This is a genomic window from Nocardiopsis sp. CNS-639, from assembly GCF_000381685.1.
Lineage (GTDB): Bacteria > Actinomycetota > Actinomycetes > Streptosporangiales > Streptosporangiaceae > Nocardiopsis > Nocardiopsis dassonvillei.
In genome coordinates, this window is sequence record NZ_KB906863.1 from 57,280 (window position 1) to 170,766 (window position 113,487).

At 72.1% G+C, this 113,487-nt stretch carries 103 protein-coding genes, 3 tRNA genes, 1 other RNA gene and 1 pseudogene (2 of these 108 cut by a window edge); 64 read left to right on the forward strand and 44 right to left on the reverse strand.

Features of this window, described 5'->3' with window-relative positions; genetic code table 11:
• From G011_RS0116455 to G011_RS0116465, 3 genes are all read left to right on the forward strand, one after another.
• On the forward strand, positions 1 to 32 hold the 3' portion of the coding sequence (locus G011_RS0116455) for a glycoside hydrolase family 64 protein (RefSeq protein ID WP_019609444.1). 1,150 nt of this gene lie to the left of the window's left edge; only the last 32 of its 1,182 coding nucleotides appear in the window; its start codon lies beyond the left edge, outside the window; it ends in the stop codon at positions 30 to 32.
• Positions 33 to 119: 87 nt separating this feature from the next.
• Entirely contained in the window at positions 120 to 1,055 is a 936-nt protein-coding gene (locus tag G011_RS0116460; RefSeq protein WP_231391509.1) for a glycoside hydrolase family 16 protein, read from the forward strand.
• Between the two features lie 211 nt (positions 1,056 to 1,266).
• Positions 1,267 to 1,342, forward strand: a tRNA-Arg gene (locus tag G011_RS0116465).
• Between the two features lie 147 nt (positions 1,343 to 1,489).
• Here the strand turns inward: G011_RS0116465 and G011_RS0116470 are convergent.
• Positions 1,490 to 2,062: a DUF4232 domain-containing protein gene (locus G011_RS0116470; RefSeq protein WP_155979790.1), complete on the reverse strand. Its 573-nt coding sequence runs from the start codon at positions 2,060 to 2,062 to the stop codon at positions 1,490 to 1,492.
• Between the two features lie 425 nt (positions 2,063 to 2,487).
• Between G011_RS0116470 and G011_RS0116475 the strand changes: the two genes are divergently transcribed.
• Entirely contained in the window at positions 2,488 to 3,744 is a 1,257-nt protein-coding gene (locus G011_RS0116475) for an FAD-binding protein (protein WP_019609447.1), read from the forward strand.
• 66 nt (positions 3,745 to 3,810) lie between these two features.
• On the opposite strand, the gene G011_RS0116480 is transcribed toward G011_RS0116475, so the two are convergent.
• The 3 genes from G011_RS0116480 to G011_RS0116490 all read right to left on the reverse strand — a co-directional run bounded on the left by G011_RS0116480 (position 3,811) and on the right by G011_RS0116490 (position 7,591).
• Positions 3,811 to 5,514 carry a choice-of-anchor I family protein gene (locus tag G011_RS0116480; RefSeq protein WP_019609448.1) on the reverse strand — a complete coding sequence of 568 codons (1,704 nt, stop codon included), beginning with the start codon at positions 5,512 to 5,514 and terminating at the stop codon, positions 3,811 to 3,813.
• Positions 5,515 to 5,991: 477 nt separating this feature from the next.
• Positions 5,992 to 6,405 carry a hypothetical protein gene (locus G011_RS0116485; protein ID WP_013155757.1) on the reverse strand — a complete coding sequence of 138 codons (414 nt, stop codon included), beginning with the start codon at positions 6,403 to 6,405 and terminating at the stop codon, positions 5,992 to 5,994.
• A 427-nt stretch (positions 6,406 to 6,832) separates the two neighbouring features.
• Positions 6,833 to 7,591, reverse strand: coding sequence for a protein phosphatase 2C domain-containing protein (locus G011_RS0116490; RefSeq protein ID WP_019609449.1), 759 nt, complete (start codon positions 7,589 to 7,591; stop codon positions 6,833 to 6,835).
• A 445-nt stretch (positions 7,592 to 8,036) separates the two neighbouring features.
• Between G011_RS0116490 and G011_RS0116495 the strand changes: the two genes are divergently transcribed.
• Positions 8,037 to 9,581, forward strand: a complete 1,545-nt coding sequence (locus tag G011_RS0116495) for a stealth family protein (protein ID WP_026338366.1) — start codon at positions 8,037 to 8,039, stop codon at positions 9,579 to 9,581.
• Positions 9,582 to 9,635: 54 nt separating this feature from the next.
• Here G011_RS0116495 and G011_RS0116500 read toward each other — a convergent pair whose 3' ends face one another.
• Together G011_RS0116500 and G011_RS0116505 are read right to left on the reverse strand one after the other, a co-directional pair.
• Positions 9,636 to 10,373, reverse strand: a complete 738-nt coding sequence (locus G011_RS0116500) for a L,D-transpeptidase family protein (protein ID WP_026338367.1) — start codon at positions 10,371 to 10,373, stop codon at positions 9,636 to 9,638.
• Positions 10,374 to 10,637: 264 nt separating this feature from the next.
• Entirely contained in the window at positions 10,638 to 11,687 is a 1,050-nt protein-coding gene (locus G011_RS0116505) for an ACT domain-containing protein (protein WP_019609451.1), read from the reverse strand.
• Between the two features lie 368 nt (positions 11,688 to 12,055).
• Here G011_RS0116505 and G011_RS0116510 point away from each other — a divergent pair, with 368 nt between their 5' ends.
• Complete coding sequence (locus G011_RS0116510; protein ID WP_019609452.1) at positions 12,056 to 12,472, forward strand: hypothetical protein; 417 nt, start codon at positions 12,056 to 12,058, stop codon at positions 12,470 to 12,472.
• A gap of 18 nt (positions 12,473 to 12,490) precedes the next feature.
• Here the strand turns inward: G011_RS0116510 and G011_RS0116515 are convergent, their stop codons facing one another.
• Positions 12,491 to 13,048, reverse strand: a complete 558-nt coding sequence (locus G011_RS0116515; protein ID WP_019609453.1) for a hypothetical protein — start codon at positions 13,046 to 13,048, stop codon at positions 12,491 to 12,493.
• Positions 13,039 to 13,587, reverse strand: coding sequence for an RNA polymerase sigma factor (locus G011_RS0116520; RefSeq protein WP_026338368.1), 549 nt, complete (start codon positions 13,585 to 13,587; stop codon positions 13,039 to 13,041). Before G011_RS0116520 ends, G011_RS0116515 begins: the two co-directional genes overlap by 10 nt.
• A gap of 209 nt (positions 13,588 to 13,796) precedes the next feature.
• On the opposite strand from G011_RS0116520, the gene G011_RS0116525 reads away from it, so the two are divergent.
• The 20 genes from G011_RS0116525 to G011_RS0116625 all read left to right on the forward strand — a co-directional run bounded on the left by G011_RS0116525 (position 13,797) and on the right by G011_RS0116625 (position 32,145).
• Positions 13,797 to 13,988 (forward strand): hypothetical protein, encoded by a 192-nt coding sequence (locus G011_RS0116525; RefSeq protein ID WP_019609455.1) that lies wholly within the window; start codon positions 13,797 to 13,799, stop codon positions 13,986 to 13,988.
• A 173-nt stretch (positions 13,989 to 14,161) separates the two neighbouring features.
• Complete coding sequence (locus G011_RS0116530; protein WP_013155765.1) at positions 14,162 to 14,665, forward strand: Asp23/Gls24 family envelope stress response protein; 504 nt, start codon at positions 14,162 to 14,164, stop codon at positions 14,663 to 14,665.
• A gap of 54 nt (positions 14,666 to 14,719) precedes the next feature.
• The gene (locus G011_RS0116535; RefSeq protein ID WP_019609456.1) at positions 14,720 to 14,905 is read left to right on the forward strand and encodes a hypothetical protein; all 186 of its coding nucleotides are present in this window, start codon (positions 14,720 to 14,722) and stop codon (positions 14,903 to 14,905) included.
• Entirely contained in the window at positions 14,902 to 15,348 is a 447-nt protein-coding gene (locus G011_RS0116540; protein WP_019609457.1) for an Asp23/Gls24 family envelope stress response protein, read from the forward strand. Before G011_RS0116535 ends, G011_RS0116540 begins: the two co-directional genes overlap by 4 nt.
• Before the next feature lie 19 nt (positions 15,349 to 15,367).
• Positions 15,368 to 16,006 (forward strand): DUF6286 domain-containing protein, encoded by a 639-nt coding sequence (locus G011_RS0116545; RefSeq protein ID WP_019609458.1) that lies wholly within the window; start codon positions 15,368 to 15,370, stop codon positions 16,004 to 16,006.
• A 2-nt stretch (positions 16,007 to 16,008) separates the two neighbouring features.
• Positions 16,009 to 16,809, forward strand: coding sequence for a hypothetical protein (locus G011_RS0116550; RefSeq protein ID WP_155979791.1), 801 nt, complete (start codon positions 16,009 to 16,011; stop codon positions 16,807 to 16,809).
• A gap of 482 nt (positions 16,810 to 17,291) precedes the next feature.
• Positions 17,292 to 18,092 (forward strand): ABC-2 family transporter protein, encoded by an 801-nt coding sequence (locus G011_RS0116555; RefSeq protein WP_019609460.1) that lies wholly within the window; start codon positions 17,292 to 17,294, stop codon positions 18,090 to 18,092.
• Positions 18,085 to 18,921: an ABC transporter permease gene (locus tag G011_RS0116560; RefSeq protein ID WP_019609461.1), complete on the forward strand. Its 837-nt coding sequence runs from the start codon at positions 18,085 to 18,087 to the stop codon at positions 18,919 to 18,921. Before G011_RS0116555 ends, G011_RS0116560 begins: the two co-directional genes overlap by 8 nt.
• 2 nt (positions 18,922 to 18,923) lie before the next feature.
• Positions 18,924 to 19,916: an ATP-binding cassette domain-containing protein gene (locus G011_RS0116565; protein ID WP_019609462.1), complete on the forward strand. Its 993-nt coding sequence runs from the start codon at positions 18,924 to 18,926 to the stop codon at positions 19,914 to 19,916.
• Between the two features lie 133 nt (positions 19,917 to 20,049).
• The gene (locus G011_RS0116570) at positions 20,050 to 20,958 is read left to right on the forward strand and encodes a DMT family transporter (protein WP_026338370.1); all 909 of its coding nucleotides are present in this window, start codon (positions 20,050 to 20,052) and stop codon (positions 20,956 to 20,958) included.
• 614 nt (positions 20,959 to 21,572) lie between these two features.
• Positions 21,573 to 22,157, forward strand: coding sequence for a hypothetical protein (locus G011_RS0116575; protein ID WP_019609464.1), 585 nt, complete (start codon positions 21,573 to 21,575; stop codon positions 22,155 to 22,157).
• Between the two features lie 108 nt (positions 22,158 to 22,265).
• On the forward strand, positions 22,266 to 23,735 hold the full coding sequence (locus G011_RS0116580; RefSeq protein ID WP_019609465.1) for a PepSY domain-containing protein: 1,470 nt from the start codon (positions 22,266 to 22,268) through the stop codon (positions 23,733 to 23,735).
• 144 nt (positions 23,736 to 23,879) lie between these two features.
• Positions 23,880 to 24,269, forward strand: coding sequence for a hypothetical protein (locus G011_RS0116585; RefSeq protein ID WP_026338371.1), 390 nt, complete (start codon positions 23,880 to 23,882; stop codon positions 24,267 to 24,269).
• The gene (locus G011_RS0116590) at positions 24,259 to 25,863 is read left to right on the forward strand and encodes an ATP-binding protein (protein WP_019609466.1); all 1,605 of its coding nucleotides are present in this window, start codon (positions 24,259 to 24,261) and stop codon (positions 25,861 to 25,863) included. The genes G011_RS0116585 and G011_RS0116590 overlap by 11 nt, the downstream gene beginning before the upstream one ends.
• Positions 25,860 to 26,519, forward strand: a complete 660-nt coding sequence (locus G011_RS0116595) for a response regulator transcription factor (protein ID WP_013155784.1) — start codon at positions 25,860 to 25,862, stop codon at positions 26,517 to 26,519. The genes G011_RS0116590 and G011_RS0116595 overlap by 4 nt, the downstream gene beginning before the upstream one ends.
• 410 nt (positions 26,520 to 26,929) lie before the next feature.
• Complete coding sequence (locus G011_RS0116600; protein WP_019609467.1) at positions 26,930 to 27,547, forward strand: DUF4956 domain-containing protein; 618 nt, start codon at positions 26,930 to 26,932, stop codon at positions 27,545 to 27,547.
• Positions 27,544 to 28,458 carry a polyphosphate polymerase domain-containing protein gene (locus G011_RS0116605; RefSeq protein ID WP_019609468.1) on the forward strand — a complete coding sequence of 305 codons (915 nt, stop codon included), beginning with the start codon at positions 27,544 to 27,546 and terminating at the stop codon, positions 28,456 to 28,458. Before G011_RS0116600 ends, G011_RS0116605 begins: the two co-directional genes overlap by 4 nt.
• A 161-nt stretch (positions 28,459 to 28,619) precedes the next feature.
• A complete protein-coding gene (locus G011_RS0116610) occupies positions 28,620 to 29,159 on the forward strand; it encodes an AAA family ATPase (RefSeq protein ID WP_019609469.1) in 540 nt (179 codons plus the stop codon).
• Positions 29,160 to 29,568: 409 nt separating this feature from the next.
• Entirely contained in the window at positions 29,569 to 30,888 is a 1,320-nt protein-coding gene (locus G011_RS0116615) for a serine hydrolase (protein WP_026338372.1), read from the forward strand.
• Positions 30,889 to 31,878: 990 nt separating this feature from the next.
• A complete protein-coding gene (locus G011_RS0116625) occupies positions 31,879 to 32,145 on the forward strand; it encodes a hypothetical protein (protein ID WP_231391511.1) in 267 nt (88 codons plus the stop codon).
• A 184-nt stretch (positions 32,146 to 32,329) separates the two neighbouring features.
• On the opposite strand, the gene G011_RS0116630 is transcribed toward G011_RS0116625, so the two are convergent.
• Positions 32,330 to 34,276 carry a heavy metal translocating P-type ATPase gene (locus tag G011_RS0116630; RefSeq protein WP_019609473.1) on the reverse strand — a complete coding sequence of 649 codons (1,947 nt, stop codon included), beginning with the start codon at positions 34,274 to 34,276 and terminating at the stop codon, positions 32,330 to 32,332.
• A 709-nt stretch (positions 34,277 to 34,985) separates the two neighbouring features.
• On the opposite strand from G011_RS0116630, the gene G011_RS0116640 reads away from it, so the two are divergent.
• Complete coding sequence (locus G011_RS0116640; protein WP_019609475.1) at positions 34,986 to 35,498, forward strand: SRPBCC family protein; 513 nt, start codon at positions 34,986 to 34,988, stop codon at positions 35,496 to 35,498.
• 190 nt (positions 35,499 to 35,688) lie between these two features.
• On the opposite strand, the gene G011_RS0116645 is transcribed toward G011_RS0116640, so the two are convergent.
• Positions 35,689 to 36,453, reverse strand: a complete 765-nt coding sequence (locus tag G011_RS0116645) for a phosphatase PAP2 family protein (protein ID WP_019609476.1) — start codon at positions 36,451 to 36,453, stop codon at positions 35,689 to 35,691.
• Between the two features lie 773 nt (positions 36,454 to 37,226).
• On the opposite strand from G011_RS0116645, the gene G011_RS0116650 reads away from it, so the two are divergent.
• The 4 genes from G011_RS0116650 to G011_RS0116665 all read left to right on the forward strand — a co-directional run bounded on the left by G011_RS0116650 (position 37,227) and on the right by G011_RS0116665 (position 41,863).
• The gene (locus G011_RS0116650; RefSeq protein ID WP_019609477.1) at positions 37,227 to 37,904 is read left to right on the forward strand and encodes a GntR family transcriptional regulator; all 678 of its coding nucleotides are present in this window, start codon (positions 37,227 to 37,229) and stop codon (positions 37,902 to 37,904) included.
• 497 nt (positions 37,905 to 38,401) lie between these two features.
• Complete coding sequence (gene pdhA / locus G011_RS0116655; protein ID WP_019609478.1) at positions 38,402 to 39,511, forward strand: pyruvate dehydrogenase (acetyl-transferring) E1 component subunit alpha; 1,110 nt, start codon at positions 38,402 to 38,404, stop codon at positions 39,509 to 39,511.
• 13 nt (positions 39,512 to 39,524) lie between these two features.
• Complete coding sequence (locus tag G011_RS0116660) at positions 39,525 to 40,538, forward strand: alpha-ketoacid dehydrogenase subunit beta (protein ID WP_013155796.1); 1,014 nt, start codon at positions 39,525 to 39,527, stop codon at positions 40,536 to 40,538.
• 14 nt (positions 40,539 to 40,552) lie between these two features.
• Positions 40,553 to 41,863: a dihydrolipoamide acetyltransferase family protein gene (locus tag G011_RS0116665; RefSeq protein WP_019609479.1), complete on the forward strand. Its 1,311-nt coding sequence runs from the start codon at positions 40,553 to 40,555 to the stop codon at positions 41,861 to 41,863.
• Between the two features lie 306 nt (positions 41,864 to 42,169).
• Here the strand turns inward: G011_RS0116665 and G011_RS29930 are convergent, their stop codons facing one another.
• The 3 genes from G011_RS29930 to G011_RS0116680 all read right to left on the reverse strand — a co-directional run bounded on the left by G011_RS29930 (position 42,170) and on the right by G011_RS0116680 (position 43,975).
• Entirely contained in the window at positions 42,170 to 42,577 is a 408-nt protein-coding gene (locus G011_RS29930; protein WP_019609480.1) for a hypothetical protein, read from the reverse strand.
• On the reverse strand, positions 42,574 to 43,056 hold the full coding sequence (locus G011_RS0116675) for an ATP-binding protein (protein WP_036552770.1): 483 nt from the start codon (positions 43,054 to 43,056) through the stop codon (positions 42,574 to 42,576). Before G011_RS0116675 ends, G011_RS29930 begins: the two co-directional genes overlap by 4 nt.
• Positions 43,057 to 43,147: 91 nt before the next feature.
• The gene (locus tag G011_RS0116680) at positions 43,148 to 43,975 is read right to left on the reverse strand and encodes a helix-turn-helix transcriptional regulator (protein WP_019609482.1); all 828 of its coding nucleotides are present in this window, start codon (positions 43,973 to 43,975) and stop codon (positions 43,148 to 43,150) included.
• A gap of 229 nt (positions 43,976 to 44,204) precedes the next feature.
• On the opposite strand from G011_RS0116680, the gene G011_RS0116685 reads away from it, so the two are divergent.
• From G011_RS0116685 to G011_RS0116695, 4 genes are all read left to right on the forward strand, one after another.
• On the forward strand, positions 44,205 to 45,092 hold the full coding sequence (locus G011_RS0116685) for a helix-turn-helix transcriptional regulator (protein WP_155979792.1): 888 nt from the start codon (positions 44,205 to 44,207) through the stop codon (positions 45,090 to 45,092).
• 1 nt (position 45,093) lies between these two features.
• Positions 45,094 to 45,276 (forward strand): DUF397 domain-containing protein, encoded by a 183-nt coding sequence (locus tag G011_RS33000; protein ID WP_081642977.1) that lies wholly within the window; start codon positions 45,094 to 45,096, stop codon positions 45,274 to 45,276.
• On the forward strand, positions 45,273 to 45,548 hold the full coding sequence (locus G011_RS29935; RefSeq protein WP_036552771.1) for a DUF397 domain-containing protein: 276 nt from the start codon (positions 45,273 to 45,275) through the stop codon (positions 45,546 to 45,548). The genes G011_RS33000 and G011_RS29935 overlap by 4 nt, the downstream gene beginning before the upstream one ends.
• 151 nt (positions 45,549 to 45,699) lie before the next feature.
• Complete coding sequence (locus G011_RS0116695) at positions 45,700 to 46,479, forward strand: cupin domain-containing protein (protein ID WP_019609485.1); 780 nt, start codon at positions 45,700 to 45,702, stop codon at positions 46,477 to 46,479.
• A gap of 2 nt (positions 46,480 to 46,481) precedes the next feature.
• Here the strand turns inward: G011_RS0116695 and G011_RS0116700 are convergent, their stop codons facing one another.
• Both G011_RS0116700 and G011_RS0116705 read right to left on the reverse strand, forming a co-directional pair.
• The gene (locus G011_RS0116700) at positions 46,482 to 47,129 is read right to left on the reverse strand and encodes a hypothetical protein (RefSeq protein ID WP_019609486.1); all 648 of its coding nucleotides are present in this window, start codon (positions 47,127 to 47,129) and stop codon (positions 46,482 to 46,484) included.
• A gap of 194 nt (positions 47,130 to 47,323) precedes the next feature.
• Entirely contained in the window at positions 47,324 to 47,671 is a 348-nt protein-coding gene (locus G011_RS0116705; protein WP_026338374.1) for a PLD nuclease N-terminal domain-containing protein, read from the reverse strand.
• Positions 47,672 to 48,035: 364 nt separating this feature from the next.
• On the opposite strand from G011_RS0116705, the gene G011_RS0116710 reads away from it, so the two are divergent.
• A complete protein-coding gene (locus tag G011_RS0116710; protein ID WP_013155802.1) occupies positions 48,036 to 48,779 on the forward strand; it encodes a GntR family transcriptional regulator in 744 nt (247 codons plus the stop codon).
• Positions 48,780 to 48,992: 213 nt separating this feature from the next.
• On the opposite strand, the gene G011_RS0116715 is transcribed toward G011_RS0116710, so the two are convergent.
• The 4 genes from G011_RS0116715 to G011_RS0116730 all read right to left on the reverse strand — a co-directional run bounded on the left by G011_RS0116715 (position 48,993) and on the right by G011_RS0116730 (position 52,692).
• The gene (locus G011_RS0116715; RefSeq protein ID WP_019609489.1) at positions 48,993 to 50,054 is read right to left on the reverse strand and encodes an aspartate-semialdehyde dehydrogenase; all 1,062 of its coding nucleotides are present in this window, start codon (positions 50,052 to 50,054) and stop codon (positions 48,993 to 48,995) included.
• Entirely contained in the window at positions 50,051 to 51,322 is a 1,272-nt protein-coding gene (locus G011_RS0116720; protein WP_013155804.1) for an aspartate kinase, read from the reverse strand. The genes G011_RS0116715 and G011_RS0116720 overlap by 4 nt, the downstream gene beginning before the upstream one ends.
• Positions 51,323 to 51,524: 202 nt before the next feature.
• The gene (gene recR, locus G011_RS0116725) at positions 51,525 to 52,124 is read right to left on the reverse strand and encodes a recombination mediator RecR (RefSeq protein WP_013155805.1); all 600 of its coding nucleotides are present in this window, start codon (positions 52,122 to 52,124) and stop codon (positions 51,525 to 51,527) included.
• 220 nt (positions 52,125 to 52,344) lie between these two features.
• Complete coding sequence (locus tag G011_RS0116730) at positions 52,345 to 52,692, reverse strand: YbaB/EbfC family nucleoid-associated protein (protein ID WP_017562872.1); 348 nt, start codon at positions 52,690 to 52,692, stop codon at positions 52,345 to 52,347.
• 440 nt (positions 52,693 to 53,132) lie between these two features.
• Between G011_RS0116730 and G011_RS0116735 the strand changes: the two genes are divergently transcribed.
• The gene (locus tag G011_RS0116735; protein ID WP_019609491.1) at positions 53,133 to 54,398 is read left to right on the forward strand and encodes a methyltransferase domain-containing protein; all 1,266 of its coding nucleotides are present in this window, start codon (positions 53,133 to 53,135) and stop codon (positions 54,396 to 54,398) included.
• Positions 54,399 to 54,613: 215 nt separating this feature from the next.
• Here G011_RS0116735 and G011_RS0116740 read toward each other — a convergent pair whose 3' ends face one another.
• Positions 54,614 to 54,829 (reverse strand): DUF6243 family protein, encoded by a 216-nt coding sequence (locus G011_RS0116740; protein ID WP_026338375.1) that lies wholly within the window; start codon positions 54,827 to 54,829, stop codon positions 54,614 to 54,616.
• Positions 54,830 to 54,947: 118 nt separating this feature from the next.
• Between G011_RS0116740 and G011_RS0116745 the strand changes: the two genes are divergently transcribed.
• Complete coding sequence (locus G011_RS0116745; protein WP_019609493.1) at positions 54,948 to 55,574, forward strand: TetR/AcrR family transcriptional regulator; 627 nt, start codon at positions 54,948 to 54,950, stop codon at positions 55,572 to 55,574.
• A 191-nt stretch (positions 55,575 to 55,765) separates the two neighbouring features.
• Here G011_RS0116745 and G011_RS0116750 read toward each other — a convergent pair whose 3' ends face one another.
• Both G011_RS0116750 and ffs read right to left on the reverse strand, forming a co-directional pair.
• Positions 55,766 to 57,958, reverse strand: a complete 2,193-nt coding sequence (locus tag G011_RS0116750; protein ID WP_019609494.1) for a DNA polymerase III subunit gamma and tau — start codon at positions 57,956 to 57,958, stop codon at positions 55,766 to 55,768.
• Positions 57,959 to 58,066: 108 nt separating this feature from the next.
• An RNA gene (gene ffs / locus G011_RS30760) (signal recognition particle sRNA small type) lies at positions 58,067 to 58,162 on the reverse strand.
• Positions 58,163 to 58,393: 231 nt separating this feature from the next.
• Between ffs and G011_RS0116755 the strand changes: the two genes are divergently transcribed.
• Positions 58,394 to 59,752 carry a DUF2252 domain-containing protein gene (locus G011_RS0116755; protein ID WP_019609495.1) on the forward strand — a complete coding sequence of 453 codons (1,359 nt, stop codon included), beginning with the start codon at positions 58,394 to 58,396 and terminating at the stop codon, positions 59,750 to 59,752.
• A gap of 102 nt (positions 59,753 to 59,854) precedes the next feature.
• Positions 59,855 to 59,939 (forward strand) — tRNA-Ser (locus G011_RS0116760).
• Positions 59,940 to 60,007: 68 nt separating this feature from the next.
• Here the strand turns inward: G011_RS0116760 and G011_RS31810 are convergent.
• Positions 60,008 to 60,181: a hypothetical protein gene (locus tag G011_RS31810; protein ID WP_019609496.1), complete on the reverse strand. Its 174-nt coding sequence runs from the start codon at positions 60,179 to 60,181 to the stop codon at positions 60,008 to 60,010.
• Positions 60,182 to 60,292: 111 nt separating this feature from the next.
• Between G011_RS31810 and G011_RS0116770 the strand changes: the two genes are divergently transcribed.
• The 3 genes from G011_RS0116770 (at position 60,293) to G011_RS0116780 (ending at position 63,873) form a co-directional block, all read left to right on the forward strand.
• On the forward strand, positions 60,293 to 62,302 hold the full coding sequence (locus tag G011_RS0116770; RefSeq protein ID WP_019609497.1) for an NADPH-dependent 2,4-dienoyl-CoA reductase: 2,010 nt from the start codon (positions 60,293 to 60,295) through the stop codon (positions 62,300 to 62,302).
• A gap of 120 nt (positions 62,303 to 62,422) precedes the next feature.
• The gene (locus tag G011_RS0116775) at positions 62,423 to 63,280 is read left to right on the forward strand and encodes a Rieske 2Fe-2S domain-containing protein (protein ID WP_019609498.1); all 858 of its coding nucleotides are present in this window, start codon (positions 62,423 to 62,425) and stop codon (positions 63,278 to 63,280) included.
• A 38-nt stretch (positions 63,281 to 63,318) separates the two neighbouring features.
• The gene (locus tag G011_RS0116780) at positions 63,319 to 63,873 is read left to right on the forward strand and encodes a PadR family transcriptional regulator (RefSeq protein WP_019609499.1); all 555 of its coding nucleotides are present in this window, start codon (positions 63,319 to 63,321) and stop codon (positions 63,871 to 63,873) included.
• Between the two features lie 21 nt (positions 63,874 to 63,894).
• On the opposite strand, the gene G011_RS0116785 is transcribed toward G011_RS0116780, so the two are convergent.
• Positions 63,895 to 65,160 (reverse strand): ROK family transcriptional regulator, encoded by a 1,266-nt coding sequence (locus G011_RS0116785; RefSeq protein ID WP_231391512.1) that lies wholly within the window; start codon positions 65,158 to 65,160, stop codon positions 63,895 to 63,897.
• Positions 65,161 to 65,344: 184 nt separating this feature from the next.
• Complete coding sequence (locus G011_RS0116790; RefSeq protein WP_019609501.1) at positions 65,345 to 67,528, reverse strand: alpha-galactosidase; 2,184 nt, start codon at positions 67,526 to 67,528, stop codon at positions 65,345 to 65,347.
• 172 nt (positions 67,529 to 67,700) lie between these two features.
• On the opposite strand from G011_RS0116790, the gene G011_RS0116795 reads away from it, so the two are divergent.
• A complete protein-coding gene (locus G011_RS0116795; RefSeq protein WP_019609502.1) occupies positions 67,701 to 70,175 on the forward strand; it encodes a glycoside hydrolase family 2 protein in 2,475 nt (824 codons plus the stop codon).
• Positions 70,175 to 71,035, forward strand: a complete 861-nt coding sequence (locus G011_RS0116800; RefSeq protein WP_019609503.1) for a LacI family DNA-binding transcriptional regulator — start codon at positions 70,175 to 70,177, stop codon at positions 71,033 to 71,035. The genes G011_RS0116795 and G011_RS0116800 overlap by 1 nt, the downstream gene beginning before the upstream one ends.
• Before the next feature lie 243 nt (positions 71,036 to 71,278).
• Here G011_RS0116800 and G011_RS0116805 read toward each other — a convergent pair.
• From G011_RS0116805 to G011_RS0116820, 4 genes are all read right to left on the reverse strand, one after another.
• Positions 71,279 to 71,363 (reverse strand) — tRNA-Ser (locus G011_RS0116805).
• A 10-nt stretch (positions 71,364 to 71,373) separates the two neighbouring features.
• Positions 71,374 to 71,856 (reverse strand): nucleoside deaminase, encoded by a 483-nt coding sequence (locus G011_RS0116810; protein ID WP_013155819.1) that lies wholly within the window; start codon positions 71,854 to 71,856, stop codon positions 71,374 to 71,376.
• Positions 71,853 to 72,341, reverse strand: coding sequence for a tRNA adenosine deaminase-associated protein (locus tag G011_RS0116815; protein ID WP_013155820.1), 489 nt, complete (start codon positions 72,339 to 72,341; stop codon positions 71,853 to 71,855). The genes G011_RS0116810 and G011_RS0116815 overlap by 4 nt, the downstream gene beginning before the upstream one ends.
• Positions 72,342 to 72,385: 44 nt before the next feature.
• Positions 72,386 to 72,886: a tRNA adenosine deaminase-associated protein gene (locus tag G011_RS0116820; protein WP_013155821.1), complete on the reverse strand. Its 501-nt coding sequence runs from the start codon at positions 72,884 to 72,886 to the stop codon at positions 72,386 to 72,388.
• A 309-nt stretch (positions 72,887 to 73,195) separates the two neighbouring features.
• On the opposite strand from G011_RS0116820, the gene upp reads away from it, so the two are divergent.
• The 6 genes from upp to G011_RS0116850 all read left to right on the forward strand — a co-directional run bounded on the left by upp (position 73,196) and on the right by G011_RS0116850 (position 78,437).
• Positions 73,196 to 73,849 carry a uracil phosphoribosyltransferase gene (gene upp, locus G011_RS0116825; RefSeq protein ID WP_019609505.1) on the forward strand — a complete coding sequence of 218 codons (654 nt, stop codon included), beginning with the start codon at positions 73,196 to 73,198 and terminating at the stop codon, positions 73,847 to 73,849.
• A gap of 412 nt (positions 73,850 to 74,261) precedes the next feature.
• Positions 74,262 to 74,495 (forward strand): hypothetical protein, encoded by a 234-nt coding sequence (locus tag G011_RS0116830; RefSeq protein WP_019609506.1) that lies wholly within the window; start codon positions 74,262 to 74,264, stop codon positions 74,493 to 74,495.
• A gap of 308 nt (positions 74,496 to 74,803) precedes the next feature.
• The gene (locus tag G011_RS32125; RefSeq protein ID WP_013155824.1) at positions 74,804 to 74,965 is read left to right on the forward strand and encodes a hypothetical protein; all 162 of its coding nucleotides are present in this window, start codon (positions 74,804 to 74,806) and stop codon (positions 74,963 to 74,965) included.
• Positions 74,966 to 74,983: 18 nt separating this feature from the next.
• The gene (locus G011_RS0116840; protein ID WP_013155825.1) at positions 74,984 to 75,493 is read left to right on the forward strand and encodes a PH domain-containing protein; all 510 of its coding nucleotides are present in this window, start codon (positions 74,984 to 74,986) and stop codon (positions 75,491 to 75,493) included.
• 434 nt (positions 75,494 to 75,927) lie between these two features.
• The gene (locus G011_RS0116845) at positions 75,928 to 76,158 is read left to right on the forward strand and encodes a hypothetical protein (RefSeq protein WP_019609507.1); all 231 of its coding nucleotides are present in this window, start codon (positions 75,928 to 75,930) and stop codon (positions 76,156 to 76,158) included.
• Positions 76,159 to 76,781: 623 nt separating this feature from the next.
• On the forward strand, positions 76,782 to 78,437 hold the full coding sequence (locus tag G011_RS0116850; RefSeq protein ID WP_019609508.1) for a TlrC/CarA/OleB/SrmB family ABC-F type ribosomal protection protein: 1,656 nt from the start codon (positions 76,782 to 76,784) through the stop codon (positions 78,435 to 78,437).
• 102 nt (positions 78,438 to 78,539) lie between these two features.
• Here G011_RS0116850 and dnaB read toward each other — a convergent pair whose 3' ends face one another.
• A complete protein-coding gene (dnaB, locus tag G011_RS0116855; protein WP_026338377.1) occupies positions 78,540 to 80,978 on the reverse strand; it encodes a replicative DNA helicase in 2,439 nt (812 codons plus the stop codon).
• 347 nt (positions 80,979 to 81,325) lie between these two features.
• Here dnaB and G011_RS0116860 point away from each other — a divergent pair, with 347 nt between their 5' ends.
• A complete protein-coding gene (locus G011_RS0116860) occupies positions 81,326 to 82,675 on the forward strand; it encodes an MATE family efflux transporter (RefSeq protein WP_026338378.1) in 1,350 nt (449 codons plus the stop codon).
• A 68-nt stretch (positions 82,676 to 82,743) separates the two neighbouring features.
• Here the strand turns inward: G011_RS0116860 and G011_RS0116865 are convergent, their stop codons facing one another.
• From G011_RS0116865 to G011_RS0116890, 6 genes are all read right to left on the reverse strand, one after another.
• On the reverse strand, positions 82,744 to 83,577 hold the full coding sequence (locus tag G011_RS0116865; RefSeq protein WP_026338379.1) for a peptidoglycan recognition family protein: 834 nt from the start codon (positions 83,575 to 83,577) through the stop codon (positions 82,744 to 82,746).
• A 258-nt stretch (positions 83,578 to 83,835) separates the two neighbouring features.
• Positions 83,836 to 84,282: a 50S ribosomal protein L9 gene (gene rplI / locus G011_RS0116870; RefSeq protein ID WP_026338380.1), complete on the reverse strand. Its 447-nt coding sequence runs from the start codon at positions 84,280 to 84,282 to the stop codon at positions 83,836 to 83,838.
• Positions 84,283 to 84,309: 27 nt separating this feature from the next.
• Positions 84,310 to 84,546, reverse strand: a complete 237-nt coding sequence (gene rpsR / locus G011_RS0116875; RefSeq protein WP_013155832.1) for a 30S ribosomal protein S18 — start codon at positions 84,544 to 84,546, stop codon at positions 84,310 to 84,312.
• A 99-nt stretch (positions 84,547 to 84,645) separates the two neighbouring features.
• Positions 84,646 to 85,233: a single-stranded DNA-binding protein gene (locus G011_RS0116880; protein WP_013155833.1), complete on the reverse strand. Its 588-nt coding sequence runs from the start codon at positions 85,231 to 85,233 to the stop codon at positions 84,646 to 84,648.
• A gap of 128 nt (positions 85,234 to 85,361) precedes the next feature.
• Positions 85,362 to 85,652 carry a 30S ribosomal protein S6 gene (rpsF, locus tag G011_RS0116885; protein WP_013155834.1) on the reverse strand — a complete coding sequence of 97 codons (291 nt, stop codon included), beginning with the start codon at positions 85,650 to 85,652 and terminating at the stop codon, positions 85,362 to 85,364.
• Positions 85,653 to 85,891: 239 nt separating this feature from the next.
• Entirely contained in the window at positions 85,892 to 88,849 is a 2,958-nt protein-coding gene (locus G011_RS0116890; protein ID WP_019609513.1) for a transglycosylase domain-containing protein, read from the reverse strand.
• Between the two features lie 957 nt (positions 88,850 to 89,806).
• Here G011_RS0116890 and G011_RS0116895 point away from each other — a divergent pair.
• The 3 genes from G011_RS0116895 to G011_RS0116905 all read left to right on the forward strand — a co-directional run bounded on the left by G011_RS0116895 (position 89,807) and on the right by G011_RS0116905 (position 93,102).
• The gene (locus G011_RS0116895; protein ID WP_026338381.1) at positions 89,807 to 90,898 is read left to right on the forward strand and encodes an inositol-3-phosphate synthase; all 1,092 of its coding nucleotides are present in this window, start codon (positions 89,807 to 89,809) and stop codon (positions 90,896 to 90,898) included.
• Between the two features lie 87 nt (positions 90,899 to 90,985).
• On the forward strand, positions 90,986 to 92,281 hold the full coding sequence (locus G011_RS0116900) for an MFS transporter (protein ID WP_019609515.1): 1,296 nt from the start codon (positions 90,986 to 90,988) through the stop codon (positions 92,279 to 92,281).
• A gap of 95 nt (positions 92,282 to 92,376) precedes the next feature.
• Positions 92,377 to 93,102, forward strand: a complete 726-nt coding sequence (locus G011_RS0116905; RefSeq protein ID WP_019609516.1) for a bifunctional 2-polyprenyl-6-hydroxyphenol methylase/3-demethylubiquinol 3-O-methyltransferase UbiG — start codon at positions 92,377 to 92,379, stop codon at positions 93,100 to 93,102.
• 3 nt (positions 93,103 to 93,105) lie between these two features.
• Here the strand turns inward: G011_RS0116905 and G011_RS0116910 are convergent, their stop codons facing one another.
• Entirely contained in the window at positions 93,106 to 94,605 is a 1,500-nt protein-coding gene (locus tag G011_RS0116910) for a CCA tRNA nucleotidyltransferase (RefSeq protein ID WP_019609517.1), read from the reverse strand.
• A 358-nt stretch (positions 94,606 to 94,963) separates the two neighbouring features.
• Between G011_RS0116910 and G011_RS0116915 the strand changes: the two genes are divergently transcribed.
• The 6 genes from G011_RS0116915 (at position 94,964) to G011_RS0116940 (ending at position 105,007) form a co-directional block, all read left to right on the forward strand.
• Entirely contained in the window at positions 94,964 to 97,576 is a 2,613-nt protein-coding gene (locus G011_RS0116915; protein WP_019609518.1) for a DUF6049 family protein, read from the forward strand.
• A 177-nt stretch (positions 97,577 to 97,753) separates the two neighbouring features.
• A complete protein-coding gene (murJ, locus tag G011_RS0116920) occupies positions 97,754 to 99,580 on the forward strand; it encodes a murein biosynthesis integral membrane protein MurJ (protein WP_019609519.1) in 1,827 nt (608 codons plus the stop codon).
• A 159-nt stretch (positions 99,581 to 99,739) separates the two neighbouring features.
• Positions 99,740 to 101,524, forward strand: a complete 1,785-nt coding sequence (gene murJ, locus G011_RS0116925) for a murein biosynthesis integral membrane protein MurJ (protein WP_036552777.1) — start codon at positions 99,740 to 99,742, stop codon at positions 101,522 to 101,524.
• 279 nt (positions 101,525 to 101,803) lie between these two features.
• Positions 101,804 to 103,444, forward strand: coding sequence for a protein kinase family protein (locus G011_RS0116930; RefSeq protein ID WP_019609521.1), 1,641 nt, complete (start codon positions 101,804 to 101,806; stop codon positions 103,442 to 103,444).
• Positions 103,445 to 103,466: 22 nt separating this feature from the next.
• Positions 103,467 to 104,093, forward strand: a complete 627-nt coding sequence (sigM, locus tag G011_RS0116935; RefSeq protein ID WP_019609522.1) for an RNA polymerase sigma factor SigM — start codon at positions 103,467 to 103,469, stop codon at positions 104,091 to 104,093.
• Positions 104,090 to 105,007 carry a hypothetical protein gene (locus G011_RS0116940; protein ID WP_155979793.1) on the forward strand — a complete coding sequence of 306 codons (918 nt, stop codon included), beginning with the start codon at positions 104,090 to 104,092 and terminating at the stop codon, positions 105,005 to 105,007. The genes sigM and G011_RS0116940 overlap by 4 nt, the downstream gene beginning before the upstream one ends.
• A 104-nt stretch (positions 105,008 to 105,111) precedes the next feature.
• On the opposite strand, the pseudogene G011_RS29940 reads toward G011_RS0116940, so the two are convergent.
• Together G011_RS29940 and G011_RS0116950 are read right to left on the reverse strand one after the other, a co-directional pair.
• Positions 105,112 to 105,815, reverse strand: a pseudogene (locus G011_RS29940) (response regulator).
• A complete protein-coding gene (locus G011_RS0116950) occupies positions 105,812 to 106,960 on the reverse strand; it encodes a sensor histidine kinase (protein WP_019609525.1) in 1,149 nt (382 codons plus the stop codon). The pseudogene G011_RS29940 and the gene G011_RS0116950 overlap by 4 nt, the downstream one beginning before the upstream one ends.
• A gap of 203 nt (positions 106,961 to 107,163) precedes the next feature.
• On the opposite strand from G011_RS0116950, the gene G011_RS0116955 reads away from it, so the two are divergent.
• From G011_RS0116955 to trxA, 3 genes are all read left to right on the forward strand, one after another.
• Entirely contained in the window at positions 107,164 to 107,616 is a 453-nt protein-coding gene (locus tag G011_RS0116955; RefSeq protein WP_019609526.1) for a hypothetical protein, read from the forward strand.
• A gap of 297 nt (positions 107,617 to 107,913) precedes the next feature.
• Entirely contained in the window at positions 107,914 to 108,846 is a 933-nt protein-coding gene (gene trxB / locus G011_RS0116960) for a thioredoxin-disulfide reductase (RefSeq protein WP_013155849.1), read from the forward strand.
• Positions 108,847 to 108,937: 91 nt separating this feature from the next.
• Positions 108,938 to 109,261 carry a thioredoxin gene (gene trxA, locus G011_RS0116965; RefSeq protein ID WP_019609527.1) on the forward strand — a complete coding sequence of 108 codons (324 nt, stop codon included), beginning with the start codon at positions 108,938 to 108,940 and terminating at the stop codon, positions 109,259 to 109,261.
• A gap of 212 nt (positions 109,262 to 109,473) precedes the next feature.
• On the opposite strand, the gene G011_RS0116970 is transcribed toward trxA, so the two are convergent.
• From G011_RS0116970 to yidC, 5 genes are all read right to left on the reverse strand, one after another.
• Positions 109,474 to 110,412: a ParB/RepB/Spo0J family partition protein gene (locus G011_RS0116970; protein WP_026338382.1), complete on the reverse strand. Its 939-nt coding sequence runs from the start codon at positions 110,410 to 110,412 to the stop codon at positions 109,474 to 109,476.
• Between the two features lie 28 nt (positions 110,413 to 110,440).
• The gene (locus G011_RS0116975; RefSeq protein ID WP_026338383.1) at positions 110,441 to 111,256 is read right to left on the reverse strand and encodes a ParA family protein; all 816 of its coding nucleotides are present in this window, start codon (positions 111,254 to 111,256) and stop codon (positions 110,441 to 110,443) included.
• Between the two features lie 134 nt (positions 111,257 to 111,390).
• Entirely contained in the window at positions 111,391 to 112,101 is a 711-nt protein-coding gene (gene rsmG, locus G011_RS0116980) for a 16S rRNA (guanine(527)-N(7))-methyltransferase RsmG (protein ID WP_019609530.1), read from the reverse strand.
• Between the two features lie 343 nt (positions 112,102 to 112,444).
• Positions 112,445 to 112,933: a R3H domain-containing nucleic acid-binding protein gene (locus G011_RS0116985; RefSeq protein ID WP_019609531.1), complete on the reverse strand. Its 489-nt coding sequence runs from the start codon at positions 112,931 to 112,933 to the stop codon at positions 112,445 to 112,447.
• A 137-nt stretch (positions 112,934 to 113,070) separates the two neighbouring features.
• Positions 113,071 to 113,487 carry the end of a membrane protein insertase YidC gene (gene yidC, locus G011_RS0116990; protein WP_019609532.1) on the reverse strand. 528 nt of this gene lie beyond the right edge of the window, so the window shows 417 of its 945 coding nt (coding positions 529-945); its start codon lies off the right edge, out of view; it ends in the stop codon at positions 113,071 to 113,073.

Genomic DNA, 113,487 nt, shown 5'->3' on the forward strand with positions numbered 1-113,487 from the left:
TGTCCCTCGACGTGACGCTGACCGCGTTCTAGCGCCTCCCGGGCCGGGCCCTCCAGGACCGGAGGCCCCGGTCCGGCCCCTGCTCCCGGCTGTTCCTCCCCGAAACCGAGGTGTTCCCCGTGCCCACCCGCATCCGTCCCGGCCGCATCGCCCTGGCCTGCGCCGTCGCACTCCCCCTGACGGCCTGCGCGACGGGCTCCCCCGTCGAGGTCGAGACCGTCGCCGACCAGACCTCCGCGTCGTGCGGCCTGTTCTTCGACGACTTCGACTACACCGGCCCCGACGACCCGGCCCTGCGCGACCAGGGCTGGAACGTCCGCAGCTGGCCCGGCGGCCCCGGCGTGCCCGGCGCGTCCTGGGACGCCGACAACATCTCCTTCGCCGAGGAGGGCGGCGACTCCCTGCTGCGCCTGACCTCGACCACTGACGGCACCCCGGCGGGCACCAGCCAAGCCGAGCTGACCTTCGGCGAGGAGAAGTTCCACGAGGGCACCTACGCCGCCAAGGTCAAGTTCGCCGACGTCCCGGTCTCCGGCCAGGACGGCGACACCGTGCTCCAGACCTTCTACACGATCACGCCGCTGGCCTACGACAACGATCCCGCCTACAGCGAGCTCGACTTCGAGTACCTGCCCAACTCGGGCTGGGGCGCCCCGGCGGAGGCCATGTACCTGACCTCGTACCACACCTACCAGCGCGACCCCTGGGTCGCGGACAACACCAGCGACGTGGTGAACCGCTCCTTCGACGGATGGCGCGACCTGGTGGTCCAGGTGACGGACGGCGTGGTCCGCTACTACGTGGACACGCACCTGGTGGCCGAGCACAGCGGGAAGTACTACCCCTCGTCGCCGATGTCGATCAACTTCAACCAGTGGTTCGTCGACATGAGCGGCCACACCGGCGGCCCCAGCACCTACGTGCAGGACGTGGACTGGGTGTACCACCAGCAGGGCGAGTCCGTGGCGCCCGAGGAGGTCAACCGGCGTGTGGGCGCGCAGCGCGACGCCGGTGTCTCCCGCGTGGACGGGGTCGCCCTCGGCGGAACCTGCTGACGCCCCGGCCCGCCGCCTGACCCGCTCCCGGACGGCGGCTCCGACACCCTCGCGCGTTGTCGGGGCCGCCGTCCTGCCGCCCCGGGCCGCCCTGCGGACGGGGACCGGCATGACCGGTCGCACACTCACAAAACGGTTCGAGGCCCTCTGACACCGTGATAGAGTCAAAGACGTCGCCAGGGAGACCGGGCGACACACAACTGAACAACCTGCACTCGTAGCTCAATGGATAGAGCATCTGACTACGGATCAGAAGGTTGGGGGTTCGAGTCCTCCCGAGTGCGCCACCTTGAGACAGTGGAGAAACAGCCGGACCCGCACACCACACGGGCCCGGCTGTTTCTTTTGTGCTGCCCGGGGTCGAGGGGCGGGATCCTCGTCGGAGGCCTTCGTTCCAGGTGTCCTACCCGGAGCGGCCCGGCGGCCGGGCTGGATCAGGCCGGGGTGATCTCGGAAACCGTCGACGCGCCCATGTCCGGGTTGGCGCAGACGCGGTCGTTTCCACCCGTGGGCACGTAGGCGGCGCCCTCGTCGTTCTGGAGGAACAGGTGGGCCCCGGCCACCTCGGTGGGGCTGCACTCCTCGGGGTCGTAGACCTCCGGGTTGGGGCGGGACACGGTCACCGTGGCCGCGTCACCCGGGTACAGCGCGAAGACGCTGCCGCCCTGGCCCTCGACCTGCGCGTCGGCCCCGATCCGGTTGCCCTCGGAGTCGCCCCAGTACATGTTCGCGGCGGAGGGGTACATGGCGCACGCCACGTCGTCCTGGGGGTCGAGCGGTTCCTGCTTGACCAGCTCGAACTCGACGTGGACGGTACCGGCCGCGCCCTCGCGCGCGGTCTCGGAGATCTCGAAGTCCGCCGCGGTGCAGTCGCGGACGCTCATGGCCCCCGCACCGGAGTCGGTGTCCTCCGCGACCGCGGGCGCGGACGCGAGCAGAAGAGCGGGCAGCGACACCGCGCCCAGGGCCGCGACTCGGACCGAACCCGTGCGAAATGCGTTCGTCATGGCGAACATCCCCCTCATTGCGTGTTCCGTCTGCCGACGTCGATCCATGCTCGACTACGGGTGATACGACGTCGGTCCCCCCTGTGTCGTTCTCTCCCGCAACCGATTTAAACAACGTTTACCTATGTCATGCCGCCAGACGGTGCCGAGACACCCCGGCGCACCGGGACCTCGAACCCCCGCCGGGAGGCCCGGAACGCCGCCAGGCGGCCCGGGGACGGCACAGCCCGGGTTCGCGCCGACCCGCACGGCTTCCCGACGACGCACCCCGACGACCAACGGCGTGGAAGGCCCGAAGACTCATGGCGCGGCCCCCGGGCGAACCGGGCGAAGGACCGCCCGGCTATCCTCCGGAAAGCCGCCTGCCGTGGCGGTGCCCGGGAACCGGAAACCGTACACCGCCCGCCCCCACCCACGGAGCGCCCATGTCAGCACCGCACGCGCGGACCACCAACTGGGCGGGCAACGTGACCTTCGGCAGCCCGCGGGTCCACCGGCCCCGGACACTGGACGAACTGCGCCGCGTCGTCCGCGACAGCCCGCGGATCCGCGCCCTGGGCAGCGGCCACTCCTTCAACCTCGTCGCCGACTCCGACGCCGACCTGGTGCGCCTGGACGGGCTGCCCGCGGAGGCGGAGATCGACCCCGAGGGGCGGACCGTCACCGTCACCGCCGGTACCCGCTACGCCGAACTGGTCACCGCGCTGCACGGGCGGGGGTTCGCGCTGGCGAACCTGGCGTCGCTGCCGCACATCTCGGTCGCGGGCTCGTGCGCGACCGGCACCCACGGGTCCGGGGACGGCCAGCGCTGCCTGTCCGCCGCCGTGCGCGCGGTGCAGCTCCTGGGTCCCGACGGCGACCTGGGCTGGCTGAGCCGCGACGTGGACCCGGAGGTCCTCCCCGGCGCGGTGGTCGCGCTGGGCGCGCTCGGCGTCGTCACCCGGCTCTCCCTGGAGATCGAACCGGCGTTCACGATGACCCAGCGGGTCCGCGTCGGGGTGGCCCTGGACGAGGTGGCCGAACACGTCGACGACGTGTTCGGCGCGGCCTACAGCGTCAGCCTGTTCACCGACTGGCTCGGGGAGGGCTCCGTGTGGCTCAAGCAGCGCACCGACCGCCCCGAGGGCGCCTGGAGGGGCGGTCGGCCCGCGTCCGGGCCGGTGCACCCCGTCCCGGGGATGCCTCCGGAGCCCAGCACGGAGCAGATGGGGGCCGTCGGCCCCTGGCACGAGCGGCTCCCGCACTTCCGTCCCGAGCTGGAGCCGAGCGCGGGCAGGGAGTTGCAGTCCGAGTTCTACGTGCCGCGCGAGGCCGCGGGCGCCGCGTTCGCCGCCCTGCGCGGGATCGGGCACCTGCTCGCCCCGGCGCTGTACGTCGCGGAGGTGCGCACGGTGCGCGCGGACGACCTGTGGCTGAGCCCCGCCCACGGCCGGGACTGCGTCACCTTCCACTTCACGTGGCTGCCGGACCCGCGGGCCGTGGCCCCGGTCCTGGCGGCCGTGGAGGAGCGCCTCCTGCCGCTGGGTGCCCGCCCCCACTGGGGCAAGCTCACCGCGATGGACCCGGCCGACATCACCGCCCGGTACGAGCGCGCGGCGGACTTCGAACGCCTCGCACGCGCGCTCGACCCGGGCGGAAAGTTCCGCAACGCCTTCACCGACGCGCTCTTCCCCCGCGGGTGAGACCGGGCCCGTGGCGGCGGGCCGCCTCGCCGAGCCCCGACGAGGCGGCCCGGCGACAGAGCGCGGTCAGGCCGGGTCGACCCGGTACAGGGTGGTCGTTCCGGACACCTCGTTGGCCACGGCCAGCATCGGCACGCCCCGGATCGGCGAGTCCGAGGCGCTGATGAAGGCCAGGCCCTCCGCGCCGAGGTCGCCCGCCTCGCCGGTGCCGGGCTCGGCGGTGAAGTCGCGGTTGTTGAGGTACTGCACGAAGGACGCCTCGCGGGGGTCGGTGACGTCGTAGACCATCACGCCGCCCACCCGTTCCAGGCCCACGAACGCGTAGGTGCGGCCCGCCACCTCACCGAGCACGACCCCCTCGGGCTCGGGGCCCTTGTCGTCGCTGCGGTTGTCGAAGGCGTTCTCCGCGTGGTTGGAGTTGAAGAACTCCGGGTCGGCCTCGGCGGTGATCCGCTCGAAGTCCGACCCGGAGTCGAAGAGCAGCTCGCCCTCGGTGGTGAAGATCGAGAACGAGCGTCCGCCGAACGCGTACACGTCCTCGTAGCAGCTGCCGTCCTCGCGCAGACCCTCGGCGGCGGTGACCGTCAGCCTGCCCATGTTGGCCTCGTCGAGCAGTTCCCCGGTGCTGTCGACGCCCAGGTCGTTGTCGGCCAGGAACTCCCGCAGGCGCGGGGAGTCCTCGCACAGCGGGGTCTCCTCGGCCAGGTCGCCCAGGCGCGTCTCCTCGGAGTAGCCGTCCCAGTCGCGGGTGTCGCCCTCGTTCGCGGTGACCATCAGGGTCTGGCCGCGCCAGCGGTAGGTGTCGAATCCGTCGGGCTGGTACATGCCGTACACCGGCCAGTTGGCGAGGCGGATGCCGTCGTCCCGGTTCGACACGTCCAGCTCGTTGCCGGGCTCCATGTGGTCCTTGAGGCCCAGGGGCACGATGTCGGTGAACTCGGCGGTGCGCAGGTCCAGCAGCGCGACGGCGTTGGCCTCCTGGAGCACCACCTGGGCGCTGTAGGCGGTGTCCGCGGAGATGTACTCCGGTTCCAGGTTGCGCGCCACCCGGCCCGGGGTGCCCGGCTCGCCGGTGGACAGGTCCGGCCCGAACACCCGCACCCCCGAGGGCAGCTCCCGCTCCCCGTCCCAGGCACGGAAGTCGGCGGTGCGCACGTCGTCCTGGGTGAGGGCGGCGGGCCTGCGGTTCACGCGGATGACGCTCACCGAGCCCTCGGGGTCGACCGAGTAGTCGTCGCTGGGCTCCCCCTCGTTGGCCACCAGCAGCAGCCTGCCCTCGGGCGTGAAGGCGGCCATGTCCGGCAGGGCGCCGACCCGGACCGCGTTGAGCGCGGTGCCGTCGGTGTCGTAGAAGACCACCCAGCCGTCGTCGGTGCGGTCGGGTGCCTCCACCGCCACGGCCACGGTGTCGCCGTGGACCGCCACGGAGTTGGCGACCGCGCCCTCCGGCACCACCGAGCCGTCGGCCGCATCGACCCCGGGCGTGCGCAGGTCGAACAGCTTGGCGGGGGACGCGGGGTCGGAGACGTCGAGCACCTCCACGGTGGCGGCCAGGGCGTTGACCACGTACAGGCGCTGGGTGCGCGGGTCGTGGGCGACGATCTCCGCCGCCGCCTCGTCGAAGAAGCCGGTGCGGTAGCTGCCGAGGGCGGACAGTTCGACGCCGTCGCGCCCGCCCTCGCGGGGCTCCTGCCGCTCCGCGTGTGCGGGGGCCGCCGTACCGGTGAGGGCGACGGCGAGGGACACCGCGACCGCCGTGGTCTTGCGCATGCGTGCTTCCTGAGGGCTCCGGGGGAATGGGCGCGGTCACGCCCGCGCCGAAGCCAACCAGGGGCGGACGGGATCGGGCTGAACGCCCGGTGGCGCGGGGGTGAAGGCGGGTGGCGACCGGTCCGAGGCGGCGGGGCCCGACGGGAGGGGGCCGCAGGCTTCGGACACGGGCGACCCGTGGCAGGACGGAGAACCGGGCGCTCGCGTACCAGCGCCGTGACGGCGGCCGTCCTCCGGAGACCCTATCGGCCGCGGGAATGTGCTTGACGCCGTCCTACCTGTGGAAATTCCGCGCGCATGATGCCAAATCGGCGCATTGGCACACCGGCGCATCGGAGAAATCCGCGAAAAAATACGCGGGCACGTGTCCGAACGGCACGGAAAAGGGCGCGGCGCGGATCCGGCGGGTGCCGGGCCCCGAAGGCGGCGGATGCGGCGGGGCCGTCGGGAAAAGCCGGAGGGAAAGTCCCGGAGAACTCAGTGACCGGCCGACCGGAGCCTGTGCCAGGCGGTCGTCCAGCGCTGGCGCTCGGCGGCGTCCTCACCGGCGCAGGCGGTCACGAAGGCCATCAGGAACACGTACCGGGGCAGCTGGGTCCCCTCCAGGACGTCGCGGAAGGTGGTCGCCCGCACCGCTCCCCCGCACAGGTACTCCAGCTCCAGGTAGGACCAGTCGCCCGCCCAGACGAGGTAGCGGCGCATGACCAGCAGGAACTCCGCGGGCGTCTCGGCGTCCAGGGGGTTGGGTCGACCCTCGTAGCCGTCCAGGGCGCGGACGGTCGGGTGGCGCTCGACGGCGGAGCTGGGAGTCGTGAGGACCCGGTCGAGCCAGCTGGTGCGACCGAGGGACCGGTTCGGTCCGGTGGGTTCGAGGACGCCCGTGGTGGTCACACCTTCTCCTTTTCACCGGTCGAAATCGACGTCGCGGGGGTTCTCTCGTACGCGTCGCGCCTGTTCGGCGCACACGTGAGCAGGGGGGTGGAGAGAACGACGAAGGCCGGATACCAGCTGTTGTGGGGAGAACTCCGGCGCTTCGGTTACGGAGAAACCTACCGGATGAACACGGAACGCGAAAGCGCCTGGCGGCACGGCTTCGGAGAGGCGTTGGTCTCCCTCGTGTGTGACGTCGCCGCCGTCGCTTCCACTGTTGTGTGCTTTTACCGCAAAGGACAACAAAGGACATCTGGAACACCGAGCAAAACGTCCCCCATGACGGTAGTGCCCGAAACGCGACCACCTGGGGCGTCAGGGGGGAAGCCCCCGGGTTCACCAGATTAGTTTGTCCGAATAGGCAATTTAAGGGTGACCGTAACCGGGGTCACGGTGTCCACGCCAGCACTGTGGCGTCGTCGCTCCCCTTGCCGCGCGGATGAAGGAGCCGGTCGGGGTCGGCGGCCTCCAGTCCGCGCACCCGGTCCAGCAGGACGCGCGGCCCCTTGTCCGAAACCAGGGCGAAAGCCTGGTCCCAATCCAGGTCCCCGAAGAGGTCCACCACCCGGCTCGCCCCGTCGGTCATGGCCGTGAAGCGTCCGAGGGGCAGGGTTCCGGTCAGCGCCTCCTCGGCCGCCCGGGGGTGGGCTCCCGCCGTCCAGAAACCTCCGGGAACGTTGCGGTACGCGCGGATGGCGTCCCAGGGGCTCCCCCGGCGGGCCAGGTCGCCCCTGAGGTCGTCCAGACGGGTGTCGGTGAGCACGCGCACCCCGCCCCCGTCCTCCACCAGCAGCACGGAGTCGGACAGCACCAGGTACTCCAGCGCGTCGGAGCCCGCCCGGACCGCCACGACCGTGGCGGACGGGCTCTCCTGGTTGGCCAGGTCGCAGGTGTGCGCGTGCAGGGCGGAGGCCGTCACGATCGCCTCGGCCAGGGCCTCGCGCAGGGGGAGTCCCGCGTCGGCCCCGGCCAGCAGCAGCGCGCCGAGCCGCCGGGTGTACCAGGCCACCCCGTGGGAGCAGCCCGTCTCCACGTCCCGCGGCGCGCTCGCCCCGTCCAGGAGGACCGCGCTGGTCGCGGTCGCCGCGGCGAAGTCCTCGTTGGGTCGGCCGGGGTCACCCGGCTCCGTGGCGACGTGGAAGGGCACTCCCGGATCTCCCGTTCATGGACGGCGCGTCTGTCGTGGGCACCGCGGCCCCGCCCAGGAGACACGATGACCGCTCCTTACCCCAGGAAGTTACACCCATGGAAAGCACATCTTTCGGGTAGGTGAACGATTCAGTACTTTTCTTGAGACGGCCGACATCGCACGGCCCGGCTCCGGCAAGGACGCGAGCAGGAGAAGCACCCCCCGCGACGAAAGCGGGGACCCGCACCCGCACCCGCACCCGCACCCGCACCCGCACCCGCACCCGCAAGGACCAGAACAGGAACCAGAAGATGACAACGGGATGGATCACCCCATGTGGAATATTCCCTATTATTTTCGGAGAGCCAGGCGAATACTCAGGAGAATGGTTCCGTTCCCGGTCAGGAAGGTGCTCTTCCTTCCCGTCTCATGGAGGCACCGGAGGAGGGACCCGGAACTCACCGTGTCGACCTACCGGCGCGAACCCGTCCTCGCACGGCGCTGGTCCGGTCCCTTCGACGTCGAGGACTTCGTCGCCCGGCGGACGAACCGCTTCGCCGACCTCCTGCGTGAACGGGGGATCGACTACTTCTTCTCCCGGTCCAACGGCGTGTACCACCGTTCGGTCGCCGTGTCCGAGGAGGACAGGGCCGAGGTCCTGTCGGTCCTCGCCTCCCACTACAGCCTCCACGGCTCGTACGTGAGGACTCCGGTCGGGTACCGGCCCCTGTCCCCGCTCCGGCTGCGCCGGCTCCGCCGCGCCCCGGTGATCCGGCTCGGGGAGCACGTCGTCGGCGACCGGGGCCCCGTGGTCGTCGGCCCCGCCCACGGCTTCACCGTGGAGTTCTGGCAGGAGGGCGAGCGGTTCCTGGCCTCCCCCGACCACGAGGAGAGGCTCGACCGACTCCGGGTCGTGGCGCCCGAACACGTCCTGCGGGAGTCGCTCATCGCGCCGCAGCCCAACCCGGTGAGCGAGGTGATCCCCGGCAAGGCCCGGAAGACCGCCGAGGTCAGGGTCGGCGACCGGACCCATCCCACTCTGGACGCCTTCACCTGGGAACTCGCCACCGACCTCACCTTCGCGATCGACGCCGTCTACACCTGGGTCGACGGGGCCGACGAGGCCTGGCGCGCCAGGCGCGACGCCCACCTCGGGGCGAACGCCCCGGCCAACCCGCACTCCGCCTCCGACTCCCGCTACACCAGCCGGGACGAACTCCTCTACTCCCTGCGCTCGCTGGAGATGTTCGCCCCCTTCGTACGCAACGTCTACATCGTCACCGACGGCCAGACGCCGCCGTGGCTGGACACCGACCATCCGCGGGTACGGGTGGTGGACCACACGGAGGTCTTCGCTGACCCGTCGGTCCTCCCGGTGTTCAACTCACACGCCATCGAGTCGCAGCTGCACCACATCGAGGACCTGGCCGAGCACTACCTGTACCTCAACGACGACGTGTTCTTCGGCCGTCCCGTGTCCCCCTCCCTCTTCTTCCACCCCAACGGGCTCGTGAAGCTGAACCCCTCCCCCTACCGTTTCGGGCTGGGCGAGGTCAGCGAGGAGGACCAGCCCGTGGACGCCGCCGCCAAGCGCAACGGCGCGCTGCTGGAGAAGCACTTCGGCAAGGTGCCCGTGTCCAAGTTCAAGCACACGCCCATCCCGCAGCGCCGGTCGGTGGTCCAGGAGCTGGAGGAGAGGTTCCCCGAGATCTTCGCGCGCACGGCGGCGTCGCGGTTCCGGCACCCGGACGACCACTCCGTGCCGTCGTCCCTGCACCACTACTACGCGCTGTTCACGGGCAGGGCGGTGATGGGCGGCCTGCGCTACACCTACCTCAACCTGGCCGACCTGGACGCGGTGCGGTACCGGACCGAGTCCCTGCTGGCCCAGCGCGACTTCGACACCTTCTGCGTGAACGACACCACGGAGCCGGACGAGGAGGCCGAGAGGCACGTCGACGGGTTCCTCGGCGACTACTTCCCCTTCAGGAGCAGTTTCGAGAGATGAGGGGCCGCGAGGTGGGGGCGGGGCGGCCCGGCCGCGACCGGGCCGCCCCCGGGGTCAGCGCACCAGGACGGTGGTGTGCACGTCGATGTTGCCGCTCTCCCAGAGCCAGTCCATCGCGGCCAGGCTCACCCGGGCGCACCCGTGGGAGGCGGGCTGGGCCGGGACGACCGGGTACCCGTGCACGGCGATGCCGCCGTTGAAGTACTTCGGTCTGTACAGCGCACCGTAGGGACCGGGGTCCCAGGCGTCGACCTCGCGGAAGACGGTGTAGGTGCCGGTCGGGGTGGTGGCGATCCGCTCGGTGCCGTCCGAGGACTCGTAGGGCTGACCGGATCCGGTGGAGGTGTTGAGGACGCGCTCCACCTCGCCGCCGGAGACCACCAGCAACAGCTGCCGGTCCAGGTCGATCTCCAGCAGGTCGCCGGAGGTGCTCTGGGCCTCGGGGAGCACGCCCTCGGCGAGGGCGGCGCGGGTGGCGGGGCCCACGACGCCGTCGCGGGCGATCCCGGCGGCCTTCTGGAGCGCCACGACGGCCTGCTCGGTGTGGAAGCCGAACTGGCCGTCCACGCCGTCGATCCAGTAGCCCAGTTCGGCGAGGCGCTCCTGGACGGCGCTCACCTCGGCTCCGGAGCTGCCCTGGCGCAGTTCCGGTCCGGTGCTGACCGAGGTCGGTGCGGCGTGCGCGGCCGGGGCCGCCACGACGGCGCCCAGGATCAGGGCGAACGCCGCGGCCACGGCCAGGAGGAGGGTGTGCTTCGGGTGCGGTGTCAGGAGGAATCGGGGGGTTGCCATACGTCCTCCTTACCCACCCGGCGCGCGGTTCTCCCCGCCCCGCGGAACCTGTGGACAACTCTCGTCTCCGTGTGCGGGCGGACGTGCGCGGACGCGCTGGCGGTTTTTCGGGCCGCGCGCCCGCCGCGACGACACGCGGACGCCGACGGTGGGCCGCCGCCGAACCCGAGGCTCCCGGCACCGGCCGTCACGGACGCCTCCCACCACGCGCTCGGCGCGCGGGGTCCGGGGCGCGTCCCGGGTCCGGGGCGCGCCCGACCGGGTTCAGCGCCCTCCGGGTCCCGGGCCGTGCGAACGCGCGTGCAGGGACGAGGCGACGTGGGCCAGGGCCCGGCACCGGGCGAACTCCACGGCGGTGAAGGGGATGACCTCCCGGCGGACGGTCAGGACGCCGCCGTCGGGTGCCGGAAGGGTCATCACCGTGCCGGACAGGTCCTCGCGGGCCGTTCCGGCGGGCGGTTCGGCGGTGTGCTCCACGGCCCGCGCCGAGGCCAGGGAGAGCAGCGAGCGCTCCAGCGTGGTCGCCCCGGTGACCAGGGCGCTGACCAGGGCGAGCGTGCGGCTGGTGGTGTCGCTGAGCTCGTGGACGTCGGCGCGGCGCACGGCGGCTTCGCGTCCGCCCGCCTCCCGTACGGCGGTGTACAGGTCGCCCTCTCCCACGTGCGCGGGAGCGCTGACGAAGAACTCGTCCACGGCGTCCGGCCCCGCCGGGTGCACCTGCATGAGCCGGATGTCGATCCCGAGGGCGGCGAACCGCGCGGTGAGCGCGGCCAGGCCGCCGGGCACGTCGGCGACCGTCGCGCGGACGCTCCACAGCAGGTCGTCGGACGGGGCGCGCACCGGTTCCCCACCCGCCGGGGAACCGGCCGACGCCGGGGCTCCCTCCCCGGTCGAGGGGGCGTTTCGGAAGGATCCGCCGCCGGCCGATCCGGCGTTCCCGGGCGGCGCCGTGTCCTCGGAGGTCCCGGCGCCACGGGACGCACCGTCGCCGCCGGTCAGCCCGCCGTTCGCGTACGGCCCGGTACCCGTGGGCGGCCCGGCGCTCCCGGACGCGTTCACCGTTCCGGAGCCCCGGGGCGGCCGGGGAGCGGACGCGGCCTTGTGGCGGTGCCACCGGTGGACCGCGGAGACCGCGAGCAGCAGCAGTCCCACGGTGATCAGGACGCGGACGCCCGCGTCGCTGTGCCCGAGGGAGAGCACCACCAGGTGCGCCGCACCGGCGGCGAGGAGCAGGATGCCCAGGTCGAGTGCCTCGCGGCCGAAGAAGCCGTGGCGGTGGTCGTCGGTTCCGTGCTGTCCTTCGGAAACGTCCATGGGACCGAAGATCCCAGGGCGACGTTGCGCCCGTTCGCCCCCACGTGAAGGACCGGTAACGACGGAGAGTGACTCTGGCCACTCCGGCGGTACGCGCACGTCCCCGAAGCGGACGCGACCGGAGGCGGACGGCTCCCGGCCGGGACCGGAAAACGGCTGCCGCACCGGCGTTCCCGCGACCGTGGCGCTCTCAGAAAACCCACCCGAACAGCAGGGACGTCGGCCGTCCCGGTTTCGCGCACACGGAATGTGCCGTGCCGCACAGCGCTTCTACCGTGAGGTGGAACGACACCGGTGTGTCCTCCCCATGACGGCACCCTCCCCGCTGGACGCCTTCCGTCCACAGACGCATGGAGCACACGGAACACATGAAGCGCGACGTGACCAGGACCGGACCGCAGATCAGGGCCCGCGGTCCGCACCCGCGAACACCGGGCGGTTCCGAGGCGCCGGTGCGCACACTGCGCGCCCGGCACCCGCTGCCCCTCCTGATCACCGGGGCCGCCGCCTCCCTGGTGGCCCTCCTGGCGACCGCCGAGATCACCGCCACCCTGGCGGGCAGTCCCCTGCACCACCAGAGGTCGGCCTGGTTCGACGCCCACGGCCACGACCAGCTCTGGGCGACCCCCGAGACGATGCTCGCGTCCGCGCTGCTCATGTCCCTGGGGTTGACCGTCGTCGTGCTCGCGCTCGTTCCCGCGCGCGGCGACTGGATGGCGCTGTGCGACGACGGGGTCCGGCCCGCCGACGGCGTGCCCGGCCTGCGCCGCGAGGCGGAGGAGTAGGCGCCGACGGCTCCGCCCTCACCGTCCCGGGGCAGGCTCGTCCAGGTCGACGACATCGATGTCCAGGCGGGCGACGGGCAGGCCGAGCCGCTGTTCGGCCAGGGAGCGCATGGCGCGCCGGGCGGCGTCGGCGGCGTCCGGGATGGGGAAGCCGACGGCGACCCGCGCCGTGGCCCGGACGGAGAGGCCCTCGCGGGTCTGCTCGACGCGGCAGCGGCCGACCACGACCCCCGGAACGGACTCGACGGAGGTCCGGAGCATGGCCGCCACGGCCGACTCCCTGACCTCGGTGCCGCCGGGGCCGGAGCCGCTCAGGACGATCGTCCCCTCCGAGCGGCGCTCGGCGCGCACCACGCGCATGACGTCCGTGAGCAGCCCGGGAGGTGCGGTGACCTCCTCCTCGTCGTCCCGGCGCACCGCTTCGACGAGTGGGCGCAGCTCACCCGCCTCCGCCCGGCAGTGCTCGCAGGAGGACTCGTGCTCGGTGAGCCGACCGGACAGCAGGTCCCTCAGGAGTGCGTCCACCGAGGTCCCGCAGGGCAGTCGGTCGTGGTCGTCGGACGGGTCTACCGCCATGGCTCAAGCGCCTCCACGAGATGGGTACGCGCGCGGTGAATACGTCCACGCACAGCGGTCGGGGTCGTGTCGACGATCTCCGCTATCTCTTCATAGCCCAATCCTTCCATTTCGCGCAGAACCCAGCAGATCCGCTGCGGGGGCGGCAACCCCGACAGCGCTTCGAGCAGCGCCTCGCGCAGGTCGCCCGCGAGCGTCTCCCCCGCCGGTCCGGGTCCCCTCGCCTCCAACCGTTCGTCGTCCTCCACCGGTTCCACCGGCCTGCGGGCCCGCAGCATGTTCAGGGCGCGCCGTCCCACGATGCGGTTGAGCCAGGCGGGGAAGCTCTGCGGGTCGGCGAGTTCGGGAAGCCTGCGCCACGCGGTGATCAGGGCCTCCTGGGCCGCGTCGCGCGCGTCGGCGGGATCGCGCAGCACACGCAGGGCGATCCGGTAGACGGTGTCCTGGTGCCGACGGACGAGGTCCTCGAACGCCCTGTCGTCCCCGTCCTGGGCGCGCTCCACGAGCACGCTCTCCGGAAGTGCGATTTCCCTGTGCATCGTCGCCGCGGCCACCCCTCCCCGTACACGAGCACAGAGAAACTACCCCAGGTTCGTGCCGAACACGGCAGTCCCGCACCCGCGCCTCCCCCACACTAGTAGTGACACAGGTCACACGATGATGGCCGTGAGCCGACGGCCCTTCCCCGTGTCCTCCCCTGTGACGGCGCCACGACGGGTGGCGCCGAGCGAGCGAGGAGAGCACCGCCATGGGAGAGATCAGGTTCGGCCTCAGGAGGACGGCCGCCAGGCGCGCCGCCGAGAGGGCCGCCCTGGCCGGGACCCCGCCCCTGGCCCGCACCCCCGGCGCCGCGCCGGAGCACGCCCGGACCGACAGCCGAGGCGTGGTGGTGGACGCGGCGGCCCGTTTCACGGCCTCCTCGCGCGACCACGGGCGGTAGAGGCCACGACACCGCCGGAGGAGGAGTCGGCGGCGCCGCCCGGGGAAGACCGACAGTCCAGCTCAGAGCGGCCCCGACGGCCCCACCCGAAGGACCGGCGGACGGACCCGCCCACGGCGGGACGCCCGTTTCCACCCCTGACCGAACACCCGACGACGCAAGGAGAACCGACCATGGCCGCGAAGAGCGCCCAGAGCAGTGAACTCGCCCCCGCCGAGCTGCGCGAGGCGGGCAGCACGAGCAGCGTCCCCGTGCGCGCCCAGCACTCCCACGAGCTGAACACCGACACCGGGCGCACCTCGATCGCCGACCACGTGGTCGCCAAGATCGCCGGTATGGCCGCCCGGGAGGTCCGGGGCGTCCACCACATGGGCGGCGGGGCCGGGCGCGCCTTCGACGCCGTCCGCGAGCGCATCCCCGGCTCCACCTCCACCAGCACCGCGGCGCGCGGCGTGGCCGTGGAGGTCGGCGAGCGCCAGGCCGCGGTGGACATCAACCTCGTCGTCGAGTACGGCGTCTCCATCCCCGACCTGGCGGCCGTCGTGCGGCGCAACGTCATCTCCGGCGTGGAGCGGATGACCGGCCTGGAGGTCACGGAGGTCAACGTGACCGTGGACGACATCCACCTGCCGGACGAGGAGGAGAGCCGTTCCGCCGCCGAGCCGAGGGTCAGGTGACGGCGGAGCGGACAGCGGCACACCGGCAGACACGACGTGAGGGAGTGAGGACCCATGTGGTCGATCGTCGGACTCGCCTTCGGGGCGGTCCTCGGCCTCGCCGCCGCCTTCGGAGGCTTCGGGGCCTTCCTCCTGGTCCTGGTCCTGGGAGCCGCGGGCTTCCTGGCGGGGAGGGCCTACGAGGGCGAGGTCGACCTCGCCGAGCTGTTCACGCGCCGTGAGCGCGGTGGTCGCCTGTGAGCGCCGCCGAGGCCTCCCCGGGGACCGGGGCGGCCGTGGAGGGCACCGGAACACCCGGCGCGCGTGCGCGGTCCGGCGCCGAGCCGGACCGGCACGCGCCCCGGGTGCCGCCCGAGGAGCGCGGCACCACGGTCGTGTCCGACCGGGCGGTCCGCCGCCTGGCGTGCGCGGCGGCCGCCGAGCACCGGTCCACCCGTCCCCTGGGCGACCGGCTGGGCGGGCTGGTGGGTGAGGGCCACAGGGCCCGCGCCGAGGTGCGCCGGGGCGGCTCCCGCGTGGGGCTGCGCCTGGAGATCGCCGTCGCCTACCCCTCCCCGCTCGCCCGTACCGCCGAGGAGGTCCGCGCGCACGTGGCCGCCACGGTGGAGAACCTGACCGGGCTGACCGTCCACAGCACCGACATCGAGATCGTCGAACTCGTACCCGCGCCGCGGGTGCGCTGAGCCATCGGAGGAAGCGGAGATGACTTCCCTCCAGGAGGAGGCGCGGACCCACGAGGCGTCCGCGGACCCGGGCGGCCCCCCGCCCGGGGGTCGGCGCGGGGACCGCGGGGCCCGGCGGACCGCGGTGAGGGTCTTCCGGCCCCGGCGGACGCTGCCCGCCGTCGTGGTCGCCGCCTCGGTGACGGTGGTCTCCGGGCTGGTGCTCGCCGTGATCACCGCGAGCATGGTCGGCGCGCCCGCGCCGTTCCCCGCGGTGGACGGCATGGCCGCCCGCGCCGCCACGGTCCCGTGGGAGGCGCCCGAGACCATGCTGGCCTCGGGTGTCGCCGCCGCCCTGGGCCTGACGCTGCTGACCGCGGCGTCGCTGCCCGGGTACGGCGGCCACCTGGTCCTGCGCACCGACGACCGCGACATGGCCGTGGGCCTGTCCCGGCGGGCGCTGCGCGACCTCCTCGCCGTCTCCGCGCGCGGGGTGGACGGTGTCCGCGGCGCCCGGGTTCGGGTGGGCCGCCGCACGGTGCGGGTGCGGGCGCGCACGCACATACGCGGCGCCCACTGGCTGAGGCGGGACGTGGACGCGGCCGTGCGCGGGAGGCTGGAGGAACTCGTTCCGGTCCGCGTTCCGAGGGTCCGCGTCCGGGTGCGGGAGGAGGCGTGAGCGTGGACGGACAGCGATCCGCACCGGAGCCGGACCCGTCCGGCACCGACACGGGCGGCACGGAAACGGGTAGGACGAGCGCGGGCAACGCGGGCGGGACCGCCCCGGGCACGACCGGCAAGGGCACGGCGGCCTCCGACACGACCGGCACCGGTACGACACGCGCCGACGCGCCCGGCCGGGACTCTCCGACCCGGTCCACGATCCGGGGCTTCCCCCACCGCCGCAGCAGGAGGACCGCGCGGGGCAACCGGCTCGGGCTGTTCCTCACGGGCCTGGTGCTCCTGGTCGGCGGCGCGGCCGGACTCGCCGTCGGCGGCGGCCTGTTCGGCGACGGCCCCGCCGCCGCCCCGCTGACCGGCCTCGAACCGGTGGCACGGGCCCTGGCCTGGCCCTGGACACCCCATGCCGCCGCGGCGGTCGCACTGGTGCTCACCGTGCTGGCCGTGCGCTGGCTCCTGGTCCAGGGCCGCGTCCACCGCCCGCGCAGGCTGCTCGTGGGCGCGGACACGGCGGCGGGGCGGACCGAGGTGTCGCCGTCCGCCGCCGGGAACGCCCTGGTCGCCCAGCTCAGCGCGCACCCGCGCGTGGTGCGCGGCAGGGCGAGGTTCACCGAGTCCGCTCGGGAGCCGCGCCTGTGGCTCGACCTGGTGCTGACCGAGGAGGCCGACCCCGTGGAGGTGTGGCACGCCTGCCGGGACGAGGGGGTCGGCTCCCTGCGCGAGTCCCTGGAACTGGAGCGGCTGCCCACCGTCGTGCGCATGTCGGCCTCGGGGCGCAGCGGGGGCAGAGACCTCGCCTGACCCCGTCCGCCCGGCTGGGGGGAACGGAAGCCAGGCCCCGCCTGGCCCGTACGCCCCGCTGGACACATGTGGGTGAGGCCCCTGGCCCGCACACCCCGCTGAGGGGAGGCGGGCGCGGACTCCTCACCCGCCCCGCACCCCCGCCGAGGGGGCGGGAGCGAGAACCCCGCCTGGTCCGTGCGTCCCCGATGAGGGGAGGGGGCGTGACCGGGCGGGCGACGGAGGCGGCGCGGTCCGCCGGTACAAGGGGAGACACCGGCGTGACCCCGCCTCCGTCATCACATGCGCGTTCCGCGCGCCCGGCCCGCGCCTCGATCGGGACCGGCGGCGGCCCCGCGTGTGCTATCTTCGCCACTCGCGGCGACCCGGACCTGAGCCCCGTGCGTCAGGGACGTGCCGGACCCCCGTGTCTCCCCCGGCCCCCGGTGTCGAGACCGGTAGTTCACCACCTGCACGTCTCGACACACCAGGAGTCCACGCCCGTGCGCGTCTACTTCGCGGTGTACGCCCGAGGGCTGCACCGCTACTCCACCTACCGCGCGGCCACGATCGCCGGGATCTTCACCAACTCCGTCTTCGGCACGATCAACGCCACCGTCATGCTCGCCCTGTTCGCGGCGCGTCCCGAGATCAACGGCTACGACGCCGGGGACGCCGTCACCCAGGTGTTCGTCAGCCAGGGCCTGATCGGCATGGTCGCCATCATGGGCCCGCCCCTGGAGCTGGGCGAGCGGGTGCGCTCGGGCGCCGTGGGCACCGACCTGCTGCGGCCGGTCTCCCTCCAGGGCTGGTGGCTGGCCGAGGACCTCGGCCGGGCCACGTTCAACCTGGTCTTCCGCGGGGTGCCCACGTTCGCGGTGGGGATGGTGCTGTTCGACCTGGACCTGCCCGGCGACCCGCTCCGCTGGGCCGCCCTCCTGCTGTCCGCCGTGCTGGCCACGCTGGTCTCGTTCGGGCTGCGCTACCTGTACGAACTGGCCGGGTTCTGGCTCCTGGACTCCAGCGGGATCTGGGCGGTGGCCGGGCTGCTCGGCCCGGTGGCCGCCGGGATGCTGCTGCCGCTCACCCTGTTCCCCCCGGCGCTGGCCGACACCCTGCGGCTGCTGCCGTGGGCGTCGATGGTCCAGATCCCCGCCGAGATCATGCTCGGCAAGGACACCCTGCCGGGCGGCGCCGTGCTCGGCGGGCTGGCCCTCCAGGCGTGGTGGGCCGCCGCCCTGTTCGGCCTGGGCGCGTGGGTCACCGCCCGCGCGACCCGCAGGGTGGTGGTCCAGGGTGGCTGACCCGATCTCCCGTGCCCGCGGGTCCGTGGCCTGGCCGCTGCGCGCCTACCTGCTGCTGGCCTGGACCTGGTGCCGGGCCCTGGCCCAGTACCCGGCCTCGCTGGTGCTGATGACCCTGGCGACCTCGGTGGGGGTGTTCGCCGAGATCGGCGCCGTCCTCGTCGTGTTCGGCCACGCCGGGCGGCTGGCGGGGTTCGACCTCGCCGAGGGGCTGCTCATCGCCGGGCTGGCCGCGACCGCCTTCGCCTGGGCCGACATGATCCTGGGCAACGTCGAACGGCTGGGGGAGCACATCCGCACCGGATCGCTCGACGTGATGCTGGTGCGCCCGGTGCCGCCGCTGGTGCAGATGGCGACCGACCGGTTCGCGCCGCGCCGCCTGGGCCGGATCGTCCCGGGCTCGGTCGTGGTCGTCGTCGCCCTGGCCGCGTGCGACATCGACTGGACCCCCGGCAGGGTGCTGATGCTGCCGGTGCTGTTGATCTCGGGGACCGCGATCTGCTGCGCGGTCTGGGTCATCGGGGCGTGTCTTCAGTTCCTCGTCGCCGACGCCCGGGAGGCGGCCAACTCGGTCACCTACGGCGGGCAGGCCCTCACCGAGTACCCGCTGGCCATCTACGGTCGCGACCTCGTGCGGGCGGTGACCTTCGTGCTGCCGCTCGCCTTCGTCACCTGGCAGCCCGTCCTGTACCTGCTCGACCGCCCCGACCCGACGGGGCTGCCGGACGCCCTGCGCCACGCCACACCCCTCGTCGCCGTCGTCCTGTGCCTGGTCGCCGCCGCCTGCTGGCGCTTCGGGCTGCGCCACTACCGATCCTCCGGGAGCTGAGCATGACCTCCGTCCGCGAGTCCGACGCGTCCGCCGCCGAGCCGATCATCGAGGCCGTCGGCCTGGGCCGCGACTTCGTCCTGTCCGAGGGGCCTTTCCTGCGGCGCAGGCGGCGCACCGTCAGCGCCGTGCGCGACGTGAACCTCACCGTGCGGCCCGGCGAGATCGTCGGTTACCTGGGCCCCAACGGCGCCGGGAAGAGCAGCACCATGAAGATGCTCACCGGCATCCTCACCCCCTCCTCCGGCCACCTGCGGGTGACCGGCCTGGAGCCCTCCCGCCAGCGGACGAGGCTGGCGAGCCGGATCGGCGTGGTGTTCGGCCAGCGCACCACCCTGTGGTGGGACCTGCCGCTGCGGGACAGCCTGGAGCTGACCCGGCACATGTACCGCGTTCCGGCCGCCGACCACGCCCGCCGCCTGGCCGAGATGACCGAACTCCTCGAACTCGGGCCGTTCCTGGCCACCCCGGTGCGCCAGCTCAGCCTGGGCCAGCGCATGCGCGGCGACCTCACCGCGGCGTTGCTGCACGGCCCCCGGCTGCTGGTGTTGGACGAGCCGACCATCGGTTTGGACGTGGTCAGCAAGTCGAGCATCCGCGAGTTCCTGCTGCGGCTCAACGCCGAGGAGGGCACGACCATCCTGCTGACCACGCACGACCTGGGCGACGTGGAGCGCCTGTGCGAGCGGGTGGTGGTCATCGACCGGGGGAGCCTGGCCTACGACGGCGGTCTGGACGGGCTGCGCGCGAGCGTGCCGGCGCCGCGCGTGCTGGTCGTGGACCTGGCCGAGCCCGCCCCGGACATCGAGGTGGAGGGCGGCCGGTGCGTGCGCGTGGACGGCCCGCGCCAGTGGCTGGAACTGTCGGAGAACCCGGCGGCGGTGATCGCCCGCGTCGCCCAGCGGCACGAGGTGGTCGACCTGACCCTGCGCGAGCCCGACATCGAGGGCGTGGTGGCCGCGCTGTACCGGGGGACGGCCGTCGGCGGCGTCTGAGGGGTCGGCCGGGGGCGCCCCCTGCGTGAACCGCTTCTTCGCCGGGGCCCCGTTCGGTCGGAAACCCCGTGCTGACCGAGGTTTCCCGGCCCCCGCGGCGAACCTGGCCCGGGATGGCGGGATCATCGCTGTCATGGAATCAGGCGTGGTGTTGGGGATCGCGTTCGCGCTGCTCTCGTGTGCGGCCTACACGGCCGCCGCGGTGGCCCAGCGCAGGTTGGCGGTACGGGTGGCCGGGCCGCTCACCGGCGGTGGACAGCTCGCGGCCCTGCTGCGGCACCCGCTGTGGTGGCTCTCGCTGCTGTTCAACGGGGGCCGGGCCGGTTTCCAGGTGGCGGCGGTGAGCAACGCGCCGCTGACCGTGGTGCAGCCGCTGGGCGTGCTGGTGCTGGTGTTCGGCATCCCGTGGTCGGCCCGGCTGGGCGGGCGGCGGGTCACCCGCGAGGAGTGGCGGGGCGCGGCGTTCACCTCGCTGGCACTGGGCGTGCTGCTGATGGTGACGGTGACCGGCGGTCAGGGCGGCGTCCTCGACGACACCGGTTCGGTGGTGGTCGGCGGCGGTACGACCGCGCTCCTGCTGGCGACCGCGTGGGCGGCGGGACGGGTCCGCTCGGCGGCCTGGCGCAGCTACCTGCTGGCGGGCGCGGCGGGCGTGGCCTTCGGGGTCTCCTCGGCCACGGTCAAGACGGCGGTGGCGGTCATCGGGGAGACCGGCGCGGTCGGGCTGGTACACGCGTCCTCGCTGGCCACTCCCGTGATCGCGGTGCTCGGGCTGTTCCTGGCCCAGGCCGCCTACCAGGGCATGGAGCTGGGCGCCCCGCTGGGGATCACCACCTTCACCAACCCCGTCTCCGCCACGGTGGTGGGCGTGGCCTTCATGGGCGAGACCTACGCGGGCGGGTGGATCGGCGGCGCGGTCGCGGTGGTGTGCGCCCTGCTGGCGGCGTACGGGATCCGGCTGCTCACGGTTCCGCAGGGTCCGGCCCCCGTGCCGGAGCCGGAGAGGCGGCGGGAGTCCGAAAGCGTGGCCGGGGAGCACTGAGCGGTCGGCGCGCCCGGCCGGGACGACGGGCCGGGCGCGGTCATTGCGTTGGCGGTCCAGGTCGTCCTTCGGATGCTTTTCCGTTGGATCTCAGGTGACGAAACCCGTTGCGTAGCCGATCGCGATTTCGTTGCGTTGTTTCGTCACCCGAAAACGCGTTCGGTCACGCCCTGCCGAGCGCCCGTACGGCGGCCCTGCCGACCGGCCGGAGCGGTGCCCGCCGGGGCGCCCCGCCCCGGTGGCCGCTCCGGTCGGGTGAAGGCCGGTGAACCCCGGGGCCGCACGGCGCTGGACGCGGGCCGGGGACGACCGGGCGTCCCGGAGGGCGGCCCCGTGTTCCGGCATGCGCGGCGCAACCGGCCGAGGCACCCGCGGAGAACGCGACCGCGTGTGCGGCACCTCCGGGGAACCCCGGGGAGCACCACCACCCGCGCGGCGCGATCGGCCAGGCGTCGGGATGCGCCCGCGACGTCGGCGGAACGGTCACCACGCACGCACGGCGCGATCGGTCCGCGCCCTGACGGGAAGCTCGACCGGGCGTGCGCGCACCGTTATGGGAACGCTCCCAAAAAGGGGGATGGGCACCCTCTGAAAACTGGGGGATACTGACCGCCATGGCCGGTACGGTCCCGCTCCGTCTGCCGCGCGCCACGGTGTTCGCCGCGGTGTGCACGGGTGTGTCCTCCACCGGCCACGTCCTGGCCTCCGGACACGCGGTGCCGCCGCTCGGCCTCGCGGCGGGGTTCGTCCTCGTCCTCGCCGTCGCCCACGGGCTCTTCCGCTCCGAACAGCGCCTCGGACCCCTCGTCGCGACGACGCTGTGGGGACAGACCGCCCTGCACCTGCTGTTCGCGGTCGCGTCGCCGGGCGGCTCCGCGTCGCACGGCGCCGCCCACGCGGCCGGTTCCGGGGCACTGGCCGGAGCCGGGGTCGGGCCGGGCATGCTCCTCGCCCACGCCGCCGCCGGGGTGGTGTGCGCGTGGTGGCTTCGCCGGGGAGAGCTGGCGGTCCTCGCCCTCGTCGACCTCGTGCGCTCCCTGTTCCACGGCCTGCTGGCCCTCGCCTCGGCCCCCGGCGTTCCCGCGCGCGGCGGACCCGCGCGGCTCCGCGGACGCACGCCGCTCCGGCACGGTGTCGTCCTCCTGTTCCTGCGGCACGTCCGGATCCTGCGCGGACCGCCCGCGGCCTTCCTGTCCTGAGCCATCCGCCGGTGCCGCCAGCGCCCGGCCTCCACCGACACGTCGGTGCCCCAGGCGTGCCCGCACCCCCCCGGGCCGCCCCGAACCAGACCCAGGAAGGTCGCCCCCATGACGTCCCATGCCCCCGACCGGCTCGACTCCCCCGAGACACCTCCTCCGGACCGCCGCTCCCCCGTCTGGGCGGCCCTGCGCCAACTCCTCCTACGCCTGCACTTCTACGCCGGAGTCCTCGTCGCGCCGTTCATCGCCGTGGCCGCCCTCACCGGACTGCTGTACGCGTACGCGCCGCAGCTGGAGCAGGTGCTCTACGCCGACCAGCTCCGCGTCACCCCCGGCGACAGCGCGCTGCCCCTCCAGGAACAGGTGGACACCGCGGTCGCGGCCCATCCCGAGGGAACGCTGAGCGCCGTGCGCCCGGGCACGGCCCCCGACGAGAGCACCCGCGTACTGCTGGACGTGGAGGGGCTCCCCGAGAGCTACCGGCTCGCCGTCTTCGTCGACCCCTACAACGGCGAAGTCCTCGGCGAGACGACCAGCTACGGCAGCAGCGGCGCGCTGCCCGTGCGGTCGTGGCTGTCCGAACTCCACCGTCACCTGCACCTGGGCGAGTTCGGCCGCCTGTACGGCGAACTCGCCGCGAGCTGGCTGTGGGTGGTCGCTCTGGGCGGGGTCGTGCTGTGGACCGCGCGCCGGCGCAAGGCCCGCCGCCTGCGCCGCACCCTGCTGCCCGAGCCCTCCGCCAAGGGACGGAACCGGACCATGTCCTGGCACGGGTCGCTCGGCGTCTGGGCCGTGGTCGGCCTGCTGATGGTGTCCGCCACCGGACTGACCTGGTCCCGGTTCGCCGGGGCCAACGTGACCGACATGCGGGTGGCCCTCGGCTGGACCACGCCGTCGCTGTCGGCGCCCGCCCCGTCGGAGCACGCGGACCACGAGGAGCAGGCGGACCACGCGGGACACGAGGACCACGGCGGGCACGGCGACCACGAGGACCACGGCGCGGCCGGACGGAACGTGGACCTGGACACGGTCCTGGAGTCGGTGCACGCCGCGGGGATCGACGGCCCGATGGAGATCTCGGTGCCCGTGGAGGAGGGCGCGCCCTTCACCGTCCAGGGAACCGGGCGGAGCTGGCCCGTGCACCAGGACGCGGCGGCCGTGGACGCGACGAGCGGCGAGGTGGTCGAGGAGCTGCGGTTCGAGGACCATCCCTTCATCGCCAAGATGTCCACGTGGGGGATCGCCTTCCACATGGGCCTGCTGTTCGGCCTGCCGAACCAGCTCCTGCTGACGGGGATCGCCCTGTCCGCGCTCTTCCTCGTGTTCTGGGGCTATCGGATGTGGTGGCTGCGCCGCCCGACCCGGGACACCGCGTTCGCCATGGGACGGCCGCTCGCCCCGCGCGGGACCTGGCGGGGGCTGCCGTGGTGGTGCCTGGCCCTGGTCGCCGCGGCGGCGGTGGGCGTCGGCCTGTTCCTGCCGGTGTTCGGGGTCTCCCTGCTGGCCTTCCTCGTGGTGGACGCGGCCCTAGGCCTGCGGCGCGGGCGCACGCGCCCGGAGTCCGTCCCGAAGCCGTGACCGCGCCGCCGGGGCCGGACGCACCCGACGCGTCCGGTCCCGGCGGGTCCGGTCGTCCGCGCCGGACCGCCGACGGGCGCGGATGAAGAATTCCTCATGTTCGTTTCATCTCGTATTCCCCCGCGCCCGGAAGGCTCGGGGAGTATGAGATCACCACTGTTGTTGCTGTTAGCGGGCACCGTCGCGGCCTTCCTGGTCGCGGGAGCGGTCCTGGTGTGGGCGATGCCCGAGCGCACCCCGGACACCGCCGCCCCGGGTGAGGTCGTGGTCGGGGAGTCCCCCGGCGCCAGCCCCGCCCCTCCCTCAGACGAGGACGTCGTCGCTCCCCCGCCGCCGATCACCGACCACGACGGCGACGGGACCCCCGACGCCGAGGACCCCGACCACTCCGAGGCGTCGGCCGACCCCTCGCCGTCCCCCTCCTCGACTCCGAGCCAGACCCCCGCCCCCACCTGCGGTAACGGCGACGGCGATGATGATGACGACTGCGACGACGACAACGACGACAACGAGGGCGGCGACGATGACGACTGAGGGTCGTTTCGACGGGGACTCCCCGACCGAGGACCTCAGCGGCGTGGTCGGCGGGAACTCCTGGAGCGCGTCCGCGCACACCGACGTGAACTCCACCATGGTCATGAGGGGACCCCAGCCGGAGGTACCGCAGAAGCGGCGCATCCCCGCCAGACTCCTCATCATGGCCTGGGTCGTCCTGCTGATGGCCGCCGTCCTCGTCCTGGTCAACATCCTCACCTGGAGCGCGCTCACCGCGCGCAACGACGAGCGCGTGGACGGGGCGCTGTCCCAGGAGATCGGCGAGTTCCAGGAGTTCGCCGCCGTGGGCGTGGACCCGAACACGGGTGAACCCTTCACCGACGTCTCCACCCTCATCCGGCTCCACCTGGCCCGCCAGTACCCCGACCGGGCCGAGATCCTGTTCGGCTGGGTGGAGGGGTCGGCCTCCGGCGGCGGCGCGGGCGGCGCCCCGGACGCCGCGGCCCAGCCCGGGCGCATCCGCCAGGGCCAGGAGCCGCCCTTCGACGTGTCCGCGGATCCCGCGATGGTCGCGGAGGTCCTGGAGGCGTCCAGCGCCCGCGGCACCCTGGACACCCCCGCCGGTCCGATGCGGTGGGAGAAGATCCGCGCCCTGCCCCCGGGCGGCGGCACCGACGCCGAGGGCGCGGGGTGGTTCGTCATCGGCTACTTCACCGAGGCCGACGAGGACACGGTCACCTCCACCACGCAGACGATCGCGCTGGTCAGCCTGGCCGGGCTGATCGCCGCGAGCACCGCGGCCTGGTGGGTGGCGGGACGCTTCCTCGCGCCCGTGCGCCTGGTCCGGCAGACGGCCGCGCACATCACCGAGGAGGACCTGACCCGGCGCATCGACGTGTCCGGTCGGGACGACATCGCCGCGCTCGCCGAGCAGTTCAACAGCATGCTGGACCGGCTGGAGGGCGCCTTCACCGCCCAGCGGCAGTTCGTGGACGACGCCGGGCACGAACTGCGCACGCCCATCACCATCGTGCGCGGCCACCTGGAGCTGATGGGCGACGACCCCGAGGAGCGGCGCGAGGTCCTGCGCCTGGTCACCGACGAACTGGACCGCATGAGCCGGATCGTGGAGGACCTGCTGCTGCTCGCCAAGGCCCAGCAGCCCGACTTCCTGCGCGAGGAGGAGGTGTCCCTGGCCGAGCTGACCAGTGACATCGACGCCAAGGTGCGCAGGCTCGGCGACCGCGACTGGCGGCTGGAGTCGCTGGCCGAGGGGGTCGCCCGGCTCGACCCGCAGCGCGTCACCCAGGCCGTGGTGCAGCTGGCCGCCAACGCGGTGCGGCACACCGCGCCGGGATCCACCCTGCGTGTGGGCTCGGGGTTCAGCGGCGACGACGTGCTGTTCTGGGTCTCCGACCAGGGGCCCGGCATCCCGGCCGAGGAGCACGGCCGGATCTTCGAGCGCTTCTCGCGGGGCAGCGGGGCGGCCAGGGGGGACCGGGGCGCCGGTCTGGGCCTGGCCATCGTCCGCGCCATCGCCGAGGCCCATCACGGACGGGTGGACCTGCGCTCCGCGCCGGGCGTCGGTTCGACGTTCACCCTCGTCATCCCCACCGGAAAGAGGTACGTGTGAGTCGCATCCTCATCGTCGAGGACGAGGAGCGGATCGCCTCGTTCGTCCGCAAGGGCCTGGACGCCAGCGGGTTCACCACCACCGTGGTGGGCACGGGGGCGGAGGCCGTGGACTACGCGGTGACCGGCGGGTTCGACCTGATGCTGCTGGACCTGGGCCTGCCGGACACCGACGGGTTCGACGTGCTGCGGCGCGTGCGCTCACTGGGCGTGGACATCCCCGTGGTCATCCTGACCGCGCGCGACGGCGTGCGGGACACGGTGACCGGCCTGGAGATCGGGGCCGACGACTACGTCACCAAACCGTTCCGGTTCGAGGAACTGCTGGCCCGGGTGCGGCTGCGGATGCGCAACGAGCGTCCGACCGAGCTGACGGTGCTGCGCGCGGGCGGCCTGGCCCTGGACCTGCGCACGCGGCGGGTGGCGGTGGAGGGGACGTCCGTGGACCTGACCGCGCGCGAGTTCTCCCTGCTGGAGCTGCTGATGCGGCACCCGGGCCAGGTGCTCACCAGGCAGCAGATGCTGTCGCACGTGTGGGGCTACGACTACGATCCCGGGTCGAACGTGGTGGACGTGTTCGTGCGGGCGCTGCGCCGCAAGGTGGGCGCGGAGCGGATCGTGACCGTGCGCGGGATGGGCTACCGGTTGACCGGGTGAAACGGGTGGCCCGGGCGGCCCTGTGCTGACACGGGTGGTCCGGACTGCCCTGCACACCGGGTGACCCGCGTGCTCCGGGCAGTCCTGTGCCGACCCGCGTGACTGCGTGACCCGGACGGCCCCGGCCACGCGCGACCGGCGTGACACGGGGCCCCGACGGCCCGGGCCACGAGCGGCCAGCGTGATATGGACGGCCCGGAGCGGCCCGGTGTGGCCCCGGATGACCGGGGTGCTCCGGGTCGGCGGGGCCCCGGTGCGCGGCGGGCGATGTTCTGGTGACGAGGGGGCGGGGGTGTCGGTGACACCCCCGCCCCCTCGTCCGTGTCGCGGATGACCGACGCGTGACAAACATGAGGGTTCCCTCATCCGCTCCTCATGGGTTCCTCACCGCCCGTCCACAGGATGAACGCATGTTCTGGTTCGCACTGGCGGTCAACACGACCGCGATCATCGTCCTGTCCTACGCCATCTACTTCCGCCGCCACGGGCGCCGCGACCTGCTGCTGGCCTACGTGGCGCTCAACACCGGCATCTTCGCCGTGGTGTCCATGCTGACCAACCAGGAGGTCGGCCTGGCCGTCGGCTTCGGTCTGTTCGGCGTGCTGTCGATCCTGCGCCTGCGGTCGGACCTCATCAGCCAGGGCGAGATCGGCTACTACTTCACGGCGATCGCCCTGGGCCTGGTCAACGCGGTGGCGGCCCCGATGCCCTGGGTGCTGCTGGGCCTCAACGCCCTGCTGCTCACCGGCATGTACGCGGCCGACCACCCGCGTCTGCTCTCGCGGCACGAGCGCCGCATCCTGACCCTGGACGTGGTGCACGAGGACTCCGTGGCGCTGCGCCAGGACCTGGAGGCCCGGCTGCGCGGCCGGGTCACGAAGATCGAGGTCACCGAGGTCGACTACGTGCGCGACCTGATGGTCGTGGACGTGCGGTTCCAGGCGCCCCGGATCGCGTCGGTCCCGGGCTCCGGACGCGGGTTCGGGCAGGGCTTCACCTCCGTGACGGGACGGACGGGACGCCGATGAGCACGACCGCCCTCGCCCCCGCGGAAGCCCCCGTCACCGTGGAGAGACCCATGACCCTGGACGCCCTCGGTCCCGTGGAAACGCCCGCTCCGGTGGACGTTCCCTCCCCGGTCCTGGCGGCGCTGCGCCCGATGTCGCTCGCCGAGATCAACGAGCGCGCCGCCCTGGTGACCCGGACCTGCCGCAAGTACCTGGTGCCCGTCGAGCTGCTGGAACCGCTGTTCGCGGCCTCCGGGGACCGGTTCGGGGTGCTGACCATCGACGGTCAGCGGGACTTCCAGTACTCGTCCACCTACTTCGACACTCCGGACCTGCGGACCTTCCACGACCACCGCCAGGGGCGGCGGGTGCGCTTCAAGGCCCGGACGCGCACGTACGTGGACACGGGGACGCGCATGTTCGAGATCAAGCTCAAGGGCGCGCGCGGGATCACCGACAAGACGCGGATCGCCTACACGGGGCCGCCGGACCGGATGACCCCCCAGGCCCGGCGGTTCCTGGACGACACCCTGCTCTCGTACGGCATCGAGGCGCCCGACGTGCTGGCGGCCAGCGCGGTGACCGACTACCGGCGCACGACGGTGGTGGCCTTCTCGGGTGAGGAGCGGGTGACGGTGGACACCGGCCTGGTCGGCTACCGGGCGGGCTGGTCGGTGCGGATGCGCCCGGATGCGGTGCTGCTGGAGATCAAGACGCGCGGCGGGCTCACCGCGACCGAGCGCAGGCTGCACGAGCACGGGGTCCGGGAGGCGCGGTTCACCAAGTACGGGGCGACGGTGGCCGCTCTGGAGCCCGGGCTGCGGGGCAACCGGTGGCACCGGGCGATGGGCGCGTGCCTGGACCACCCGGCGCCGTGCACCCTGGAGCGGGCGCGGGTGGGTGCGGCGCCCGTCCCCTCGCGGGGGTGGTGAACCGGGCCCCGGAGCCCGCACCGTCCGGGTCCGCCGGGTGGCCGACGGCCCGTCGCCCGCGTCTCGGGGCGCCGTTCCCTCCGTCCCCGCACGGAAAAACCGGATGCGCTCCCCGTCCCCGGTCTGTGACCATGTCCACCCCACGACGGAGGGAGGCCGGGATGCGGGACCAGGACGGGTGTCTGATCCTCTCGGGAATGCCCGGAGCCGGAAAGTCGACGGTGGCTCCGCTGGTGGCCGCACGGTATCCGCGTGCGGCCCACGTCAGCGGGGACGTTCTGTCCTACATGGTCGTCCAGGGACGCGTCGGCTTCAACGGGCGGCCCGCGGAGGAGGCGCGGCGCCAGCTGCGGCTGTGCGTGCGCAACATGTGCGACCTGGCGGCCAACTTCGCCGACAACGGCGTCTTCCCGGTCATCGAGTACACCATCGACAACCGCCGGATGCTGGACGCCATGGTGGAGATGCTGCGGCCCAGGCCGGTCATGTTCGTCGCCCTGTTCCCGCCCCTGGAGGTGTGTCGGCGGCGCAACGCCACGCGCGACCCCGAGCACCGCGTCGACTTCGACTTCGCGCCGTACTACCGGGCGATGCGGGAGGACCTGGGCGGAGTCGGCTGGTGGTTGGACACCGCGGCCCTCACCCCGGAGGAGACCGCCGACCTGATCCGCGCCCGCGCGCACGAGGAGGCCCTCCTCTGACGGACCGGTACCGACACCCCGGAGCCCGCCCGCGCGGGAAATGGCACCGGCCCCGGCCCGGGAACGGACGGGGCCGCCGGTCCTTTTCCGCGACAATCCGTTGACCGGGTTCCGCGCCTTTTCCGGGCACCGCGCCGCCGCACCCTCCCGGCGGTCGCAGCGACCCCCGAGAACGCGAGCCGACACGGAGAAGTCTCAGGTCACGACCGCGATCCGGCTCCTGACAGTCTTCGCGAAACGGCGCCCCGAAGCGAACACGCCTCCCGCGTTCTCACATTTGCCGCCACGGCCGAACGTGTGTAGCGTTCCCCTGCTGGACCAAAGGTGTCAAAAGACACAGAAAGCCTTTGCGCATACCGCGAATACCCCTGTCGGAAATACCCCTGCCATTCTTCTCCCCGGAGGTTCCGTGTTCCCTCGTGCCGCCCGCCTCAGCGGTGCCCGCGCCGACTCCCGCAGCGCCCTCGGACTGCCCCGAGGCATGTCGCGTCGTCGCATGCTCACCCTGACCGGCACCGCCGGGGCCGCCGCCGCGGGCGCCCTGGGCGCGGCGCCCGCCTCCGCGGCCGAGCGCACCTGGCGGGTCACGGGTGAGGACGTGGCTCCCCTCGCGCACTTCGACGGCGTGATGAAGGACTACATGCAGGCGCGCGGGATCACCGCGGGCTCGCTGGCCGTGGCGCGGAACGGCAGGCTGTCCCTGGCACGCGGGTACACGTGGGGCGACGACAGCGTCGCGACCACCGGCGTGACCGACGTCTTCCGGATCGCGAGCCTGAGCAAGCCCGTCGCCGGGACGGCGGCCATGCGCCTGGCCCAGGAGGGCGAACTCGACCTGGACGCGCCGCTGGCCGACCTGGTCGACCTCTCGCCCCTGGCGGGGGAGACGGCCGATCCGCGCTTGGGCGAGGTCACGGTGCGGCGGGCCCTGCAACACCTCGGCGGCTGGGACAGGGACGTCTCCTTCGATCCGCTGTGGAACACCATCGCGATCTCCCGCGAGATGGGCGTCGACCTGCCGCTGGGCAGGAGCGAGGTCATCGCCTACACGAGCGGGATGGAGCTCGACCACGCCCCCGGAACGCGGTACGCCTACAGCAACTACGGCTACCTGCTGGTCTCCGAGGCGATCGCCGCGGTCACGGGGAGGTCCTACGAGGACCACGTGGTCTCCGATGTCCTCGGCGCGGTGGACATCGCGCGCATGCGTGCCGGGCGCTCCCTGTCCGCGGACCAGGAGGGCGAGGTCGGGTACGACTCGAAGTACACGGTGACCTCCGCCCTGGACTCCTCGGGCGCGCAGGTCCCCTACCCCTACGGCGGGTTCAACCTGGAGATCCAACTCGGCAACGGGGGCTGGGTCGCCTCCGCCGCGGACCTGGCGCGATTCTGCACCATCTACGACACGCCCGAGGCCGCCGGGGTGCTCACCCCGGACTCGATCTCCACGGTGTTCGAGCAGCCCGAGACGGGCGGCGGCGCCACGCACTACGGCCTGGGCTGGTCGGTGCGTCCGACCGGCAGCGGCGAGAACACGTGGCACACCGGGAGCATGCCGGGCACCTACACGTTCCTGGCGCGCAGCAACGGCTACACCGTCGTGGCGCTCTTCAACCGGCGCGACGAGGGCGACGCGCTGAACTGGGGCGAGATCGACCCGAAGCTGTGGGACGCGGTGAACGAGGTGGGCACCTGGCCCACCGATGACCTCACGCCGATCTACTTCTGAGGCCGGGCGGGTCCCGGGGCGGTTCGGCCGGGGAGACACCCGGGGCGGATCGGCCGGGGGCCTCCCGACACCTCGTGCACGAATACTTTCAATTCCGGCATGAGGGATTTTTTGGATGGGGCCAGTATTTCATGCTGGCCCCTTTCTCATACCCGCTGAGCTGGTCTGACAGAACCGGAACGAAATTTTTTCGGCCGCTTCGCGGGAAACGTGCTCCGCCCGAACAGGCGTGCCCTAATCTGGCTGCGACCACACAACTGAACCCACACGATGACCCCGCAACGGTTGATTGCCGTTCGGGGCCGTGGCCAGCAACATCCAACCCATTTAGTCACAAGGAATTGCCAGCATGCGCCAGTTTAGCGCTGCCCTTCTCAGCCGTGCCCTCGGCCCGCTGATCGCCCTCCTCTCCGCGCCCTGCGGACGCCACTCCACGGTGGCCGGTCGCCGCCGACGCCGCTCCACCCGCGTGCGACGCTACGTCCCCGCGCCTCCCCCGGCCCCGCTTCCGCCTCCCCGCCTGGCTCCGCCCGACGCGCCCTTTCCGGCCGAGGACGTCACCCTGGTCAGGCCCTACTTCACCGCCCACGAGCGTTCGCGCGCCGCCGCGTCCGGCCCCCGCGCGCCCCGCGTCCCGGCACCCCCGTGCTCCCGAACTCCGGATCCCCGCCGCGCCCCGGAGTCCCGAACTCGCCTCCGAGACGGAGGAGGTCCGGCGCGCGTTCGCCCTCGTCCAGGAACGCGCCGCCGTCCTGCGCCAGCGGTGGAAGGACGACCCCGGCGGCGATCTGCTCGGTGAACCCGCGCCCCGTTTCGGGGTGGTCGGGGCCGCCGGGCCCCGGGGGCGGGACGCGTTCTCCGGCCTGCCGCGCACCCGGCCCGCCCGACAGCGCCAGGCCGTACCCGCGTGACCCCAACCCCGACAGCCCCGACAGCCCCGACAGCCCCGACAAGGAGACGTATGCCCGGCCGAGAACACCGGATGAGGGCTTGACGGCCTTGGACACCTACAAGTGGCAGAGCGACTTCGCCCGCAAGTACGTCGGTATGGGCCGGGAAGAAGGCCGAGAGGAGGGACGCGAGGAGGGTCGCGCGGCCGAAGCGGCGAACAGCGTCCTGCTCTTCCTCGACGCACGCGGCCTGACCGTTCCCGACGAGGTCCGCCAGCGCGTCAGTTCCTGCACCGACCTGGAGACCCTGCGCATGTGGATCCGTCGCGCCAGCGAGGTCGAGCGCGCTGAGGACATCTTCGGCTGACACGCCCGCGACCAGCTCGAAGGTTTCACGTGAAACCTCGCTGAGCTGCGAGAACGAGGCAGCCACCGTCCCGTATCCGATCGGGACGGTGGCCTGTCGCGATGCCCCTCCCGCTACCGGAGGGGCGCCGCGATCCCCTAGACGTTACCGGGTCCGGTTCCGCCGTCGACGGGACCTTCGCCCCTCAGGAGGAGGTGCTCAGGTCCACCCGGCGCAGGAGCTGCGCGTTGAGCGCCACGATGATCGTGGACAGGCTCATCAGCACCGCTCCCACGGCCGGGGCGAGCACGATCCCGACCGGCGCCAGCACCCCGGCGGCCAGCGGGACGGCGACGACGTTGTACCCGGCGGCCCACACGAGGTTCTGCACCATCTTGCGGTAACCGGCCGCCGACAGCCCGCGGACCGCCACCACGCCGCGCGGGTCGTCCGAGGCCAGCACGACCCCGGCGGACTCGATCGCCACGTCGGTGCCCGCGCCGATCGCGATGCCGACGTCCGCCCTGGCCAGGGCGGGCGCGTCGTTCACACCGTCGCCGACCATCGCCACCCGGTTCCCCCTCGACTGGAGGTCGCGGACCACGGCGTCCTTCTGGTCGGGCAGGACCTGGGCGAAGACCTCGTCCAGACCGAGCCGCTCGGCCACGGCGTCGGCCACGTTGCGGGCGTCGCCGGTCACCATCGCGACGCGCACGCCCCGCTCCTGGAGCCGCCTGACGGCCTCGGCCGACTCGGGGCGGACCTCGTCGGCCAGCGCCAGGGCACCGGCCACCCCGCCGTCCACGACCACGTGCAGCACCGTCGCGCCGCGCTCGCGCCAGGGACCGGTGCGTCCGGCCAGGTCGTCCGGCTCGGTGAGGCCGAGCGACTCCAGCAGGGCCGGGCCGCCCACCTGCACGTCGGAGCCCTCGACCGAAGCGCGGACACCGCGCCCGGTCAGCGACCGGAAGCCGGTGGCGGCGGGCACCGCGCCCGCCTCCCGCGCCGCCCGGACGATCGCCCTGGCGAGCGGGTGCTCGGAGTCGGCCTCGACCGCACCGGCCAGGGCCAGCACCCGCTCGGAGGCGTGCCCGGAGGCGGCGGAGGTGTCGGTGACGGCGGGGGCGCCCCTGGTCAGGGTGCCGGTCTTGTCGAAGAGCACGGTGTCCACGAGGCGGGTACGCTCCAGGGCCATGCGGTCCTTGACCAGGATGCCGTTGCGGGCGGAGACGGCCGTGGAGATCGCGATGACCAGCGGGATGGCCAGTCCCAGGGCGTGCGGGCAGGCGATGACCAGGACGGTCACGGTGCGTTCGACGGCCTCGGTGACCTCACCGAACAGGGTCCACACGGCGGCCGTGAGCACGGCGGCGACCAGGGCGAACCAGAACAGGAGGGCGGCGGCCCGGTCGGCCAGCGCCTGCGAGCGCGAACGGGACTCCTGCGCCTCGCTGACGAGCCGCTGGATACCGGCCAGGGCCGTGTCCTCGCCGACGGCGTCGACGCGGACCCGGACGGCGGAGTCGGTGGCGACGGTCCCGGCGACGACACGGTCGCCCTCGGAACGGGTGACCGCGCGGGACTCGCCGGTGATCATCGACTCGTCCATGGCGGCGGCGCCCTCGACCACGGTGCCGTCGGCCGGGACGCGCCCGCCGGAGCGCACCAGAACGGTGTCGCCGGTGCGCAGCTCGGCGAGGCCCACCTCCTCGACCCCGCCGTCGGCGCCGACCCTCTCGGCGCGGTCGGGCAGGAGCGCGGCCAGGGCCTCCAGGGCACCGGACGCCTGGCCGAGGGCGCGCATCTCCAGCCAGTGGCCGAGGAGCATGACCACGACCAGCAGGACCAGTTCCCACCAGAAGTCGAGTTCCATGCCCACCACGCCGAACGTGGCGAGCACGCTGGAGCCGAAGGCGACGGTGATCGCCATGGCGACCAGGGTCATCATGCCGGGCCTGCGCTCGCGGAGCTCTCCGACGACGCCGGAGAGGAAGGGCCAGCCGCCGTAGAGGTAGACGACCGTGCCGAGGGCCGGCGGCACCCAGGTCAGCGCGGAGGGGACCTGGTAGCCGAGCCAGCCGGAGACCATGTGGCTGGTGAGGACCACGGGAACGCTGAGCAGCAGGCTCCACCAGAAGCGGGTCCGGAACATCGCGGCGTGGTCCCCGTGGCCGCCATGTCCCGCGTGACCGGTGTGACCCCCATGACCGGCGTGGCCCCCATGACCCCTGTGGCCACCGAGACCGGCGTGCTCACCGTGTCCGGGGGCGTCCCCGTCACCAGCGTACTCATCGGCGCTGCTGGGGCCTTGGCGATCCCTGCGGCTGGAGCGCCCAGCATGCCCCGAGGCACCGGCGTGAGCCGTGTGCGTGCCGTGACTGGCGTACCCCTCATGCCCCTCGTGTGTCTCATGAGCTGAGGGGTCCGTGTGCCCGGCACGCTCCTCGGAGCCCTCGTCCCGCCCCCGGCCCCGGTCTCCTCCGTGGCCGTGCGGTCCGTGTCCACCTGCGGTCATGTCGTTCTCCCCCTCACTCTCGCAACATACCCCTTGGGGGTATCCAAGGAACAGATGTCCACCCCGTCGGCGTGTCACTACAAGCAATATACCCCCAAGGGGTATTCCCACAAGGGATGACGGTTCATTCCCCGTTCCGGAACCGGCGTCTCCCGCCACGGCCACCGCCCCGCCGGAGGGAACGGGACAGTCCTCGCCCGACCCCGAGCCCGGATGTCCAGCACGGCGCCACCCGACACGGCGCCCCCACAGCACCCCGCGGACAGCGCCGCCCCGCACGACACCGCCCGGGTTCCCTGCCGGGGCGCCGGGGTAGGCCGATGCCGAGTGGACCTGGAGGGACACCATGGCCGGACACGAGATCGACGAACGCGGGCTCCTGAGCGGACCGAACACCACCGAACGCCCCCGGACCACGAGCACCGCGGTCTACACGGCCCACTTCGACGCGCCGCCCGACCGGGTCTTCGCGTTCTGCACGAGCCGGTCGGGCCTGGAGGACTCCATGCCCGGCGGGGTGCGCGTCCTGCGCTGGCCCGAGGCGGGCTTCGCCGAGGGCGAGACGATGGTGATGCGCTGGCGCCTGGCCAGGGTCCTCCCCGTACGCTGGGTCGGCGTCATCGACTCCTTCGAGGAGGGCGACCACTTCACCGACCTCCAGCTGCGCGGTATGTTCCGGTACTTCCGGCACACGCACACGACGGCGCCCGAGGGGGCCGGGACCGCCTACACGGACCGGGTGGAATTCGCCAGCCTCTTCGGTCCCATTGTGGACAGAACCGTACTAAGGTTTGTGATGGACCGGATGTTCCTGCAACGTCTGGCCCGCATGCGGGAACTGGTGGAGGCCGGAGCCTGACCGCGGGGAGCCCTCCCGGCTCCCCCACGTCGGCTCCACGGACCCGCCAGCGCCCCCACCAGCACGTACGCGGAGGCGTCGACACGTCGGCGCACCCGGCCCCGTCCCGGACGGGCGTCGGGACCGCGGACAAGCGCGGCGCCCGCCGGACCGGGTCCGACGGGCGCGGTGCCACGGGTGGGAGAGCGGCTCAGTCCCTCGCGGGAAGCGCGCCGTCCCCCTCGCCGTACCAGGGCCACCACTGCGTGGTGCGCCCGGACGGGATCATCCGGTCCAGCCGGATGGTCACCCGCAGGGCGAAACCACCCGCGACCATCCCCGCCATCAGATCCGTGAACCAGTGGAAGTGCAGGTAGATCGAGACGATGGACTGGAGCAGGGCGATGGCGACGATGCAGTACGCCAGGCGCCGGATGATGTGCGGCCGGGCCGCCCCGAACCGGATGATCAGGAAGAGCACCAGGCCGTAGATGAGGATCGCGTTCGCCCCGTGCCCGGACGGGAAGGCCACGTTGCCCGGCCCCATGAAGAAGTCGGGGTTGAAGTTCTTGGCGTGCCCCCGGTTGATGGCCAGCTTCATCACCGACACCAGGGACATCATCCCCACGACGCCGACCGCTCCCAGCACGATCGGACGCCAGCTGCGATGCCAGTAGGCCAGCTGGAGCGCGGTGACGCCCAGGACCGGCAGCGCGACCGCACGGGAGGCGACGGTGTCCGGCCACAGGATCATGGGTTCGCGGAGCGTGTCCCAGTAGGGCCGGGGCAGCTCGTTCAGGAAGTTGTCGACCGGGTGCAGCGGTCCCGCGGCCAGCATCGTCATGACGAGCAGGGCCACGGCGAGCATGATGGCGACGCGGTCCGACGCGATACCCCACGCGATCTCGCTCACACTGGGCCAGCGGACCGGGCGCACGACGGGCCGCCCAGGGTCGTACACGGTGGTACGCACCATGGGGATCGGTCCGCTGTAGGGTCCCGGGAGCGGTGTCGCCCGCTCTTGCCTGTCGTGTGGCTCGGTCAACTGCCTCGCCCGTGGATGTCGTCGTGTCCTCGAAGAGTGCGTCATGTGCTCAGTGCTGTCTCACACGTCGTGGGCTTGCCTGTGGCACTTGTGAAGCGTGGGGGACGGGCTAGCCGTGGTTACTGGAACTGATCTGACGTCCTCAGCGCCGACTCGGGGTGGGCATGACGGAGAGTTCACTACTCTCCGCCCACTCCGTTCGACGGCCGGTCCTTCGGACTGGTTCACTACGTCGTGACCGGCCTCTGGGCAGGATCGGCGTCCGAGGAACAAGGGGTGTCGACAGTGGCGTCTACGGTGTGCCCGGTGCTCGGCCCGAACCAGTCGGCGCGGACCGCTCGAGCGCGGGTGAAGGCGGCGCTGGTCGGGGCGCCTCATCGAACTCCTCGTCGTTACGTGCGTCACGCTCCGTACAGCTTTGTGTGAATATTGCCGACAGATGAGCCTACCCGGACAGTTCCCCCTGTCGGTGGTGTGGTGGCCCACGTACGTTCGCCGCCACCTCGGACTTTGCCCCAAGCCCCGACACTGGACGTTGGCGGTTCACCGCCATGCGACCTGTTCGTGAGCCTTCTGTTAGCGGTTCGAGGCCTGCTGTCCGGTTGACCCGCGGGCGTGTGGCACTCTTCAAGGAGTTTGTACGACGCTGAGTGAGCCGGTCCGCGCACGGGCCGTGTGCTGGACGTGGAACGGAAGGGCTCTGGATGGTCGACCTGCCCCAGCTGCCGGATGACCCCTCCAAGCTGGCTCGCGAGCCGCTCAGGGAGCAGATCCGGCAGGTACTGGTCGAGGGCCTGCTGTCCGGCCGCTGGCAGCCCGGCGAGCGGATCGTGGAACGCCGCGTCGCCACGGAGCTGAGGGTGAGCCAGGCCCCGGTGCGCGAGGCGCTGCGCGAGCTGGAGACCCTGCGCCTGATCGAGACCGTCCCCAACAAGGGCGCCCGGGTGCGGGCCTTCGGGGTCCAGGACATGGCGGAGATCTACCCCGTGCGCGCCGGACTGGAGCTGGTCGCGGCGCAGTTGGCCGCGCCCCGGCTGGCCGACGACCCCTCCCCCCTGGAGCGGGAGGTGGAGGCGCTCCAGCGGGCGACCGCCCGGGGCGACGTGTCCGAGCAGATCCGGCACAGCGTGGAGTTCCACCGCGAGGTCGTGCGCGCAGCCCACAACAGCGTGCTGCTGCACACCTGGGAGTCGCTGGGCGTGGAGGTGTGGACCGCGCTGTCGGTGCGCTGGCTGAACATGGAGCTGCACGCCAAGGCCGCCGACCACGCCCAGATCACGCGCGCCTTCATCGAGGGCGACCCCTCGGTGGGGCAGATGCTCAGCGATCACGTGCTCAACTACGTGGAGGCGGCGCTGAAGTCCCACGAGAGCGCCCGCTGACCCCTGATCCCTCCGCGGCCCGACGCCACCGGCCCGTGGGAGCGCGGTGACCTGCCCCGTCGCACCGAAACCGGACCTTCTGGCATAGAGTTGTATTGATCGATCATCGATCAGACCGTAGAGTGTGCGCGACACACATCACACACGAGCGGACCCCTCCCGGGCAAGCGGAGTCGTTCATCCGGCCGGTGGACGAACCCGTGCGACCGGCACCGCCGTGCCGGGCCACGGACGCATACGCCGGTGCAGACCGGGAAGCAATGCGGCAGGGGTTCTGCGGACAACTGCACACGAGACCCCACCAGCGCTTCGTGTCCGGGGGAGGACGAGCCACCTCCCCCGGGACGCGCCCCGCAACAGCCACAGAGCGCCGCCACCGCATGAGCCGGGTGGCTGCGCACGCCACGGTCGCACCCGACAGCGCGGCCACGGCGGGCCTGGTACCCCGGTCCACAGACCCGGGGCCCCAGGCCTTCTCGTACGTAGAAAGGCACACCATGGCTGACACGGCCAAGCCGAAGGGCCGCCCCGCCAGGTCCTCAGGGACCCGGCGGCGCACCACCCGCAAGGACACCTCCCCCGGCCTCGCTGACGAGAAGCCCGACACCCTGCTCGACTACTACCGCCAGATGCTGTTCATCCGGCGGTTCGAGGAGCGCACGGCCCAGGCCTACACCCAGGCCAGGATCGGCGGCTACTGTCACCTCAACCTCGGCGAGGAGGCCACGGTCGTCGGCCTGATGACCGCCCTCCAGGAGCGCGACTACCTGTTCACGAACTACCGTGACCACGGGTACGCGATCGGCAAGGGCATGGACCCCAAGCGGGTCATGGCCGAGCTCTACGGGCGCGTCGACGGCGTGTCCAAGGGCTGGGGCGGCTCGATGCACATGTACGACACCGAGACCCGCATGCTCGGCGGCTACGGCATCGTCGGCGGGCAGCTGCCGCTGGCCGCCGGCGCCGCGCTGGCCGTCTCCTACCGGGGCGGCGACGAGGTCGTCATGTGCCAGATGGGCGACGGCACCACCAACATCGGCGCCTGGCACGAGACGCTCAACATCGCCAAGCTGTGGAACCTGCCGATCGTCTTCGTGGTGATCAACAACTTCACCGGCATGGGCACCACGGTCGAGATGTCCTCCGCCGAGCCCGAGCTGTACAAGCGCGGCTCCGCCTTCCGCATCGAGGGCGAGCGCGTGGACGGCCGCGACGTGCTCGCGGTCCGCGACACCGCGTCCAGGCTCATCGAGCGCGCCCGCGAGGAGCAGACCCCGTTCCTGCTGGAGGCGTGGAGCTACCGGATGAAGGGCCACTCCGTGGTCGACCCGGCCAAGTACCGCACCGACGAGCAGAAGGACGAGGCGCGGTCGGAGGAGAACGACCCGATCGCCCTGTTCGAGGCCAGGCTCACCGAGGAGGGCCTCCTCACCGACGAGCTGCGCGAGGAGATCGCCGCCTCCGTCAAGGCCGAGGTGACCGAGGCCGCGGACTTCGCCGAGAACAGCCCGCACCCGGAGGTCTCCACCCTCTTCGACTACACCTACGCCACCCCGGTGCCCAACGAGTCCACCCGCATGCCCGCCGACCCGGTGTTCGCGGAGTAGGGAAGGAACCCACATGTCTGTGATCACTTACCGCCAGGCTCTGCGGGACACCCTTCGCGCCGAGATGGTCCGCGACGAGAACGTCCTCGTCATGGGCGAGGAGATCGGCGTCTTCGAGGGCTCCTACAAGATCACCGAGGGCCTGCTGAAGGAGTTCGGCCCGCGCAGGGTCAAGGACACCCCGATCGCCGAGGAGGGCTTCGTCGGCGCCGCCGTCGGCGCGGCCATGCTGGGCCTGCGCCCGGTCGTCGAGCTGATGACGATCAACTTCTCGCTGATCGCCATCGACCAGATCATCAACCACGCCGCCAAGATCTACGGCATGTTCGGCGGACAGACGAGCGTGCCCATGGTCATCCGCACGCCCGGCGGCGGCGGCCAGCAGCTCGGCGCCACGCACTCGCAGAACATCGAGCTGTTCTACTCGTTCATCCCCGGCCTGAAGGTGCTCGCTCCCAGCACCCCGGCCGAGGCCTCGCAGATGCTGCGCGCGGCGATCCGCGACGACGACCCGGTCCTGTTCCTGGAGAACCTGGGCCTGTACAACTCCAAGGGCGAGGTCCCCGACGACTACGCCGAGCCGGAGAACGACACCGTCGCCACGATCGGCCGCGCCAAGGTCACCCGCGAGGGCAGCGACATCACCCTCATCGGTTACTCCCGGATGGCCATGGTCGCGACCCAGGTCGCCGAGAAGCTGGCCGAGGAGGACATCGACGTCGAGGTCGTCGACCTGCGCAGCCTGCGTCCGCTGGACCGCCAGACCTTCGTGGACTCGGTCAAGAAGACCGGCTCCGCGGTGATCTGCGAGGACGACTGGCTGACCTACGGGATCGGCGCGGAGATCGCCGCCTCGATCCAGGAGGGCGCCTTCGACTACCTCGACGCCCCGGTCCGCCGGGTGGCGATGGCGGAGGTCCCCATGCCCTACGCCAAGCCGCTGGAGACGGCGGCCCTGCCGTCGGTCGAGTCGATCAGCACCGCCATCAAGGAGACCCTGAGCGCCGTCGGCAAACGGGTCGGGTAGAGGGAGTTTCAAGCATGAGCGAGATCCAGATGCCGCGCCTCTCCGACACCATGGAGGAAGGCGTCATCAGCACGTGGGTCAAGAACGTGGGCGACAAGGTCGCCTCCGGTGACGTCCTGGTCGAGATCGAGACCGACAAGGCCGTCATGGAGTACGAGGCCTACGAGGACGGCTACCTGGTCAAGCAGTCCGTCTCCGAGGGCGAGACGGTGCCGATCGGCGCGGTCATCGGCGTGATCGCCGACTCCCCGGACGCGGTACCCGAGGACTCCGGCGACGGCGGCTCGGAGCCCGAGGCCGCGCCCGCCGAGGAGGAGCAGGGCGAGAAGGCGGAGGAGATCCAGGAGGCCGCCGAGGGCACCGAGGCCGAGAGCGCCGGGGAGTCCGTCGGCTCCTCCGGCGACGAGGCCGCGCGCCCGCGCACCTCCCCTCTGGCCCGGCGTCTGGCCAAGGAGTACGGCCTGGACATCAACAAGATCCAGGGGTCGGGCCCCAAGGGCCGGATCGTGCGCGCCGACATCGAGGCCGCCCGGGAAGGCGGTGCCGCCGAGCAGGCCGCACCCGCCGCGCAGCCCAAGGAGGAGGCCAAGCCCGCCGCGGAGAAGGCGGCGACCGCTCCGGCCTTCGACGACGGCCGCGCCTCCGAGGAGCTCAAGGTCAGCAACGTGCGCAAGGTGATCGCGCGCCGCCTGACCGAGAGCAAGCAGACGGTGCCGCACTTCTACCTGCGCCGCACGATCGATGCCGAGGCGCTCAAGGCCTTCCGCGCGCAGATCAACGAGCAGCTGTCCAGCACGGGCGTGAAGGTCAGCTTCAACGACCTGATCGTCAAGGCCAGCGCGACGGCGCTGAAGCTGCACCCGGCGGTGAACACCTCGTGGGTGGACGACAAGCTGCTCCAGCACCACCGGGTCAACGTGGGTGTGGCCGTGGCCGTGGACGCCGGGCTCGTGGTGCCGGTGCTGCACGACACGGACAAGGCGACGCTGTCGGAGATCTCCACGCGCACGCGCGAGCTGGCGGGCAAGGCCCGTGACGGCAAGCTCAAGCCGCAGGAGATGAGCGGCGGCACGTTCAGCGTGTCCAACCTGGGCATGTTCGGCGTGGACAGCTTCTCCGCGGTGATCAACCCGCCGGAGGCGGCCATCCTCGCGGTCGGCGCGATGCGCCAGGAGCCGGTGGTCGTGGACGGCGAGGTCGTCGTGCGCAACCGGATCTCCCTGGAGCTGTCGGTGGACCACCGCGCGGTGGACGGCGCCGTGGGCGCCGCGTTCCTCAAGGACCTCGCGGAGATCCTGGAAGAGCCGATGCGGATCATCCTGTAGCGTCCGGCGCTCGGTACACGCGACGCCCCGGCCGGGAACGGCCGGGGCGTCCGTCGTTCCCGGACCCGCGCGTCCGGCCCCGTCGTTTCCGGGCGGACGCGGCGGATTCCGTCCACAGCCTGTGGACAAGTGGACGCGGAGACATGCCGACGAGTCGACACGGCGACGAACCGACAGGGTGACAGAGTGACAGGGCGGCGCCCTCACCGCTCCGACACCGGAGGTCCCGGCGTGGCGGCCACCGCTGTCCACAGGCTGTGGACAGCCGAACGAGCGAGCGGGCGGGCGAACGGGCAAGGGGACACGTCACCAGGGCGGCATGGCGAAGACCTGGCCGAGAAGGGACCCGCCCGCGACGGCCACGCCGTAGGACAGCACCCGCCAGCCGGACCACCGGAACCGTTCGCGGAGGGGCCGCCGGTGGCGGCGGTGGCGTCCGCCCTCGGCAGGTTCGGTTCCCTCCTCCAGAACGCCTGGGCGGGCCAAAGACCGGTTCCGCCGGTCGCGGCGTTCCTCGACCACCCTCATCCAATGGGGCAGAACGCCGTGTTCGAGCCGGTAGGCGACCCGTGGGTTGCCGCGCATCTCTTCGAGGAGCCGCTGTTCCCTCGTGAGCGGGGTGGGCTCGGAGGTGTGCGAGGGACGGGAAAAGCGACGGCCCCGGGGTGCGCCGAGCACCTCCCGCATGCTCGGGTTCACGGTGACGGCGGTCATCGGAGGGCTTCGCCCGCACCGGGGATGGCGAACTCGGCCCACACGGCCGTTCCCAGGTCGGCGCAGAAGGGGAACGGGACGACCGGGTAGGTACCCCAGGTCTGTGCGAGGTTGTCGATGAGGAGGAGTCCGCGTCCGCGTTCGGCGGTTATCCACTCCGTCTCGGTGCGCTGTTCGGGTATGCGCGGCGCGGTCTCCCGGGCGCCGTCGTCCACCAGGACCAGACGCAGGACACCGGGGTTGGTGAGGAACAGAGAGCGGAGCACACGTCCTCCGGGTTCTCCGGAACAGGTGTGCTCGACGGCGTTGGCGGCGGCCTCGCTGGCGCACAGGGCCACCGTCTCGACCAAGTCGTCGTCGAACCCGGCCAGGTCGGTGCGCACGTCGGCTCGGACGTCGGACATCCGGGAGAGGGTTCCGGGGTAGATCCGGGCCTTCCACCGGGGATCGGCGGGTATCACCTGCGGCACAATGGACATGTCGACAACTCGCTTTCTGGTTATTGCTTGGGTGTCGGCCTGCTCTGGGGGTGTTAGTGCACCCGCCAGGGCCTTTTTTGTTCGTCCGCCCTCAGCGGGCGGCATGCTGGGCGGCGGGACCGCCGAGCGGTGTGGACGTGTCACTGTCGGCCTGACCGGCCGTGATGGCCCTGCGTGCGGGAGTCGTGTCGAACGCGGCCGCGATGTCGGTGAGCAGGTCCAGGGATTCGGCCGTCGGAAGCGCGGCGCCGCGCAGGTCCTCGAACAGGTCGATGAACGCTTGGACGTCGCCGGGTTCGGTGATGAGCTGGCCGTCGCCGCAGGGAGCCATGACGTGGGCGACGGTGTAGGAGGGGCCGAGCGTCAGCAGGCGGAAGGGGCCCATGGGACAGGGGTGTTCGCGTGCTTCCCGGGGGATGATCTGGAAGCGCAGACCGCTGTCGCGAACGGAGCCGCGGAGACGCCGCAGTTGTTCGCGCATCACCTCCCGGCCGCCGATCGCGGTGCGCAGGGCCGTCTCGTTGACGACCACGCGCAGGCCGTCGCTCCTGTTCCACCCGCTCTTCCTGCCACGGCCGTGGTCCCGGCCCAGAGCGGTGGAGTAGTCGTGGGTCTGGAGTGACGCGGGAATGAGACCGGGGTGGAACTCGCGGACGGTGCCCGCGCCGGAGTCGAGCCCGTGCGGGGGCGCTCCGGCCGCGAGGTGGGTGTTGATGGTCGCGCGGGCCCAGGCGTTGACTAGGCGTCCCCTCGCCCCGGTCCTCCCGTCGAGGTAGTTGGCGGTCGAGCGGAACGGGACGGTGGCACCGGACTCGACGCGGCGCAGCTCGTCGGCGCTCAGCGCCTCGCGCATGGCGAGGTCCTCATGGGAGAGTCCCGCCGCCAGCCGCAACTGCTCGACCCGCCTGCCGAACTGCACCCATTCAAGCTTGGGACCAGTCGACAGTTCTTCCTGAGCAGCACCCGGACCTCGTGGTCCCACAACCATGACGCCTCCTAAAGGAGTAACGGACGGCGATCAAGCCGTCACCCTTGAAGGCATCATGCCCCACGATCATGATCGGTGCAATAATTTCATCAAGAAATAAATTCATAGGAGTAGAGCACTGGCCTCACCGGGTCAGGTGACACGTGGGACACTGAGGCAGTTGCCCGAAGGGATGCATGTGAACGAGCCGGATCCCCAGCCTTCCGTCCGTCAGCGCTGGTTGGGTGAACTCCTCATGGAGTTGCGCCTGGAAGCCGGACACAGGTCCCTGGCTTCCGCCGCCAAAGCCCTTAAGCGTTCGGCCCCCTCGATCAGCCGTTTGGAAAACGGACTGGTCACTCTCCCTGTCCGGGACTTCCCGCCGATCCTCGACGGCTACGGCGTCACAACGACACAGACACGGGAGCGCATCCTGGCGATAGCCAGTGAGATCCAACAAGAGCGCCGCGGCTGGTGGGTCGAGTACGCCGATGGATTGGCACCCAGCTACGTCGATCTGGTGCGGTTGGAGTCGACAGCGCTCACCGCAAGATGTTGGGAGCTCCAGTACATCCCCGGCCTCCTTCAGACGCGGGAGTACGCGGTCAACCTGGGGATGGCGCTCAACCAGCACAAGAACCGCGAGCAACTGGAGCAGTTCGTGGACGTCCGAATGAACCGGCAGAGTGTTCTGTCGCGCGAGGACGGGCCTCTCGATCTGCATACAGTGCTATACGAGGCGATCCTGAGACAGCCAGTCGGTGACCCGGCCGCCTTCGCCCGACAGCTCCGGCACCTGCTGGCCAAAGCCGAAACGTCCAACATCACCATCCAGGTGCTGCGTCAGCCGTGCAGCCCACATGCCGCGATGACCGGCTCTTTCACCTTGCTGGACTTGCCGAGCCTGACTGTCGCCCAAGTCGAGCTCATGACAAGCACCGTTTATGTTGAAAACGAGCCAGATGTCGCCTGCTACCAACAGGCGTGGAATGTCCTTCTAGCTCAGGCGCTGGGCCCCGAGGAGTCTCAGCACCTCATCGAGCAGGCGATCGAAGACTTGGGAGCATGACATGTTGACGGGTCAGGAGTGGCGCAAGAGCAGCTACAGCGGACCTCAGGGATGTGTCCGGGCCCGCCGCCCCGAACAGAACATCGTGGAACTGGGCGACACCACACAGCTCCACGGTCCCACTCTCCCGGTGCCAAACCCCGAATGGGCCCGTTTCCTCTCATACGTGAAGGAAGACGCATGAAGCGCCGCAGCCGCTTCTCCGACGAAGAAGCAGCAATCTGGTTCAAGTCGAGTTACAGCGCAGGGCAGAGCGCCTGCGTAGAGGTCGCCCGTGTCCCCACTGCGTTCCGCAAATCCTCTTACAGCGGATCTCATGGCGAATGCGTCGAAGTAGCCGACCTGGACAGCGGCACGGCGATGCGCGACACCAAGCACAGGGAACTCGGTGCGCTCGTGTTCGACCGCACCGAGTGGCACGCCTTCATCAGAGGCACCAAGAACACCCACCACTAACCGCAGAACCAGCAGTCCCCGTCCGCCGACACCGGGCAGACGGGGACTTCTTCGTCCACAGGCGCGCTGACCGGTTCCGGGCGTCCGCGCGCTCCGTCCACAGCCTGTGGACAACGGGCCGCCGCACCCCGACTGGTATACGGTCGGCCTCATGCCCCACGTGCTGCACATGACCGAACTCGAACGCTGGACCTCCGGCAGCGGCGACATCGAGGCCGACTCCCTGCGCACCCAGGGGTTCGTGCACGCCTCGCCGGACGAGCCCACCCTGCTCGCGGTGGCCAACGCCTTCTACACCGACGCCTCCGAACAGCTGGTCGCCCTCGTCGTGGACACCGACGCGGTCGGCTGCGAGGTGCACTGGGAGGCCGCCGAGCCCGCCCCGCCGCCGGGCGTGGGGGACGACGTCCTCTTCCCGCACGTGTACGGGCCGATCCCCCGAGCGGCCGTGACGGGCGTGCGCTACCTGCGCCGCGACCCCTCGGGCCGCTACACCGGCGCCGAGGAGCGGCCCGCCACGGCCGAGGCGCTCAACCTGCTGCCGCACCCCGAGGGCGGCTGGTACCGGCAGACCTGGCACAGCGGCGTCACCGTGCACCCGGAGGGCTACCCGGGACCGCGGTCCACCGCCACCGGCATCCACTTCCTGCTCGGCCCCGGGGAGGAGTCGCGCTGGCACCGGGTGCGCTCCGACGAGGTGTGGGTGTTCAACCGGGGCGGGCCCCTGGTGCTGGAGTACGGCGGCACGGGAGGGGCGCCCGAGCCCGACGGACAGGTGACCCTGGGCTCGGGGATAGAGCGGGGAGAACGCCTCCAGGCGGTGGTCCCGGCCGGCACCTGGCAGGCCGCCCGCCCGCTGGGCGGCGGGGAGGCGCTGGTCAGCTGCTTCGTCTCCCCCGGTTTCGACTTCGCCGACTTCGAGGCGGTCTGACCTCACCCGACCCTCTCGCGGACGCGGTCGGCGAGGTCCCCGTCGCGCGCGATCCGGGCCAGCCCGGCCGCCAGGCGCGCGACCTCGTCGCCCTCCACGAGCTTGGCGAGCTTGCCGCCGTCCTCCGGCAGGCCGACCTTCTTGGCCCCGCCCAGCACGTACTTGTCGGTGTAGGGCCGCAGCCAGGGCCACACCGCCTGGACCTCCCGGCAGAACATCACGGCGCCCGTCGGCCCGATGCCGGAGAACTCCCGGACCATCGCCTCCACCCGGCTCGTCCGGTGCTCGGAGCGCTCCCCGAGTCTGCGCAGGTCGCCCTGGTACTCCTCGCGCACCCGGTCGACGCACTCGCCCAGCCGGGTGGCGGTGCTCTCGTCGTAGCGCACGTAGTGCCCGCGCCCCAGCGCGTCCACGCGGTCCTGCCAGCTGAGCGAGGCCATACCGTCGGGGGTCGTGCCGCCCGCCTCGTTGAGCTCACGGGCGGCGGCGATCGCGATCCGCGCCGAGATGCGCGCGGACAGCAGGTTGACCAGCACCAGCAGCTGCCACAGCGCTGAGGGTCTGTCCGCCATCCGGATCCCGGCCTCGGCGGCGAGGGTCGTCCCCGCCTCGTCCACCACGGCGCGGGCGACGTCGGCGTTCCTGGCCATCTCCCGGCCCCCTTCCAGGTGTGGTCGGATGCGTCCTGGTACAGGGCTGATACCCGGCCGGAGGGCGCTGACGCGGTTGTCCACAGGGCTGTGTACAACCCTTCCCTCCCGGCGCCGGACACGGGAGAGCCCCGGATCCGGGTCCCGACCCGGTTCCGGGGCTCCCCTCCCCGCCGCGGCTCCCGGCGCCGGGCTCAGGCGTGGCTCAGTCCGTTGCGGTCGGGCGGCACGTCGCTGTGCTGGCCGACGCTGGCCGGGATCGTGTGGCGGGCCCTCCCCTTGTCGATGCCGAGGAAGCGGTTGAGGTGGCCCTTGCGGCCCACCACGAACCAGGCGATCGGCCCGAACAGCGGGAACCAGAGGATGAAGATGACCCACAGCAGCTTGCCGCCCGCGGAGGTGTCGCGGTCGGCCAGCGCCGAGATGACCGCGGCGACGAGCAGGACCAGCAGCGCCAGACCCACGAGCGCCAGGACCACTCCGAAGATCCCGCTCATCCAGGTGACGGCCGTGTCCGCGCGGTCCGCGAGGTTCGTGATCATGGTCTCCCCCAACAAGGCACACTCCCTATTGTTACGCAGAGTAACCTTTTGGGCGGGGGATCCCGTGGTGCTTCCTGTTTTCGGGCGTTTCCACTACGCAAGGACCGGATTCCGATTCCGTGGTGACTTTCCGAACGCACGTCACTACTTTCAGGTAAGTGCCCCTGTCAGGCCCTCTCGCTGCTTTACTGGGAACCATGGGCGAGCTTCGGCGATCTGGCAGGTTCACTCCCCTTCTCCCCCCCGGGTCCCCCACCGGTGACGGTGGCGGCCCCGGCACCCGCGACCACGGCGTCCCCGTCCCCCTGGCCAAGCGCAGAGACCAACGGGCGACGGGAGGCCGCACGGCCGAGGCCCGGTGACCGTGGGCAGGCAACCCAGGTACCTCTGGCTGGCGGAACAGCTGCGCGGTCCGATCCTGAGCGGGGAACTGCCGCCCGGCACGCGTCTGCCCTCCCGGACCCGGCTGGCGCGCTCCTACCGGGTCAGCGAGCAGATCTCCCGCACCGCGCTCCGACTCCTGGTCACCGAGGGCCTGGTCGAGTCCAGGCCCGGCTCCGGGTACTACGTGCGCACCGTCCCCGAACTCTTCCGGATCTGCCGGACCGACTCCTCCTCCGGCTCCGGCCTGGGGCGGCTCAGCCGCGAGTCGATCGGCACCGAGCAGGAGCAGTGCGCGCCGCCGCTGAGCCTGCGGCTGCGGCTGCGCGAGGGGGAACCGGTGTACCGCACCACCTCACGCGGGCTGTCCTCGGAACTGCCGATCACCCTGCACCGGTCCTGGGAGCCCGCGTCCCTGACCGCGGGCACCCTGCGCACCCCCTTCGACAGCTCGCCCGGCAGCGGACTGCTCGAACGGCTCAGCGCGGCGGGCCACCCGGTGGACCGGGTGGTGGAGGAGGTGGGCGTCCGCGCGCTGCGCGACTCCGAGGCCTCCCTGCTCGGGTCGGCGCCGGGGATACCCGTGCTGGTGGTGGAGCGCACCCACTTCAGCGGCAACCGGCCGGTGGAGACCTCCGACCTCATCGGCTCGTCCGAGCAGTGTCGACTCCTCTACAAACTGACACTGGCCCGGCCCCGCCGCGTCGGCGACCCGCGGCGGTACTGACCCGGGCTCGCGCGGGTCCGGCGCTCCGGGACGGGAACCCGGGTGCCGGCCCCGGGCACGCGTGAGGGCGGCGGCCCCTCCTCTGGGAGGGAGCCGCCGCCCTCATCGCCCACCGGCCGTCGCGCCGGTACGGACACCACCGGACGCCTGCTCCGCCCAACCGTTCCCCGTCACGCGGAGTGACCGGCTGGAGACGTCCGGCGGTGTGCGCGGTCAGGCCCGGGTGAACTCCCCGGCCACGACCTCGGCGATCTGCGCCGTGTTGAGCGCGGCGCCCTTGCGCAGGTTGTCACCGCACAGGAACAGGTCCAGCGACTTCGGGTCGTCCAGCGACTGGCGGATGCGGCCGACCCAGGTCGGGTCGGTGCCCACGACGTCGGCCGGGGTCGGGAACTCGCCGTTGGCCGGGTCGTCCTGGACCCGCACGCCCTCCGCGGAGCCGAGCAGCTCGCGGGCGGCGTCGGCGGGCACCTCCTCGGCGAAGGACGCGTGCACGACCAGCGAGTGGGTGGTGATCACGGGGACGCGGACGCAGGTGGCCGAGACGCGCAGGTCGGGCAGGCCCAGGATCTTGCGGGACTCGTTGCGGACCTTGAGCTCCTCCGAGGACCAGCCGCCGTCCTTGAGCGAACCCGCCCACGGAACGACGTTGTAGGCCAGCGGCGCCGGGAACGGCCCCAGCTCGCCGACGGCGGCGCGCACGTCGCCCGCGGTGTCGCCCAGGCTGCGGTCGGCACCGGCCTTGGCCATCTGGTCGCGCAGGGTGTCGATGCCCTCCTGGCCGGCGCCGGAGGCGGCCTGGTAGGAGGAGACCACCAGGTCGGTGACGCCGTAGGCGCGGTGCAGGGCGCCGATGGCCACGATCATCGACAGGGTGGTGCAGTTGGGGTTGCTGATGATGCCGCGCGGGCGGTTGCGGACCTGGTCCGCGTTGACCTCGGGCACCACGAGCGGGACGTCGGGGTCCATGCGGAACGCGCCGGAGTTGTCGACGGCGACCGCGCCGCGGGCGGCGGCGACCGGCGCCCACTCCTTGGACACCTCGTCGGGGACGTCGAACATGGCGACGTCCACGCCGTCGAAGACCTCGGGGGCCAGGGCCTGGACTACGACGTCCTCGCCGCGCACGCGCAGGACCTTGCCCGCGCTGCGCGGGGAGGCGACGAGGCGGATCTCGCCCCAGACGTTCTCGCGCTGGGTCAGGATGTCCAGCATCACGGTGCCGACGGCGCCGGTGGCGCCGACGACGGCGAGGGTGGGAAGACGGTTGCTCATCGGCCGGTACCTCCGTAGACGACAGCCTCGACCTGGTCGGCGTCGAGCTGGAACTCGCTGTGGGCGGCGCGGACGGCCGCGTCGATCTGGTCCTCCTCGACGATCACCGAGATGCGGATCTCCGAGGTGGAGATCATCTCGACGTTGGTGCTCGAACCGGCGATCGCGTCGAAGAAGCGGGCGGTGACACCCGGGTAGGAGCGCATGCCCGCGCCGATCAGCGACACCTTGCCGATCTTGTCGTCGTAGCGCAGGGACTCGAACCCGACCTTGTCCTGCACCTTCTTGAGCGCGGCGACGGCCTCCTTGCCGAAGTCCTTGGGGACCGTGAAGGAGATGTCGGTGCGCGAGGTGGAGACCGCCGACACGTTCTGGACGATCATGTCGATGTTGATCTCGGCGTCGGCCAGGGCCCGGAAGATCGTCGCGGCCTCGCCGACCTTGTCGGGCACGCCGACGACGGTGATCTTGGCTTCGCTCCGGTCGTGAGAGACACCGGAGATGATCGGCTGTTCCATGCCTTCGCTTTCCTCGACTTCCGGGACGACCCAGGTCCCCGGCTTCTGGCTGAAAGATGAACGGACGTGAAGGGGGATGTTGTACTGACGCGCGTACTCGACACAGCGCAGGTGCAGGATCTTGGTCCCGGACGCCGCCATCTCCAGCATCTCCTCGTAGGAGATCTGGGGGATGCGCTGGGCGCTCGGCACGATGCGCGGGTCGGCGGTGAACACACCGTCGACGTCGCTGTAGATCTCACAGGCGTCGGCCTCCAGGGCGGCGGCCAGCGCGACGGCGGTGGTGTCGGAGCCGCCCCGGCCCAGGGACGTGATGTCCTTCGTGTCCTGGGAGACGCCCTGGAAACCGGCGACGATGCAGATCGCGCCCTCGCCCACGGCCTCCTGGATCCGGCCCGGGGTCACGTCGATGATCTTGGCGTTGCCGTGCAGCGACGTGGTGATCACACCGGCCTGGGAACCGGTGAAGGACCTGGCTTCGAACCCCAGGTTCTCGATGGCCATCGCCACGAGTGCCATGGACATGCGCTCACCCGCGGTGACCAGCATGTCCAGTTCGCGGGCCGGCGGCATCGGGCTGACCTGCTCGGCCAGGTCCAGGAGTTCGTCGGTGGTGTCGCCCATGGCCGAGACCACGACGACGACGTCATATCCCGCCTTTTTCTGAGCGACGATCCGCTGGGCTACTCGCTTGATGGCTTCCGCGTCTGCCACGGAAGACCCACCGTACTTCTGCACGATTAGGGCCACGATCGATGCTCCTGAGGAGTTGGGATCAAGACAATGAAATGGAGTGTAGCCACAGACGACCTCATCCACCCCATCTGACCTGCGACGGGAGGGCGTGGCGTCTTGACACACCGGCGATGGGGCTTACCCGGTCAGGCGGAGGTTACTCGTGTTTCGCGCGGATGAACGGCGAATGTGAGCTAGACCTCCAGAACGCGACGCGCTAGAACTCCAGGCTGCGGCGGCCCTCGAAGGCACGACCGAGGGTGACCTCGTCGGCGTACTCCAGGTCGCCGCCCACGGGCAGGCCACTGGCCAGACGGGTCACCTTCAACCCCATGGGTTTGACCAGCCGCGCCAGATAGGTCGCGGTGGCCTCCCCTTCCAGGTTGGGATCCGTGGCCAGGATCAGCTCCGTCACCTGGCCGTCGGCCAGGCGGGTCATGAGTTCCTTGATGCGCAGGTCGTCGGGGCCCACACCCTCGATGGGGCTGATGGCGCCGCCCAGGACGTGGTAGCGGCCCCGGAACTCGCGGGTGCGCTCGATGGCGACGACGTCCTTGGACTCCTCGACCACACAGATGATGGCGGGGTCGCGGCGGACGTCGCGGCAGATGCGGCACTGGTCCTCTTCGGCGACGTTGCCGCAGACCGAGCAGAAACGCACCTTCTCCTTGACCTCGACGAGGGCGCTGACGAGGCGTTTGACGTCGGCGTGCTCGGCGGACAGGAGGTGGAAGGCGATGCGCTGCGCGCTTTTCGGACCGACGCCGGGCAGCCGCCCGAGCTCGTCGATCAGATTCTGCACCGCGCCTTCGTACATCGCCTACCCATCAGTGACGGACCGGGTCTGTCGGGGCGGTCCGTATCCCCACCCCCCACCGTATCCGGCGCGGCGGACTCGCGCGTACGCGCGGGCCCGCCCGACCGGCTTCCCGGGGCCGCTCCCCGGTTCCGGGAACGACGGCGGGAACAGCGGGAGCGGCCCCGGTGCCGGTCCGCGGACCGGCACCGGGAGGTCCGTGCGGCTGCCGCGGACCGGGCTAGAAACCGGGGAGGCCGGGCATGCCGCCGGGCATCCCGCCGCCGCCCAGGCCCTCGGCGAGCGGGCCCATCTTCTCCTGCTGGAGCCGCTCCACCTGCGCCTCGGCGTCGCGGATGGCCGCCAGGACCAGGTCCGCGACGGTCTGGGCGCTCTCGGCGGGGTCGGCCGGGTCGATCGCCTCGGGGGCGACGGTCACGTCCTCGACCTGTCCGCGCCCGCTCAGCTTGACCTTGACCAGGCCGCCGCCGGAGGTGCCCTCGACCTCGGCGTCCTCCAGCGCCTGCTGGGCCTCCACGAGCTGCTGCTGCATCTGCTGGGCCTGCTGGAGCAGGGCCTGCATGTCCATTCCGCCAGGGTTCACGGCCGTCTCCTCGCCGCACTCTTGGTGCTGGTTCTCGCTGTCATGTCGCTGTTGCTGTGAGCGTAACCGGTCATCAGCGAACATGCGGGCGGGCCCGTCGGCGGCGGGAGGAGGCGGACGGGCCGCCGGGACGGAGCGGTGCTGATCGGGGCGCGCGCCGGGCTCCGGGAGGGCCCGTCCGGCCCCGCGCGGACTCCTCCGCGACGGGGCGGAGACGGCGGCGGCGCGGGGCGGGGCCGCACGGCGGAGGACGCCGCGCCCGACGGTAGGACGACTCTCCCGAAAGGGCACCTACCAGGAGCGAGAACCAAGAGTGGCGCTAACATCACTCTCGGTTGGAAAGGTGTTCTGCGGGGCACAAAAGTCCCGGTAGTGCCCTCGGGCACCACCGGTAACGCTGAGAGTCACGGGGGAGTGAGGACGTGTTGACCGCCAGAGAGCGCCACTCGGCGCTGGTCGAGGCGATGGTCGCGGACGGCACGCTGACCGACGCCGCCCTCACCGACACGTTCCGGTCGGTGCCCAGACACCGGTTCGTCCCCGAGACGGGCGCGCTGACCGCGCACGGGACCGCCCTCAACGCCAACAGCAACCCCGAGCGGTGGCTCGCGGCCGTGTACACCGACAACGCCATCGTGACCCAGGTCGAGGGCCCCGACCCGTCCGCGTACCGGGAGGCGCCCGACCCCCGGGCCCCCGGGTTCCGGGCGCCCGGCGAACAGGAGCCGGAGCCCCGGGAGCAGCGCGCCCACGACGACCGGGAGCCCGTTCCCTGGAGCCGTGGGCCGGACGGCCCGGGCCCCGGGGAACGGGCGGAGGCGGCGACCTCGTCCGTCTCGGCGCCCCGGGTCCTGGCCCGCCTGCTGGAGCTGTCCGACCTCGCCAACGGGCAGAGGGTCCTGGAGGTGGGCACCGGGACCGGCTGGAACACCGCCCTGCTGGCGCACCGGCTCGGCGACAGCGCCGTCACGTCCGTGGAGACCGACCCGCGCCTGGCCGGGGTCGCCCGCGAGGCCCTGCGCTCCGAGGGCTACTCCCCCGCCGTCCACCTGGCCGACGGCTACTACGGCTACCCGCCCGGCGCGCCCTACGACCGGATCACCTCGACCTGCGGCGTGCGCCGTGTGCCGCCCGCGTGGGTGGAGCAGCTGCGCCCCGACGGCCTGGTGGTGTGCCCGTGGGGGCTGTTGGAGGGGGCCGGGGTGATCGCCCGCGTGGAGTGCCCCGGGGACGGCTCGGCCCGGGCGAGCTTCCACGGCGGTGTGGGGTTCGTGCCGCTGAGGACCCCCGACGCCCAGCCCCGCCCGGTACGGGACTCGGGACAGCAGCCCGACGAGTACCGGCTCACGCAGACCGACCCCGTGGCGCCGCTGATGACCTTCCCGTCGGCGTTCGCGCTGTCGGTGATGGTGCCGGGCTGGCGGGTGCGGCGGCGGTGGATCGGCACCGGGTCGGGCGTGTGGGTGTTCGACCGGAACGGCGCCTCGTGGGTGCGCGTGTACCCCTACGGCACCTCGTGGATGATCGAACAGGGCGGCCCGAGGAGCATCTGGGACGAGTTCGAGGAGGCCCTGGAGCTGTGGAAGCGTTTGGGCGCGCCCGATCCGGACCGCTTCGGGCTCTCGGTGGGCGCCGACGGCACGCACCGGGTGTGGTTGGACTCACCCGACGGACACGGCTGGACGGTGTGACCGCGACGGGGCGCGGACGCCGGGATCCGACTCCGGGAGGCGGGCTCCGGGTGAGGACGCGGGGAGCGGATTCCGGGCGGGAAGCCGTGCGCACCGGGCGCGCACGGCGGAGGCGCACCGGCGCGTACAGCGGAACCGCGCCGGTGGCGCACCGCGAGGGATCGCGCGGGGTGCGCGGACGCCGACGGCCCTCTCGGAGGAGGGCCGCCGCGCGTTCACGCCTCGCCCTGGGCGCCTTCGGTCTTCTCGGACACCGCGTCCGCGTCCTTGCCCTGCTTCTCGCGGAGCTTGCGCAGCAGCTCCTGCTTGCGCTCCACGGCGTCGTCGCTGGGGCCGCCACGGCCGCCGCCCTTGCCTCCGCGAAGCGCGGAGCGCGAGACGGTGTTGCGCTGTCCGCCCATGCCCAGAAGATTGTCGCTGTTCCTGCCCACGCGGACCTCCTTTCCCTCCAGGCGGGGCGAAACCCCTCGCCAAGTCGATCCGACCTCCGTAGGATATCGGCACCAAGACGATACGTCTCGTCATTTTTCAGCGGTTAACGTGGCAGGTATGGCAGAGAACACCGCACAGGAAGAGACCAGGGTCCGCCGCGGTCCCGACCCCCGACGCCGCAGCGAACGCGCGCGGCGCGCCATCGTCGACGCCGCCACCGAGCTGATGGGCGAGGTCGGCTACGCCAGGCTCACGATGGAGGCGATCGCCGCCAGGGCCAGGGTCGGCAAGCAGACCATCTACCGCTGGTGGCCGTCCAAGGCGGCCGTGGTCCTGGACGTGTTCACCGCGCTGACCGGCGGGGTCGCCGGTGAGCCCCTGCCCGACACCGGCGACCTGGCCGAGGACATGCGGACGGTGCTCCGCGCCACGGCGGACGAGTTCCGCATCCCGGAGATGGACCGGACCACGCGCGCGTTCACCGTCGAACTCCAGCACGATCCCGCCTTCGCCGAGGTCGTCCAGGAACGCCTGCTGGGCCCGAACGCGCGGGTGTTCGAGGACCGGCTGCGCTCCGCCGTGGCGGCGGGCGAGGTGGACCCGGAGATCGACCTGCGGCTGGCCACGGAGCTGTTCCTCGGACCGTTCCACCAGCGCTGGCTGCTGCGCACCGGGCCGCTCACACACGAGTACGTGGACGAGCTCGTGGACACGGTGCTGCGCGCGCTGCGCCCCCGGGACTGACTCGGCGGACCGCCGAAACGCTCCCGCCGCGGATGGTCCCGCTCCCAGAGGCACTGCCGACGGCCCACCGTGCTCCCGGGAGCGAGATCACCGGTGAGGCGGCTCCCGCACGCCACACCGTCAACGGTCGGCGCACCGGCCCCGAGGATCCCGGACCGCCAGCGGCGAACGCGTGGCCCGGTGGCGGGAACCTAGAGGGACGGGTCCGGGGCCTCGTGCTCGATCTCGTCGATGACCCGGCCGCCGAGCTCGGACTCGATCAGCCCGGCGCCCGACGTCCCCGAGGCGCTGGGAGGCCTGGAGGCCCCCGCTCCTGCGGGGGCGTCGGCGGAGGCGGCTCCGGCGGGCGGCGCCGCCGTCTCGGGCCTCGGCGGGGCGGGCTGGGAGGGCGGGGCCTGCTCGACCGCGGGCGAGGAGTCGCCGTACTCGGGCGGCGGCGCGGCGGCCGCGTCCTCGTAGGGGTCGGGCGGCGGTTCCTGGAGTCCGGTGACGATGCGGTCCGGCGGCGGCCCGGTCGGCGCGGACTCCGGTGCGGGGTTCGGTGCCGGAGCGGGTCGCGGGGTCTGTGCGGGGCTCGGGCCGGAGGCCGCCTGCGGCGCGGGTTCGGGCGCCCCGGACCGCACGGGTTCGGCGGCGGGCGCGTCCCACCCGGCGGGCTCGGCCGGGCGCGCGGGCTCGGGCCTGCGCGCGGGGGCGGCGGAGGCCGTGGCGGCGCTGCCCGCGGCCGCGACGCGCACCTCCATGCCCAGGACCTGCTGGATCGCGGCGGCCACCACCTGGTCGCTGCCGCTGTTGCTGAAGCCCTTGGCCTCGTTGGGCCGGGAGAAGCCGAGCAGGACGGCGTTGCCCTCCACACCGACCGGACGGACCTCGCTGCCGCTCAGCACCATCCAGGTGAACCGGCGGCGGCCCTTGACCGCCTCCAGGATCTGCGGCCAGGCGCCCTGCACGCGCCCCAGGTCCAAGGAGCCGCCGGACGCCGCGGGCGTCTGGCTCCGCGCGGGGGCGGCCTGCCGGGCCGGGACGTCCCAGCCCGCGGGCTCGGAGCGCTGCTGTGCCGGGGCCGGGGCGGCGGGGGCCTCCACAGGGGCCGGAGCGACCGACGGGGCCGGGGCCGCGGCGGCGCGCACGGGTTCGGAGGGCACCACCGGGGAGGCCGGGGTGACCGGCGCGGGAGCGGGGGCGGGCTGGACCGGCGCGGCGGGAGGGGCGAGGGCACCGGAGGCGATCCGGCGCTCCATCTGCTCCAGGCGGGCCAGCAGGGCCACACCCTGGTCGCCGTCGGCGGCCGGGAGAAGCACCCGCGAGCACATGAGTTCCAGCAGCAGACGGGGCGCGGTGGCGCCGCGCATCTCGGTCAGGCCCTGGTTGAGGATGTCGGCCGCGCGGCTCAGCTCGGCCGGGCCCAGACGCGCGGCCTGGTCCTTCATCCGCTCCGTCGCCTCCGGGTCGACGTTGACCAGGCCCTTGTCCAGGGCGTCGGGCACGGCGGCCAGGACGACCAGGTCGCGGAAGCGCTCCAGCAGGTCCGTGGTGAACCGGCGCGGGTCGAGTCCGCCCTCCACCACGCGGTCGATCAGGCCGAACACGGCGGCGCCGTCACGGGCGCCGAGCGCGTCGACCATCTCGCCGAGCAGGCTGGAGTCGGTGTAGCCCAGCAGGGAGACGGCGCCCTCCCGGGTGATGCCGCCCTCGTCCGAACCGGCGATGAGCTGGTCCAGCACCGAGAGCGTGTCGCGCGCCGAGCCCGCGCCCGCGCGCACGACCAGCGGCAGCGCGGCCGGGTCGTAGGAGACGCCCTCCTCCTTGAGCAGGTCCTCCATGAGTTCCTTGAGGGTGCTCGGCGGGATCAGGCGGAACGGGTAGTGGTGGGTCCGCGAGCGGATCGTGCCGATGACCTTCTCGGGCTCGGTGGTCGCGAACACGAACTTCAGGTGCGGCGGGGGCTCCTCGACCAGCTTGAGGAGGGCGTTGAAGCCCTCCCTGGTCACCATGTGCGCCTCGTCGATGATGTAGATCTTGTAGCGCGAGTTGACCGGGGAGAAGAAGGCGCGTTCGCGCAGGTCGCGGGCGTCGTCCACACCGCCGTGGGAGGCGGCGTCGATCTCGATGACGTCGATGCTGCCGCCGCCGTCGGGGGCCAGGGCGACGCAGGAGTCGCAGGTACCGCAGGGGTCGGGGGTGGGGCCCTCGGCGCAGTTGAGGGAGCGGGCCAGGATGCGGGCGCTGGTGGTCTTGCCGCAGCCGCGCGGGCCGCTGAACAGGTAGGCGTGGTTGATCCGTCCGCTGCGCAGCGCCTGGCGCAGCGGGTCCGTCACGTGTTCCTGGCCACGCACCTCGCCGAACGTCGCGGGCCGGTACTTGCGGTACAGCGCGATGCTCACGGTGTGATTCCTCCCCTGGTCCCTGCCACGTGTCCATTCAACCCGCGGGCGGTGACAGCTCGCGCCGGTTGACGAGGACCGGGAGGGGTTCGACCGGGCCGGAGAAAGACAAAGGACCCCCCGCGCACCCGCCAGAGCCCATTTATCCTTGCTGCCTTCCGGCCCTGGGGAGGTTCATAGGGTGACGCCGCACGAGGGGTCTGCCCCGAGTGTATCCGAACCCCGGACCGCTCGGGCAACCCGTGCCCCACCCCTCCCCCCCCGGGGCGCGTCGCCCTCCGGAGCGGGACGTCCTCCGGAGCAGGCCGCTCCCCGGAGCGGGTCGCCCTCCGGAACACGGAAATCGGGCGGAACGCGCCTCCCGGACCGGGCGTCTCATCTCGGGCACAGGGCCCACGGGGCCTGGACCGGCACACACGTAACCTCTCAGAGATCATGGACGGCATGGGCATGCTCGACCGGCTCGATTCCACCGACGGCTCCGCGGAGCGCCGCGACCTCATCGTCGCCACGCTGGAGAACGCCTTCTCGGACCTGATGTCCGCCGACCCGGCGGCGTTCCGCGTCAAGTTCCGCAAGATGGCGGCCAACCCGTTCGCCTTCTACCGGGGCAGCGCCGCGCTCTTCTACGACGACGTCTCGGGCATGGACGACCCCTGGGCCGACGAACGCACCTCGCGGGTGTGGATCCAGGGCGATCTGCACGCGGAGAACTTCGGCACCTACATGGACTCCACCGGGCGGCTGGTGTTCGACGTCAACGACTTCGACGAGGCCTACCTCGGCCACTTCACCTGGGACGTGCTCAGGTTCGCGGCCAGCATCGGGGTGATGGGCTGGCAGAAGGCCCTGTCCGACGAGGACATCAGTGCGCTCCTGCCGCACTACGTCGACGCCTACATCGCCCAGGTGCGCGAGTTCGCGACGACGGGCAACGACTCGGAGTTCTCGCTCAAGCTGGGCAACACCGACGGCACCGTGCACGACGTGCTCCAGAAGACCCGGCTCAACAGCCGCGCCGAGATGCTGTCGTCCATGACGACCCGCGACGGGTACACCCGCCGCTTCGCCGAGGGCCCCCGGGCCCGCCGCCTGGACGACGCCGAGCGGGAACGGGTCCTGGCCGCCTACGAGGCCTACCTGGACACCATCCCCGAGGACCGGCGGTACGCGTCGATCAACTACGCGGTCAAGGACGTGGTGGGCAGCGGCGGCTTCGGGATCGGCTCGGCGGGGCTGCCCGCCTACACCCTGCTCATCGAGGGCCAGTCGGAGGCGTGGGACAACGACATCGTGCTGTCCATGAAGCAGGGCAACGTGGCGGCGCCCTCGCGTGTGGTGACCGACCAGCGCATCATGGACCACTTCCAGCACCACGGGCACCGCACCGCGATGTCCCAGCGGGCGCTCCAGGCGCACGCGGACCCGCTGCTGGGCCACACCGAGATGGGCGGCGTGGGCTTCGTGGTGAGCGAGGTCTCCCCCTACACCAACGACCTGGACTGGGACGACCTCACCGAGCCCGCGGAGATCGCGCCGGTGCTGGACTACCTGGGGCGCGCCACCGCCAAGGCGCACTGCGTGTCCGACTCGCACGCGGACGCCACGCTCGTGCGCGGTCAGACCGAGGAGGCGGTCATGGCGGTGCTCGACGGCCGCGAGGCGGAGTTCACGCGGTGGTGCGTGGACTTCGCGCACCGGTACGCGGCCCAGACCCGGGCCGACTACTCACTGTTCGTGGACGCCTTCCGCAACAACGCCATCAGCGCGGTGAGGTCCAGCCGGGACCTGTGACCCGGGGCCGGGAAGCCCGGTCCCGGGCCCGTCCGGACGGGCCCGGGAGGGGCCGCGAAAACCTGTTCAGAGCACCCCGTGACGGCATGTAGAGTTGTTCGCGGAGGATTCGCCTAGTGGCCTAGGGCGCACGCTTGGAAAGCGTGTTGGTGGCAACGCCTCAGGGGTTCGAATCCCCTATCCTCCGCGGACGCCCACCAGGGCAAACGGAAGGCCCCGACCGGACACCGGTCGGGGCCTTCGTCGTCCGTAGTCTCAGTTGGCCGTACCGGAGCCTGAGCCGCCCTCCTCCCACAGGTCTCCAGCAGCGTCTCGCTCCTGTTCCTGGCTGGCCCGGTGCTCCCGCAGGAGCGCGACCAGCGGCCCGGGAAGGCCGATCGGGCGTTCGCCCGCGGACGACTCGGTGCCCTTGGTCGAGGGGCGGCCCAACCCCGCTCCGCCGGTACGCGAGGTGCGGCCGCGACCCTTTTTGCAACTTGTTGCATAATGAGTGGGGGCCGACCGGACACCGGCCCGCGAGGCACCGCGCGAGGAGACGACATGGGCGACTACCCCCACCTGCTGGAACCGCTGGACCTGGGCTTCACCACCCTCGCCAACCGCGTGGTCATGGGCTCCATGCACCTGGGCCTGGAGGAGGCGCCGGGCGGCTTCGAGCGGATGGCCGCCTTCTACGCCGAGCGCGCCCGGGGCGGCGTCGGCCTCATCGTCACCGGCGGCATCGCACCCAACCCCGAGGGCGCCACCTACAAGGGCGCCGCGAAGATGACCACCGAGGCGGAGGCCGAGGAGCACCGCGTGGTCACCGCGGCGGTGCACCGCGAGGGCGGGCGCATCGCCATGCAGATCCTGCACACCGGCCGCTACGCCTTCAACGAGGACTCCGTGGCGCCGAGCGCGATCCAGGCCCCCATCAGCGCCTTCACACCCCGCGCGCTCACCGGCGACGAGGTCGAGCGCACCATCGAGGACTTCGTCCGGGCCGCCGAACTGGCCAGGCACGCCGGGTACGACGGCGTGGAGATCATGGGCTCCGAGGGGTACCTGATCAACCAGTTCGTCGCCCGGGCCACCAACAGGCGCGAGGACGACTGGGGCGGCTCCTTCGAGAACCGCATGCGCTTCCCCGTGGAGATCGTGCGGCGCGTGCGCGAACGCGTCGGCGCCGACTTCATCGTGGTCTACCGGCTGTCCATGCTCGACCTGGTGCCCGGCGGCTCCACGTTCGACGAGGTGGTCCGGCTGGCGAAGGCCGTGGAGGAGGCCGGAGCGACCATCATCAACACCGGCATCGGCTGGCACGAGGCGCGCATCCCCACCATCGCCACGTCCGTTCCGCGCGGCGCCTACAGCTGGGTGACCCGCAGGCTCCGGGGCCGGGTGTCCGTGCCGCTCGTCGCGGTCAACCGCATCAACACCCCCGAGGTGGCCGAGGCGATCCTGGCCGGGGGCGACGCCGACATGGTCTCCCTGGCCCGCCCCTTCCTGGCCGACCCCGACTTCGTCGCCAAGGCCGCGGCGGGCACCCCCGAGCAGATCAACACCTGCATCGGCTGCAACCAGGCCTGCCTGGACCACACGTTCAGCCTGAAGACCAGCTCCTGCCTGGTGAACCCGCGCGCCTGCCACGAGACCGAACTCGTGCTCTCCCCCACCCGCCTGCGCAGGAGGGTGGCCGTCGTGGGCGCCGGCCCCGCCGGGCTCGCCTTCTCCGTGTCCGCCGCCGAGCGCGGGCACGAGGTCACGCTGTTCGACGCGGCCGGGGAGATCGGCGGCCAGCTGAACCTGGCCCGCCGCGTGCCGGGCAAGCAGGAGTTCGACGAGACCCTGCGCTACTACCGGGTCCAGCTCGACCGGCACGGGGTGGACGTGCGGCTGGGCGCCCGGGTGGGGGCCGCCGACCTGGAGGGCTACGACGAGGTCGTGCTCGCCACCGGCGTCACCCCGCGCGTGCCGGGGATCCCGGGCGTGGACCACCCCAAGGTGGTGGGCTACGCGGACGTCCTGCGCGGGAACGTCGAGGTCGGCGAGCGCGTGGCGGTCATCGGCGCGGGCGGCATCGGCTTCGACGTGGCCGCCTTCCTCACCGACGGCGGGGGCGACGTCGACACCGGGGAGTTCCTGCGCAGGTGGGGCGTGGACACCGACCCCGCCTCCAGGGGCGGCCTCGGCGAGCCCCGGCGTCCGGCGTCGCCGCGCACCGTGCACCTGGTCCAGCGCAGGGCCGGCAAGGTCGGTGCGGGCCTGGGCAGGACCACGGGGTGGATCCACCGGCTGGAGCTGCGCCACCGCGGTGTGGAGACGGTCGCGGGGGCCGAGTACGACCGGATCGACGACGAGGGCCTGCACCTGACCGTCGACGGGGAGAAGCGCGTGCTCGACGTGGACACCGTCGTGGTGTGCGCGGGCCAGGAGCCGCTCCGGGACCTCGCCGACGAGCTGACCGCCTCGGGCCGTGCGGTCCACCTGATCGGCGGCGCCGACGAGGCGGCCGAGCTCGACGCCAAGCGGGCGATCGACCAGGGCACCCGCCTGGCCGCCGCGCTGTGACGCCCGCCCCGGCCTCCCCGGCGCAAGGGTCCGGGGAGGCCGGGGAAAGCCGGGTTCAAGGATCCGCGCGGCCCCGGGTCCCGTGAGTGACACGCGCGCGCCCCGGGTAGCCGCACCACCATGAGAATCGGTGAACGCATCCGCCGGATCGAACGCGACGAGCAGCTCGACCCCGCGGTCTCCAGCATGAAGAGCCTGGCCGAACGGATCCCGTCCGGCACCGTCCGCGACATGCTGCACGGGGTCCAGCTCGGACACCCCGTCCACCCGATCCTGGTGCAGCTGCCCCTCGGTACGTGGATGGCGGCGGTCCTGCTGGACTCGCTGCCCGGGGACCACCGACGCAGCGCGCACGCGCTGGTCAACGCCGGGCTGGTCACGACCCTGCCCGCCGTGGTGAGCGGTCTGGCGGACTGGTCGCAGCAGCACGAGCGCCAGCAGCGCGTGGGCGTGGTCCACGCGGCGACCAACGGCGTCGGCACCCTGCTGTTCGGCGCCTCCTCGCTGGCCCGGGCCCGCGGCCGCCAGGGCTGGGGGAGGTTCCTCGCGCTGGTCGGCGTGGGCATGGTCGGCCTGAGCGGGTCCCTGGGCGGGCACATGGCCTACTACCGGTCGGCGGGCGCCAACAGCGCCGACCACCTGGTCGACCTGCTGCCCGGGGGCTGGCACGACCTCGGCCCGCTGGACGGGTTCGACGACGGCGGGCTCGGCGGGGGTGACGTGGCGGGCGTCCCGGTCCTGGTGGCGCGGACGGGCGGCTCCGTGAGCGCGATGCTGGGCACGTGTCCGCACATGGGCGCGCCCCTGGCCGAGGGCGAGCGGGTGGACGGGTGCGTGCGCTGCCCCTGGCACGGCAGCGAGTTCCGCCTGGACGACGGGACGGTGGTCCACGGGCCCGCGACCGCTCCGCCGCAGGTCCTGGACGCGTCGGTCGTGGAGGGCCGGGTGATGGTCCGCCTGCCCGAGTCCGCTCCGTGACGGAACGCGGTTCCCGCGACGCTGCCTAGAATGCGCCCATGTCCCTGCCCCACGCCATCCTGACCGCCCTGCTGGAGAAGCCCTCGTCCGGCCTGGAGCTGGCCCGGCGCTTCGACCGCTCGATCGGGTACTTCTGGTCGGCCACCCACCAGCAGATCTACCGGGAGCTGGGCAAGCTGGAGCGGGCGGCGCTGATCCGGGCGCTGGCGACGGACGGGCCGACCCGCGGAGGGCGCAAGGAGTACGAGGTGCTGCCCGCGGGACGGGAGGAGCTGGAGCGCTGGGTGGACCTGCGCGAGGACCCCAGGGCCTCCCGCGACCCGCTGCCGCTGCGGCTGCGCGCCGCCGGGGTGGTGGGCGTGCGCGGCCTGGTTCCGGAACTGCGCCGCCACCGCGACCTGCACCTGCTGCGGCTGGAGGAGTACCGCGGGTTCGAGCGGCGCGACTACCCGGACGGGCCCGCCACCGAACGGGAGCGGGTCCAGCGCCTGGTGCTGCTCGGCGGCATCGACGTGGAGGCCGGGTGGGTGGCGTGGTTGACCCGCGCCGTCGAGGAGCTGGAGGGCGCCGGGGAGGGCACCCCGGACGCCTGACCACGTCGGCCCGCTGGACTCTCAGTCCCAGTCCGCCCCGGACTCCGACAGGTTCTCGGGCAGACGCAGCCCGGGGCGCAGCGGAACCAGTTGGCCCTGCAGGACCATGGCCGCCGCGCCGATGGCGGGCGCGGTCGCGGCCGACGTGGACATGCGCACCTCGACCGGGTGGGCGGCGCGGGCGAAGAAGGCCCGGTCCAGCTCCTCCTGGATGACGGGCAGGTAGACCGACCCCGCCGCGGCCAGGCTCGGACCGGTCAGCACCAGCAGGTCCAGGTCCATCAGGTTGGCCAGTGTGCGGACCGCCACGGCCAGGTGGCGGGCGGAGCGGTCCAGCAGGGCGCGGGCGGTGGGCTGGCCCAGGCGGGCCGCGCGGACCACGGCGGTGAACTCCGCGCCCACCGACGGCCGGACCGGGCCGCCCTCCCGGGTGAGGCCGGCGGCGCGGGCGAGGTCCCCGTCGGCACGGGCGGCCGCCACGACGGCGGCCGGACCGGCGACCGCCTCGGCGCACCCGCGTCCGCCGCACCAGCACAGCGGCCCGTCCACGTCCAGGCACACGTGCCCGACCTCCCCGGCGTTGCCGCTGGCCCCGTGGTAGGGGATGCCGTTGACCAGGACCCCGGCGCCGACGCCGGTGGCCATGTACACGGCGGCGAAGATGGACGACCCGCCGACCACACCGGACCAGTACTCACCGAGGGCGGCGGCGGTCGCGTCGTTGCCGGGGACCACGGGCAGGCCGACCGCGCCCTCCAGTTCCCCGGCCGCGGGGTAGTCGGCCCAGTGCCGCAGCGAGGGGTGCCGGTGGAGCCCGCCGGTCGGGGCGACCAGCCCGACGCCGAGTACCCGTTCGCGGTCCACCCCGGCGCCCTCCACCAGGGCTTCCACTTGGCGGGACATGCGGGAGGTGGTCTCGGCGGGGTCCTCGTCCCGGTTCACCCCGGCGCGGGTCATCCGGGAGACCACGGCGCCGGTGAGGTCGATGAGGGCGTAGGTGATGCCGATGGGGTCGATGTGGACGCCCACGGCGTAGCGCGACTCCCGGTTGAGCCGGAGGAGGACGCGCGGCTTGCCGCCGGTGGACTCGGCGCGCCCGGTCTCCAGGACCAGGCCGTCGTCGATGAGCCTGCGGACGACGGTGGAGATGGTCGCGCCCGTGAACCCGGTGGCCTCCACCAGTCCCACGCGGCTGATCGTGCCCGCGGCACGGATGACGTCGAGGACCGCCGCCCTGCTCGTCGTGTGCGGAATCGCCCGTGACGGCCCGCCCAATGCCACCTCCATCCGGTCGTGTCGCGCCCGCGCGCGGGGACCCGCCCCTTCCGCGTCCGGCGGGCGGGCGTGGGCCAAGTGTCGCGCCCGCGCGCGGGGACGGCAACCCGGCTCCCCCGGCCGGGCTCCCTCCTCCGTGTCGTGCCCCTGGGGGACGGCACGCGTGGTGCCCTCCCGAGCCGGGCCGAGGCCGGGTTCAGAGCCGGGTGGCGCGCACCAGGACCAGCCGTTCCGGGAAGAGCACCGGCGCCTGGAGGCCCGCGCGCTCCAGCGCCGCGCCTCTGACGCGGACGCCCTCGGGGGTCCACCAGGGCAGCGGCACCCCCCACCGGTGGGCGTTGCCGTCGGGCACGTCCCCGGGCGCCTGCGGGCGGACCCGGTAGACCGCCTCCGGGCGCAGGCCCGGCAGTCGGACGGGCCCGGTCGGGTACAGCTCCGAGGTTCCCGTGGCGACGATCGCGTAGAGCGCCTCGGACCCGTCCTCGGCGACCACCCCGTGCACCCGGACCGCCGGGTCCGGGTGGTCGCCGTGCACGGCGGTCCCCGTGTGCAGCAGGCCGCGCAGCTCCTTGTACAGCTCCACCCACTCCCGCAGGCGGGCCAGGTCGGCGGGGTCGGCGCGGGTGAGGTCCCACTCGATCCCGAAGTGCCCGAACAGGGCGGTCCCGGCCCGGAAGTCGACGGTGTGGCGGCGGTCGGTGGTGTGCGCGGTGCCAGCCCCCACGTGGGTGCCCATCAGCTCCAGCGGGACGAGCGCGTTGGTCCACCGCTGGATGTCCTGCCGCTCCAGGGCGTCGATGCAGTCGGAGACCCACACGCGGTCGGTGCGCTCCAGTACCCCCAGGTCCACCCGTCCGCCGCCTGACGAGCAGGACTCGATCTCCACACCCGGGTGGCGGCGGCGCAGTTCGTCCATCAGCCGGTACACCGCCAGGGTCTGGCCGTGGACCCCGGCCCGCCCGGTCGGCCGGTGCCCGGCGTCGACCAGGTCCCGGTTGTGGTCCCACTTGAGGTAGGAGATCGGGTAGGCGGACAGCAGGTCGTCCAGGCGCTCCAGGACGTACGCGAACGCCTCCGGACGGGCCAGGTCGAGCACCTGCTGGGAGCGCGCCGGCCGGGGCAGCCGGTCGCCCGCGGCCATGATCCAGTCCGGGTGCGCGCGGGCCAGGTCGGAGTCCTCGTTGACCATCTCCGGCTCCACCCACAGCCCGAACTGCATGCCGAGCCCGGTGACGTGGTCGGTGAGCGGGCCCAGCCCGTCCGGCCACACCTCGTCGGAGACGTACCAGTCGCCGAGGCCGCGCCGGTCGTCGCGGCGCGAGCCGAACCAGCCGTCGTCGAGCACGAACCGCTCGGCGCCCACACGGGCGGCGGCGTCGGCCAGCTCGCGCAGCCGGTCGAGGTCGTGGTCGAAGTAGACGGCCTCCCAGGTGTTGACGACCACCGGGCGCGGGGTGGAGGGGTGGTGCGGGCGCGAGCGCAGGTGCCGGTGGAAGCGGGCGGAGACCTCGTCCAGCCCGTGCCCGTGCGAGCCGTACTGCCACGGGGTGGTGTAGGACTCCCCCTCGGCCAGCACGACCTCCCCGGAGAGCAGCAGCTCGCCCGAACCCAGCAGGGACACCGCGTGGTAGGTGCGCTCGGCGAAGGTGCGGTGGTTGCCCGACCAGGCCGTGTGTACGGCCCACACCTCACCGGAGCGGTTGCCGGAGCCGTGCGTCCCCGCGGCCAGCAGGTGGGCCGCGTCGTAACCGGTGCGCCCGGTGCGGTTCTCGCGTACCCGCAGGCCCTGGGTGAAGGCGGTCCGCTGCGGGCTGCGCTCGCGCATGTGGCGCCCGCCGAAGTCGAGCAGCTCGACCGCCTCGGCCGGGACGGGGAGGACGAGGTTGACGGCGTCCACGGCGAAGGGGGACGCGGCCCCGTTGGTGACGGTGGCTCGCTGGCGGACCAGGCCCGAGGGCGTCAGCTCGACCACGAGGTCCAGGGAGAGCCCGGCCCGGGCGTCCTCGGCGCGTACGGTCAGGCGCCCGCCCGCCGGGGAGCGGTGCTCCACCGCGGACTCGCGCACGCGGAAGGCGGTGGAGAAGTCGGCGCCGCCCCGGTTGCCGACCAGGCCCGGAGTGCCGAGCCAGCCTGCGGACTGCTCGGGGAGCACGGCCACCTCCACCGGCCCGTCCACGGAGAACCCGATGGGCTGCGGGCTCAGCGCCAGGCGCAGGTCGTCCAGCTCCCCGCGGGAGAGGTCGCCCAGATCCGAACCCCAGTGCAGGACCCGGGGCAGGGTCTGACCGGTCAGGTCCAGCAGGAGGCTCACCCCGGCGGCGCGCAGGTGGGGGAGGTCGGAGCCGCCGGAGAGGGGGCGGTGCGATGCCACGGTCGCCACGTCCTTCGTGGTCGGGAACAGGGTTGACTTACTTTGTTCGGAAAAGTAAGAATCCCCGAGGTGGCTGGTTCGCGCAAGAGGGACCGCCGCCCCACGACGACCGCGACGCCCCGCGGAGCGCGCTCCGCGGACACGCCGGACGTCCCCGCCCCCGAAGCCCCGAGAGGCACAGATGATCCGTCACACCCTGCACGACGGCTGGCGGCTGTCCGCGACGAGCGGGCCCGTCCCGGAGAACGTCGCGGGCCGCACCGTCCCCGCCCAGGTCCCGGGGAGCACCCACCTGGACCTGCTGGCCGCCGGGCTGATCCCCGAGCCCTACCTGGACAGCAACGAGACCGAGCTGGCCTGGATGCACCGCGCGGGCTGGCGCTACTCCCTCACGTTCGAGGCCGACGCGGTCGAGGACGGCGAACGCGTCGACCTGGCCTTCGACGGCCTGGACACGGTGGCCACCGTGGAGCTCAACGGCACCGTGCTCGGCACCACCGCCAACATGCACCGCGGGTACCGCTTCGACGTGCGCGACACGCTGCGCGCCGGGGCCAACGAGCTCGTGGTCGTCTTCCGGTCCGCTCTGGAGTACGCCGAGGAGGTCCGCGGGGAACTCGGCGAGCGGCCGCACACCAACACGCACCCGTACAACATGGTCCGCAAGATGGCCTGCTCCTTCGGCTGGGACTGGGGGCCCGACCTCCAGACCGCCGGGATCTGGAAGCCCGTGCGCCTGGAGCGGTGGCGCACCGCCCGCCTGTCCCAGGTGCGCCCGCTGGTCACCGTCGGCGAGGACGGCACCGGCCGGGTGGAGGTGCACGCCGACGTCGAGTGGTCCGGGAGCGCTCCCGGTTCCGGTCTGGTCCTGTCCGCGGAGGTCGCCGGTGTGCGGGCCACCGCCGACGTGGCGCCCGGCGCGGAGAGCGGCGTGGTCGTGGTCGAGGTGCCCGACGCCCGCCTGTGGTGGCCGGTCGGCCACGGCGACCAGCCCCTGTACGACCTGTCCGTCACCCTGACCGCGGACGGGCGGGCCGAGCCGCTGGGCTCGGAGGACCGCCGCGTGGGCTTTCGCACCATCACCGTGGACACCACGCCCGACGAGCACGGCACCCCCTTCACCGTCGTGGTCAACGGCAAGCCGATCTTCGTCAAGGGCGCCAACTGGATCCCCGACGACCACTTCCTCACCAGGATCACGCGTGAGCGCCTGGCCCGGCGCGTGGACCAGACCGTCGGCGCGCACATGAACATGCTGCGCGTGTGGGGCGGCGGGATCTACGAGAGCGAGGACTTCTACGACGTCTGCGACGAGCGCGGCGTCCTCGTGTGGCAGGACTTCCTCCTGGCCTGCGCCGCCTACCCCGAGGAGGAGCCGCTGTGGAGTGAGTTCGAGGCCGAGGCCCGGGAGAACGTCGCGCGCCTGACCTCGCACGCCTCGCTGGCCCTGTGGAACGGCGGCAACGAGAACCTCTGGGGCTTCATGGACTGGGGCTGGCAGGAGCGGCTCGGGGACCGGACCTGGGGTTACGGCTACTACACCGACCTCTTCCCCCGCGTCGTGGCCGAACTCGACCCCACCCGGTTCTACGCCGACGGCAGCCCCTACACCCCGGGGTACGCCCCGAAGGAGGTCCACCCCAACGACGAGGCGCACGGCACGCGCCACGAGTGGACCGTGTGGAACCAGACCGACTACCGGGCCTACCAGGACCACGTGCCCCGGTTCTGCTCCGAGTTCGGCTTCCAGGGTCCGCCCACCTGGGCCACCCTCACCGACTGGGTGCACGACGAGCCCCTCACGCCCACCTCGCCCGCCTTCCTGCTGCACCAGAAGGCCGAGGACGGCAACGGCAAGCTCTCCCGGGGCCTGTCCGCCCACCTGCCCACGCCGAGGAGCTTCGAGGACTGGCACTGGGCCACCCAGCTCAACCAGGCCCGCGCGGTGGCGTTCGGCATCGAGCACTTCCGGTCCTGGTGGCCGCGCACCGCGGGCGCCCTGGTCTGGCAGATCAACGACTGCTGGCCGGTCACCTCCTGGGCGGCCGTGGACGGCGAGGAGCGTCCCAAGCCGCTCTGGTACGGGCTGCGCCGCGCCTACGCGCCGCGCCTGCTCACCGTCCAGCCCCGGGACGGGCGGCTGGTGCTGGTGGCCGTCAACGACACCGACGAGGCCTGGTCGGAGCCGGTCAGCGCGCAGCGCCAGACCTTCGGGGGCGAGGTGCTGCACACCGCTAGGATCGAGCTGGCCGTACCGCCCCGTTCCGCGGCGGAGTTCGACCTGGCACGGGAGCTGCTCGCGGCCGGAGACGCGAAGGAGGAGGTGCTCGTGGCCACGACCCGCGACGCCCGCCTCGTGCGGCCCTTCCGCGAGGACGTCCACCTGTCCTACGACCCCGACGCGCTGACCGCCGTCGCCGCGCCCGTGGAGGGCGGCTACCGGGTGGAGGTGCGCGCCTCGTCCTTCGCCAGGGACGTCTCCGTCCTGGCCGACCGGGTGGCCTCCGACGCCGAGGTGGACGACATGCTCGTGGACCTGCTGGCCGGGGAGACGCACAGCTTCCTGGTGCGCACCGACGCGGAGGTGGACCCGACGGCGCTGACCGCCGCCCCCGTCCTGCGCTCGGCCAACTCCCTGCGCGCGCGGCGGGCGTGATGGACGGGTCCGGGACCGGAGGCGCGGTCGGGCTGGTCCTGGCCAGGCCGCGCCGCCTGCTGAGCGCCGAGCCCTTCTTCATGGAGTTCATCGCCGGGATCGAGGAGCGGATGGCCGAGCGCGACATGTCGGTCCTGCTGCACCTGGTGACCGGCCGGGAGGCCGAGCTGGCCGCCTACCGCCGGTGGGCGGAGCGGCGGCTGGTGGACGCGGTCGTGGTGGTCAACCCGACCGAGGGGGACGAGCGCCCCGCCGTGCTGCGCGAGCTGGGCCTGCCCGCGGTGGTCGCGGGCAGCCCGGTCCCGGACCCCGCCACGCCCACCGTCCTGACCGACCACGTGTCCCCGGTCCGGACGGCGCTGGAGCGCCTGCTGGAACTGGGCCACCGACGCGTCGCCCGGGTGAGCGGGCCGGTGGAGCTGCTGCACACACGCGCCCGCACGGAGGCCCTCGCGGAGGGCTGCCGGGCGGCCGGGATCCCCGCCCCGGTGGTCCTGGAGGGCGACTACTCCCACGAGGCGGGCGCCCGGCTCACCGCGGAGCTGCTCAAACGGGAGGACCCGCCGACGGCGGTCCTGTACGACAACGACGTGATGGCGGTGGCCGGACTGGACGCCGCCCGCGGCCTGGGCGTGCGGGTCCCCGGGCAGCTGAGCCTGGTGGCCTGGGACGACTCGACCATGTGCCGCCTGGCCGAGCCCGCGCTCACCACCATGAGCGTGGACGTGTACCGGTACGGGGTCGCGGTCGCGGAGTCGGCCCTGGAGTGCGCCGACGGGACGGCCGTCGCGCAGCGGTGGTCGCCCGCGGCGCGCTTCGTACCCCGGGGCAGCACCGGCCCGGCACCCGCCGGGGAGTAGCCGCACCGGCCCGTCGCCAAGGCGGCTTGTCGGTCTGTCGACGGGGCGACCTGTCGACAGGCCGACAAGTCGTTCCGGGGCCGCGCTCCGGCCGCCGAACCCTGACCCGGCCGGCGGAACCCGGTCCGGGAAACGCGAAGGGCCGGTTGCTCCGCGCCGCGCACACCGTGCGTCGGCTCGGACCAACCGGCCCTCGCTACCTCTACCGGCCCGACGCTCACCCGCGTGAACATCGGCCTCGTGCGGTGGAGGAGGGATTTGAACCCTCGAAGGGTTGCCCCTTACCCGCTTTCGAGGCGGGCGCCATCGGCCACTAGGCGACTCCACCGCGAGACACTCTACCGGATACGGCGCCGTGCGAAAAACCGGCTCAGGAGATCGGAGCACCTGTCCGAGAGCTCCCGCGGCACCAGGTCCGGCGGAACGACCTCCGGGCGGTGGTTGAGGCGGGGATCGCGGACCGCGTCCCACACCGACCCGGCCGCGCCCGCCTTGGCGTCCCGCGCGCCGTAGACCAGCCGGTCCACGCGGGAGAGCACCGTCGCGCCCGCGCACATCGTGCAGGGTTCGAGGGTGACCACCAGGGTGCAGCCGCCCAACCGCCACTCGCCGCGAGCGCGTGCGGCGGCCCGCAGCGCCAGCACCTCGGCGTGCGCGGTGGGGTCGCCGGTGGCCTCGCGCTCGTTGCGCCCGGTGCCCAGGACGGCGCCGTCGGCGTCCAGCACGACCGCGCCCACCGGCACGTCGCCCGTCTCCAGGGCGGCCTCGCCCTCGGCGATCGCCGCGCGCAGCGCGGCGTCGAGGACGTCCCGCCCGATCACAGCCTCATGCCGTCGAGGATCTCGGCGAAGCCCGCGCGCTCGGCCACCACGGCCAGGACGTCGCTGGGCAGGACCCCGCCGCCGACGGACAGGGAGCGCAACTCCTCCTCGGTCAGGCCCAGGTCGGAGAGCAGGCCCCCGTCGCCGTCGGGCCGCGGGTCGGGCCGGGCTCCGGCGCTCTCGGAGGGCGGCGGCGCGCCCAGCCCCCCGGCCTCGGACAGCACCGAGGCCAGCGGGTGGTCGTGCACCACCCGCGCGTCGGAGAGGTACACGCGCGGCTCACCGCCGTCGTCGTCGGCGCGCACGATGGCGAACCACTCGTCGTCGGCCTCCACCAGCAGGATCGAGACCTCGCTGCCCCGGTCGGTCGCGAAGTCGAGCATCAGTTCGGTGACGTCGTCGATGACGTCCACGTCCCCGAGTTCGACCTCGGTTCCCCGCCACGTCCTCCCGTTGGGAGCGAAGACCGCTGCGAAGGTCGACACCGCGTGCTCTCCTGTCCGCCCGGATGCTCTTCTAGAGCAGGTCCTTACCCCATACCGTCCAGTACACGCTGGAAGGACTGGGCGAATCCCAGCCGCTCGGACACGCTGGCCAGCACCTCGTCGGGGTACAGGTCCAGATCGCCCGCCAGGGCGCCCAGCTCCATCTCGTCCAGTCCGAGGTCGGCCACGATGGACAGGTCGCCCGCGGGCAGCACCTGGTCCAGGTCGTCGTCGTCCGGCTGGTCGATGTCCAGGTAGTCCAGGACGTCCCGGGCCACCTGCCAGTCCACGGACGCGGTCACGTCGGACAGGAAGAGGGAGACGTCCTCGCCGTAGACGCGCACGATGATGAAGAAGTCGTCGCCGACCGAGACCAGACCGAGGGAGCCGCTGATGCTCGGCTGCTGGCGCAGGGCGTGGATCAGCCCCTTGAGGTCGTGCGTCAGGGTCACGGGGAGCAGGTCGACGTCCCAGTACTCCTCTTCCCTGTACGCGATGGCCGCGAAGTCGCCCGAGTCGTCGTCACCATGATCGAGCACTGTCATCGTCACCCCAACCCGGCCGGTGTATCGGTGCGGACGAAGGAATCCCGGATCGCCCGTGCGAGTGACATGGTAACGATCACTCCGGTGCCACCGTCCCCCTCGGTCCGCGTCATTCCGGACCACGCTCTCATGAGAACCGGATCCCCGCTGCCCCTCCGCCGCTCCCACGCCCCCCGCGCGGCCGCGCCGGTCCGGAGCGGGGACCGCGCGGCCCTCGGCGCCTCCGGTCCGGTGGGTGCGCGCGGTTAGACTCGGGCAGGCCTCCTCCCCAGCCACCGTCTTGTTGTCCCAGCTCAACCGGAGAACGCTTTGGAAACCCTGGTCGTCGACCACCCCCTGGTCGCGCACAAACTGACCACCCTGCGCGACGTGGGTACCGACTCCCCGACCTTCCGGCGCCTGACCGACGAGTTGGTGACCCTGCTCGCCTACGAGGCGACCCGGGACGTCCGAGTGACGGACGTCACCATCCGGACCCCGCTCGTGGAGACCACCGGAACGCAGCTGACACGTCCCACGCCGCTCGTGGTGCCGATCCTGCGCGCGGGCCTGGGCATGCTCGACGGGATGACCCGCCTGCTGCCCACCGCCGAGGTCGGCTTCCTGGGGATGGCCCGCGACGAGGACACCCTCCAGCCCGCCACCTACGCCGACCGGCTGCCGCAGGACCTGTCCGGCCGCCAGTGCTACGTGCTGGACCCGATGCTGGCCACCGGCGGCACCCTCGCCGCCGCGCTCAGGCTCCTGGTGGAGCGGGGCGCCGACCACATCACCGCGATCTGCCTGCTCGCCGCCCCCGAGGGCCTGACCGCGGTGGAGCACCGGCTCGCCGAGGACCTGGACCCCGACCACGGCGCGACCCTGCGCGTGGTGACGGCCGCGGTGGACGAGCGGCTCAACGAGCAGGGCTTCATCCTGCCGGGACTGGGCGACGCGGGCGACCGCCTCTACGGCTGCGCCTGAGACACATCCGCCCCATCCACCCCCAGCGCCCACCGGATCACGGTTGGGCGCTTTTTCGGCTCTTTTTGCGGCCGGAGGAATGAACGACCGAAAACCGGGCATGCCTGCTGCCGACTCCCCCGTCCGCCCAGGTGGACACGGCGAGCCGGCGCAAGCGCCGACACGGTTTTGCATTAGCCGAATTCATTTCGAGACGGTAATGTAACAGAGAGGAGCGAAGATGGTTCCCGCACGCCCGTAAGCGGAGACCAGCCGGACCGAAACACCCCTCGCCCCTAGACCCCTCATCATCAGCCCGCTGACACCGCACGCCCGCGCCTCCTCAGGCGCGACGCTTCGTCCACCCTCCAGCGGCTACCGAAAGATCCCGGAAGAACACACAGCGCGACCCCCGTAGCCCCCAAGGAGTGAGATGACCGAGAACCCCTCCACCTCGACCGCCCGCGACTCTCGCTTCGAACCGGTGCGGAGCCGGTTGGCCGAGGAGTTCTCCGAGGTGCACCACACCTCCACCGTCACGCGGTGCGTGGACGCGGCGCGGCACGGCGCCGAGGACGTGACCGGCAAGGCCACCCCCGACCTCGTGGAGCGGATCGCCCGACAGCACCTCCAGGTGCTCGCGCTGGCCTTCGCCGAGCAGTCCTAGCGGATCCGAGCAGGTCCTACCGAGGTTTTCGGCCTGTCCGAACTCCGGTGACCTGGACAGGGGGCTATGAATTACCCCCTTATATCCAGCAGTGTCCTTAATGTCATAGTCCTCGGTGGACCTGAACCACATTCCGGACCACCAATCACTGGGTTACCAACACCACCGGAACCGGACACAGCCCGCATGCGAGGAAGGTCCGACATACCGCCACGCCGAGGGTGCGCCCCAGGCTTTACGGGCATGATGGTCGGTGCGACAATCACTGCTGGGTTGGTGGGTCAGGTGGATTCCAAGGGGAGTCAGTCGTGGCGAAGTTGAAAAAATGGGGCGGCTACGCGCTCATCGCTTTCGTGGCGTTCTATCTGTTCACACAGCCGGAAAGCGCTGCAGGGGTCATCGAGAGCGCTCTGGGCGGTCTGATGGGGGGCGCGGAGTCGATGTCCCGTTTCGTCAACGCGCTCCTGTAACCGGAACGGTCGGGTGGCATGCGGCTCGTAGCGTCGAGTAACAGCGCTCCTGCGTCGGTCAACCGCTACCTCCTGCCGCACGAGCAGGACGTGGTGACCATCCGTCGGCACCCCGCGGTGCTGATCGGTCCGGTCGGAGCGGTCCTCGGCGCGCTGATCCTCGCCGGGATCCTCAGCAACACCTCCATCGCCGACAGCGCAGCGACGCTGGCGATCATCTGGTGGGTGTGGCTGCTGGTGTTGGTGTGGTTCGTGTGGCGGGTAGCGGAGTGGTCGGTGGACTACTTCGTCATCACCTCCGCACGACTCCTGCTGACCACCGGCCTGATCGTCCGGCAGGTGAACATGATGCCGCTGGGCAAGGTCACCGACATGAGGTTCGAGCGGACCCTGCTGGGCCGCTTCCTCGGTTACGGGACCTTCGTGATGGAGTCGGCCGGTCAGGACCAGGCCCTGAGCCGGATCGACTTCATCCCCTACCCGGAGCAGCTCTACCTGGAGGTCGTGGGGCTCATCTTCAAGGAGTGACCGCCACGCCTCAAGGCCCACGCGGAGCACCCGCCGTCCCGGCGGGTGCTCTCGCTGTGTTCGGGCCCCTGCCGGGCGGGCGGCAGGCGGTCCCCGGTGGGCCGTGGCCGTCGTACACGGCCGGGTCCCTCCGGTGCTGCCGCGCGGCGCCGGGCACGTGCGATCGGACCGGCCACCCCCTTTCGCGCTTCGTTCACCTTTTGTTCACCTTTCCTACGGGTGACACACTTCTTTCCTCATTGCAGGTCAGCGGACCGTCACACAGTGAAGTCAGTTCATCACGCATAGAACTCGCCGACCTGGGCAGGTCTCCAAGCAGGCCTCACACGGAGGCCGAACCCCTGATGGACCACGCCCACGAAATCCGGCGAATTGACTCGAAGGTGAACGTAGGGTTAACTTGGGACATCTGAAACGGAAACGAGGAGGGTCCCATGGCGCGCAGGACGGACCGTGCACCCCACCCCACTCGGTTCTCGACGACCCGTCGGCGCATCCGCCTCTCGGCTGGGACCAACCGCCTCTCCGGTCTCGCGACCGAGCCGGTCAACGTCCCGCAGCCCCGCGAGGACGCCGACGCGACGACGTCGGGACACCCGATCATGCACTGGGTGCTGGTCACCGACGACAACGGTCGGAGCCGCCCCGAGGTCCGCTGGCTCTAGCCGGCGGCTCGAACGAAGGCCTCCCCGCCGGATCCTCCGGGCGAGGAGGCCTTCGCCGTTGCCCGGGGCCAAGCGCGCCCTCCGCGCGGACGGGCCCGGCGAGCGAAGGGGCCGAGCCGATCCGGCGGCGGATGCGCGGCGGACCGAAGCGAGCACAGGGGGCCGTCCCGTGGGACGGCCCCCTCGTCGTGCGCGGAGTCAGCGCGGGGCCTCCCGGCGGTGCCCTCCTGGCGTCACATCCCTTTGTCGACAAATCGGCTTGACCATAAATAGCAAAGTGGTTAGCCATTACAGGGCCACTGGCACCCCGAATACCGTGATGTCGGTCTCACGGATGTCCGCTTGACGGCCAAGAAAACGAGACGTATCGTCTTCTTCATGAGGCTGATCTTCCTGTAGTCCCGCGTCCGACGCCCGAGCCGACGCCGCCAGCGCCCAATGCCGCACGGCGACCTCCCCACGCTCCCCGGCGTCGCCGTACCGCGGTCGACCACGGAAGGCCTCACCGTTCCCTTTTCTCGGACCCGCGCCATCGCCGCGCCCTGTCCGAAACCCGGAACGCCAGCGCCCCACCGTCGATCCGCGGCTCCTCTCCCAGCCACACCGCAGATCAGGAGGCGCGCATGCTCACCGCCCGAGTACGAGCACAGTCCCAGCTCACCCTCAACGACATCACCCACCGCTACGGCGACCACACCGTGCTCGACCGTGTCACCCTCACCATCAGCCCCGGCGAGCGCGTCGGGATCATCGGCGACAACGGCTCGGGCAAGAGCACGCTGCTGCGCCTGCTCGCCGGGGAGGAGGAGCCCACCAACGGCGACCTCACGGTCCGGGCCCCGGGAGGAACCGGCTACCTGCCGCAGACCCTGGAGGCGGTGGGGGTCTCCACCGGCACCGTCGGCGACGCGATCGACTCCGCCCTGGCCGTCCTGCGCGACATGGAGGCGCGCCTGCGCGCGGCGGAGAGCACGCTCGGCTCCGCCACCCCGGAGGAGCTGGACGCCTACGGCGACCTGCTCGCCCGGTTCGAGGCACGCGGCGGCTACGACGCCGACGCGCGCGTCGACGCCGGACTGCACGGGCTGGGCCTTCCCGGCCTGGACCGCGACCGCCCGCTGAGGACCCTCTCCGGCGGGGAGCGCTCGCGCCTGGCCCTGGCCGCGATGCTGGCGGCCTCGCCCGAACTGCTCCTGTTGGACGAGCCCACCAACGACCTGGACGACCGCGCGGTCGCCTGGTTGGAGGACCGGCTCCGCCGCCACCGGGGCACGGTCGTGGCCGTCACCCACGACCGGGCGTTCCTGGCCAACGTGACCGTCACCGTCCTGGAGGTCGACCACGACCTGCGCCGGATCCACCGGTACGGCAACGGCTACGACGGGTTCCTGGCCGCGAAGGCCTCGGCCAGGGCCCGGTGGATCCGCGAGTACGAGGAGTGGAGGGCCGACCTGGCCCGGCAGCGCAGGCTGGCCGAGAACAGCATCGCGGCCCTGAAGGCCATCCCGCGCAAGATGGAGAAGGCCGCGTTCGGCCACGGGGCGTTCAAGATGCGGGGGGCCGCGCACGGTTCCATGGGCCGAGTCCGCAACGCCAAGGAGAGGGTGGAGAGGCTGACCAACGACCCGGTGGCGCCGCCGCCGGTACCGCTGCGGATGACCGCCGGGTTCACCGGATCCCGCACCGGTGAGAGCGCTCCGGCCGCCTCGTTGGAGGGGGTCCGGGTGGACCACCGCCTGGAGGTGCCCTGCCTGGACCTCGCTCCGGGCGAACGCGTGCTGGTCACCGGGCCGAACGGGGCGGGCAAGACCACCCTGCTCCGGCTCCTGTCCGGGGACGCGGTCCCCGACGAGGGGCGGGTTTCGGTCCCCGGCCGGGTGGGTTACCTGCGTCAGGAGGACGGTTCCTTCGCCGCCGGACAGACCGTGCTCGGCGCCTACGCCGCGGGGCGGCCCGGGTACGCCGAGGACCACCGGGACGAGCTCGCCTCGCTCGGGCTGTTCCGGCCCGGGGAGCTGGACCAGCCGGTGGCGTCCCTGTCGGTGGGCCAGCGCCGCAGGATCGAGGTCGCCCGGCTGACGTCGGGGGCCTACGACCTGCTGCTCCTGGACGAGCCGACCAACCACCTCTCCCCCGGTCTCGTGGAGGACCTGGAGGAGTCGCTGACACGTTACGAGGGCACGCTGGTGGTCGTCACCCACGACCGCAGGACCCGACAGCGCTTCACCGGCCGCCACCTGGAACTACGGGAGGGGATCGTGGTCAGCGACTCCGCGTGAAGCGGACGTAGCGCTTTGTCGACAAATCGGCTTGGCCATAAAACGCTATTACGACTAGCCGATATTCGGGGCCCGCCGCGCGGCGGGCCCCGAAGCGCCGGTCTAGCCGGGCGCCATGTCGACGAACCGGCTGTAGTGGCCCTGGAAGGCCACGGTCACGTCCGCCGTGGGGCCGTTGCGGTGCTTGGCCACGATGATGTCCGCCTCGCCCGCGCGCGGCGACTCCTTGTCGTGCACGTCCTCGCGGTAGAGCAGGATGACCATGTCCGCGTCCTGCTCGATCGATCCGCTCTCACGGAGGTCGGACACCTGCGGGCGTTTGTCGGTGCGCTGCTCGGGGCCTCGGTTCAGCTGGGAGAGCGCCACCACCGGGACCTCCAGCTCCTTGGCCAGGAGCTTGAGGGACCGGGACATCTCCGAGACCTCCTGCTGGCGACTCTCCACCCGGCCGGGCGAGCTCATCAGCTGGAGGTAGTCGACGATGACCAGCTTGAGGTCGTGCTGCTGCTTGAGACGTCGGCACTTGGCCCGGATCTCCATCATCGACATGTTCGGGGAGTCGTCGATGAACAGGGGCGCGTTGGCCACCTCGCCCATGCGCCTGGCCAGACGGGTCCAGTCCTCGTCGGTCATCAGTCCCGAGCGCATGGTGTGCAGGGGCACCCGGGCCTCCGCCGACAGCAGGCGCATGACGATCTCGTTGCGCCCCATCTCCAGGCTGAAGAAGACCGCGGTCATGTCGTGCTTGATGGACGCCGCACGCGCGAAATCCAGGGCCAGCGTCGAGTTGTGGGTGGGGACCATCGACCGGGTGGCCAGGAACAGGTGGTCCGGGTGGTCCACCTGGACGCAGCGGACCGGAACGCTCTCCACCGGTCGCACCTCGGTGACGAACCGGGAGCCGATCCGCGCGTAACCTCGGTCGGCGCCGCGCTCCCGGTGCGCACGCCTCTTGCGTTCGAGCCGGAAGACCTCGCTCCTGGAGCCGAAGGTGACCGTGTAGCAGGTGGACGATGCCTCCGACCTGCCGTCGACCCTCCTGGTCGACATCCCGGTGCGGTACCCCAGGCTGTGCGCCAGCTCCCGGAAACCGTTCGCCAGGCGCTGGTTGGTGACCGCGAACTGCACGGAGCCGGTGGCGTTCACCGTGCCGTCCGTGTCCAGCAGACCGGCGAGGAGGGCGCGCCGCTGGTCGACCGAGGCGCGCAGGTACTCCTGGGGGATGTGTTTGTTCCCCAGAACCCCGAGGGTGCGCAACCGCGCCTGGACGCTGCCGTGGCTGGCGACGCACTCACGGGCCGTGGGCGTGGTGTCCTCCTCCGGCAGGAAGACACCGTAGGTCATGCCGGTGGAGCCGACCGGCTTGGTCACGAGTCCCTCGGCCTCGATGTTGAGCAGGACCTCGGGGTCCGTGCTGGTGACCCGGGCGGCGGCGGAGGCTCCGCCACCGAGCCAGGCGCCGAGGAAGTAGGGCGGCAGGGGGAGGACGCGTTCGGGCAGCTCGATGGCCTCCGTGTTGACCACCGAGTGGTTCAGCCTGCGGTCGGCGGTCTCCGTACGCAGGGTCCGGGCGATCTCCCTGGTGGTCCTCACCTCGGGCAGCACACGGGGAACCGTTCCCCGGGCCTCGGCCTCCCGGGCCGCGCGCCGCGAGGCCCGCGTGTGGGTCAGCCACTGGTGGTCGCCGTCGGCGACGACGGTGGTGCCGTCGTCGAACACGACCTCGAAGCAGGGTCGCCCGGTCATGACCTCGGTGGCGGCCACCACCCGGGTGGGTGTCCCGTCGGCGGCGATCAGCTCGGTGCCGACCTCCACCTCCCCCATGGTGGTCCATCCGCCGGGTGTCGGCAGGGGCGTGTCCAGGGCCAGCGCCTTGCCAACGGCCGGGCGGGCGGCGATGATGACCATCTGGCCGGGGTGGAGGCCGTTGGTGAGGGCGTCGAAGTCGGCGAAGCCGGTGGGCACGCCGGTCATGGTCCCGTCGTTGGCGCCGATCGCCTCGATCTCGTCCAGGGCGCCCGGCATGATGTCGGCGAGCGCGACGTAGTCCTCGCCGGTGCGCTTCTCCGCGACCTTGTAGATCTCGGCCTGGGCGTGGTCGACCAGGTCGTCCACCTCGCCGTCCCCGGCGTAGCCGATCTGGGCGATGCGGGTGCCCACCTCGACCAGGCGGCGCAGGACCGCGCGGTCGGAGACGATCTTGGCGTAGTAGCCCGCGTTCGCCGCGGCCGGGATCGCCTCGGTGAGGGTGTGCAGGTAGAGGGCGCCGCCGACCCGGGTGGCCTCGCCGCGCTTGGTCAGCTCGGCGTTGACCGAGATGGCGTCCACGGGCTCGCCGCGGGAGAAGAGGTCGACGATGCTCTCGTAGATGATCTGGTGCGCGGGGCGGTAGAAGTCGGCGGAGCGGATGATCTCCACGACCTGCGTGATGGCGTCCTTGGACAGCAGCATGCCGCCGAGCACGCTCTGCTCGGCCTGGATGTCGTGGGGCGGGGTGCGCTCGTATCCGCCTTCTTCAGGTGGCTGCTCAGCGACACTCACGAACGCTCCCCCGGGACGGTACTTCCGTCGACCCGGGAACGGGCCGACCCTTCCAGGATGCCCCATGGCGGACGCCGGAGGCGCCTCGGCCGGAGGTTGTGGACACGTCCCTTACCACCATGTCCGGTGCCCCGCAGGGCATCCCGAACCGGGGTTGTGCACATCACCTGTGGATAACTTTGCCGTGACCGCTACATATAGCCTTTGACCTGCCAAAACGCAGGATGCAGTCAGGGGGTGCAAGATGCCTCACAGGGCGTGTTTCCACAAGTTATCCACAGGCTTCAGCAGGGGTGTGGATAACTCCACACCCGCGTAGAACGCGTGTCCGATACTGTGTGCTGGTCATGCCACAACTGCTTCCGGCCGCCCCTTTCCGGCACCGCCACGACCGCGAGATCCTCGCCCTGGCGGTTCCGACGTTCTTCGCGCTCATCAGCGAGCCCCTGTTCCTGCTCACCGACTCCGCGATCGTCGGCACGCTGGGCACCGAGGCGCTCGGCGGCCTGGGCGTGGCCGGGCAGGTGCTGCTCACGCTCGTGGCCGTCTGCGTCTTCCTCGCCTACGGCACCACCGCGGCGGTCTCGCGCAGGTTCGGCGCGGGCGACGTCCCCGGGGGCGTGCGGGACGGCGTGGACGGGCTGTGGCTCGCGGTCCTGCTGGGTCTCGCCGCCGTCGCGATCGGCTGGCCGCTCGGCCCGGTGATGGTGGAGGCGCTGGGCGCCTCGCCGGACGTGGCGCCCCACGCCCTGACCTACCTGCGCATCAGCCTGCTCAGTACGCCGTTCCTGCTCATCGTCATGGCGGGCACAGGTGTGCTGCGCGGCCTCCAGGACGCCCGGACCCCGCTGGTGGTGGCGGTCTGCTCCTACGTCGCCAACGCGGTGCTGTGCTCGGTGTTCGTGCTGGTCCTGGACTGGGGCATCGCGGGCTCGGCCTGGTCGACGGTGCTCGCCCAGGGCGGGGGCGCGTTCTGGTACGTGATGACGATCGCGCGCGCGGCCCGGCGCGAGGGCGTGTCGCTCATGCCCACGACGGCGGGCCTGCGCGCCTCGGCCTCGGCGGGGTTCGCCCTGTTCCTGCGCAGCGTGTCGATGCGCGTGGTGGCCCTGGTGACCACGGCGGTGGCGGCCCGGCTGGGCGACGCGTCGATCGCCGCGCACCAGGTGAGCCACAACATCTGGGCGCTGCTGGTGTTCGCCATGGACGCGATCGCCATCGCCGGGCAGTCCATCGTGGGCCGTTACCTGGGCGCGGGGGACGTCCAGGGCACCCGGGACGCCACGCGGCGCATGGTGGAGTGGGGCGTGGGACTGGGCCTGGTCTTCATGGCGGTGGTGTTCCTGGCGCTGCCGTGGGCGTGGATCCCGTTCACCTCCGACCCCGAGGTGCGGGTCCTGATCACGGCCTCGCTGGTGGTGGTCGCGCTGTTGCAGCCGCTGAGCGGGGTGACCATGGTGCTGGACGGCGTGCTGATGGGCGCCGGGGACCAGCGCTACCTGGCGTGGGCGTCCCTGTGGACGATGCTGGTCTTCCTGCCGTTCGCCCTGGTCCTGCCGCGGCTGGCGGACGGCCCCCTGTGGGCGCTGGTGAGCCTGTGGATCGCCTTCGGGGTGTGGATCCTCGCCCGCGCGGTCACCCTCGGGTTCCGGGCCCGGAGTACGGCCTGGCTGGTCACCGGCGCGTACCGGCCCTGATCAGGGGGCCCGCCACGGCGCGGCCGTGACGGGCCCGGTTTCCGTGTCCCTCCGGCGGACCGGCGGGGTCACGTGAACGTGTCGCGCTCACCGACGGCGGGTCCGTGGCTGTAGGGCCTCACCTGTTCGTCCCGCGGCACGTCGGGGTAGGTCGGCAGTTGGTCGGGCTCCGGCGCCGCGACCGCCGCCGCGCCCGGGTGGGCGAGCTGTTCCCGCATCCTGCTCCTGACGGTGGAGCGGAGCTGGGGAAGCGCCGCGTAGAGCTTGTCGCCGGGACAGCCCGTCGCGTTGAAGTCGCGGTGGCCGACGATGGCCTCGTCGGGGTCCAGCCGGTAGGCCAGGCACAGCCAGGCGCAGGTGTCGGCCAACGACTCCAACAGGAGCGCGGGCGGGGTCGCCGAGGTGTAGGTGCCCTCGTTCTCGATCCCGATCGCGTGCTCGTTGTGGTTGGCGGTGTGCGCGCCGAGCACGTGGTGTCCCGCGCTGACGGCCTGCAGGCTCTGGTCGCGCCCCTCCATGATGTGGCCGCCGCGGCTGATGGTGAACTGCTGCCCCATGTCGCTCCACCCGTTGGTGTCCATGTGGTACCGCTGGATGGAGCGCGACAGCGACGCGGCGTGCGAGGTCGAGGTGTCGGACGCGTTCGCCGTGGCGGTGTGGTGCACGACGATGTGCGTGGCCCCGCGGCGCACGACCTCGATCTTGTTCTTCGGAGCGCGCGCCCCCCAGTCGGCGCGCGTGTACACCTTGGGTCGCGTGGCCGCGGAGGCCCGGTCCGCGGCGGGGATCCCGGCGATCCCGCCGAGGAGCACTCCCCCGGCGGCGAGGGCGGTCCCCCGCAGAACGGTCCTGCGGTCCACCCGTGTGTGTCGGCCCGGCTCGTCTCTTCTTTCCACGGTCATGGCTCTGCGTCCTCTCCGTGCTGGGTGGTGCAACGTACGACACCAACACAGAGAACACGATAGATTACAAAGAGTAATCAAAGGGTTGTCTGTCGGCCAGGCGTGTCAGGAGAACCGCGCAAGAACGCGGACCGCCTCCGTGAGGTCGGGCCGCGGGGGAAGCGCCGGGGGGTGCGACGCAGACCTCGGGAGAGCCCGGAGAAACAGCGGGGCCCCGCCTCCCGGAAGGGAGACGGGGCCCGACGTGCACGGCGTCGGTCAGGAACCGACGACGTCCAGCTTGATCGTCGCGGAGACCTCGGGGTGCAGGCGGACCTGGACCTTGTGGCTTCCGACGGCCTTGATCGGGTTCTTGATCTCGATCCGGCGCTTGTCCAGGTCGGGACCACCGGTCGCCTTGACGGCGTCGGCGATGTCCGCGGGCGTGACCGAACCGAACAGGCGGCCACCCTCGCCGGCGCGCTGCTTGAGGCGCACGGTGAGCGCGTTGACGCGGCCAGCGACCTGCTGGGCCTCGTCGAGCGTGCGGATGTCACGCGCGGAGCGCGCGCGCTGAATCAGGTCGATCTGCTTCTGACCGCCGCGCGTCCACCGGATGGCGAACCCGCGGGGCAGCAGGTAGTTGCGACCGTAGCCGTTCTTCACCTCGACGACATCGCCGGGGGCTCCGAGACCGTTGACCTCGTGGGTCAAAATCAGCTTCACGACAAAAACCTCCCTCGGATATCGCCGTTAGCGGGCGGTGCTGGTGTAGGGCAGCAGGGCCACCTCGCGCGCGTTCTTGATCGCGGTCGCGACGTCGCGCTGGTGCTGGGTGCAGTTACCCGTGACGCGGCGGGCGCGGATCTTGCCGCGCTCGGAGATGAACTTGCGGAGAAGCGTGGTGTCCTTGTAGTCGATGTAGGACTGCTTCTCCTGGCAGAAGAGGCAAACCTTCTTCTTGGGCTTGCGCGCTGCCGGCTTAGCCATCGTGGTGCTCCTTCGCAAGAGCCCCGGGGTCCTCCCGGGGATGGTCTGATGTGGAAAGGGTCTGGCGCCTCGGGGCGCCGGACGGGGTACTCGCCGCGGTTAGAACGGGGGCTCGTCGGAGAAGCCCCCGCCTCCGCCGCCGAAGCCGCCGCCACCGCCGCCGTTGGTCGCCCACGGGTCGTCGGCCGGGGGGCCGCTGCGGCCTCCGCCGCCCTGCGACCCGCCGAAGCCGCCGCCCTGGTTCCCGTAGCCGCCGCCCTGGGGCTGGCCGCCACCGAAACCACCGCCGCCGCCACCGCCGAAGCCGCCTCCGCCGCCCTGGCGCTGCGACTTGGTCACCTTGGCGGTGGCGCTGCGCAGGGCCGGGCCGACCTCGTCGACGTCGATCTCGAAGACGGTCCGCTTCTCACCCTCGCGGGTCTCGTACGAGCGCTGCTTCAGCCGGCCCTGCACGATGACGCGCATGCCGCGCTGAAGGCTCTCGGCCACGTTCTCCGCGTACTGCCGCCAGACGGTGCAGGTGAGGAACATGGACTCGCCGTCCTTCCACTCCCCCGACGCGCGGTCGAAGGTGCGGGGCGTCGAGGCCACACGGAAGTTGGCGACCGCGGCTCCACTGGGAGTGAAGCGCAGTTCAGGGTCGTCGACCAGGTTGCCGACGAGCGTGATCTGGGTTTCGCCTGCCATGGATGGGCTCCGGTTCGAGGTAGTCGGATCAGGCGGTTTCGCCTGTTCCCCCGATCATCCGCGCGACCACCGACATAACAGCCGGGGCCGGGGGTGGATCGGGGCGGGGGACGGCGGCGGTGCGCCGCCTAGTGGACCTCGGGGCGGAGCACCTTGGTGCGGAGCACGGCCTCGGCGATACCGAGCTGGCGGTCCAGCTCCTTGACCGTGGCGGGCTCGGCGGTGAGGTCGATCACCGCGTAGATGCCCTCGGCGTTCTTGTCGATGTCGTAGGCGAGACGGCGCTTGCCCCAGATGTCGACCTTCTCCACCGAGCCGCCGTCGTTGCGGACGACACCCAGGAAGTTCTCCAGCGACGGGGCGACGGTGCGCTCGTCGAGGTTGGGGTCGAGGATGATCATGAGTTCGTAACGACGCATAGGCGTACGTTCCTCCTCTGGACTGTCGCGGCCATGGAATCTCCATAGCAGGAGGGCAGGAGTCCGGGACGGGTTCCGCGCCGCGGGGGCGGGCGTCGCGCGGACTCTGAGCCATACGGGACCCAAGATTACCAGCAGCCGCACACCTTCCGGTGCGACCTGTGGACGGAGCCCGGGCACACGCGAAGGGGGCCGGTGCGCTCAACGCGTACCGGCCCCCTCTCCCGTCCGGGACCGGGTCAGTCGTTCCGGCCGAGGATGATCAACCCGTTGGCGTCGCTTCCGGCGCCGTTCGCCCGGAAGGGCCAGCCGCCCTGGTCCCCGCCGTCCTGCTCGGGGTCGGAGGCCTCACCGCTGGGATCGGTGTCCTCACATGCGGGCAGAGGCCAGGTTCCGCACTCCTCCTCGCCCCCCGAGCCGGGGCTCTCCGGGCAGTCCCGGCCCCACCCGGGCTCACAGGGCTCCTCGGTCTGCTGGTCCTGGCACGCCGGGGAGTCCGGCATGGACGGGTCGCACTCCTCCGGGCTCTCGCTCGGGGACTCCTCGGCCGAGGGCTCGTCGCTCGGCTCCTCGCTCGGCTCCGCGCTCGGGGACGGCGTGGGCACGAAGCTCTGCTCCGTACCGACGTAGGCGGGCGGCGGGAACTGCGCCGGTTCGACGCCCTCCATGGCGGTCGTCATGAACTCGCGCCACACGTTGGCCGAGGTGGTGCCACCGAAGATCTCCCCCGCGGTCTGGCCGTCGAACTCCAGGGCCTGGTTGGCGTCCGCGCGGCTCAGGCCCACCGCGGCGACGAGCTGCGGCGTGTATCCCACGAACCACGCGGAGACCGCGTCGCTGGAGGTACCGGTCTTGCCCGCGACGGGGCGCCCGTCGGGCAGCGCCGCCTGGTCGCCACCGCCGCCGGGCTCGACGACCTGGGTCATGGCGTAGGTGACGTCGGCCGCGACGTCCGCGGTGACCACCTGCTCACCGTTCTCCAGCAGGTCGGCGTCGTCGGGCGGGATGACCTGGCCGTCGGAGGTGCGCAGCTCGGTGACCATGTGCGCCGGACGGTGCACGCCCCCGGCGGCGAAGGTGGAGTAGCCCTCGGCCTGGTCCAGAGCGCTCACCTGGTGGGTGCCCAGCGCGATGAGCGGGCCCTGGGCGGAGGTCGTGGTCTGCTCCTCGGCCACACCGGCCTGGACCGCGAGCTCGTCCACCGCGGCCGGGGTCATCTGCACCGCCAGCTCCACGAACGGGGTGTTGATCGACTGGGCGGTGGACTGGATCAGGTTGACCGGACCCCAGCTCCTGCCGCCCGCGTTGATGACCTCGCTCTGCAGCCCCGGGAACTCCTGGGGGGAGTCGCCGTCGAACGTGCTGTTGAGGCTGATGCCGTTCTCCAGCGCGGTGGCGAGCACGTAGGGCTTGTAGGACGAGCCCGCCTGCGTCCGGTGGGTCAGCGAGTTGTTGACGTCCTCGACCACGTTGTCGCCCCCGTGGAAGGCGACGATCTGCCCCGTGGCGGGGTCGACCGCGGTCAGGCCCATCATCGTGTCCTCGGGGGTGTTCGGCAGGACGTCGAAGGAGCTGCGCGCGGCGTCCATGAGCGCGGGGTCCAGCGAGGTCTGCACGACGAAGCCCTGGGTGGCGATGTCCTGGGCGGTGATCCCGGAGTAGCGCTCCTCGATCTCCTGGACGACCGCCTGGCGGACGTAGTCGAACTTGGGGTCGTACTCCTGCTCCTCCTCGCCCTCCTCGGTGCCGTACGGGACGAGCTCGGGGATCTCCAGGGCCTCGGCCTCGGCCCTGGGCAGGCCGAGGTCGGGGTCCTCCTCGTGCATGAGCGCCAGCTGGTTCTGCACGTAGGGCCAGCGCTCCTCGTTGAGGTAGGTCCTGGTCCAGTCGCCCATCTCGCCCTGGAAGTTGCTGGGCATCTGGATGATGATGCCCAGGAAGGCGCCCTCGGCGTCGGTCAGCTCGTCCAGGTCCTTGCCGAAGTAGGACTGGGCCGCCATCTGGATGCCCATGGCGTTGCGGCCGAAGTAGATGGTGTTGAGGTAGGTGGAGAGGATCTCCTCCTTCTCCATCTGCTGGTTGAGCTTGATGGAGATGAAGATCTCGCGGATCTTGCGGATGTACTGGTTCTCGATCTCCAGGTCGCTGTAGTAGTTCCGCGCCATCTGCTGGGTGATGGTGGAACCGCCGCCCGCCTCGCCGCCGGAGAGGAGGGCGCGCCCGATGCCGGAGATGCTGATGCCGGGGTCGGTGTAGAAGGTGCGCTGCTCGGCGGCGAGCACACCGTTGATGACCGTCTGCGGGATGTCCTCGCTCTGGACCTCGACCCGTCTGACCTCGCCCGTGGTGACCGCGACCTCGGGCTCGGCGTCGCCCTCCGGAGCCCACATGATCTGGGTGGCGGACAGGTTGGCGTCCGACTTGGCCTCGAGCTCGTTCACGTTGGGGGCCATGGCGTACAGGATCGCGAAGGCGGCCACGCCGCCGATGATCATCAGACCGAAGACGGCCAGGGCGGGTTTCCACGCCTTGGACAGGAAGCGCTTGAACCAGGGGCGGTCGTCCGGCTCCTCGTCGCGGGAGCGGCGCCGACCGCCTCCCCGGCCTCCTCTGCCGCCGCCGGCGGCGGCGCGGGAGCCGCGGCCCGGGGCGCGCCGCCCCTCGGAGCGGGCGGCGTTCTCGCGGTCACGGCCGCGGTCGCGGGGGTCGCGGGGGTCGCGGTCGCGGGGGTCGCGCGGTCCGGAACCGGCCGCCCTGCGTCGGCCGCGGGGGTCCTCGTCCTGGCGGCGGCGCTGTCCCTCGGGACGGCGCGGGCGGTCTCCCTCGGAACGGTGGCCGGAGCGCTCGCCGTCCTGGGGCCGCCGGGGGCGCTCGCCCTCGGGGCGGCGGCGGGGGCGGTCACCGTCGGCGGGGGCGCGGCGCTGTCCCTCCGGGCGGCGGGGGCGCTCGCCCTCGGAGCGGCGGCGGCCCTCGGAACGGGCCTCCTGCTCCGGGGGGCGTCGGCGGCGCGGGCGCTCGGGCCCGGTGTCGTCCCCCCAGAAGCCGTCACCGGCGTCCGGGCGGCGGCGGCCTCCGGAGGGTTCGTCCCGGGGCGGGCCGTCGGCCCGGCGCCGTCCGCCGCCGCCGCGCGAGCCGTCGGCCGGGCCGTCGGCCCGGCGACGGCCGCCATCGGCGTTCCGTCGTCGTTCGGTACTCACGTGGTCCTCGATTGCCTCTCACGGCCGGTCGGCCTGACGATTCCTTGGTGGAAACGGGGGGACGGTCCCCCTGGGGGATCGGTGATCCGCGACCTGCTTCTCGCGACGACTGCGTGGACCGGACCGGCGTGGCCGTGTCCAACGCTGTGCCTGTCGTTCAAGGCTTGATAAAGGACGCCCGAAGGCGCGCGGGGGTTTTCACACAGGTCGCGAAGACGTAAGCCGCTTCTTCCTCCTGGTCGTTGGCCTGCGGGAGCGACAGCCCTCGGTGCTCGGTGCCTACGGAAACGCCGCCGCGGCAGGGGCTGGGTCCGGGGGCTCTACCGGCTACGCACGCAAATCACAGGTCACGTTAGAGCGATCGAACGGTATAGCACAACCCACGCGCGAGGTTATCGCGCGTCTTGGGACACCTGGCCATGTTTCGCCGGGAACCGCCCGTTGTGCCAGTTCAGAGCGGGCAAACCGAACGCCGGAAAGTCGGCCGGGCGAAGACCCGCCCGTGAGGTGTTCGGTGTCGGCGCTGGTAGGGATGGGTGTGTGAGATTTTTCCCCGCAGGATTCCGAGGGTTCACGGACGGCGGTCGTCGCCCGGGCGCACGCGCGCGGACGCGTGTCACAGGTCTGGCATGCGGGCCCGCAGGTGGGCGGGGATAGAGTCAGAACTGAACAAAACAGCCAGACATGCATGTTCCCCCTGCGGTTCCCGGTCGCGGGACGCGAACCGTGCCCTGGCCGTCCGCAGAGGACGGCACGGAGGGCACGGGGGCCGCGCGCGCCGGACACCGCCCGTCGAGGGCGGTGCGGGTCGGCGGGTGGGAACAGAAACGCCGTGTGCGCTGCTGACCACATACGGGAAACGAACGCGTGGCGACGGGACCCGGAACCGCCGTCGGCGCGGTCCCGTCGTCGTGCGCCGTGGAATCCATGTTCGCGAAGAAGAAGGAGCAAGGACCAATGGGTTCGGTACGTGTAGCCGTCGTGGGCGTCGGCAACTGTGCGGCGTCGCTCGTCCAGGGCGTGCACTACTACAAGGACGCCAACCCCGAGTCCCGGGTACCAGGCCTGATGCACGTGCAGTTCGGCCCGTACCACGTGAGCGACATCGAGTTCGTCGCAGCCTTCGACGTGGACGCCAAGAAGGTCGGCCACGACCTGGCCGACGCCATCACGGCCAGCGAGAACAACACCGTCAAGATCTGCGACGTGCCGCCGACCGGCGTCACCGTCATGCGCGGACCGACCTACGACGGGCTCGGCAAGTACTACCGCGAGGTCATCCAGGAGTCCCCCGAGGACGCGGTGGACGTGGTCGCGGCCCTCAAGGCCAGCAAGGCCGACGTGCTCGTGTCCTACCTCCCGGTGGGATCGGAGGAGGCCGGCAAGTTCTACGCCCAGTGCGCGATCGACGCGGGCGTGGCCTTCGTCAACGCCCTGCCGGTGTTCATCGCCTCCGACCCCGAGTGGGCCGAGAAGTTCACCAGAGCGGGTGTGCCGATCATCGGCGACGACATCAAGTCGCAGATCGGCGCGACCATCACCCACCGCGTGCTGTCCAAGCTGTTCGAGGACCGCGGCGTGATCGTGGACCGCACGTACCAGCTCAACTTCGGCGGCAACATGGACTTCAAGAACATGTTGGAGCGCGACCGTCTGGAGTCCAAGAAGATCTCCAAGACCCAGTCCGTCACCTCCCAGATCCCGCACGAGCTGAAGGCCGGCTCGGTGCACATCGGCCCGTCGGACCACGTGCCGTGGCTGGACGACCGCAAGTGGGCCTACATCCGCCTGGAGGGGCGCGCGTTCGGCGACGTGCCGCTGAACCTGGAGTACAAGCTGGAGGTCTGGGACTCCCCCAACTCCGCGGGCATCATCATCGACGCGGTCCGCGCCGCCAAGATCGCCAAGGACCGCGGCATGGGCGGCCCGATCCTGGCCCCGTCCTCCTACTTCATGAAGTCCCCGCCCGAGCAGTACAGCGACGCCGAGGCGCACGAGAAGGTCGAGCAGTTCATCGCCTCGGGCCAGCACGACGGCGCCGAGGGGTAGAGCGCTCCTGAGGGCGGTCCCGGCGCACGGCCGGGTCCGCTCCTCCCGGGGCCGTCCCGGCCCCGGGCACGGCCTACCCTTGGTGCCGTGTCCTTCTTCGGTGATCTGCGCGTGGTCCTGCGGGGGCCCCGGTTCCGCCGCCTGTTCGGCACCCGGCTGGTGGCGCAGTTCTCCGACGGGGTGTACCAGGCCGGGCTTGCGGGCTTCGTCTTCTTCACCCCCGAACAGCACACCAGCGCGGGCGCCGTCGCCGCGGCCTTCGCGGTGCTGCTCCTGCCGTTCTCGGTGGTGGCGCCGTTCGCCGGGGTCCTGATCGACAGGTGGCCCCGGCGCCAGATCCTGCTGCTGTCCTCCCTGGCCAAGGCGGCGCTCGCGGTGGCGAGCGCGTTCCTGGTGGCGCGGGGCGAGAGCCCGGCCTTCCTCCTCACCGCGCTCCTGGTGCTGAGCGTCAACCGCTTCTTCCTGTCCGGGCTGTCCGCCGGACTGCCCTACGTGGTGGCCCGGGACAAGCTGATGATGGCCAACGCGGTCACGCCGACCAGCGGTACCGCGGCGAGCTTCCTGGGCGCGGGGGCGGGCGCCGCGATCGGCCTGCTCGGCGGTGAGGACGCCCTGGGCACCGGGCTCATCCTGTTCGCGGCCGCGCTCGGCTTCGCCGGGGCGGCGCTGGTCTCCCTCACCCTGGGCCACGACGAGCTGGGACCGCACCTGGAGCGGGAACCGGACGAGGTCGCGGCGGCCGTGCGCAACGTGGTGCGGGGCATGGTCTCGGGGGTGCGCCACCTCTGGGCGCGCCCGGAGGCCCGCGACGCGCTGCTCACGATCGGCGGCCACCGGGTGCTGTTCGGTGTCTCCACGCTGCTGACGCTGCTGCTGTACAACAACACCTTCACCGGTGGGGGTGTCGCCGGGCTGGCCGGTTTCTCGGTGGCGATGGGCCTGTCGGGGGCGGGGTTCCTGGTGGGCGCGGTGGCCACGCCGTGGGCGACCGCCCGGATGGCCCCGGGGACGTGGATCGCGCTGCAGCTGGCGGCGGCGTCGGCGGTCCTGGTGGTGTTCGGGCTGCCCTTCTCACCCGTGCTCTTCCCCGTGGCCGCGTTCGCGCTGGGCTTCGTCTCCCAGGGGGTCAAGGTCACCGTCGACACGTTGGTTCAGCGACATGTCGACGACGCGTTCCGGGGGCGGGTGTTCTCGGTGTACGACGTGCTGTTCAACGCCACGTTCGTCCTGGGCGCGGCGCTGGCCGCCGCGCTGGTCCCGCCGTCCGGGGTGAACCCCGCGGTGGTCGTCGCGATGGCCGCGGCCTACCTGGTGATGGGCGCCGCCTGGGTCGTGCGCGGGCGCCGCGCCAGCGCCGCCGAGGCGCAGCGCGAGGTCGCGTAGCACCCTGACGACCTGGTGACACATCGACACGTCACCATGTCGTCACGTGTTGTAGTGTCCACGGGGAGACTTGTCGACAGCGGGGATGGTCCTCCATGAACACCGGTGACGCACTGTGCGACGCCTCCAGCGCCTTCGGGCCGCGGGGGGTGGTCAAGCGCGTCGGGGCGGTGACCCGGCAGCTGCCCGTCCGCGGCGACCGCCTGCTCGACGTGGGCTGCGGCGACGGCACCTACACGGTCGAACTGGCCGGGGGCTACGTGCGCGTGGACGCGATCGACCTCGAACCCGAGCGGCTCAACGCGTTCGCCGGGCGCATCGCGGGCACGGGGCTGGAGGACCGGATCGGCATCCACAAGATGTCCGCCGACGCGCTGGCCTTCGACGCCAACACCTTCGACCGCGTGACCGCGTTCGAGGTGGTCGAGCACGTCGATGACCTGGAGGGCACCCTCCGCGAGGTCCGCCGGGTCCTCAAGCCGGGCGGCGCCTTCTCCCTGACCACGCCCAACCGCTGGTTCCCCTTCGAGACCCACGGCGTGCTGTGGGGCGGTCGGCGCCGCTCGGCGCTGACCGCGCCCTTCCTGCCCTGGGTGGGGCCCCTGCACGCGCGCATGTCGGACGCGCGCGCGTTCACCACCCAGCAGATGGGCCGGCTGCTGCGGGGGGCCGGGCTGCGCGTGCGCGCCATCGACTACCTGATGCCGCCGTTCGACCGCCGCACCACGGCGTTGCAGACCCTGTCCGACACCCTGGAGGACACCCCGCTGCGCGTGTTCGGCATGGCCATGGCGGTCACGGCGGTCAAGCCGGGCCGCTGACCCTCACAGGTGCTCGGCCGCCCAGGCGCGCAGCTCCTCGGTCGCGGCCTCCCTGCCCATCGGGCCGTTCTCCAGGCGCAGCTCCAGCAGGAAGCGGTACGCGCGGCCGACCACGGGACCCGGCCTGACCCCCAGGATCTCCTGGATCTCGTTGCCGTCCAGGTCCGGGCGGATGCGGTCCAGCTCCTCCTGCTCGGCGAGCAGCTCGATGCGCCGCTCGATGTCGTCGTAGGAGCGCGCCAGCGCCGCCGCCTTGCGGCGGTTGCGGGTGGTGCAGTCGGCACGGGTGAGGATGTGCAGCCGCTCCAGCTGCGAACCGGCGTCGCGGGCGTACCGGCGGACCGCGGAGTCGGTCCACTCGCCCCTGCCGTAGCCGTGGAACCTCAGGTGCAGTTCGACCAGGGTGCTGACGTCGGACACCACGTCCTTGGGGAAGCGCAGCGCGGTGAGCCTCTTTCGGCTCATCGAGGCGCCCACCACCTCGTGGTGGTGGAAGGTCACCCGCCCCCCGGACTCGAAGGCGCGCGTCTTGGGCTTGCCGACGTCGTGCAGCAGCGCGGCCAGGCGCAGCACCAGGTCGGGCTCGTGGCCCCGCTTCTCCTCCAGCTCGATCGCCTGGTCCAGGACGGTGAGCGAGTGCTCGTAGACGTCCTTGTGCCGGTGGTGCTCGTCGATCTCCAGGCGCAGCTTGGGGATCTCCGGGAGCACGTACCGGGCGATGCCCAGGTCCACCATGAGCTCGATGCCGCGGTGCGGGTCGGGGCTGAGCATGAGCTTGGTCAGCTCGTCGCGGACGCGCTCGGCGGAGACGATGGAGAGCCGGTCGGCCATGTCCCGGGCGGCCTCGGCCACCTCGGGAGCCAGGGTGAAGCCGAGCTGGGCGGCGAAGCGGACCGCGCGCATGATGCGCAGCGGGTCGTCGCTGAAGGAGTCCTCGGGCCTGCCGGGGGTGCGCAGCACCTTGGCCCGCAGGTCGGCCAGGCCGCCGAACGGGTCGACGAACTCCAGGCCGGGCAGGCGCACCGCCATGGCGTTGACGGTGAAGTCGCGGCGCAACAGGTCGTCGTGGATGTCGGTGCCGTAGGCCACCTCGGGCTTGCGGGACTTGGGCGAGTAGGACTCGCTGCGGTAGGTGGTGACCTCCAGCTGGAGGCCCTTCTTGCGCAGGCCCACGGTGCCGAAGTCGATGCCGACGGTCCACACGGAGTCGGCCCAGCCGTCCACGAGCTCCAGGATGCGCTGGGGCACCGCGTCCGTGGTCAGGTCCACGTCGTTGGCCGGCCTGCCCAGGAGGGCGTCGCGCACCGGTCCGCCGACGAGGGCGAGCTGCTGGCCGTGCGCGGCGAAGCGCTCGCCGAGTTCCTCCGAGACGGTCGGGAAGGAGTCCGCCAACGCCGTGACCGCGGCGCGCTGCGCACCGGTCAGCGCACCCGCACCGGTCGCGTCCCCGGCGTCCGGCTGCTGGGCGGCGTCGTTCTCCCGCGAAAACTCTGTGTTCGGCACACCACGAGACTAGGCGGCGCCCGAAGCAAACCGCGAATCGTCCCCGCCCCCGGTACCGGGCCGTACACGGATCGGCGGTCCGCCGCGGCGGACCGCCGCCGTTCGGCGGGGAGCCCGGTTTCCCCCACACGCCGCGCGGCGGCCGCGACCCGACTCCACGCACGGGGAAGGCGGTATCTTCGAGGGAAGTGGTAGGACGCCCCGGTTGCCCCGCGTCCACCCGACCCGCGTACGCCGTGTGCGCCGTGCGGGTACTTCCGACCGTCCCCCCGCACCGCGTCACCGGCGGGACGGCCACCTGGACCCGAGTCAGGAAACCGGTCAAGCGTTGCGTCGATTTGTCTCCGCGACGGTGGTCATGGCCTTCACCACCGCGCTGCTTCCGATACCGGCCACGTCCGCGAACGCGGAGCAGACGGCCGATCCGCTCGTCGTCGAGCGCGTCACACCGGACGCGGCCGACGAGGACAGCACCCTGCGGGTCGTCGGCGAGGTGACCAACACCACCTCCGAGGACCTGAGCGACGTCAGCGTGCGGCTCAGCTACTCGCGGCACCCCTTCAGCGACCGCGGCGAGCTGGACGAGTTCGCCTCGGGAGAGGGCTGGCAGCCCGACGCGCCGGGGCCCGACGAGGAGGTCACCGCGGAACTGGCCCCCGAGGCCAGCGCCGAGTACTCCCTGAGCGTGCCGGTCGAGGACCTCGACCTGGACTCCTACGGCGTCTACCCGCTGGTCGTCGAGGCCGTGGACGGGCGCGGCCGGGTCATCGGCTCCCAGTACACCTTCCTCCCCTACACGGGCGGGGACGACGTCCCCTCCGTGGACATCGCCTGGGTGTGGCCGCTGATGGCGTCGCCCCAGCGCGCGGACGAGGACACCTTCCTCGACGACGACCTGCACTCGTCGGTCGCCGCCGACGGCCGCCTGGGCCGCCTGCTGGCCGCGGGGGCGCAGGCGCCGGTGTCCTTCGAGGCCGGGGAGGAGGACCTGGTCGAGCTGCTGGGCCTGAACGAGGAGTCCGAGGAGCCCTCGGAGGGCACGGCCACCGCGGAGGAGACCGCGGAGGCCCTCCCCACGGAGGAGGCCACCGGCGAGGGCGCGGAGAACGCGGAGGACGAGGACGAGTCCGCCGGGGAGGCCACCGAGCGCACCGGAGGGGTCCCGGTCACCTGGGCCGTGGACCCCGGCACGCTCGACGACGTCCTGCGCATGGCCTCCTCGGGGCACGCGGTCGTGGAGGACCCCCTCGCGGTGCCCGCCGAGTCCGAGCCGGTGCGGCACGAGGTCGAGGCCAGCGAGGCGGCCCAGGTGTGGCTGCGCGAGGCCCGCCGCGTGCTGGCCGCCGACCACGTCGTGGCCACCCCCTACGCCCGGGCCGACCTGGCCGCCCTGCTGCGGAACGACATGGACTCCGACGCCGAGGCGGCCCTGGGGGTCGGCCAGGAGGCGGTCCTGCGTGCGCTGGAGACGGAGGCCGACGAGACCTTCGCCCTGCCCCCCGGCGGCCTGATGGACCGGGGCGTCCACCAGCTGCTCGCCTCGCACGGCGCGACCCGCTTCCTGCTCGACGAGAGGGCCCTGCCCGCCGCGTCCTGGCTGTCCACGACCCCCACCGCGCAGGCCCCGCTGCCCGCGCCGGAGGAGGAGGCGTCCGAGGAGCCGTTCGCCCTGGTCGCCGACCAGGGCATCACCGACGTGCTGTCCATGCCCACCGGGAAGCCGGGCCAGTCCGAGCTCGCGCTCCAGCGCTTCGCCGCCGAGACGGCGATGATCGCGGGCGAGAACGCCGGCGGCGGCCGGGTGGTCGTCGCCTCACCGGAGCCGGACTGGAACCCCGACGCCGAGTTCGCCCGGGGCGTGCTGGCCGCCTCCGAGGACCTGCCGTGGCTGTCCCCCCGGAGCCTGGACGAGGTCGGGCTGCCCGACGCCGGTGAGCGCGAGCGGACCCGCCGGTCCCTGACCTACCCCGACAGCGCCTACGGGGAGGAGCTCAGCTCCACCTACCTGGAGCTGATCGAGGACGTGAGCCGGGACGTGCGCCTGTTCAACAGCGTCCTGGTCGGCGACAGCGACCCGCTCCGCCCGGCGCTGCTGCGCCTGGAGTCGGTGTACTGGCGGGAGGAGGAGGCCATGGCGGGCGCCACCCGCTCCCTGGTCGCCCAGGACGTGCAGGACCGCATGAACGACGTGCGGGTCATCCCAGGCGAGCCGGTCACCCTGGCCAGCCGGACCGGCACCACCGGCGTCCTGGTCGCCAACGACCTGGAGGACGAGACCGTCTTCGTGAACCTGTCGGTCTTCTCCGAGAACTCCGACCGCCTGAGCGTCGGCGAGTACAACCACTCCTTCGAGCTGGAGCCGGGCACCAGGACCACGGTGTACATCCCGCTGTCGGCCCGGGTCAACGGCCGCACGGTCCTCAACGTGGGGCTGCAGAACTCCGAGGGCGAGCCGATCAGCAGCCAGGACGTCGAGATCCCGGTGAACGCCACCGGTCTGGGCACCCAGGCGCTGGCCATCAGCGGTATCGGCCTGCTGATCCTCGTCGCGGCCCTGGCCCCGCGCGCGCTGCGCAAGTGGGCCCGCAGCAAGGCCGCCGCGGCCGCCTCCGAAACCTCCGGGACCGCCGAGGCGCCCGAGGCCGCGGAGGCCTCCGCGGCCGCCGCCGGAACGGACCGGGACGGCGCGAACACCGAGGACTCCGCGGGCGTCCCACACTCCGGGGGAACACCCTCCGAGGACCCGTCCGGGAGCACCCCCTCCGCGACGGACCGCGACACCGCCTCGCACACGGCCGGGGTCCCCTCCTCCGCGAAGGACGCCTCCCCCGCCGGGGAGGCCGCCCCGGACGGGGAGGCGGACGGAGCCGAGGACACCGAGCGGCCGGAAGACCCCTCCGGCCACGAGAAAGCCGACTCCCCAGCCGCGGCGGGCGGCGCGGAGCGGGACCGCGACGGCACGGGCACGTGACCCAGCGGTTCCGGAGAGGGTGACATGGCTCCCTACCGACAGGACGCCATGTCGACACACCCGCACGTCTCCATGTCGGCGCACGCGGCCCGCACCCGCGTGGCCGACCCGCGGACGCCGGACCACGGCGCCGCGGCCGGACATTCCCCAGTCGGACGAAAGGAAGCCTGATCCACGGTGGTCACCGACTCTTCGAACGGCGGCGGGAAACACCGCCGACGCCCCCAGCCGCAAGCCCCGGTCCCGAGCGCGGTCCGTCCCGAGAGCGGCCCCGCGCCCACCTTCGAGGAGGGTGACGTGCCGGGTCCCGTCACCGACACCGCCCCCGGGTCCGGAGGGGACTCCGGCGGCGGTTCCGACCAGGGCGGGGACACCGGGTCGGGCGGCGGCGGCATGATGCGTTCCAGCGCCATCATGGCCGTGGGCACCCTGGCCTCCCGGATCACCGGCTTCGCCCGCACCATCGTGCTCGGCGCCGCCATCGGCACCCATCTGCTCGGTGACGCCTACCACACGGCGCACACGATCCCCTTCATCCTCAACGACCTGCTCATCGGGGGGCTGATGGCCAGCGTCATCATCCCGTTCCTGGTCAAGCGGCGTAAGCGCGACGCGGACGGCGGCAAGGCCACCGAGGACCGGCTGTTCACCACCACGCTGCTGGCGCTGCTGCTGCTCACCGCGGTCGCGATCGCGGCCGCCGAGTTCCTCATCTGGCTCTACGGCTCCCGGTTCACGCCGGTCCAGTTCGACGCCTCGGTCTACCTGGCGCGGTACCTGCTGGCGCAGATCTTCTTCGTGGGCATGAGCGGCCTGCTGAGCGCCATGCTCAACACCCGCAACCGGTTCGGCGCGGCCGTGTGGGCCCCGGTGCTGAACAACCTCGTCATCATGAGCGTGGCGGCCGTGTTCCTGTGGGTGGCCGGTCCGGGCCGCACCCCCGAGACCGTCACCGACGGCCAGCTGACCCTCCTGGGCGCGGGCACCGCGGCCGGTATGGCGCTCCAGGCCGTCGTGCTGTTCGTGGCCCTGTCCCGCACCGGCTACCGCTGGCGGCCCCGCCTGGACCTGCGCGGCTCCGGGCTCGGCGACGCCGTGCGCACCGCCGGGTGGATGATGCTCTACACCCTGCTCACCCAGGCCGGGCTGTGGATCACCACCAACATCGCCAACGCCGCGAACGTGGCGAGCATCAGGGAGGGCCTGGACGTCGGCGCGGGCATCAGCGCCTACAACCTGGCGTACCAGCTCTTCCAGCTGCCGTACGCGATCATCGCGGTCTCCCTCATCACCGTGCTGCTGCCCCGGATGAGCGCCCACGCCGACGACCACGACTGGGACGCCGTCCGCGCGGACTTCTCCCGCACCCTGCGCGTCTCCGCGTTCGTGCTGGTTCCGACCGCCTTCGCGGTGGCGATGTTCGCCGAGCCGCTGTCCGTCCTGGCCTTCGCGCGCGGGTCCATCTCGGTGGACGACGCGGAGAGCATCGGCCAGATCCTCGCGGTCATGTCGCTGGGGCTGGTGCCCTTCACCGTGTTCCAGCTCATGCTGCGCGTGTTCTTCGCCATGGGCGACACCCGCACCCCCGCGATGCTCGGCCTCGCCAACCTGGCCGTGCACAGCGCCCTGGCGCTGACGTCCTACCTGGTGCTTCCGCCGAACCTGGTGGTCGTGGGCGTGGCCGCGGGCTTCATGATCTCGTTCCTGTCCGGGCTGACCATCGCCGGGATCGTGCTGAGCCGGCGCATCGGGGGGCTTGACGGCAAGCACGTCATTGGCACATTGTTGCGCCTGCACCTGGCCGCCGTCCCGAGCATCGCGGCCGGCCTCGGTGTGCTCTGGGCCTTCGACACCTACGTCGGCCCCGGCCTGGCCACCTACATCGGCGCCCCGGCCGCCGGATGCGTCCTGGGCGCGCTGCTCTTCCTGGGATGCGCGCGGCTGCTGCGCGTCCCGGAGCTGACCGGTGCCGTGGAACTGATCCGCGCCCGGCTGCGTCGTTGATGCCGTGACCCCCCTTCCCCGGCTCTGCCCCGCCGAGGCCCCGAAGCCGCCCGAACGAGAGTGAAGGACAGCACGACGGTGTCCAGCGAGCTGCCGCAGCGGACGTCCCCCGGGGACGCCGAGCCGCCCGACGGGAACAGAACCCGTCGGCGGCCCGCCATGGTGATGCCGGAGGACGTGCTCGACACCTACGAGCGCGAGGAGCCGGGCACCGAGCCCGAGACCGGACTGCACACGCTCCGGGACCCGAGCGACATCGGTGACGTGGGCACCGCCGACCGCCTGGAGGACGGCGACGAGATCGGCGGTACCTCCCACACGGCGCCGGGCAACCTCGCCCGGTCGAGCGCGATCATGGCGCTGGGCACCATCGTCTCCCGTGTCACGGGGTTCGTGCGCACCATCATCCTGGCGGCGGCGATCGGCACCCAGCTGCTGGGCGACGCCTACCAGACGGCGGGCATGGTCCCGTACATGGTCTACGACCTGCTCATCGGCGGGTTGCTGGCCAGCGTGTTCGTGCCGTTCCTGGTCAAGCGGCGCAAGCTGGACGCCGACGGGGGCAACGGCGTGGAGCAGCGCCTGGTCACCCTGATGCTGCTGGTGCTGTTCGCCCTCACGCTGGTGTCGGTGCTGGTCGCGGAGTGGTTCATCCGCATCTACGCGGGCGGGTTCTCCGGGGCCCAGTACGAGGTCTCGGTCGTCCTGGCCCGGTACCTGGTCACGCAGATCTTCTTCATCGGCGCCAGCGGGCTGGCCAGCGCGATGCTCAACGCGCGCAACAGGTTCGGCGCGCCCATGTGGGCGCCGGTGCTGAACAACGTGGTCATCATCGGCGTCTGCGTGTGGTTCCTGAACCTGGCCGGTCCCGGGCGCACCCCCGAGACCGTCACCGACGGCCAGCTGATGCTGCTGGGGCTGGGCACCGCCCTGGGGCAGGTGGTCCAGGCCGCCGTCCTGGTGTGGGCGCTGGCCGCGGCGGGCTTCCGCTGGCGCCCGCGCCTGGACCTGCGGGGCTCGGGCCTGGGCGAGGCGGCCGGAGCCGCCTCGTGGATGATGCTCTACATCGTCGTCGCGCAGGTGGGAGCGCTGGTCTCCACCAACGTGGCCACCCGCGCGGGCGCCCTGGCCGCCGACGCGGGCTTCGAGTCCGGCGCGGGCATCGCGGCGTACAAGTTCGCGTCGATGCTCTTCCAGCTCCCGTACGCGGTCATCGCCGTCTCGGTGATCACCGCGCTGCTGCCCAGGATGAGCGAGCACGTGGCCGCGGGCCGCAAGGACCAGGTGCGCAGCGACTTCTCTCGCGGTTTCCGCCTGTCCTCGGTGCTGATCGCGCCGCTCTCGGTCGCGATGATCGTCTTCGCGATCCCGTTCTGCGTGCTGATCTACGCGCAGGGCAGCACGAGTGCCGAGGACGCGGCCGCCATCGGGCGCATCCTCATGGTCTTCTGCGTGATGCTGATCCCGTTCACGCTCTTCCAGCTCCAGATGCGCGTGTTCTACGCTCTGGGCGACACCCGGACCCCGGCCCTGGTGTCGATCCCCTCCGAGATCGCCCACGCGACCACGGCGATCGGCCTGCTGTTCCTCGTGGAACCGCAGCACGTCGTGGTGTGGCTTCCCGTACCGTACGGCCTGTACTACGTCGTCGGTTCCGTCATCATGTGGTACGTGCTGCACCGGCGGCTCAACGGCCTGGACGGGCGCCGGACCGCGGCCACGCTGCTCCGGCTGCACCTGGCCGCCGTCCCGTCCGCGGCCTTCGGGGTCGCGATGATCTACCTCTTCCGGGACCTGCCGGGCGAGGTCTGGCCGGGTCTGGCGGCGATGGCGGCGGGAGGCGCCGTCGGAGCCGTGCTGTTCGTGGTGACCGCAAAGCTCCTCAAAGTGACAGAAGTCACATCCTTCCTCGATTTGCTCAAAACCCGGTTGCGACGCCGCTGATCACCAGGAATAGCTGAGATTGAGCGGACCCGCTCCGTTACGCACCGGAAGGTGGCCGAGTATCCGTTGTCCTCCGAAGATGCTGTTCACGCGTCCTAGCATGGACAGGCATCGCTTTACCGCTACCGCATTGTTCAACCGAACTGCCCGAAGGGAGGCTGGGGACAGCAGGCAGGGCCGACGGACCCCTCGCGCGCACCCCGTACCGCTCCGGTCCGCAGACGGCCAGGGAGCGCGGACGCACGCGAAACCACGGCACTGGCACCCGTCACTCCCATCATGAGCACCTTCCTCATCGAACCCGGTGCGAAGCTGGCCAACCGCTACCGCCTGGACCAAGTGGTGAGCGAGACCGGCGGCGCCACACGCTGGAAGGCCACCGACGAGACGCTCGCGCGTCCCGTGGCGGTGTGGACCTTCGCCGAGGGCTTCCCGCGCACCTCCGAGGTCGTGCGCGCGGCCCGCGCCACGAGCCGCATTCCCGACGCCCGCGTCACGCAGGTCTTCGACGCCGACGACTCCTCCCCCGTCCCCTACGTGGTCGAGGAGTGGGTCATCGGCTCCTCCCTGGCCGACCTCCTCGCGCAGGGCCCCATGGAGCCCGAGCGCGCCGCCGGGCTGGTCGCCGAGGCCGCCGAGGCGATCGCCGCCGCGCACGCCGGAGGCCTCCACCACCTGTGCCTGACCCCGAGCAAGCTCATGTGGAGCAGCGGCGGCGCGGTCAAGGTGACCGGCATCGGCGTGGACGCCGCCCTGCTGGGCGCCGGCAACCCCGACCCCGCGGCCACCGACGCCCAGGGGCTGGGCAACCTGCTCTACGCGGCGCTCACCGGGCACTGGCCCGGCGGCCCGCAGAGCGGCCTGCCCGCCGCACCCGAGGGCCCCGCGGGCCCCTACCCTCCCCACCACATCCGCCAGGGCGTCACCGAACCCCTGGGCACCATCACCACGCGCGCCGCCCTGCCGCAGCTCGCGGGACAGCTGGTGCCCGGACCGCCCATCACCTCGCCGGCCGACTTCTGCGCGGCCATGGCCGAGGTGCCCCGGCTCATCCCCCTGCCCGTCACCCAGGCCGAGGCGGCCCCGCCCGTGCCCGGGACCTCCCGGCGCACCGGCGAGTTCGACAGCACCGGCCCGCGCCGCAGCCCGCGCGGTACCCGTGGCGGGGCCGCGGGCGCACGGGACGACCAGGAGGCGCGCCACGGTTCCGTCGGACGGACGGGGTCCGCCTCGCGGGGCGGCGCCTCCGTCCGGGGCGGCTCCGAGGTGCGTGAGCGGCAGGGCCCCTCCCGGATGGAGCAGCGGACCGCGCGCACGCAGCCCTCGCTCCGCAAGATCCTGATCGGCGTGGCGGCCCTGGTGCTGTTCGCCGGTGTGGTCGTCGGCGCCTGGACGGTCGGGACGATGTTCAGCGCGGGCGGGGGCGAGGAGGCCCCGTCCGAGGGCGGCGGCGACCAGGCCGCGGACGGCGGCGGGGAGGTGGAGCTGAGCCCGCTGGAGGTCCAGGGGTCACGCGGCCTCAACCCGCACGGCAACACCGACGAGCACTCGGACAAGGCGGGCCGCGCCCACGACGGGGACACCGCCACCGAGTGGAACACCCAGGGCTACAGGGACCCGCTCAGCGCCATCAAGCCCGGCGTCGGACTCCAGCTCGACCTCGGTGCCGTCCATGAGGTCCACGAGATCGACCTCAACCTCGGCGGCAGCGGCTACGAGTTCCAGATCCTGGCCGGCGAGACCGATTCGGACAGCGAGTCCGGTTACGAGGTCGTCGGATCGGGCACGGGCGGCTCCCAGGTCGTCACCCTCGACGAGCCGGTCGAGGCCCGCTACGTCGTGGTCTGGTTCACCGAACTGGCCGGGTCCGGCGAGTGGAGGGGCACGGTCTACGAGGCCGAGGTACGAGGGGTCGAGTAGCGGAGTACGTGATCGGGTACTGATGGACGCGGTCCAGGAGCTTCCTGACCGGGAGCTGTTGACGAGGCACGCTCAGGGCGACGACCAGGCCTTCGCGGTCCTGGTGCGTCGGCACCGCGAGCGCCTTTGGGCTGTCGCCGTGCGCATGATGGGCGACCGCGAGGAGGCCTCCGACGCCCTCCAGGACGCGTTCCTGTCCGCGTTCCGCGCCGCCGACCGCTTCCGCGGCGAGGCGCAGGTGAGCACGTGGCTGCACCGGATCGTGGTGAACGCCTGCCACGACCGGCTGCGCCGCCGCAAGGTGCGCCCGGCCACCCCGACCGAGGACGAGACCCTGGACGTCATGTCCAACGAGCGTCTCGGCCGCTCGGGAGGGGGGCCGGACCACGCCTCGCAGACCGAGACGCGCCTGGACGTCAACGCCGCGCTGGACCTGCTCCCGCTGGACCAGCGCATGGCGCTGACCCTCGTGGACATGCTCGGCTACCGGGTGGAGGAGGCCGCGCAGATCCTCGACGTGGCATCGGGGACGGTCAAGAGCAGGTGTGCGCGAGGTCGCGCCAGACTTCTCCCGACGCTGGCCCATCTGAGGAACCCCCGACAGGCCGGAGACGTCACAACTGGGAGAGGAGGTGCCAACCCATCGTGACGTCCCATCCAGACGTGGAGGCACTCGCCTTCTTCGCCGAGGAGCTCCTGGAGCCCGACGAGGAACGCACCGTCGCAGCCCACATAGACACCTGCGCGACCTGCGCGGCGACCCTGGGAGAACTCACCGGGGTGGCCGAGGCGCTGGCCGCCGTACCGGCTCCCGCCCTGCCCCGGGACGTGGCCGACCTCCTCGACCAGCGCGTCGCGGAGGCGGTGCGCGAGCGCGCCACGGTGTTCCCCGCCGACGCGGGCCCCGCGCCGGGCGCGGCACCGTCGTCGGCCGGGGACGGCCCGGCGCCCGGCGGCGCCACGGTGACCCCCCTCCCACGCCGACCCCGAACCGGGCGGAGCCTCAGCAGGGCCCGGCTGATGATGCTGGCCGCCGCCGCGGCGGTCGTCGTGGGGGGCGGCGGCGCGGCCCTGTTCAACGGTGTGCTCACCCCGGGCGGCCAGGGCGGGGAGACCGGTGTCGCGGCCCCGCTGGCGGAGAACGGCCAGGAGAACGCCCCGGACACGGCGCAGTCCTACACGCCCCAGGTGGTGCGGAGCGGGACCGTCTACACCGAGGCGGCCCTGGCCGAGCAGGCCGCCCGGACGCTCGACCTGTCCCCCGTGGGCGGGACCGGTGCCGGAGGCGGGGGTGAACCCGGCGGGGGCGCGGAGACCGCTCCCCTGGCCGTCCAGGCGGCTCCCCCCGGCGTGCAGGAGTGCGTGGTGCTCCTCGGTGAGGAGTTCGGCGGGCACTTCACCCTGGTCGACGACGCCCGCTACGGCGACGGGGAGTCCCCCGCGTGGGTGCTCTTCTCCCCCCGGGGCGAGCGGTTCGAGGTGTACGTGGTCGATCCGGCCTGTGCTCAGGGCGGCGACCCCGGCCAGAACGTCCTCGCCCAGGAGACCGTCCAGGCCCCCTGAGCGCTCCGGGTCCGTGTCCGCTTGGCGCCGTGTCCCTTTGGCGCCATGTCCCTTTGACGCCGTGTCGACATGTCGCCGGGCCGGAGCCGGCCGGGGGCGTACGCTCACCGGCCTGGGCGGACCAGGCCCGTCTCGTAGGCGACCACCACCAGGCCGACCCGGTCGCGGACCCCGAGCTTGGCCAGGAGGCGCCCCACGTGGGTGCGCGCGGTCGCCGGGCTCAGGTGGAGCGCGGCACCGATCTCCTGGTTCGACATACCGCGTCCGACCAGGGCGAGCACGTCGCGCTCCCGGCCGGTGAGCACGTCCAGCCGGGAGGCGCTCCCGGGGGCGACCGCGGTGTCGGCGAGGCGCTCATCACCCTGCGGGTGACCCCCGGCGAGAGCAGGGCGTCCCCCGCCGCCACGGTGCGTACCGCGTCCCGCAGCTGCCGCGGACCAGCGTCCTTGAGCAGGAAGCCGGAGGCGCCCAGCCGCAGCGCGGTGAACACGTTGTCGTCCTCGCCGAACGTGGTGAGCACGACCACGCGGACCCCGTGGTCCGTCGACGTGTCGACATGTGCGTTTGCGGACCTCCCGGACGCGGGGCCGCCGCGGCGCTCCAGCTCGCGGAGCACCGCCAGGCCGTCCATCACGGGCATCTGGAGGTCGAGCAGGACCACGTCGGGGCGGTGGCGGTCGATGTCCACGAGCGCCTCGCGGCCGTTCTGGGACTCGGCCACCACCTCGATCCCCTCGTCGCGCTCCAGCAGCGCGCGCACCCCGGTGCGGACGAGGGGTTGGTCGTCCACGAGCAGGACCCGGATCACCGGTCGTCCCCGAGCGGCAGCAGCGCACGCACCCCGAACCCGCCGCCGGGCCGGGGCGCGGCCTCCACCGATCCGCCGACCAGGCGCACCCGTTCGCGCATCCCCGCCAGCCCGCTGCCCCCGGGGGACGCGACCGGCACGGCCGTCCCCTCGTCGGTCACCGTCACGTCGAGCATCCCGTCCCTCCTGGAGAAGGCCACCCGCGCCCGGGGGGCGCGCGCGTGGCGCAGCGTGTTCGTCAGCGCCTCCTGGACGATCCGGTAGGCGGTCGCGTCCACCATCCCGGCCACCTCGCCGGGAGCGGGCACCCCGGTCACCTCCACGTCCACCCCGGCCGCGCGCACCGTCGCCACGAGTTCGTCCAGGTGCGCGAGGGAGGAGACCCGGTCGCCGCCGGGGTCGGCCTCGCGCAGCGCGCGCACGGTGGCTCGCAGCTCGCTCAGACCCGCCCGCGAGGCCCTCGCCACGTGGTCCAGCTCGGCGCGCGCGACGGGCACGTCCGCCGGGTCGTCGTCCAGGGCCTCCACGGCCACCGCCGCGTGCAGGGACACCACGGAGAGGTGGTGCCCCACGGCGTCGTGCAGGTCGCGGGCGATACGGGTGCGTTCGAGCGCCAGGCGCTCGGCCGCCTCGGATTCGCGCGCCTGCCGGTCGAGGACCTCGATCCGCACGCGCTGGTGCTCGGCCCGGCGCCGCTGCCACTGCACGTGGCCCAGGGCCGTGGCCGCGCCCATGACGGCCACCGTGGTGGGCAGCTCGTACCCCAGGAGGTAGGCGGGGTCCTGCCCCTGCTGCAACCGGGTGAACGTGGAGACCAGGACCAGCGCGGCGGCCAGGCCCACCGACCACAGGGTGCGTCCCGCCTCCGCGGCCGAGTACAGCGCTGCGGCCACCGGGACGGCCAGGCCGATGACGGGCAGCTGGAGCACGTAGTTGGCGACGACCAGGACCGAGGTGGCGACCAGGACCGCGACCGGCCAGCGGCGCCGGACCAGCATGAGCGCGCCGAGGACCCCGGCCACCCCGTACCCGAGCGGCAGGTTCCCCGTGTCGCTGACGTCGGAGGCGACCGCGATCGCCACCACGGCGAAGACGGCGAACCCGAAGAGCGCGTCGACCACGACGCCCCGGCGGTCACTGGGCATGCGGCGATTCTACGGACCCGGCCCCGTGGCGGCACGGGACCGGGGAACCGCGCCGTTACGCGTCCGGACGTAGGCCGCAGGGGACGCGGTGCGTAGCGGCGCGCGTCCGTGCGCGGACGCGCGTTCGGGGGCCGGGCGCCTAGTGTCGGACGTCCCTTCCCCGTCCCGGGTGTGCCACCGCGCCCCGAGTCCGTGAGGTAGCCGTGGACCGTCAGCAGCCGCCCTCCGCCGAGCGCCCCGCCGCCGACGGGCCGTTCGCCGGGGTCGCGTGGTCGCTGGTGCTGGGCCTCGGGGCGCTCGCCCTGTTGCGTCCCCTGACCGACGTCACCGGCGTCGCCGATGCGCTGGACCGGCCGTTCCCGCTCCAGACGGCGCTGACCGTCCTCGTCTCCGCTGTCTGGGTGGCCGCCGTGCTGGTCACCCGTGTCCCGCGACCGCTGCTCACACTGGTGTGCACGGGGCTGGCCCACGCCGTGTTCTCGATCGTGTCGGGCGCGGTCCTGTCCCCGGCCGTGCTCGGCGGACTCCGGGGGCCGCTCACCCAGCCGTTCGGCCTCGTCGCCGTCCTGGCCCTGAACGCCCTGTGGGGGCTCGCGGCGGGCGCGGTCGCCCTGGGAGTGCGGTCGGCCCTGGACGGCCGCCAGCGGCGTCCCTGAGGGCTCCCGGCCGCCCCCGGGGACGCGCGGTCTCCCGGGGCCGTCCCGCGCCTCCCGGCTGTTCCCCCGCTCCAGGGGTCCCCGACCGCCGCGCGGACGCCGTCCGGCCGCCGACGTGCTCTCCCGGGGAGGGACCCGAAGGGTGCACGGCACCGCCTCCGACGCATACCCCACCCCCGTAACCTGGGGCGATGTCCCGAAGGGAATGCCCTGCGCCTACCATCGGTTGTGCTAACCAACTTCCCCTGAGGTCACACGGCGTGGCCAGGGCAGCGACTGTGTGAAGGGCCAACGAGCGTGAGTGACGTCCGCAATGTCATCATCATCGGTTCCGGACCGGCGGGGTACACCGCCGCCGTGTACGCCGCCCGTGCCGAGCTGCGACCCCTGGTGTTCGAGGGTTCCATCACCGCCGGCGGTGCGCTGATGAACACCACCGAGGTCGAGAACTTCCCCGGTTTCCCCGACGGTGTCATGGGCCCCGACCTCATGGACCACATGCGCAAGCAGGCGGAGCGGTTCGGCGCCGAGCTGGTGCCGGAGGACGTCACCGAGGTCGACCTCACCAAGCCGGTCAAGGAGGTCGTCGCGGGCGGTGAGACCTTCCTCGCGCACACCGTCATCCTCGCCACCGGCTCCGGCTACCGCGAGCTGGGCGTCCCCGGCGAGAAGGAGCTGTCCGGGCGCGGCACCTCCTGGTGCGCCACCTGCGACGGCTTCTTCTTCCGCGACCAGGACATCGCGGTGGTCGGCGGCGGCGACACCGCCATGGAGGAGGCCCTGTTCCTCACCCGGTTCGCGAGGTCGGTGACCGTCATCCACCGCCGCGACCAGCTGCGCGCCAGCCGCATCATGGCCGAGCGCGCGCACGCCAACGACAAGATCACCTTCCTCTGGAACTCGGCGGTCACCGAGGTCCTGGGTGAGGAGCGCGTCTCCGGCCTCAAGGTGCTCGACACCCAGACCGGCGAGACCAGCACCCTGGACGTGACCGGCCTGTTCGTCGCGATCGGCCACGACCCGCGCGTGGACCTGTTCGACAAGCAGATCGAGCTGGACGAAGAGGGCTACGTCAAGGTGGACTTCCCGTCCACGCGGACCAACCTGGAAGGCGTCTTCGCCGCGGGCGACGTCGTCGACCACCAGTACCGGCAGGCGATCACCGCCGCGGGAACCGGCTGCTCCGCCGCCCTGGACGCCGAGCGCTACCTCGCCGCGCGCGGCAACTAGAGGCGGCCGGCGCCCGGGGCCCTGCCCCGGGGCCGCCGCCACCGACTCCCCCCTCGCCCCCTGCCCCGGACACGTCGAACCAAGGAGAACCATGTCCGCTGTCAAGCACGTCACCGACGCCACCTTCAAGGAGGAGGTCCTCTCCAGCGACAAGCCCGTCCTGGTGGACTTCTGGGCCGACTGGTGCGGCCCGTGCAAGCAGATGGCCCCGGTCCTGGACAAGCTGGCCGACGAGTACGGCGACAAGATCGAGGTCGTCAAGCTCAACACCGACCAGAACCCGGAGACGCCGCGCTCCTACAACGTGCTGTCCCTGCCGACGATGAACCTCTACAAGGACGGCGAGGTCGTCAAGCAGATCATCGGCGCCAAGCCCAAGCGCCTCCTGGAGAAGGAGCTCGCGGAGTTCCTGTAACCCGGAACCCGCCGCACCCGCGGCTCCTCCGCAGGCCGGTACGGCGAAGGGCCCCCGAGATCCCAGGGATCTCGGGGGCCCTTCGCCGTACCGGGGCGCCTTCGGCCGTGATGTTTCACGTGAAACATCACCGTTGGTTCGGGCGCCCACGGGGTTCTGGAGGTGCCGGAGACGGGTGGGACGAAGCGGAGCGGAGGTCCAAAAAATACTGCCTAACCCATCTGGCTGATGATGCGCTCCAGGTCCTCGTGCGTCGCGAACTCCACGACGATCCTGCCCTTGCGCTTGCCCATGTTGACCTTCACCGTGGTGTCCAGCCGGTCGGAGAGGCGGGAGGCCCACTCCTCGACCTGGGGAGGGTTGGCGGTCCGGGTGGGGGCACGGCGGACCCTCTCCTCCTCTGGCTCCTCCCTCAGGGCCACCATCTCCTCCAGGGAGCGAACCGAGATGCCCTCCTCCACCACCCGGGCGGCGAGGCGGTCCTGGAGGTCGGGGTCCTCGACCTTCAGCAGCGTCCGCGCGTGCCCGGCGCTGAGCACACCCGCGGCCACACGCGTCTGCACCTTGGGCGGGAGGGTGAGCAGCCGCAGGGTGTTGGTGATGTGCGAACGGGACCGGCCGATCCGCTGGGCCAGCTCCCCGTGGGTGGCGCCGAAGTCGTCCAGCAGCTGCTTGTAGGCGGCAGCCTCCTCCAGGGGGGTGAGCTCCTGCCGGTGCAGGTTCTCCAGGAGCGCGTCGCGCAGCAGTTCGTCATCGTCGGTACTGCGGACGATGGCGGGGACGCGGGTGAGCCCCGCCTCCTTGCTGGCCCGCATCCGGCGCTCGCCCATGATGAGTTCGTACCGGGGGCCGCCCTCACCCTCCAGCTTGCGCACGACGATGGGCTGGAGCAGGCCGACCTCGCTGATCGAGTCCCGCAGCTCCTCCAGGGCCTGGTCGTCGAAGTACTTCCGCGGCTGCCGGGGGTTGGGGACGATCGAGCTGAGCTCGACCTCCTCCAGGTACGTCCCGTCGGGCAGGGCTTCCACCCGTGGCTCGACGGGCTGGGTCTCCTCCTCGGAGACGGTGACGGGGGCGGGGGCGGGGGCCGCGGGCCCCTGTGGGATGAGCGCCCCCAATCCCTTGCCCAGTCCGCGCCGCTGCTGGCTCACCGGCACCTCCACACTCCTCTTCCGCTTGTCAGGCCTTGGCCCTGTGGGCGATCTCCCGGGCGGCTTCCAGGTAGGCCACCGCACCGGTGGAAGCCGGGTCGTACGTCATCACCGACTGGCCGTAACTGGGCGCCTCGGACACCCGGACGCTCCGGGGGATCAGCGTCTCCAGGACGGTGTCCCCGAAGTGCGAGCGCACCTCGTCGGCCACCTGCTGGGAGAGCCTGGTCCGGCCGTCGTACATCGTCAGCAGGATGGTGCTGACCGCCAGCCCCGGGTTCAGGTGGGACTGGACGAGCTCCACGTTGCGCAGCAGCTGCCCCAGACCCTCCAGGGCGTAGTACTCGCACTGGATCGGGATCATGACCTCGTCACACGCCACCATCGCGTTGACCGTCAGCAGGCCGAGCGAGGGCGGGCAGTCGATGAGGATGTAGTCCAGGTCCGAGGTGTCGTAGGCGGCGAAGGCCCGCTTGAGCCGGGCCTCGCGCGCGACGAGCGAGACCAGTTCGATCTCGGCGCCCGCCAGGTCGATGGTCGCCGGGGCACACCAGAGGTTGGGGATCTCCGGGACCGGCTGGGCGAGCTTGCGGATCTCCTCGTCCTCCACCAGGCAGTGGTAGATGGACCGGGTCTGGTTGTCGCGCTCCATGCTGAGGGCGGTGGACGCGTTGCCCTGCGGGTCGAGGTCGACCACGAGGACGCGCTGTCCGTGCATCGCCAGGGCGGCCGCGATGTTGACCGTCGTGGTGGTCTTGCCGACGCCGCCCTTCTGGTTGGCCACACTGATCACCCGGCATTCCTTGGGCCGGGGCCAGATGTCGTCGGGCCCGCGAACCGCCATGGCCTCGTGGGCCGCACGGGCGAGCGGAGTGTCGGGAACCCCGGACGGTGTTTCACGTGAAACATCGAGCAGGTCTCCGTAGGAGGATGTTTCACGTGAAACACCGGGGTTGTCGGATGGGTTCACGAAGGAGTTCACCTCTTCCGTCCGCGCTTCTTCTTGCCGCCGCGCGCCTTCGGCGCGGGCGGACCACCGGTCACCGTGACGCGAACGACCGTGGTAGCGGGATCGACTTTACCCCGCCCCACCCTGATCACATCGCTAACGCTGGGCCGCAGTTTCGAAACGTCTTCCTCCGCGGCGGCCAGTTCGGCCTCCGCCTGCTCCCCCTTGAGCGCCAGCAGGCTGCCGCCCTCGCGCAGGAGGGGCAGGGACCACCCGGCGAGCCGGCTGAGGGGAGCGACCGCGCGGGCGGTGACGAAGTCGGTGTAGACCTCGCCGTGCGCCTCCTCGGCACGGCCGCGCCGCACCTCCACATTGGGCAGCTCCAGGATTTCCACGGCCTCGTTGAGGAAGACCGTCCGGCGCAGCAGCGGCTCCAGCAGCACCATGCGGATGTCGGGGCGCAGCAGGCCGAGCACCAGACCGGGCAGCCCGGCGCCCGAGCCGACGTCCACCACCTCCGCGCCCTCGGGAAGCAGCTCCTCCACGACGGCGCAGTTGATGAGGTGCCGCTCCCACAGGCGGGGGACCTCACGCGGACCGATCAGGCCCCGGCGCACCCCGTCGTCGGCGAGCAGTTCGGCGTAACGCCGCGCCGTCGGCAGGGAGGTGCCGAAGACCGCCTCCGCCTCCGCAGGGGGAGCGGGGAGCGCGGCGCCGGGCTCCTCAGTGCCCGAGGTCATCGGTCACCACCTGTGAACTCGTCCATCATCACTTCCATGTCGGTTCGCCACGGCGTCCGCGCACACGGCGGGACCGGTGGGCGAAGGGGGACGCGCAGCGGCGCGGAGAAAAGGGATCCACCCTGAATCCTACGCGCGGGAGGACACCGCGGTTTCACGTGAAACATCCACGGCCCCCGCTTCTGCCTTCCCTGTCCGCGGCCCTGCCACACACATGGCGAGAAGTCGACAGAGCCACATGCCGACACGGCGAGGGGATCCACATCGCAGGGGGCCGGGCACAAGCGGAGGGGGTGGCGATGTTTCACGTGAAACATCGCCACCCCCTCCGGGGTGTCCGCGCCTAGGAGGCGGGCCGCACCACCACGTAGCGGTGGGGCTCCTCCCCCTCCGACTCGCTGTGCAGACCGGCGGCGGCCACCGCGTCGTGCACGACCTTGCGCTCGAACGGGGTCATCGGCTCCAGGGGCTGGGTCTGGCCGGTCTCCTTGGCCTTGTTGGCGGCGTCCGTCCCGACCTGGAAGAGCACCTTGCGGCGGTCCTCGCGGTACCCGCCGATGTCCAGCATCAGGCGGCTGCGCTCACCGGTGGCCCGGTGCACCGCCAGCCGGGTGAGCTCCTGGAGGGCCTCCAGGACCTCACCCTTCTCCCCGATCAACTCGTCGAGGGTGGCACCGACGACGGAGACCATCGCGCGGTCGCCCTCGACGTCCATGTCGATGTCGCCGTCGAAGTCCGCGATGTCGAGGAGCCCCTCGATGTAGTCCGCGGCGATGTCGCCCTCGTTCTCCAGGGCCTCGACATCGATTCCGGCCTCAGGCGCCTCAGCCACCGCTACGCCACCGCTCTCTTCCTCGCTACTTGCCACAGCGATCCCGTCTCCTCATCCCTCACGCCCTGGCCGCCGTACGCCTCAGGGGCAGTGTCGCCTGCGCACTCGAACGCCTTCTCGGCCGGGAGCCGCAGAACCTAGCGCGGACCACCACCGGCCCGCTTGGAACGCGGCTGCTTCTTCGGCTGCTTGCGTTCGATCTTAGGCTGTTCCTTCGGCTCAGGAGCGGATTCCGCCGCCTTCTTTCGGCTGAGCATGCCCTTGGCGGAACCGTTGGCGGACGCACCGCTCTTGGCCTTGGCCTCGTCCTGGCCGGGGGCCGGCTGCCTGCTGTAGAGGAAGTGCTGCTGCCCCATGGTCCAGACGTTGGAGGTGACCCAGTAGACCAGCACACCCACGGGCATCATGAGACCGAAGAGCCCGAACAGGGGCGCCATGTACATCATGATCTTCTGGGTCTGCATCATGGGGTTGTCGGGCATCTGGGAGACGCTGCGCTTCATGCTCTGGCGCATGGTGAGGAACGTCGTCGTACCCATGATCACGCAGGCGAT

What these genes read in the sequence shown, in the direction of transcription:
- G011_RS0116470 (WP_155979790.1), bottom strand. Translation starts at nt 2,062, where the DNA reads ATGACGAACGCATTTCGCACGGGTTCGGTCCGAGTCGCGGCCCTGGGC.
- G011_RS0116880 (WP_013155833.1), bottom strand. Translation starts at nt 85,233, where the DNA reads ATGGCAGGCGAAACCCAGATCACGCTCGTCGGCAACCTGGTCGACGAC.
- G011_RS0116845 (WP_019609507.1), top strand. Translation starts at nt 75,928, where the DNA reads ATGGCGCGCAGGACGGACCGTGCACCCCACCCCACTCGGTTCTCGACG.
- G011_RS0116830 (WP_019609506.1), top strand. Translation starts at nt 74,262, where the DNA reads ATGACCGAGAACCCCTCCACCTCGACCGCCCGCGACTCTCGCTTCGAA.
- G011_RS0116660 (WP_013155796.1), top strand. Translation starts at nt 39,525, where the DNA reads ATGTCTGTGATCACTTACCGCCAGGCTCTGCGGGACACCCTTCGCGCC.
- G011_RS0116800 (WP_019609503.1), top strand. Translation starts at nt 70,175, where the DNA reads ATGGACGGGTCCGGGACCGGAGGCGCGGTCGGGCTGGTCCTGGCCAGG.
- trxA (WP_019609527.1), top strand. Translation starts at nt 108,938, where the DNA reads ATGTCCGCTGTCAAGCACGTCACCGACGCCACCTTCAAGGAGGAGGTC.
- G011_RS0116895 (WP_026338381.1), top strand. Translation starts at nt 89,807, where the DNA reads ATGGGTTCGGTACGTGTAGCCGTCGTGGGCGTCGGCAACTGTGCGGCG.
- G011_RS0116860 (WP_026338378.1), top strand. Translation starts at nt 81,326, where the DNA reads ATGCCACAACTGCTTCCGGCCGCCCCTTTCCGGCACCGCCACGACCGC.
- G011_RS0116525 (WP_019609455.1), top strand. Translation starts at nt 13,797, where the DNA reads ATGGGAGAGATCAGGTTCGGCCTCAGGAGGACGGCCGCCAGGCGCGCC.
- G011_RS0116500 (WP_026338367.1), bottom strand. Translation starts at nt 10,373, where the DNA reads ATGGCAACCCCCCGATTCCTCCTGACACCGCACCCGAAGCACACCCTC.
- sigM (WP_019609522.1), top strand. Translation starts at nt 103,467, where the DNA reads ATGGACGCGGTCCAGGAGCTTCCTGACCGGGAGCTGTTGACGAGGCAC.
- G011_RS0116480 (WP_019609448.1), bottom strand. Translation starts at nt 5,514, where the DNA reads ATGCGCAAGACCACGGCGGTCGCGGTGTCCCTCGCCGTCGCCCTCACC.
- recR (WP_013155805.1), bottom strand. Translation starts at nt 52,124, where the DNA reads ATGTACGAAGGCGCGGTGCAGAATCTGATCGACGAGCTCGGGCGGCTG.
- G011_RS0116505 (WP_019609451.1), bottom strand. Translation starts at nt 11,687, where the DNA reads ATGGACGTTTCCGAAGGACAGCACGGAACCGACGACCACCGCCACGGC.
- G011_RS0116975 (WP_026338383.1), bottom strand. Translation starts at nt 111,256, where the DNA reads ATGGCGGTTCGCGGGCCCGACGACATCTGGCCCCGGCCCAAGGAATGC.
- G011_RS0116700 (WP_019609486.1), bottom strand. Translation starts at nt 47,129, where the DNA reads ATGGCCAGGAACGCCGACGTCGCCCGCGCCGTGGTGGACGAGGCGGGG.
- G011_RS0116850 (WP_019609508.1), top strand. Translation starts at nt 76,782, where the DNA reads ATGCTCACCGCCCGAGTACGAGCACAGTCCCAGCTCACCCTCAACGAC.
- G011_RS0116645 (WP_019609476.1), bottom strand. Translation starts at nt 36,453, where the DNA reads ATGGTGCGTACCACCGTGTACGACCCTGGGCGGCCCGTCGTGCGCCCG.
- G011_RS33000 (WP_081642977.1), top strand. Translation starts at nt 45,094, where the DNA reads ATGTTGACGGGTCAGGAGTGGCGCAAGAGCAGCTACAGCGGACCTCAG.
- G011_RS0116520 (WP_026338368.1), bottom strand. Translation starts at nt 13,587, where the DNA reads ATGCACAGGGAAATCGCACTTCCGGAGAGCGTGCTCGTGGAGCGCGCC.
- G011_RS0116915 (WP_019609518.1), top strand. Translation starts at nt 94,964, where the DNA reads ATGGCCTTCACCACCGCGCTGCTTCCGATACCGGCCACGTCCGCGAAC.
- G011_RS0116570 (WP_026338370.1), top strand. Translation starts at nt 20,050, where the DNA reads ATGGAATCAGGCGTGGTGTTGGGGATCGCGTTCGCGCTGCTCTCGTGT.
- rpsF (WP_013155834.1), bottom strand. Translation starts at nt 85,652, where the DNA reads ATGCGTCGTTACGAACTCATGATCATCCTCGACCCCAACCTCGACGAG.
- G011_RS0116590 (WP_019609466.1), top strand. Translation starts at nt 24,259, where the DNA reads ATGACGACTGAGGGTCGTTTCGACGGGGACTCCCCGACCGAGGACCTC.
- G011_RS0116475 (WP_019609447.1), top strand. Translation starts at nt 2,488, where the DNA reads ATGTCAGCACCGCACGCGCGGACCACCAACTGGGCGGGCAACGTGACC.
- G011_RS29930 (WP_019609480.1), bottom strand. Translation starts at nt 42,577, where the DNA reads ATGACCGCCGTCACCGTGAACCCGAGCATGCGGGAGGTGCTCGGCGCA.
- G011_RS0116545 (WP_019609458.1), top strand. Translation starts at nt 15,368, where the DNA reads ATGACTTCCCTCCAGGAGGAGGCGCGGACCCACGAGGCGTCCGCGGAC.
- G011_RS0116865 (WP_026338379.1), bottom strand. Translation starts at nt 83,577, where the DNA reads ATGACCGTGGAAAGAAGAGACGAGCCGGGCCGACACACACGGGTGGAC.
- murJ (WP_036552777.1), top strand. Translation starts at nt 99,740, where the DNA reads ATGGTGATGCCGGAGGACGTGCTCGACACCTACGAGCGCGAGGAGCCG.
- G011_RS0116695 (WP_019609485.1), top strand. Translation starts at nt 45,700, where the DNA reads ATGCCCCACGTGCTGCACATGACCGAACTCGAACGCTGGACCTCCGGC.
- rsmG (WP_019609530.1), bottom strand. Translation starts at nt 112,101, where the DNA reads ATGACCTCGGGCACTGAGGAGCCCGGCGCCGCGCTCCCCGCTCCCCCT.
- G011_RS0116535 (WP_019609456.1), top strand. Translation starts at nt 14,720, where the DNA reads ATGTGGTCGATCGTCGGACTCGCCTTCGGGGCGGTCCTCGGCCTCGCC.
- G011_RS0116780 (WP_019609499.1), top strand. Translation starts at nt 63,319, where the DNA reads ATGTCCCTGCCCCACGCCATCCTGACCGCCCTGCTGGAGAAGCCCTCG.
- G011_RS0116565 (WP_019609462.1), top strand. Translation starts at nt 18,924, where the DNA reads ATGACCTCCGTCCGCGAGTCCGACGCGTCCGCCGCCGAGCCGATCATC.
- G011_RS0116515 (WP_019609453.1), bottom strand. Translation starts at nt 13,048, where the DNA reads ATGGCGGTAGACCCGTCCGACGACCACGACCGACTGCCCTGCGGGACC.
- G011_RS0116795 (WP_019609502.1), top strand. Translation starts at nt 67,701, where the DNA reads ATGATCCGTCACACCCTGCACGACGGCTGGCGGCTGTCCGCGACGAGC.
- G011_RS0116905 (WP_019609516.1), top strand. Translation starts at nt 92,377, where the DNA reads ATGAACACCGGTGACGCACTGTGCGACGCCTCCAGCGCCTTCGGGCCG.
- rpsR (WP_013155832.1), bottom strand. Translation starts at nt 84,546, where the DNA reads ATGGCTAAGCCGGCAGCGCGCAAGCCCAAGAAGAAGGTTTGCCTCTTC.
- G011_RS0116730 (WP_017562872.1), bottom strand. Translation starts at nt 52,692, where the DNA reads ATGGACATGCAGGCCCTGCTCCAGCAGGCCCAGCAGATGCAGCAGCAG.
- G011_RS0116930 (WP_019609521.1), top strand. Translation starts at nt 101,804, where the DNA reads ATGAGCACCTTCCTCATCGAACCCGGTGCGAAGCTGGCCAACCGCTAC.
- G011_RS0116705 (WP_026338374.1), bottom strand. Translation starts at nt 47,671, where the DNA reads ATGATCACGAACCTCGCGGACCGCGCGGACACGGCCGTCACCTGGATG.
- G011_RS0116580 (WP_019609465.1), top strand. Translation starts at nt 22,266, where the DNA reads ATGACGTCCCATGCCCCCGACCGGCTCGACTCCCCCGAGACACCTCCT.
- G011_RS0116575 (WP_019609464.1), top strand. Translation starts at nt 21,573, where the DNA reads ATGGCCGGTACGGTCCCGCTCCGTCTGCCGCGCGCCACGGTGTTCGCC.
- G011_RS0116605 (WP_019609468.1), top strand. Translation starts at nt 27,544, where the DNA reads ATGAGCACGACCGCCCTCGCCCCCGCGGAAGCCCCCGTCACCGTGGAG.
- G011_RS0116600 (WP_019609467.1), top strand. Translation starts at nt 26,930, where the DNA reads ATGTTCTGGTTCGCACTGGCGGTCAACACGACCGCGATCATCGTCCTG.
- G011_RS0116715 (WP_019609489.1), bottom strand. Translation starts at nt 50,054, where the DNA reads ATGAGCAACCGTCTTCCCACCCTCGCCGTCGTCGGCGCCACCGGCGCC.
- G011_RS0116745 (WP_019609493.1), top strand. Translation starts at nt 54,948, where the DNA reads ATGGCAGAGAACACCGCACAGGAAGAGACCAGGGTCCGCCGCGGTCCC.
- G011_RS0116820 (WP_013155821.1), bottom strand. Translation starts at nt 72,886, where the DNA reads ATGACAGTGCTCGATCATGGTGACGACGACTCGGGCGACTTCGCGGCC.
- G011_RS0116510 (WP_019609452.1), top strand. Translation starts at nt 12,056, where the DNA reads ATGAAGCGCGACGTGACCAGGACCGGACCGCAGATCAGGGCCCGCGGT.
- G011_RS0116665 (WP_019609479.1), top strand. Translation starts at nt 40,553, where the DNA reads ATGAGCGAGATCCAGATGCCGCGCCTCTCCGACACCATGGAGGAAGGC.
- G011_RS0116755 (WP_019609495.1), top strand. Translation starts at nt 58,394, where the DNA reads ATGGACGGCATGGGCATGCTCGACCGGCTCGATTCCACCGACGGCTCC.
- G011_RS0116785 (WP_231391512.1), bottom strand. Translation starts at nt 65,160, where the DNA reads ATGGAGGTGGCATTGGGCGGGCCGTCACGGGCGATTCCGCACACGACG.
- G011_RS0116950 (WP_019609525.1), bottom strand. Translation starts at nt 106,960, where the DNA reads ATGCCCAGTGACCGCCGGGGCGTCGTGGTCGACGCGCTCTTCGGGTTC.
- G011_RS0116630 (WP_019609473.1), bottom strand. Translation starts at nt 34,276, where the DNA reads ATGTTCCGGACCCGCTTCTGGTGGAGCCTGCTGCTCAGCGTTCCCGTG.
- G011_RS0116640 (WP_019609475.1), top strand. Translation starts at nt 34,986, where the DNA reads ATGGCCGGACACGAGATCGACGAACGCGGGCTCCTGAGCGGACCGAAC.
- G011_RS0116675 (WP_036552770.1), bottom strand. Translation starts at nt 43,056, where the DNA reads ATGTCCATTGTGCCGCAGGTGATACCCGCCGATCCCCGGTGGAAGGCC.
- G011_RS0116775 (WP_019609498.1), top strand. Translation starts at nt 62,423, where the DNA reads ATGAGAATCGGTGAACGCATCCGCCGGATCGAACGCGACGAGCAGCTC.
- G011_RS0116650 (WP_019609477.1), top strand. Translation starts at nt 37,227, where the DNA reads ATGGTCGACCTGCCCCAGCTGCCGGATGACCCCTCCAAGCTGGCTCGC.
- G011_RS0116840 (WP_013155825.1), top strand. Translation starts at nt 74,984, where the DNA reads ATGCGGCTCGTAGCGTCGAGTAACAGCGCTCCTGCGTCGGTCAACCGC.
- G011_RS0116530 (WP_013155765.1), top strand. Translation starts at nt 14,162, where the DNA reads ATGGCCGCGAAGAGCGCCCAGAGCAGTGAACTCGCCCCCGCCGAGCTG.
- G011_RS0116610 (WP_019609469.1), top strand. Translation starts at nt 28,620, where the DNA reads ATGCGGGACCAGGACGGGTGTCTGATCCTCTCGGGAATGCCCGGAGCC.
- G011_RS0116770 (WP_019609497.1), top strand. Translation starts at nt 60,293, where the DNA reads ATGGGCGACTACCCCCACCTGCTGGAACCGCTGGACCTGGGCTTCACC.
- pdhA (WP_019609478.1), top strand. Translation starts at nt 38,402, where the DNA reads ATGGCTGACACGGCCAAGCCGAAGGGCCGCCCCGCCAGGTCCTCAGGG.
- G011_RS29935 (WP_036552771.1), top strand. Translation starts at nt 45,273, where the DNA reads ATGAAGCGCCGCAGCCGCTTCTCCGACGAAGAAGCAGCAATCTGGTTC.
- G011_RS0116585 (WP_026338371.1), top strand. Translation starts at nt 23,880, where the DNA reads ATGAGATCACCACTGTTGTTGCTGTTAGCGGGCACCGTCGCGGCCTTC.